The sequence below is a fragment of the Ottowia sp. VDI28 genome (assembly GCF_049532675.1).
Classification (GTDB): Bacteria; Pseudomonadota; Gammaproteobacteria; order Burkholderiales; family Burkholderiaceae_C; genus Ottowia.
Window position 1 is genome coordinate 3,468,760 of the sequence record NZ_CP149820.1, and the last position, 115,343, is coordinate 3,584,102.

The window sequence follows — 115,343 nt, forward strand, 5'->3', positions numbered from 1 at the left end:
CGCTTGGCCCTGCCTCCGCTGCTCTGGCGTCATTTTGATATTCGCAGTGTGGCGCTCTCCGAACCCGATGTGCAGCTGATCCGCAAACTTGACGGCAGCAGCAATTGGACATTCGAGCTACCCGAGTCTTCCGCCGGCGGAGAAAGCCGCTGGCGCGTGTCGCTGGGCCGCCTTTCGGTCGATCACGGCCTGCTGGCCTATGACGATGCCAAAACCAAGCTGGCCGTACGGGCGCAGTTAGCCAGCCTTCGGCCCGCCGATACCGAGGATGGCCGTTACGGCATCGGCTTCACGCTCAGCGGCCGCTATGGTAAAGCCGAAGTCAAGGGAGAAGGCAAGGCGGGACCTTTGCTGTCGCTGCGTGACGAGCGTATCGACTACCCGCTGAAATTCGATGCCCATGCAGGGCGCCTGGGCGCCACGGCGGAGGGCATCATCGAGAATCCGCGCGCCCTTTCGGGGCTGGATCTCCGGGTTTCGGTCAAGGGCGACAGCATGGCGCAACTTTATGGGCTCACAGGCCTGGTGCTGCCCGATACACCGCCGTTTCAAACCCGCGGCCGGCTCGTAGGTTCGCTCAAGCCGAACGGAGCCGTGTGGAGCTACAACGATTTCACCGGCTCCGTGGGCCAGAGCGATCTGCGCGGACAACTCACCTACACCTCGGCACAACCGCGCCCCCGGCTTACGGGCAAGATGAGCTCGCGCCAACTGCGGCTCGCGGATTTGGGGCCTACCATTGGTGTCGGCTCCAGCACGCCCGAGAAGAAAGCGCGCCCGGGCAAGGTATTGCCCGACGATCCGTTCGCCACCGAACGCTGGGACAAGATGGATCTCGACATCGACTACGCTGCCCAACGCGTTCTGCGCCCGGAAGCCGTGCCGATTGACAGCCTGCGCGTACATGCCCGGCTGGAAAACGCCCAGCTCAAGCTCGCGCCCCTCGATTTCGGCGTAGCCAAGGGCCGCTTCAAGACGCAGGTGGAGCTTGATGCCAAGGCCAAGCCGCTTCGCGTCTCCGTGCGCGGAGAGGTGCGAGATCTGAGCCTCTCCTCGCTGTTCCCGAAGGTCGAGCTGATGAAGAAAAGCCTGGGACGCATGGATGGCGGTGTAGCGCTGAACGGCCAGGGCCCCTCGATCGCGAAGATTCTGGCCAGTGCCAATGGAGAAGCCAAACTCTACGTGCGCGACGGTGTCATGAGCAAGCAATTGCTGGATCTGGCAGGTCTCAATCTCGGCAGCGTGGTGCTCTCCAAGCTGTTTGGCTCCGACAAGGAGGTCAGCCTGCGCTGCGCGATCGCCGACGTACCGGTGAGAAGCGGGGTGGCGTACGCACGCAATGTGAAGATCAACACGGAAGATGCACTGATCGACATCACCGGCACCGTGGACATGGCCAATGAAATGGCCGATCTGGATGTCAACCCGAAAGCGTACAAGCTCAAGTTCTTCTCGCTGCGTACGCCCTTGGAGGTGCGCGGACCATTTGCCAATGCGCATGTGGGCGTGAAGCCAGGGCCATTACTCCTGCGCGCGGCCGCCGTGGCGGCGGCGGCGGCCGCGGCACCGGCGGCCCTGGCCCTGGTACCCATTACCGTACCCGGCGCCGAAGACGATGCTGCTTGCGCTCCCCTTCTGGCAACAGCGGCCAAGCCACCCAAGGTGGGCCGGACAGGGTCCGCGCCGACCGAAGAACCTGCAGCCCGGAGTTCAGCAAAACGAGCGGAGCCTTCCCCACAACCCGCTGCCGGAGAATTTTCCAGCGGTTCGCCAAAGCGCTAAGCGCAAATCATTGATAACCGTGGTTGTGGCGATAATGGAGCCGAGCCAACCCTTGACCTTGACTTCCTGGGAGCCCCTATGAAGATCCTTCTTCCTGTTGACGGTACTGAACTCTCGCTGCATGAAACCCGTTTTGCGCTGCGATTGCTGCGTGAAGGACTAAGCGCCAGTTTCGTGCTGGCCAATGTGCAGGAGCCCGCTTCGTTCTACGAGATGGTCACCGCGCAAGACATGGAGCTCATCGGCAATGCTGCCCAGGAGGCGGGCGAGGATCTGATGGCAGCCTCGGCCCAATTGCTGCAAGAAGCCGGCGCGGACTTTGAAACCGCGGTAATTTCAGGCGACCCCGTGCAAGCCATGCTGGAGCTGATCGAAATACACCGCTGCGACATGGTAGTCATGGGCTCGCGTGCCCTCAGCGCGATCCGCCGCGCGTTCGAGGGAGGCTCCACCTCCCGCCGGTTGATCCAGGATTCACCGGTACCGGTGCTGCTGGTGAAGCCGCCACCTCCAGCATCAGACGCACCGGACGAAGCCGCGGATTCAAACGAATAAATTCACAGCTTCTCTGTCTGCCCGCTGCGCGGCTGCCATTTCATCAGGCGCCGCTCCACAACGCCCACCAATCCATCAAGCACCAGCGCGCATACAGTAAGCAGCACGATACCAGCCACCACGGTGTTGATGTCGAAACTGCCTTCCGCCTGCAGGATCAGGTAGCCGACCCCGCGCGCCGAGCCAAGATATTCACCCACCACGGCACCCACGAACGCCAAGCCCACCGAGCTGTGCAAGCTGGAGAACACCCAACTCATGGCACTGGGCACATATACATGGCGCAGGAGCTGCCGTGCATTGGCGCCCAGCATGCGGGCGTTGGAAAGCACCACGGGGCTGACTTCCCGAACACCTTGATAGACGTTGAAAAAGACGATGAAGAACACCAGCGTCACGGCCAGCGCCACCTTGGACCAGATACCGAGGCCGAACCACAGCGCAAAGATGGGGGCCAGAATCACCCGGGGCATCGCGTTCGCGGCCTTCAGATAGGGGTCGAGCACGGCCGAGGCGAAAGGCGTCAGGGCGAGCCAAAGGCCTACGCCCAGACCCGCCACGGTACCGATCGCGAAAGCCAGCAGCGTCTCCATCAAGGTCACGCCCAGATGCATGTAGATATCTGCATCGGTCACGAACCAGCGCCACAGGCTGGAAGCCACTTCGGTTGGTTTGCCGAAGAAGAACGCCACCTGGTCGGAGGCATTCGACGCAAAGTGCCAGAGCACCAGAATGACCAGCAGCAAGCCGATCTGCCAGGCCCGCAAGGCCAAACGCGATGTTTGCCTCATCATGCGGCCTTTCGCTTCTGCTGCTCGTAGCCGCGCAGAACTTCATCGCGCAGCACCGACCAGATGGCGGCATGCAATTCTGCGAAACGGGGGTTCTCCCGGATTTCCGCCACATCGCGCGGACGCGGCAAATCGATGGTGAATTCACCAATCGGACGCGTCGCCGGACCGGCTGAGAGCACCACCACGCGATCGGAAAGCGCAATGGCTTCATCCAGATCGTGTGTGATGAACAGCACGGCCTTGCCATGACCGCCCTGCCCCGGCGCGGCCCACAAGTCGAGCAACTCGTTTTCCATCAACTGGCGGGTCTGAATGTCGAGGGCGGAAAAAGGCTCATCCATGAACACGATATCTGGATCCATGATGAGCGTTTGTGCCATCGATACGCGCTTGCGCATACCGCCGGAAAGCTGGTGCGGATAGCGGTCTTCAAAACCGGCAAGGCCCACCCGCGCCAGCCAGGCCCTGCCTTGGCTTTCGGCCTCGGCCGCGGGTGTGCCGCGAAAAATCAGACCCGCGGTCACGTTGTCCAGCGCATTTTTCCAGGGCATCAGTGAATCGGCCTGGAACATGTAGCCGGCCCGGCGGTTCAAACCTTCGAGCGGCTCGCCAAATACGCGTACCGCACCACCGGAGCTTTGCAACAGGCCTGCCCCGATATTCAGCAAGGTTGATTTGCCGCAGCCGGTAGGACCGACCACAGAGACAAATTCACCAGGGGCCACCGTGAGGGTGGCCTCCTGCACGGCCACATAGCGTTGGCCTGGGGTATCCGGGCTGCTAAAAACGACGCTGATGCCTTGCAGATCGAGCGCGGGAATGGAGGAATTCATGTGTGGAATGACGTAGGGCGGGCACTTGTTGCCCACCCCATGGAGATCAAGCGTATTTTGCAGCGGCCTTCTTGGCGAAAGCGTTGGTGTAGGTCTTCGACAGGTCGATTTTCTTGTCCGCGATGCTGGCCTCGAAGGTCTGGAGCATCTTCAGCGCGGTGGCAGGCCCCGCGTCCGGCATGATGCCGTCAGGCGACATGGCCTCTTTCACGTGCTGCCACGCCTCGAGGTACAGCGAGCGGTCGCCCAGCAGGTAGGACTCCGGCACGGTCTTGACCAGCTCCGATGGGCCGGTCTTCTGCAGCCAGCGCAGCGCGCGCACCATGGCGTTGGCGAGCGCCTGAGCCGTGTTGGGATTCTCGGCCAGGAACTTCGCCGGCGCGTACAGGCAAGCAGCGGGCATGGGGCCGCCATAGACGGTCTGCGTGTCCTTCAGCGTGCGGGTGTCCGAGACCACGCGGATCGCCTTGTCGCGCTCGAGCATGGTGATTACCGGATCGAGGTTGGCAATCGCGTCCACCTGTCCGGACTTCACCGCCGACAGCGCGCCGCTGGAGGTGCCCACCCCCACGAACGAGACGTCGGACGCCTTCAGGCCGGCCTTGGCCAGCACATAGGTTGCCATCATCGAGGTGGACGATCCTGGTGCCGATACGCCGATCTTCTTGCCCTTCAAATCGGCCAGCGACTTGTAGTCCGGCATGGTCTTGTTGGAGACGCCCAGCACGATCTGGGGTGCCCGGCCTTGCAGCACGAACTCCTGGATGGCCTGGTTCTTTGCCTGCATGTTGATGGTGTGCTCGTAAGCGCCGGAGACGACATCCGCGCTGCCCCCCACCAGGGCTTGCAGGGCCTTGGAGCCGCCCGCGAAGTCCGGGATTTCGACATCGAGCCCCTCGGCCTTGAAATACCCCAGCCGCTCCGCGATGGACAGGGGCAGGTAATAAAACAGGTTCTTGCCGCCCACGGCAATGGTGAGCTTGGGTTTTTCGATCTTGGCAGCCTGTCCCCACACCGCCGGGAATGCCGTGGCAACGGGAGCGGCGAGCAGGGTTTTCAAAATAGTGCGGCGCATGTACTGTTTCCCTTCAAAGCGGTAGCTATAACCAAAAAACTTTAGCAAATCATTGAAGCCAGCGGACGCAGGATTACCCCAAGACCGCGTTAGGCTCTACGGCAAAGGCCGCTGAAGCGCGTCCGGAAGAGGCCCATGTGGATTCGCGCAGGGATCCATGGGCTTTCTGGGCGCCGGGCAGGTCTTCAGGTAGTTGATCGCCGCCTGGTTGAAGGCGGCCTTGGGTGCGGAGATATGCCCTCCCGCCAGATCCGGCGGCAGCGTGGCTGACCAGAAAGCGCTGGCCACACGGGGTGACAGTGCAGCCGTGACTTGGTACTGCGCCACGGCCCTGCGGCGCGGCCAATCAATGGCCAGCACCACCAGGCGCGCGGGCGCAATGGCTCGCATGCCGCCACGCGCAAAATCCAGCACCACATAAGGACGCGGGTGTTCGGGCATGGTGAGCGTTACCGTGCGGCCGCGAGCCCCCGAGCCCGATGGCACGATGCCCAGCTTGTCTCCGGGCTCCACGAAAGCCACTGTACGATGGCCTGCGGCCACGCGCTTGGATCCTACGCAAGGCGAATAGGCGTATTCGATGGCACGGGCATCCTTGCCCGCGACGGCCATGAGGCCGTGATCGGTCTTGGCCATGCCCAGCAGCGGGCGCGTTTCGCCCTGGGCCGAACGCAGGCTTCTCAGTGTAGCCCCTGCCACGAAAATGCCAGCGTCGGGAAACCAGGTCGTGAGCTGATTGAAGGGGCCACCGGCATCCGTGCACTTGTGCTCGTCGGCAGTTGGCGTGTCGCCGTCAATCATGGGCTCATGCTCAGCGCGCTCGGCGGGCTCCAGCCTGCCCTGGGCGTCGATGTCGTAGCTGATCTTGAGCCCCATCGAGAAGTACTCGCCGAACTGGTCCACGCCAGTCAGCGTGACGTGGGGAAACGGCGTGCCGTTGAGCACCCTGGGGGGTTTCACGTCGGCAGCGGTGCCTTCGGCTGCGGCGGTGCCTTGGGCATCGGGTGCAGCTTCAGAGGCCGGCTGAGGCCCCGCATCCTGAACCGATGGCGCGGCGCAACCGGCCAGGATGAAGGCCAAGGCCAAGGGCGTAAGCAGTCGCAAAGCTTATCCCACCCACTTGCGCGCATTGCGCCACAGTTGCATCCAGGGGCTGAGATCGCTCCTGTCCTGTGATGTCCAGCTCATCTGGATATTGCGGAACACACGCTCTGGGTGCGGCATGAGTGCCGTGAAGCGGCCATCGGCGGTGGTCACAGAGGTGAGCCCGCCCGCGCTGCCGTTCGGATTGAACGGATAGGCTTCAGTGGCTGCGCCGTGGTTGTCGACGAAGCGCATCGCCGCAATGACCCGTTGTGCATTGCCGCGCGCGCTGAAATTGGCGTAGCCTTCGCCGTGCGCCACCGCGATCGGCAGGCGGCTGCCGGTCATGCCCGTGAAGAACAGGCTCGGGGAATCAAGCACCTCCACCATGGCCAACCGGGCCTCGAACCGCTCGCTCTGGTTGGTAGTGAAACGGGGCCAGCTTTCCGCGCCGGGAATGATGTCGGCCAGTTCGGCGAACATCTGACAGCCATTGCAGACACCCAGGCCAAAGGTATCGCCCCTGGCGAAGAACGACTGGAACTGTTCGGCCAACCGCGGATTGAAGGTGATCGAACGCGCCCAGCCGATGCCGGCGCCCAGGGTGTCGCCGTAGCTGAAGCCACCGCAGGCCACCATGCCCTTGAAATCAGCCAGCGTGGCACGGCCGGTCTGCAAATCGGTCATGTGCACATCGACCGCCTCGAAGCCAGCCTCGGTGAAGGCGTAGGCCATCTCGACATGCGAGTTGACGCCCTGCTCGCGCAGGATGGCCACGCGCGGGCGGGCGCCGTTGAACGCAGGGGCTGCAGGCGCCGCGCCTGCAGACACCAGGTGCACATGCAGGCCCGGGTCGTTCGGGACGCCAGCCGCCGCATGCTCGGCGTCGGCACACGCGGGGTTGTCCCGCTCGCGTGCGATCTTCCAGCTCACGCTGTCCCACACCTGGTGCAGATCGTGCAGCGGCGCGCTGAAAATCTCCTTGGCGTCACGCCAGACCGAAAGCTCGCCCTTGCCTTTGTCGATGGACGAGGAAGACGGCCTGGTCTTGCCGATGAAGTGGCTGTGCTTGGAGAGGCCGTGGGCGCGCAGCACCTGCATCACCGCGTCGCGCTCGGCGGTGCGCACCTGCAGCACCACGCCCAGTTCTTCGGCGAACAACGCCCTGAAGGTCAGTTCTTCGCGCCGCGCGCTGACCTGGCTGGCCCAGTTCTTGGCGTCGCCATATTCGGCCCGGCTGTCGCTGATGCCGTCGCCCTCGGTCACCAACAGGTCCACATTCAAGGCCACGCCCACATGGCCGGCGAACGCCATTTCAGCCGCGCAAGCCAGCAAGCCGCCGTCGCTGCGGTCGTGGTAAGCCAGGATTTTCCCGTCGGCGCGCAGCTGATTGACCGCGGACACGAGCTTGACCATGTCCTGCGGGTCGTCCAGATCGGGCACACCATCTTTCTCTGGGCAACCCGACTGATTCATGGTCTGCGCCAGCACGCTGCCCGCCAGGCGGTGCCGGCCCTTGCCCAGATCGACCAGGATCAGGGTAGTGTCGTCCTGGGCCTCCAGCTGCGGCGTAAGGGTGCCCCGCACGTCGCCCAGAGTGGCGAAGGCGCTGACAATCAAGCTCACGGGCGACGTGACCTTCTTCGCGCTGCCGCTCTCGTCCTGCCATTGCGTGCGCATCGACAGCGAATCCTTGCCGACGGGAATCGACACGCCCAATGCGGGGCACAGCTCCATGCCCACGGCTTGCACGGTGGCGTAGAGAGCAGCGTCCTCGCCCGGCTCGCCGCAGGCCGCCATCCAGTTGGCTGAAAGCTTCACGCGGGGCAGATCGATCGGCGCGGCCAGGAGGTTGGTGATGGCTTCGCACACGGCCATGCGGCCGCTGGCGGGCGCGTCGAGCGCGGCCAGGGGCGTGCGCTCGCCCATGCTCATGGCCTCGCCGGCAAAACCCGCATAGTCCGCGAGCGTCACGGCGCAGTCGGCCACAGGCACTTGCCACGGGCCGACCATCTGGTCACGGTGCGTCAGCCCGCCCACGGTACGGTCGCCGATGGTGATCAGAAAGCGCTTGCTGGCCACGGTGGGATGGCTCAGCACCTTGATGACGGCATCCTGCAGCGTGAGGCCGTCCAGGTTCAGCGGCGTGAATGCGCGCTGAACGGATTGGACGTCGCGGTGCATCTTGGGCGGTTTGCCCAAAAGCACGTTCATGGGCATATCGACCGGCTGCCCCTCCCCCTGCCTATGCCAGCCTGAGAAAGAGAAGGCAGATCCACATCGCCTACCACCAGCTGGCGCTCTTCCGTGGCGACCCCCACCACCGAAAACGGGCAGCGCTCGCGGGCGCAGATCTGCTCGAACAAAGGCAGCGATTCGGGGGCGATGGCCAACACATAGCGCTCCTGGCTCTCGTTGCACCAGATTTCCTTGGGTGCAAGCCCGCTTTCCTCGAGCGGCACAGAGCGAAGATCGAAGCTCGCGCCCCGCCCAGCGTCATTGGTGAGCTCGGGGAAGGCGTTCGACAGGCCGCCCGCTCCCACGTCGTGAATGGCCAGCACCGGATTCGCCTCACCCAGCGCCTGACACTGGGTAATGACTTCTTGCGCGCGCCGCTCGATCTCAGGGTTGCCCCGCTGCACGGAATCGAAATCAAGATGCGCGGCATTGGTGCCGCTGGCCAGGGAGCTGGCCGCGCCGCCGCCCATGCCGATGCGCATGCCTGGCCCGCCAAGCTGAATCAGCAGGCTGCCGGCCGGGAACTCGATCTTGCTCGTCAGGCGGGCATCAATGCTGCCCAATCCGCCGGCGATCATGATCGGCTTGTGGTAGCCGCGCTGCACGCCAGCCACTTCCAGCTCGTATTCACGGAAATAGCCAGCCAGATTGGGACGCCCGAACTCGTTGTTGAACGCCGCGCCGCCCAGAGGGCCTTCGGTCATGATCTGCAGCGGGCCGGCCATGTGCTCAGGCTTGCCAAGCGCGCTGTCCCACAGTTTGCTCACCGTGAAGCCCGTGAGGCCCGCCTTGGGCCGGGAGCCGCGCCCTGTGGCGCCTTCATCGCGGATTTCACCGCCGGCGCCCGTGCTGGCCCCGGGGAAAGGGCTGATCGCCGTGGGATGGTTGTGGGTTTCCACCTTCATCAGCACATGGCGCAGCTCATTCTGCTTCTGATAGCGGGCCTCATGCACCTGTCCGTGGCCGGACAGCGGCTGCGGCTGGAACACTTCGCTGACACCGCCTTCCATCACCGCGGCGTTGTCGCTGTAGGCGATCACGGTGTGCTGCGGCGCCAGGGCGTGGGTGTTGCGGATCATGCCGAACAGGCTGCGCTCCTGCGCCACGCCATCGATCGTGAACTGGGCGTTGAAAATCTTGTGCCGGCAGTGCTCGCTGTTGGCCTGCGCGAACATCATCAGTTCCACGTCGCTCGGGTTGCGGCCCAACTGGGTGAAGGCATCGAGCAGGTAGTCGATCTCGTCGGCCGCCAGGGCCAGGCCCCAATCGGCGTTGGCTTTCTCAAGCGCGGCCTTGCCTCCGGCGAGCACGTCGACATGCGCCATGGGCTGCGGATGGAGCGTGGTAAAGAGCGAGCGGGCCTCCTCGCGGGAGGCCAGCACGCTTTCCGTCATCCGATCATGCAGGAGCGCCGCAACGGCCTGCAACGTGGCGTCCGGCAGTTGCCGGCCGCCAGAATCGACCCGGTATTCGACCAGCCGCTCCACCCGGTGCAGCGCAATACCGCAATTGCGGGCGATGTCGGTGGCCTTGCTGGCCCAGGGCGACACCGTACCCAGGCGAGGGGCCACGATGACCGCCGCCCCTTTGCTCCCCTCGCTGGCGGGCTCGCCGTAGCGCAGCAGCGCCGCCAGCTGGTCTTTTTCCGCCTCGGCGGGCACGGCTTCGAATGCGGCCAGATGCACGAAACGCGCAGAAAGCGCCTTGATTTTCGCTTCCACAGCCTGCAGGCGCGGCAACAACTGGCGAACACGAAAATCGCTGAGCGCGTTACCGCCCTCGAAAAATTGAATGTGCTGGGTCACGGTACGGAGCCGATGGTGGCGGGAGGCTTGTAAATGGAGGCAGTGCCTGCCGCTGACTGGGGCAGACGCTGAAATCCTCCGATTTTATCCGCCCTCCTCTCTCCGGTCGCGGAAGCGGCTTTATTGGAGCTTTCCTGTGCATTTTCCCGCCGGGTGGGATAATTTGCTCCATGACAATCACCATCAAAGATGAAGCCGGCATTGCAGCCATGCGCACGGCTTGCCGGCTGGCCGCTGAGGTGCTGGATGAACTCACGCCGCACATCGTGCCGGGTATTCCCACGATCGAGATCGATCGCCTGGCCTCGGAATTCATGGCCAAGCAAGGCACCAAATCTGCCACCATCGGCTACCAGCCCCCTGGCTATCCTCCCTTTCCCGGGCACCTGTGCACCTCGGTCAATCACGTGGTGTGCCATGGCATTCCCAACGACAAGGTGCTGAAAAAGGGCGACATCGTCAACGTGGACGTCACGGTGATCACGCCTGAAGGCTGGTTCGGCGACACCAGCCGCATGTTCCTGATCGGCGAATGCTCGATCGCCTCCAAGCGCCTGTGCTCGGTGACCTACGAATCCATGTGGCATGGCATCGAACAGGTCAGACCGGGCGCCCGCCTGGGGGACATAGGCTACGCGATCCAGAAGTTCGTGGAAGGCCACGGCCTGTCGGTCGTGCGGGAGTTCTGCGGCCACGGTATCGGGCAGGTGTTCCATGAAGATCCGCAGGTATTGCATTACGGCAAGCCGGGCACGGGCGTGGAGCTGGTACCGGGCATGATTTTCACGATTGAACCCATGGTGAACATCGGCCGCCGCGAGATCAAGGAAATGAACGACGGCTGGACCATCGTGACCAAGGACCGCTCCCTGTCGGCCCAATGGGAGCACACGGTGCTGGTCACCCCCACCGGCTACGAAGTACTGACCCTCTCCGCCGGCAGCCCCGCGACGCCCGATTTCGTAACCACGGCCGCCCCCGTGGCGGTCTGATCCGGCGGATTCCGCGAACCACCTGGGATGACACCCCCTACCCCCGCCCTGTCCGAGCAGGCGCTGCGCGAAGAGTTCCAGCAGAAAAAAATGCGCTGCTGGCCAGCATGCGCGCCGCGGGCTCCGCCACCCGCAGCGTGCGCACCGGGCTGGTGAATCTGGCCCGCCTGACGGATGACATGCTTCGAAAGCTGTGGCTTGCGGCTGGCCTGGACCATCGGCTGGCGCTGGCGGCCGTGGGCGGGTATGGGCGGGGCGAGCTGTTCCCCTATTCCGATATCGACGTACTCCTGCTGCTGCCCCCTGGCACCACCCCCGCCGAAGACGAAGCGCTGCGCCCGCGCATCGAGGATTTCATCCGCAGCTGCTGGGACACCGGGCTCGAAATCGGTTCCAGCGTACGCACGGTGGACCAGTGCATGAGCCTGATCGAGCAGGACATCACGGTACAGACCGCCCTGCTCGAGGCGCGCCTGATCACAGGCAACCGCAAGCTCTTCAAGGATTTCCAGCAGCGTTTCACGGCACAGCTCGACGCGCAGGATTTCTTCACCGCCAAGCGGCTGGAACTGCGCCAGCGCCACTCCAAGTACGAGGACACGCCTTACGCCCTGGAGCCCAACTGCAAGGAGTCTCCCGGCGGCCTGCGGGATCTGCAGATCATTCTGTGGGCCGCACGCGCCGCGGGCATTGGCGGCCGGTGGGAAGACCTGGCCCGGGCGGGTTTGGCCACCCCGCATGAACTGCGCCAGTTGCGGCACAACGAGGCCGTGCTCTCGCTCATCCGCGCGCGCCTGCATCTGATTGCAGGACGGCGCGAAGACCGGCTGGTGTTCGACCTGCAGACCGCGGTGGCCGAATCATTCGGATTCACCAACCGCTTCACCGAAAGCGGCCGTCTGGTCATGCGCGCCAGCGAAGTATTGATGCGGCGCTACTACTGGGCCGCCAAGGCAGTCACGCAGCTCAATCAGATCCTGCTGCAAGGCATCGATGAATACCTGCGCAGCGCACGGGGCGAACCGCTGCCGGAATTGCACCGCATCAACGAACGTTTCTTCGACAAGGCGGGCATGATCGAAGTAGCGCGCGACGACCTCTACGAGGCCAACCCGCATGCGATCCTCGAAACCTTCCTGCTGTACGAGCAGACGCCCGGGACCAAGGGTCTTTCCATGCGCACGTTGCGCGCGCTCTACAACGCGCGCACGTTGATGAACCACGCCTTCCGGGCCGATCCGTTCAACCGCGCCACCTTCCTGGCCATTCTGCAGCAGCCGCAGGGCATCACGCACGCCATGCGCCTGATGAACCAGACTTCCGTGCTGGGGCGCTACCTGTGGGTATTCCGGCGCATCGTCGGGCAGATGCAGCACGACCTGTTCCATGTCTACACCGTGGACCAGCACATCCTGATGGTGCTGCGCAACGTACGACGCTTCTTCATGGCCGAGCACGTACACGAGTATCCGTTCTGCTCGCAGTTGGCTGCCGGTTGGGACAAGCCCTGGATTCTCTTCACTGCCGCCCTCTTCCACGACATCGCGAAAGGCCGTGGCGGCGATCACTCCGAGTTGGGCGCGCAGGAAGTGCGGCGCTTCTGCCAGCACCACAGCATTGCGGCGCAGGACGTCAAGCTGATCGAATTTCTCGTGCGCGAGCACTTGACCATGAGCCGCATCGCCCAGAAGGAAGATCTGAGCGATCCGGAGATCATCAGGAACTTCGCGGCCCGGGTAGGCAACGAGCGCTATCTAACCGCGCTGTACCTCCTCACCGTGGCCGATGTGCGCGGCACGAGTCCCAAGGTCTGGAATGCCTGGAAGGGCAAGCTGCTGGAAGACCTGTACAAGCTGACTGTGCGCACACTCGGCGGCCGTGCGCCGGATGCGAATGCGCTGATCGAATCACGCAAGCGCGAAGCCCTGGTCCAGCTGGCGCTCGCCTCCGAGCCGCACGAAGCCCATAAAGCCTTGTGGGATACGCTGGATGTGAGCTACTTCATGCGCCACGATGCAGGTGAAATCGCCTGGCATGCGCGGCAGTTATCGCGTCATGTCCACAAGAAAAGCCTGGAGTCCCCTGCCAAGGCCGTCAAGACCATTGTGCGCGCGCGCCTCTCGCCTGTGGGCGAGGGCTTGCAGGTACTGGTGTACTCCGGTGATCTGCCCGATCTCTTTGCACGCATCTGCGGCTATTTCGACCGCGCGGGCTTCTCGATCCTCGACGCCAAGATCCACACGACACGGGACGGCCAGGCGTTGGACACCTTCCAGGTGGTGAGCTCGACCATTCCCGACCATTACCGGGAGTTCGTCAACATGGTCGAGGCCGAGTTACCTCAAGCGATCAACAGTCAGGGGCCGCTTCCCCAGCCCCGGTTGGGGCGCCTGTCACGGCGCGTGAAGAACTTCCCCATCACGCCACGGGTAGATCTGCGCCCCGATGAAAAGGCGCAGCACTGGCTGCTCAGCGTGTCTGCAAGCGACCGCGTGGGTCTGCTGTATGGCGTCGCCCGCGTGTTGGCCGCCCATGAAATCAGCGTGGAACTGGCCAAGATCACCACCTTGGGTGAGCGGGTGGAAGACACTTTCCTCCTGCAAGGCGCCCAGTTGCAGCACAGCAAGACACAGCTCACGATCGAGCACGAGTTGCTCGAAGTACTGGCGGCCAATTGAGAGGTAAGACAAGAAACCTGCGACCTATTGCTGCTGACTACCTGATTTCAGTGATATGAAAGCCATGGAAGACATGACAAACTCATGAACCATGCATTCCGCCCCCACAGGAGCCTCGCCCTCTGATCAAGCAGCATCAAGCCTGCCGTCCCCCGTACTCGTCGTAGAAGACGATCCATTGGTTCTGCATCGTCTGCTTGGCCTGCTGGCTCAAGTCGGGTATCTGCCGGATGCGCTGGTCTCTGCCAGCACGCTGGCCCAAGGCAGCGCGCTCGTGGCGGGGCGGCCGCCTCATCAACCCTTCGCGCTCGCACTGGTGGATCTTGGCCTGCCCGATGGCAACGGCCTGATGTTGATCAAGCAACTACGCGCCCGGGATCCTTCCACGAACATCTTCGTCGTGACTGCCTGGAGCACACCGGCGGCCATCATGGAGGCACTTTGCGCTGGAGCCACCGGGTATGCGCTCAAGGAGCGCGACGATCTGGAAATTTTGATGGCGCTTCGCTGCATTTTGCGCAGCGGCGCCCCCATTGACCCCCTGATTGCAAGGTACATTCTAGAGTTGGAAATGATTAACTCAAAAGTACCCAATACCGAGGATCATGAGCTGCTGAAGCTGGTGGCTCAAGGGCTGACGAACCGGGAGATCGCCGAGCAGTTGGGCGCATCAAGACAGACGATTGAATGCCAGATCAAGAATATCTACCGCCAATTAGCCGTTTCGGCAGTTCCGGCGGATTCCGCAGGCTCCTGAGACACCCGCACCCCCTTTTTCGCGCTCCCTCCTGGCTGGGCTTGCTGGCGGTACTGCTGCTGATGCTGCTCACTGCGCCGGCATGGGGGCAGACGGCGCAGGCCGCACCGCTGCAGTGCAAAATCCTGGTGGATTCCATCATGGCCGCCCCCACCACGGCCTCTCCAGATGCCCGCCCCAACAGCGGTTGGGTACCCGTCACCCTCCCTGACACATGGGCCGATCGCTGGCCCGAGGAAGAAAACACGGTCTGGTACCGGATCGATTGGCGGCGAGACTGCCCCGCCCTTGCGGGAAAGCCGGGCCCGGTGGCCTTGACGCTCAACCGGATCATCATGGCAGGTGAAGTCTTCATCAACGACGACCTGCTCTGGCGGGACGAGCACCTCAGCGAGCCGCTTTCGCGCAGCTGGAACCTGCCGCGCTACTGGCTGTTGCCGGAGTCTGCCCTGCACGCAGGCGTGAACAGCATCTGGATCCGAGTGAGCGGCTTGGCGGCCTTTGGCTCGGGCCTGGGAGAGGTCCGCGTGGGGGACCCCACTGAGCTGAAGAATGTCTACACGTCGCAACAATGGCGGCATCGCACGCTGTTCACCGTGAACGTGGTGCTGAGCGCCGGCCTGGGTTGCCTGTTTCTCTTCCTGTGGCTCATGCGGCGCGTTGAGCGTGCCTTTGGCTGGTACGCCCTGATGTCACTGGCCTGGGTGCTGTTCGCGATCAACATACTGGCCACCAGCACCTGGCCGTTTTCCAATAGCTATCAGATCGCTCGCTTCAGCACCATAGCGCTCCTGCTGTATGTGTGCGCCTTCTGCATGTTCACATGGCGCTTCGGCCGTCAGCGATTCGCGAAGCTCGGACCAGCGTTGTGGGTGGTGGCGGCGCTTCTCGCAGGCACCGTGGCATTGGCTCCCGCAGCGCACATCAAGGCCGTCACCGACTTCTGCGGATTGGTGGTCGCATTCGTTTTTTCTCGAATTGCCTTCAGTTTCAATGGCACGCCTGGCGCACCCGGCAGCCGGATCACCTGATGCTGGCCGCTTGCCTGTTGGCCTTCATCGTCATCGGCCTGTATGACCTGCTTGCGATCAACCACATCATCAACGCCGAAGCAGGCTACACGGCCATTGCCGCGCCCATTACCACCGTCGGCATGCTGCTGGTGGTCGCCTGGAGCCATGCCCGCAACTTGAAGCGGATCGAGGCCTTCACGGCCGAATTGCAGACCGCGGTCGATGACGCCCGCCGCGAGTTGAGCAGCACCATGGAGCGCGAGCACTCGCTGGAAGTGGCCAACGCGCGCCTGCGTGAACGCCTGCAGATCGCGCACGATCTGCACGATGGCGTGGGTGGCTCCCTGGTTCGGTCACTGGCCATGGTTGAGCAATCGGGCTCGCAGCTCGAATCCCCTCAATTCACCTCGATTTTGAAAGGCCTGCGCGACGATCTGCGCCAGGTCATCGACGGCAGCTCGAGCGATGCCCTGGCGGTTCCCGCCCTGCCCTCGGAATGGCTGGCGCCGCTGCGCCACCGCTTCGCCGGCCTTCTGGACGAGCTAGGCACCCGCAGCACCTGGGAAGTCCCCTCCTCCTGGCCCTGTGCCTTGAGCACGCAGCAGTTGATGGCGCTCACGCGCCTGCTCGAAGAGGCTTTGACCAACGTCATCAAGCACGCCCGTGCCGGGCATGTCCTGATCCGCATGCAAGCCGCGGGCCATGGCCACAATAGGAGGCTGCAGTTGCACATCGAAGACGATGGCGTGGGCTTCGATACCGAGGCCGTTCAGCGGGCCAGCATCAATGTCGGCATGCGCAGCATGCAGGCCCGGGCTGCCCGGGTAGGCGGATCCATGGCGATCAGCTCCCAGCCCGGAAAAACATTGCTGCTCGTCAATATGAAGTGAAGTGATTACCCCAGAAGGCGCGCTTTCGCCTCCTGATACTCCCGCTTCAGGCGGGCCACCAGATCGGCGGTGCTCGTCACTTCCTTGATGGCGCCAATGCCCTGTCCGCAGCCCCAGATGTCCTTCCACGCCTTGGCGCTGCCAGACGAGAAGCTCATCTTGCTGGGATCGCTTTGCGGCAGGTTGTCCGGATCCATGCCGGCGTTGCGGATACTGCCCTTGAGGTAGTTGCCCAGCACGCCGGTGTAGAAATTGCTGTAGACGATGTCGTCGGAATCGCTCTCGCAGATCATCTGCTTGTAGCCATCCACCGCGCGCGCCTCATCGGTGGCAATGAAGGCAGAGCCGATGTAGGCAAAATCCGCACCCATGGCCTGAGCCGCCAGAATGGCGCCGCCCGAGGCAATGGCGCCAGAAAGCGCCACGGGGCCGTCGAACCAGCTGCGCACCTCCTGGATCATGGCGAAGGGGCTCTTGGCGCTGGCGTGGCCGCCTGCGCCCGCCGCCACCGTGATCAGGCCATCAGCCCCCTTCTCGATTGCCTTGCGCGCAAACACATTGTTGATCACATCGTGCATCACCACGCCACCCCAGCCATGCACAGCCTGGTTCACGTCCTCACGCGCGCCCAGGCTGGTAATGATGACGGGCACCTTGTACTTCTCGCACAGCGCCATATCGTGATCCAGTCGGTCATTGCTCTTGTGCACGATCTGGTTAATGGCAAAAGGCGCGGCGGGGTCGTCAGGATGGGCCTTGTCCCACGCGGCCAGTGCTTCTGTGATCTCCGCCAGCCACTCATCCAGTTGCTCCGCAGGACGGGCATTGAGCGCCGGCATGGAGCCCACCACGCCGGAAGTACATTGGGCAATCACCAGTTGGGGGTTGCTGACGATGAACAGCGGCGAACCGATGACAGGGAACTTCAGCTTGGCAAGCACCGGAGGGAGTTTGGACATGGAAACGCTCTTCTTGGTGGGAATGAAAAGGGGCAAGGCTCAGGCTCCGTGCGTGGAGTATTGCCCTGCCTTGAACGGCATCCATCGGCGGCGCCTCATTGACCGCCGCTGATGAATTCCGGGCCGCGCCGGAATGACGAGAGGCTTAAAAGGCTTCCAGCGGCAGCGCGGTGACGCTTTCCGCGCCCTCCACGATCGCATCGCGGACACCCGGCGCGCGGGTGAGGATGTGATCGGCGTAGAAGCGCGCGGTCACGATCTTGGCTTGCATGAAAGCGGTATCGTTCCCTTTCGCCAACTCCTGCTCAGCCACCAGCAAGGCGCGGCCCATCTGCCAGCCGGCCACCAGGTTGCCTGCCAGCATCAGGTAAGGCACGCTGCCGGCATAGGCCGCATTCGGGTCGCCCTTGGCCTGGGCCGCAATGAAACTCACGACATCGAGGAAAGCCTTGCGCGCCGCACCCAGACGCTTGCCCACGGCCTGGGCATCGGCGCTGCCCGCAGCCAGTTCTTTCTCAGTCGCTTCGATCTGGCTGGCCAGACCCTCTGCCGTCTGGCCGCCATCACGCGCCGTCTTGCGCCCCACCAGATCGTTGGCCTGGATGGCGGTGGTGCCTTCGTAGATGGTCAGGATCTTGGCATCGCGGTAGTACTGCGCCGCACCGGTCTCTTCGATGAACCCCATGCCGCCGTGCACCTGCACGCCCAGATCGGTCGCCTCAAGGCTCATCTCGGTGCTGTACCCTTTGACCAGCGGCACCAGGAACTCGTAGAAAGCCTGGTTTTGCTGGCGCACCTCCGCATCGGGGTGGTGGTGAGCGGCGTCGTACGCGGCAGCGGCCACGGAGGCCATAGCCCGGCAGCCCTCGATCAGGGCGCGCATAGTCATCAGCATGCGGCGCACATCCGGATGGTGAATGATGGTAGCGCTGCCCTTCACGCTGCCGTCCACCGGGCGGCTTTGCACCCGCTCCTTGGCGTAGGCGGCGGCCTTCTGGTAGGCGCGCTCGGCCACTGCAATACCCTGCATGCCCACGGCATAGCGGGCGGAGTTCATCATGATGAACATGTACTCGAGGCCGCGGTTTTCCTCTCCCACGAGGAAGCCGGTGGCGCCGCCATGGTCGCCGAACTGCAGCACCGCCGTCGGGCTGGCCTTGATGCCCATCTTGTGCTCGATGCTGACGCAATGTGCATCATTGCGTGCACCAAGAGAGCCATCCGCATTCACCATGAACTTGGGCACCACGAACAGGCTGATGCCCTTCACCCCTTCTGGCGCGCCAGCCACGCGCGCAAGCACCAGGTGCACGATGTTCTCGGCCATATCATGCTCACCATAGGTGATGAAGATCTTGGTGCCGAAGATTTTGTAGGTGCCATCGGGCTGCGGTTCGGCGCGCGTACGCACCAAAGCCAGATCGCTGCCTGCCTGAGGCTCGGTCAGGTTCATGGTCCCGGTCCACTGGCCGGTTACCAGCTTTTCGAGGTAGATGTCCTTCTGCTCGTCGCTGGCGGCTGTCAGCAAGGCTTCCGTGGCGCCGTCTGTCAGCAGCGGGCACAAGGCAAAGCTCAGGTTGGCAGAGTTGAGGATTTCAACGCAGGCCGCGCCAATGGTCTTGGGCAAGCCCTGGCCGCCGTATTCGGTGGGATGCTGCAAGCCTTGCCAGCCGCCCTCGGCATACTGCTTGAAAGCTTCCTTGAAACCGGCGGTGGTCGTCACGACGCCGTCCTTGAAGGAAGAAGGCGCGGTGTCACCCACTACGTTGAGGGGAGCCACCACGCCCTCGTTGAAGCGTGCGCACTCTTCGAGCACGGCTTGAGCTGTTTCCAGGCCGGCATCTTCGAAGCCAGGCATGGCGGCGATCTGGTCAATACGCGCCAGATGCTCGATGTTGAACAGCATGTCTTTGAGGGGAGCCTTGAAACTCATGGCGTTTCCTTGATTTCAGTAGTGGGTATTCCGGACAAATAAAAACGGCGTTCACGTCAAACGCGAAACGCCGTTTTTCTGACCCGAAAAATCAGAGTGCTTTGACCAGTTCCGGCACAGCGGTAAACAGATCCGCCACCAGACCGTAGTCGGCCACGCTGAAGATCGGCGCTTCTTCATCCTTGTTGATCGCCACGATCACCTTGGAATCCTTCATGCCCGCCAAATGCTGGATCGCACCCGAGATGCCCGCTGCAATGTACAACTGCGGCGCCACGATCTTGCCCGTCTGGCCCACCTGGAGGTCGTTGGGCGCGTAACCCGCGTCCACCGCTGCACGGCTCGCCCCAATGGCCGCGCCCAGCTTGTCCGCCAGCGGCGTCATCACTTCCTGGAACTTCTCGCTCGAGCCCAGTGCACGGCCGCCAGAGACCACGATCTTGGCTGCAGTGAGTTCCGGACGGTCGCTCTTGGCCAGCTCCGCCTTCACGAAGCTGCTCTTGCCGCTGTCGGCGACCGCTGCCACGCTCTCCACCGCTGCGCTGCCGCCACTGTTGGCCGCTGCGTCAAAGCCCGTGGTACGCACGGTGATCACCTTCGTGGCGTCCGCGCTTTGCACGGTGGCAATGGCGTTGCCGGCATAGATCGGGCGCTCGAACGTGTCGGGGCTGTCCACCTTGATGATGTCGCTGATCTGCGCCACATCGAGTTTGGCTGCCACACGGGGAGCGACGTTCTTGCCACTGGCCGTGGCCGGGAACAGAATGTGGCTGTAGTTGCCAGCCAGGGCCAGCACCTGCGCGGCCACGTTCTCGGCCAGGCCGTGGCCCAGGCCTTCTGCGTCGGCGTGCAGCACCTTGGCCACGCCGGCTACTTTTGCAGCGGCTTCGGCTGCGGCACCGGCATTGTGGCCGGCCACCAGCACGTGCACGTCGCCACCGCAGGCAATGGCTGCAGTGACGGTGTTCAGGGTTGCCGCCTTGATGGAGGCGTTGTCATGTTCAGCGATGACGAGTACGGTCATGTTCCTAGCTCCGTTGTTCTTCAGATGACTTTGGCTTCGTTGCGGAGCTTGTCCACCAGGGCGGCCACATCCGGCACCTTCACGCCAGCACCGCGCTTGGGCGGCTCAGCCACTTTCAACGTCTTCAGCCTCGGCGCCACATCCACACCCAACTCTTCGGGCTTGATCACGTCGAGCTGCTTTTTCTTGGCCTTCATGATGTTGGGCAGCGTGACATAACGCGGCTCGTTCAGGCGCAGATCGGTGGTGACCACCAACGGCAGGCTCAGGGCAATGGTTTCCAGGCCGCCGTCGACCTCGCGCGTCACGCTGGCCTTGCCGCCTTCGATTTCAACCTTGCTGGCAAAGGTGGCCTGCGGCAGGTCCGCCAGCGCCGCCAGCATCTGGCCGGTCTGGTTGGCATCGTCGTCAATGGCCTGCTTGCCCAGAATGATCAGTTGCGGCTGTTCCTTGTCGGCCAGCGCCTTCAGCAACTTGGCCACCGCCAGCGGCTGCAGCTCGGCATCGCTCTCGATCAGCACGCCACGGTCTGCTCCAATGGCCATCGCCGTGCGCAGCGTTTCCTGGCTCTTCGCATCGCCGCAGGACACCGCAATGATCTCCGTGACCACGCCCTTTTCCTTCAACCGAACCGCCTCTTCGACGGCAATCTCGTCGAAGGGGTTCATGCTCATCTTCACGTTCGCAATGTCTACTCCCGTGCCATCACTCTTGACACGTACCTTCACGTTGTAGTCCACCACGCGCTTGACAGCGACCAGTGCTTTCATTTACGGCATCTCCTGCAGGTTTTGAAATTAAGGACCGAACGCGCCTATGCATGACAGAAAGTGAGGCACGTTGGCATCGGTATCTGGGCAAACATTCTAGTTCACCGCCGGGCAGCGCCCCTGGAAACACGTTCTCAAGGCGCTGCAGGGAGCATGAGCTTGATATTAAACGAATTTCGAACGATCGTTCTTTTTATTTTGAAAGATTGCCCACGGACACATCACCGGCACCTTGTGCGGACGGCTGTCCTTCGCCTGAGCCTGGGGCCATGTGCACCACACGCTGAGGGAACGGAATATCGATCCCGTGCTCGCGCAGCGACCGCAAGATGGCCAGATTCACCTCCGAGCGCAAGCCGAGCTGGCCGGACTCAGGCTGGTCCATCCAGAAACCCACGGTGAACTCAAGCCCATCGGCACCGAAAGCCGATAGCGACACCGATGGCGCGGGCTCCCGCAGCACACGGGAACTCGACAAAGCCGCCTGCCGCAGCAAGCGCATGACAAGATCGACATCGCTGTCATAGCCCACGGAGATCACACTGGATCTCCATACCCGCCGGTCCGTCAGGGAGAGGTTCTCAACCCGCTGGGTGACCATCATTTCATTCGGCACGATCGACTCACCGCCGTTGCCTGCCCGGATTACCGTGTAGCGTGTGCGGATGTCGGTCACCTGGCCCTCATAGCCATCCACCTTCACCATGTCGCCAATGCGAATGGCCCGCTCGGCCAGCACCACGAAACCGCTGACATAGTTGGCCGCCAGCTTTTGCAGGCCCAGCCCGATGCCGACGCCGATGGCGCCGCCCAGTACCGAAAGCGCGGTCAGGTTGATACCGACCGCCGAAAGCGCGATCAGCACCCCCACCCCCAGCAGCAAGGCCCGAACCGCATTGGCGATGGCGATGCGCACCGACAATCCGGCTCCGCTGGCCGTGCGCAGCAGCCGGGTCTCGATGGCCGTGGAAGCCCAAAGAGCCAGCATGACCACCACGCCCACGGTGATCACGCCCCGAAACAGCATAGCGATCGAGAGCTTGCTGCCCCCCACCTGCCAGGTCACCTGGTCGAGCTCGTCCATGAGCAATGGCAGCACTCCAGTCACCCATAACACGAAGCAGAGCCACACAATCCAGGAAATCGAACGTTCCAGAGCGCGCACCGACTCGGCTTTTGGGAAGGCCGCCTGCAGCGCTTTCACGCCGATGCGGATCACCGCCAGCGCCACGAGCGCCGGCAGAGCCACGCGGAAAAAGGGTACGGCCTGCCAGCGCGACAGCTCCAGCCGCGCGACATAGGCCAGGCCAAGCCACAGGATGGGAAACAGGGCGCCGTCGAACCCTCTCGAACCGTTGAGAATGGACGGCTTATCGTCCGTGAAAGGCCAGGCCCGCCTCGCCGCAATTGCCAGCGCCCAGGCCGCCAAGGCGCAACCGGCGATCACCGCGATTTCGATCAGCACCCCGCGCTGGCTCACGCTGGCCCACCAGTCGGTCCAGTCGTCTATGCGCAACCCCGCGTCGGATGTCAACCCTGTCTGGATAGACGCCATGCGGGTTCTCGCTTGTCAATGAACGCCTGAACGCCCTCCTGCGCAACATCGAGCATCATGTTGCAGGCCATGGTCTGGCCAGCCAGTTGATAGGCTGCCTCGATGCCCAGTTCACGCTGCTGGTAGAAAAGCTGCTTACCCATGGCCACCGCTTCGCGTGGTTTGGAGCAGATGGCGCTGAGCAATTCCTCGATGGCTGTATCCAGTTCGCTGGCCGGCACCACGCGGTTGACAAGCCCGCGCGCAAGCGCCTCGGCCGCGTCGATGAAGCCGCCTGTCAGCAGCATTTCCATGGCCTGCTTGGCTGGCAGGTTGCGCACCAGGGGAACGCTGGGGGTAGCGCAGAACAAGCCGACATCGATACCATTGACGCCAAAGCGCGCCGTATCCGCCGCCACCGCCAGATCGCACTGGGCCACCAACTGGCAACCGGCGGCAGTCGCCAGCCCCTGCACTCGGGCGATGACCGGCACCGGCAGTTTCAAGATGGCCAACATCATCTTGCTGCACTGGGCGAACAGGCGCTGGTAATACGCTTGCTGGGGGTTGGCCTTCATCTGCTTCAGATCGTGCCCCGCGCAGAAGGCTTTGCCTTCGGCGGCGATCACCAACGCGCGCGCCGATTCATCGGCCGCGATCTCGGCAAGGTGGCTCTGCAATTGGGTGAGCACGGTCTCGCTCAGCACATTGAAGGACTTGGGCTGATGGAGCGTCAGCACGTGCACGCCGCGCGCATCCCTCTGATGGAGCACCGGAGAATCAGTGATATGGGCCATGACGCAATCCGATTGACAGTTCAAACACTCGCAAGCACCCGAAGATGGGCCTCCACGCTGCGCGCCAGTGCGTTGAGGTTGTAGCCACCCTCCAGGCAACTGACGATGCGGCCGTTGGCAAAGCGGTCCGCCACGCCCTTCACGCGCTGGGTGATCCAGGTGTAATCCTGATCCACCAGGCCAAGCTGGCCCAGGTCGTCGTCGCGGTGGGCATCGAAGCCGGCGCTGATGAGGATCAGTTCCGGCTTGTGGGCTTCCAGCCGTGGAATCCACATCATCTCGATCAGCTCGCGGATATCCATGCCTCGGGTGTAGGCCGGCACCGGGCAGTTGACCAGGTTCGCGTCGTGTTTCTTCGCACCCCCATCGGGATAGAACGGGTGCTGGAAGAAGCTCACCATGAGGATGCGTTCGTCGCCCGCCACGATGTCCTCGGTGCCGTTGCCGTGGTGCACGTCGAAATCCACGATGGCCACCCGCTTGAGGCCATGCCGCTCGCATGCGTATTTGGCCGCCACCGCCACGTTGCTGAAGAAGCAGAAACCCATCGCCTGGTTGCGCGTGGCATGGTGGCCGGGCGGTCGGGTGCAGCAGAAGGCGTTTTCCAGCTCGCCGGCCATCACCGCATCCACCGCATTGATGGCGGCACCCGCCGAGAGCAAGGCCGCCCGGTAGGTATGCTGGTTCATGGAGGTGTCCGAATCCAGCGAATAGTGATCCGGGCCGCCCGCCTGGATCTCCTCGAGCAGGATGTCATTCAGGCCTCGCAGAGCCGCCACGTGGCGCCGGCCATGCGCCAGCAGGAGCTCGCCCATGGCGGCAGGCGTGGCTTCGCGCCGCTCAAGGGCATCGCCCACGCCCGTCACCAGAAGGCGGTCTTCGATGGCGTCCAGCCGCGCGGGGCACTCGGGATGACCCGCGCCCATCTCGTGCTTGCGGCAATCTTCGTGTGTAAAAAATCCGGTCGTCCCCACGGCTTTATTCGCTAGTTTTTCAGGTAACGTCGCCCTATGGACGTCGCAACAAAAATCCAATCGATTCTCGATCAGCTTAACACGGTGCTGGTGGGCAAAAACAGTCAGGTTCAAGACAGCGTAGCCTGCTTGCTGGCTGGCGGCCATCTGCTGATCGAAGACGTCCCCGGGGTCGGCAAGACCACGCTGGCCCATGCGCTGGCACGCACCTTCGGCCTGCAGTTCTCTCGGGTGCAATTCACGGCCGACCTGATGCCCAGCGATCTATCGGGCGTTGCCGTGTATGAGCGGGGCAAGGAGGCCTTTGTCTTTCACCCCGGCCCGGTGTTCGCGCAGGTCCTGCTGGCCGACGAGATCAACCGTGCCAGTCCGAAGACGCAGAGCGCGCTGCTGGAGGCCATGGAAGAGAAACAAGTGTCGGTCGAAGGCCAGACGCGGGCCTTGCCCACACCATTTTTCGTGATCGCCACGCAGAACCCGCATGACCAGTTGGGCACCTATGCCCTGCCGGAATCGCAGCTTGACCGCTTTCTCATGCGCATTTCGCTGGGCTATCCCGAGCGGCAGGCGGAGCGCCAGTTGCTGACGGGCAGCGATCGCCGCGATCTGCTTGCCACCCTGCCCGCCTTGCTGAACGCCGCAGATCTGGCCGCCTTGCAGCATGCCGTGGAGCAGGTTCACGTGGCTGGACCGCTGCTGGACTATGTGCAGGACTTGATCGCTGCTACCCGATCGGGCCGCTGGTTCATTCAGGGGCTCTCGCCGCGCGCGGGTATCGCCCTGATGCGGGCGGCGCGGGCACAGGCGCTCATTGCAGGACGCGGCTACGTGGCCCCGGACGACGTGCAGGCTATCCTGCCCCAATGCGTGGCGCACAGGATGGTGCCGGTGAGCGATGCTGGCCGAGGTGCCGCCGAACAGGTGCGCGCCATGATCGACGCTACTCCGTTGCCGTGATGCGTCCCCTCGTTAACAGACTTCGCTACGCTCGGCGCTCTTGCTCTTGTTCATTCGCTGCGCCCTCAATAGGCTTCACTGCGTTCCGCCGTATCGGCCCCTTCCCCCCTGGGGGAAGGCTGGGATGGGGGCTTTCACGGCGGTTGATCTGAATGGCTTTCTGTTAGCTATCCAAGGTCGGAGGCCAGGATTGCCCCCGGCGGTGCACCTACCTTTCTTTGCGTCGCCACCGGATCGCCGGCCGAAGAAACGTAGGCCAAAGAAAGGCGACCCCACTTGCCGTGTCCCTCCGCTTCGCTACGGGCAACCTGCGGTGCCCGATCGAGGAGTGGTGCCGTCGAACTCGCTATGTTCACTTCGTTCACGTCGCTCAAACAACGCCGGCAAGTCAGATCTTGAAGCAGGAGCATCTTTCAGTGCTCCTGCCCACCCCTCGCTCTGCGCTCCTCGGCACGGCTGTATGGACCGGAGACATGGTGGACACCTGTTCGGGGACATGGTGAACAGATCAAGCTTAGGTATCGAACAGCCTTATAGGAGGTCACCGATGCCTTGGCAGGAAAGCTCAGCCATGTCCCTACGCGAAGAATTTGTAGCGCTCGCCCAGCACGAACAATCCAATATCCGAGCACTGTGCTTGCGCTTTGGCATTAGCCCCACTACAGGCTACAAATGGCTTGAGCGTGCTCGCCAGCTTCAGCCCTTGAGCGATCGAAGCCGCAGGCCTAAGCATTCACCCAATCAATGCCCGCTTGAGTTCGAGCAGCAAGTCTGTCAGTTACGCCAGGAGCACCCCGCCTGGGGCGCACGCAAGCTCACGCACAGATTGATGAACTTAGGAGTCAAAGTGCCTGCAGTGAGCACCGTGCATGCGATCTTGTGTCGCCATGGTTTGATTTCGGGTCAGGCCAGTGAGGCAGCCACGCCCTGGAGGCGCTTTGAGCACCCTGAGCCCAACGATCTGTGGCAGATGGATTTCAAAGGCCACGTAGCCATGCTGCGCGGACGCTGCCACCCACTGACGATTCTTGATGACCACTCCCGGTATGCCGTGTGTCTGCAGGCGTGCGGCGATGAGCAGGAAGCCACCGTGGTGCAGCGTCTTGAGATGGTGATGCGTCGCTATGGTGTGCCCGCTCGAATGACCATGGACAACGGCAGCCCATGGGGTGGCTACGATGGCTGTCACTACACCAGCCTGGATCTGTGGCTGATGCGTCAGGGGATTCGAGTGGGCCACTCACGGCCCTACCATCCTCAAACGCAAGGCAAAGATGAGCGCTTTCACCGCACACTCAAGGCGGAGCTGCTGCAGGGGTTGCCTCTTGCCAACCTGAGCGAAGCCCAGCACGCCTTTGACCGCTGGCGCCAGGTGTACAACCAACAACGCCCTCACCAGGCGCTGGACATGCAAGTGCCGATCGTGCGATACCGGACCAGTCCCAGGCCGTACTGCGAGCGGCCCGCAGAGCCTGAATACGCCAGCGCCGAGCAGGTGCGCCAGGTGCAAAAGCAAGGCGCCATCTCTTGGAAAAACCGCCTCTGGAAGGTCGGCAAGGCCTTCAAAGGCCAGCAGGTGGCCGTGCGCGCCGATCCCACTGAAGATGGATGCTATGACGTGTTCTGGAGCACCCTTCGAATTGCTCGCATTGATCTGCGCGATCAGTCTATACAGGCCGGCAGAGTCATTGTTTAATATCCAAAAACCGTTCACCATGTCCCCGAACAGGTGTCCACCATGTCCCCGGTCCATACACACGGCCAGAGGGGTTGGATACCTGAGTCGGGCCATTGCTTCGCTCGGCCTGCGAATGGTTTGATTCCGGCTTTCGCCGGAATTACAAAGAAGGCGAGGCTTCTGGTGTCTAGGCCGAGCCAGCTCTGCTGCTCGCCCATCGCACGCACCGCAACCTCGCGAACCTCGAGCCATACCTAATGGCTGTCGGTACGCTTCTCCCCAAGCTGCGCTTGCGGCAACAGATACGCGAATGGTGGCTCGCCCGGCTTCCCTTCACTGATACGCTCACGCTCAGGCAGGGAAACGTCTACATCCTTCCCACGCGTGCGGGCTGGATGCTCGCTGCCACGCTGGCCGTGTTGCTTGTGGCGTCGATCAACTATCAGCTCAACCTGGGCTATCTGCTTACTTTTCTGTTGGCAGGCTGTGTCGCGGTCGGCATGGTGGTCAGCCACAACACCCTGCGCGGGCTCAAGCTGCACCTGCTGCCGCCACCGCAACTTTTTGCCGGTGCGCTGGCCGTGCTGGACATCAAGCTGGCCAATGATCGCCGCACGCCCCGTTACGCCATCGGCCTGGCCGTTCAGGGCACCGGCCATTGGGCCTGGGCCGATGTGCCACCACAAGGCGAGGCGGCGGTGCAGATCAGCTTCACACCGCCGGGGCGCGGCCTGCACCGGGTACCGCCTCTGACGGCGGAAACGCGCTTTCCTCTGGGCACGTTCCGGGTCTGGACGATCTGGCGGCCCGCGGCCCAGGTGCTGGTGTACCCGGCGCCCGAGCCGCTCCCGCCGCCCTTGCCGCCGGGTGAGCCCCTCTCCGGCGCCGGTATGGCGGCGGGCGCCCGGTCCACCGGCGAATTCGATGGCGTTCGCGCTTACCAGCGCGGCGATCCCATGAAGCTCGTGGTCTGGAAAAAATTCGCGAAATCCGGCGAGCTGGTCAGCCGTGACGCCAGCCAGGCGCAACGCTACGAGTTGTGGCTGGATTTCGCCCGCGCAGGCGCACTCGACACGGAAGGCCGTCTTTCCCGTCTGGCGGCCTGGGTGCTGGCAGCCGACGCGCAAGGCCTCGACTACGGATTGCGCCTGCCAGGCATCGAAATCAAGCCCGACGGGGGCATCGCGCAGCGCCTGCGCTGCCTCCAGGCTCTTGCATTGTGCTAGCCATGATTCGCCCACACGATGTCTTCATTCCCGGATGGCCGGCCACGCGCAGGCGGAAATGACGAGAGGGTAACTGGAAATGAAGCTCATGCACTTGCCCCGAGACACGCGTGACACGCTGTTTCTGCTGGCTGTGGTCGGCTGGGTGGTCATGCCACAGGTCCGTTCGCTGCCGCTCTGGTGCAGCCTGCTGACGGCCGGAGTTTTGCTGTGGCGCGGCTGGATCGCCCTCAAGGCCAGGCCATTGCCCAGCCGCTGGTGGCTGCTGGCGTTTCTGCTGGCGACTCTGGCTGCTACCTATGGCAGCCATCGCACCCTGCTCGGGCGTGAAGCCGGGGTCACACTGATCGTGGTGCTGCTGGCCTTGAAGACCCTGGAACTGCGCGCCCGGCGTGATGCGCTGGTGATCTTCTTCCTCGGCTTCTTCACGATGCTGACCAACTTTTTCCAGTCGCAGTCGCTGCTCACGGCGGGTGCGATGCTGGTTGCACTGCTTGGCCTGCTCACCGCACTCATCAACGCCCACCGGCCGGTGGGCCAGCCCAGTTTGCGCGAATCGGCCCTGCTTGCCGGCAAGATGGCGCTGCTGGGCGCCCCCGTGATGCTGGTGCTCTTCCTGCTATTTCCGCGCTTTGCCCCGCTGTGGGGCCTGCCCAGCGATGCGCTGACCGGCCGCAGCGGTCTTTCAGGCACCATGAAGATTGGAGCGGTTGCCGAACTGGTGCTCGACGACCGGGTAGCCATGCGCGTGCGCTTTGAAAACGCCCAACCGCCACCGCAACGCACGCTTTACTTTCGCGGCCCCGTTCTGAGCCGATTTGACGGCAGCGAGTGGATCGCCACCGAAAGGGCTTTTCGGCCTTCGCGCGCCGCAAACCCGCCTGATCTGGAAGTCATCGGCTCGCCCATACGCTATGAAACCACCCTGGAGCCCAGCAGCCGCTCCTGGCTGCTCACGCTCGACGCCACGCCAGAGGCACCCAAGCTGCCCTCGTCGCAGCGTGCCCGCCTGACGACCGATCTGCAGTGGCTCGCCAGCAGCCCCGTCACCAACCTGCTCCGCTACCGTGCCGAAAGCTACCCCGAGTTCCGTTACGGCCTCACCGCTGCGGACGGCCGCGCCCGCCATGACCAGGGCGAGTATCTTCGCCTTCCCCCCGGCTTCAACCCGCGCACCGTGCAATTGGCCGAAGAGTTGCGCGGCCGGATCCCCGACGGCGAACCTGGCGGTATCGTGGCGGCCGCCCTGGAGCGCCTGCGCACGGGCGGCTACCAATACACGCTGGACCCGGGGGTTACGGGGCGAGACAGCGCGGATGAATTCTGGTTCGACACCAAGGCGGGATTCTGCGAGCACATCGCTTCCGCGTTTGTGATCCTCATGCGCGCGGCCGGTGTGCCCTCGCGCATCGTAACCGGGTTTCAGGGTGGAGAGATGAACAGCGTAGACGGCTACTGGACCGTGCGCAACGCCGACGCTCACGCATGGGCAGAAGTATGGATGGCCGACCGAGGCTGGGTGCGCGTTGACCCGACCGCCTCCGTGGCGCCCGGCCGCATCGGCCAGTTTCAGCGCCTGCGCGCGCCCGACGGCGTGATGGCCGGCGCCATCGGCGCCCTCAGCCCCACGCTGCTGGCCCAATTGCGCGCCAACTGGGAAGCCCTCAACAACAGCTGGAACCAATGGGTGCTCAACTACACCCAGGACCGCCAGCTCGATCTCCTCAAGAACCTCGGCTTTGAAGAGCCGAGTTGGGAAGACCTTGGCAAGGTGCTGGCCGGCCTGATCGTGCTGGCTGCCCTGGGTGGCGCGGCCTGGGCGCAATGGGAGCGCGGGCAGCATGATCCGTGGCAGCGCCTGCTGGCCCAGGTGCGCCAGCGCCTGACCCAATCCCGTATTGAGGTGCCGCCCAACGCGCCTCCGCGTGAATTGGCCCGGCTGGCCAATGGCAGCAACAGCTTGCCTGCGCCCATCAAGGCCGCACTGACCGAGTTGCTTCTGACCATGGAACGCATGCGGTATGCACCAGATGTAACAGGGCAATCTGCGCAGGTCGCTAAACTCCAGAGCCAATTCAAGCGGATCGTCTGGCCCAAGCCTACGCCATAAGAACGTATTGACGTTCCAAGCCCCTATTTCTCTGCATGCATCGACGCCCTCTTCTTCTGTCCACCTTCGCCACTCTGCTGACCGCCGGCAGCGGTGTCCCCGCCTTCGCCAGCAAGCGGCAACCGCGAAACGCCCGCGCCAAGGAAAGCGAAGACCTTGACCAGCCCTACCTTCTGCGCGAAGACGCCATGCGCTTTGCCGACGACCTCGCCGATCGGCGCGGCCTGGACCGCCAGTGGGTACGCAATGCCATTGGCCAAGCCCTCTATATCCGCTCCATTCCGCGGCTGATGCTGCCGCCACCGCGTGGTACGGCCAAGAACTGGGCGGTCTACAGGAGCCGCTTCATAGACCCGGTGCGCATCCGGGCCGGCGTACGCTTCTGGAACGCCAACGAGGCCACACTGGCGCGCGCGCAGGAGCAGTTCGGCGTCCCGCCGGAGATCATTGTCGGCATCATTGGCGTGGAAACCATCTATGGCCAGAACATGGGCAGCTTCCGCGTCATCGACGCACTGGCCACGCTGACCTTCGATTTTCCGCCGCAGCACCCTCGCGCCCAGGCCCGGCAAGCATTTTTCCAGGGCGAGTTGGAGCAGTTTCTCAGTCTGTGCGAGCGCACGGGCATGGATCCGGCCACGCCGCTGGGCAGTTATGCCGGCGCCATGGGCATGCCGCAATTCATGCCTTCGAGCTGGGTCAAATATGCCATTGATTTCGACGGCGACGACCGGATCGATCTATGGAACAGCACGGCTGACGCCATCGGCTCGGTGGCCAGCTACTTCAAGGGTTTCGGCTGGCGCCCCGGCATGCCCACGCACTTCTCGGTGTTCCTTTCACCGGAAGCCGATACGCCCGCCCTGCTCGCGCCGGACATTCTGCCTTCGTTCACGGTGGACAGTTTCGTCTCCAAAGGCGCCATCCTGCGCGGCGAAGCCCTGGCCCACAACGGCCCGCTCGCGCTGATCGAGCTGCAGAACGGCGCCGCCGAGCCTTCCTATGTGGCGGGTACGGAAAACTTCTACGTCATCACGCGCTACAACTGGAGCAGCTACTACGCCATGGCCGTGATCGAGCTGGGGCGCGAGGTCATGGCAGCGCGCTGAGCACTCCCGGGACCGCCGAGCTCCAGCTCGGCATTACGGCGTGCGAAAAGGGGCGATGCCAAGCTGGAGCTTGGCGGTCCCAGGTCAGTGGGCGCCTGCGGCGGCTTCCGCACCTCCGGCGCTCGCCTTGGGCCTCTTGGCCAGCCAGACCAGCGGAATCAGCAGCAGAAACAGCAGGGCTGAACCGTAGAAGATCTCCTGCGTGGACAGCATGTAGGCTTGCTGCGTCAGCAGGTTGTTGATGAAGCCCAACGCCTGTTCGTGGCTCATGCCGCTTTTCTGCAGGCCCTCGATGGTGTTCATGGCGGTCTGGCTGCCAGTATTGATGTTTTCAGCCAGATTGGCGTGATGCAGCGCTGCGCGGTTTTCCCACATGGTGGTCGACACCGAGGTCCCGATCGCCCCCGCCGTGATCCGCATGAAGTTCGACAGACCCGAGGCCGCCGGAATACGCGACGGGTGCAATCCCGAAAGCGTAATGGTGACCAGCGGAATGAAGAAGAACGCCATGGCCACGCCCTGGATCAGGGTCGGAATCATGATGGTGTTGAAATCGGTCTGCGTGGTAAACCGGGAACGCATCCACAGCACCAGGGCGAACACGAGGAACGCGAATGTGGCGTACTTTCTCGGATCGACCTTGCTCAACGTCAGGCCCACCATGGGCGACAGGACAATGGCAAACAAGCCGACCGGCGCCATGATCATGCCCGCCTGTGTCGCCGTGTAGCCCATGAACTGCTGCAGCCACAGCGGCAAAATGACCACGTTGGCAAAGAACAGGCCATACCCCACGGCGGTGGCCAGTACTGATGACCAGAAGTTCCGCTCCTTGAAGAGCGAAAGATCCACCACCGGGTGCTCTTCGGTCAACTCCCAGACCAGGAAGAAGACAAAGCCCACCACTGCGACCACGGTAATGGCGATGATTTCTCCAGAGTGGAACCAGTCGAGCTCCTTGCCCTTGTCGAGCATCAGCTGCAATGCGCCCACCCAGAGCACCAGCAGGGCCAGGCCCACGGAGTCGATGGGCACCTTCTTGATGACCGACTCACGCTGGCGATAGAGGCTCCAGGTGGCTGCCGCCGCCAGCAAGCCGACCGGTACGTTGATGTAGAAGATCCACGGCCAGCTCATGTTGTCGGTGATCCAGCCGCCCAGGAGCGGCCCCATGATGGGCGCCACCAGCGTGGTGATGGACCACATGGCCATCGCCAATCCGGCCTTGGCGGGCGGATAGCTCGACAGCAGCAGGGTTTGCGACAGCGGAATCAGCGGCCCCGCCACGAAACCCTGCAGCGCGCGGAAAGCGATCAGCAGCGTCATGCTCGGGGCCAGGCCACACAGCCAGGAGCTGATCACAAACAACAGCACGCTGGCCATGAACAGGCGCACCTGGCCGATGCGCTGCGTGAGCCAGCCGGTCAGGGGCACGGAGATGGCGTTGGCCACCGCGAAACTGGTAATGACCCAGGTGCCTTGCACCGGGCTCACGCCAAGATCACCGGCAATCGCCGGCAACGAGACGTTGGCAATCGAGGTATCCAGCACGTTCATGAACGTGGCCGCCGACAGCGCCAGCGTGCCAAGCACGCGGGCGCTGCCGGTGAGCGGTGGATGCACCCCAGGGGCTGAGGAGGAACTCATGAAAGCCTAGAAAGCAGATGACGGAAGAAGCGTGCGCAAAGGACGATGCTTAGCCTGCCTTGCGCGCTGAGGCTGCCCGCACATGCTGCTCCGGGCGCAGCGTCTGCGGCCCCGCCGCCGGCGCCTCTCCTTCAAGGGCGGCGGGGATCGGCTTTCCCATGTTCTGGGCGATGATCTTGTTCACCAGTTCGCTGGCACCCTCATCCGCCTGCGCGTAGACCTGGGTCTGCGCCAGCGGCTCCGAACGCACCGCGTCCGCCAGGGACAAACCGCCTTTTTCAGCCACGTCCACCTCGACATCCATCGAGAGACCAACACGCAAGGGATGCTCTTTCACCTGCTTTTCATCCAGCGCGATCCGCACCGGCACGCGCTGCACCACCTTGATCCAGTTGCCCGTGGCGTTCTGCGCCGGGAGCAGCGCCGAAGCCGAGCCGGTGGAGATACCCAGGCCGGTGACCTTGCCCTCGTAGACCACCTTGCTGCCATAGACGTCGGCAGTCAATTTCACGGGCTGGCCTACGCGGATATTGCGCAGCTGGTTTTCCTTGAAGTTGGCATCAACCCACAATTGATCGAGCGGCACCACCGTCATCAGCGGTGCGCCGGGCGCCACACGCTGGCCCAACTGCACGCTGCGCTTGCTGACATACCCGCTCACCGGTGCCGGCAGGGCCATGCGGTGCGCCGCAATCCAGGCTTCACGCACCTTGCCGGCGGCAGCCAGCACGCTGGGGTGTTGCTCCACCGGAGTGCCGTCGGTCAATGCGCGGTTGCTGGTGAGCTGTTCGCGCGCAGCCGCCACCGCGGCCTCCGCCCCCTGGAGCGCGCTCTGCGCCGCCGTGACCTGCGCGGTGGCGTGACTCAACTCCTCGCCCGATACCGCGCCGCCGGCCTCCAGACCCTGACGGCGCTTCAGATCCTGTTGCGCGGTCGCCAACTGCGAGCGCACTTTGGCCACATCGGCCTCACGCAGCTTGATCTGTGCGCCCAGCGAGGCATTGTTCACATACAGCGTGCGCACTTGGCGAACCGCCTGGCCCAGCGCCGCTTCTGCCTGAGTCAAGGCGACATTGGCGTCCTGCGGATCGAGCTTGATCAGCGGCTGGCCGGCCTGGACGCGGTCGGTTTCGTCTGCCAGGATGGCTGTGACAGTGCCGCCGACCTGAGGCGTGATCTGGATCACGTTGCCTTGCACATAGGCGTTGTCGGTAGCCTCGAAATGGCTCAGCACCATCCAGTCGTAAACGCCCCAGGCCAGGCCGCCCAGTACCACGACACTGGCCACGGTGATCAGCGCGCGCTTGCGCTTGGGATTCATGCCGCCGGAGGCCTTGGCTCCTTGAGAAGCCATTGATGCCGTATCAGCGGACGCCGTATTGTTGTTGTCGGCCATGAAAAGGTCCTTGGAAAATTGTTTTTTGAATGAGTTCAGTACGCTTTGGCCTGGCTTTGCACCACGGCCTGTTCGGGGCTGGGCTGCCAGCCGCCACCCATCGCCTGGGCGAGGCCGACCTGGCCGAGCAAGGCTTGCGCGGCCAGATCGACCTGCTGGCGGCGCTGCGCCAGCACGGCGGTCTCTGCCGACAGCACGTGGAGATACGTGCCCAGCCCGGCCTTGTAGCGCTGTTGCGCAATGTCATAGGCGCCTTCCGCCGCACGCAAAGCCACGGCCTGCTCGCGCTGCTGCAGGGCAATAGCCTGTACGCCCTGCGATTGGTCCGCTGCATCGCGCATGGCATCGATGACAGTGGCGTTGTAGCTCTCGATGGCGGCGTCCACGTCGGCGCTCTTGCCGCGCAGGTTGGCTCGCAGGCGTCCGCCCTCGAAGATCGGCAGCCTGATCGCCGGACCGACGCCCCACTGCGCGCTCCCTGACTTCAACATGTTGTCGAAGCCAAGGCTCTGAAAGCCCACGAAGGCCGTCAGGTTGATGTTCGGGTAAAACTGCGCACGCGCTACCTGCACTTCCCCGCGCGCCGATTCCACACGCCAGCGGGCCGCGACGATATCGGCACGGCGGCCAAGCCAATCCGCTGAAAGCTCCGACGGGACAGCCATCGCCTTGAACCGGGCAAGCTGAGGCGGCGAAATCCCCTCCGGCAAGCCGGCGCGGCCCAGCAGCGCCGCCAAGGCGTTGCGGCTGGCATCGATCTGTTGATTCAACGCCGCAATGCTGGTGCGAGTATCGGCGCGGCCCGTTTCGTTCTGGCGCACCTCGAGCTGATTGTCCAGGCCCGCCTTGACCCGATCCTGCACCAGGACCAGCATCTGCTGCCGCTGCTTGAGGGTGTGCTCGGCCACCTCGCGCTGCGAGAGCAGCCGGGCCCATTGCAGATAAGTGCGCGTCACATTGGAAGCCAACAGCACGCGGGCGGCGTCCCGCTCGGCCTCCGCGGCCCGCACCTGGCCTACGGCAGCGGCCAGTTCGCCACTGTGCTTTCCGAAGAAATCGAGCTCCCAGCTGGCGCTAGCCTGCAGGTTGCCCATATTCACGGTCGAGCCGCCCAGCGGTGCCGGGTAGATGTAGTTGGACGAGAATTTCTGCCGGTTCAGATCCAGCGCGCCGTTCACTTGCGGCAGGTCGGCCGAACGGGCCAATGCCACCCCCGCCTGCGCCTTGGCGACGCGAGCCGCCGCCACGCCCAGGTTGGGATTGCCGGCCAGCGCGTCGGCCACCAGGCGGTCAAGTTGCGGATCACCAAAGCCGGTCCACCAATCGGCGGCTGGGCCAAGCGCCTGTGTATCGGTGTTGGCCGCCGCGGCGGGCAGGCCGAACTCGGCCGCATCGCGCAGTTGCGCGGTGGGACCGATGTTTTTCATGTCGGCGCAGCCAGCCAACAAAAGTGCGGCCACGGCCAATGCAGTCAATGTTGTTTTCATTCGGCGCTCTCCTTGGCGGCCTTTCCGCTCAATCGCTCGGCATTGCCGATCAAACGCTTGAGCAAATGTAGAAACTGTTCCCACTCGGTATCGCTGAACCCCTCCAGCGTCTCGTTGTAGACACGGCTGAGCACCACCGGCACCTGCTCGGCGGCGGCCACTCCCTCAGGGGTCAGCTTGATATGGACCACACGCCGATCGCTCTCGGAGCGTTCACGGCGGCACAGGCCCTTGGCCTCCAGCCGGTCGAGCAGCCGCGTCATGGCACCCGTATCCAGCGCGCAGTGACGAGCCAACTCCGCAACCGTATTGGCATAGCCGAGGTGCACCTTGTACAAAGGCACCCACTGAGGAACACTCGTTCCGCCCAGATCGGTCTGCTCGTTCACCGCCTGGCCGACAGCGAGCATGGCTTTGCGCAGCAGATAGAGGAGGCTTTCCTCCGGCGCATAGCTCTCGGCGCAGAAGAACTGCCCGCATGCGCCCGCATCACCGGCCGCCACCTTCCCTTCGGGCGAGGCAGCAGCAGACGATGCTCCAACCTGTGGCTGGGCAGGAGGCGGTATGGGGGCGATCATGCGGAATCCGGCAGAAATAAATGGCAGGAGCCGAATTTATTTGCCTACGCAAACATTGTCAACGCAGTCTTTTCAAAGGCAATGTTTACGCAAGGGTTTTCCCTTGATCACCTGAAAGATTCAAGGCCGTTCCCCCTTTTCATGAACGGCCCCTCGCCAAACCGCCCCCCGTGGATGGGCGCAGGTGTCGAGCGCAGCCGCTTCAAACGAGGGCGGAAAGGCTGCTCAATGCAGCTTCAATATCGAGCATCAGATCCTGCGGATCCTCAAGCCCTACGTGCAATCGCACGATATTCCCCCCGATATCCAGCCCTTGAAGATGGCGTGTGGAAGGCAGATGCATGGGCAAAGCCAGGCTCTCGTACCCGCCCCATGAGTGTCCGATGCTGAACAATTGGAGCGATTCGACGAACCGGTCCACCATGGGTCCATCCACTCGCGCAATAAACTCGATGCTGAGCAACCCATTGCCGCCGTCGAAATCCCGGCTCCAGATGGCATATCCTGGATCATCCGGAAGACTGGGGCAGAAAACGCGGCGAATCAACGGGTGCTGCTGCAGCCACCTGGCAAGCCGCAAGGCGCTTTCCTGCTGCCGCTCCATCCGGACTGCCATGGTGCGTGCGCCTCTGAGAGCGAGGTAGGCATCATCGGGGCTGACGGAGTGACCCATCAGATCCGCCACCTCTTCAAGCCGGGGCCAGGCGGCCGCGCTCGTGGTCACGGCCCCGAGCATGACATCCGAATGCCCTACGAGGTATTTCGTCCCCGCGATGACCGACATGTCGGCCCCGTGTTCCAGCGGACGATACATCAGGCCTGAAGCCCATGTGTTGTCCACGGCGACCGTCACGTTGCCATGCCGGCGTGCCATCTCGACCAAAGCGGGCAGATCGCACATCTCGAAAAGCGCCGTACCCGGGCACTCAGCCCAGACAAGCCGGGTCTGCGGTGTCAGCTTTTCCGCGAGATCGCTCAAGTCGGGTTTGAAAAACTCATGAGTGACGCCCATGCCCGCCAAGTACTGGCTACAGAACTTTCTCACCGGCTCGTAGCAGGAGTCGATGACCAGCATGTGGTCTCCCGTCCGCACCACGGACAGGATCGCACACGTCATCGCGGCGAGGCCTGAACTGAACAGCCGTGTGCGCTCCCCAGCCTCCAAAGCGGTGATCACATCCTCCAGCGCATCTCCCGTGGAGCTTCCCTTCCGGCCATAGAGCAGTCCGCGTTCATGGCGCGCACGGCCTGCCAGCGCCTCCCGAAGAGTGGCCATGGAGTCGAACACCACGGTGCTTGTCCGCGCCACGACAGGATTGACGGTTACCCTGGCACCCTCCGGGCGGCCCCCATGGGTGAGCACGGTGGCCCGGTGGAGATCTTTATGAGTTTTTTTCATCGCCAGGCAACTCCCAAGATGAAAAAACGCCCCCTCGGGAGGCGATGGGCATGAGGGTCATGTCCTGTGGTTTCAAGCGCTGGCGGTTTGGGCCGGTGCTTTCACCGAGTCCAGCATGTCCACGAGGGCCTGAGCGGTGAACTCGGGGTTGTCGCCCCAGATCGAGTGCCCGGCATTGGGGACATCCACGATCCGGACGCCGCGGAACTCCTTCTTCAAGCGTTCCACGGTGGATGGAATCAACACGTCGCTATCGGCTCCGCGCAGGATGGTGGTGGGGGTGCGCACCGCCCGCACCGAATCCCACATGTCGCGCGCGGCGCAGCGCAGCGTTTCAATGGCCGCATCTTTTTCATAGCGCCATTCCCATGTTCCGTCGGCATGCCGTTGCAGATCCCCCTCCAGGGTTCGACGATGAATGTCATCCGTAAAACGGAGGCGCTGCGGAAGCGTTTTCGAGAACGCCACGGCTTCCTCGAAGCTCGCGAACGTGCGCGGCCTGGTGATGTGCGCGTGCACCATGTGCTCCGACGCCACAGTAGGCATCTCGAAGCTGAGATCGAGCAACCCCAGCGACTCCACACGTTCCGGATGCCTGGCGGCATACAGCAAGGCCACGCGGGACCCCAGGGATGACCCGACAATCGAGAAACGATCCAGCTTCATGCTGTCCGCGAACGCTTCCAGATCGGCGCAGTAGTGATCCACGGTGTACTGGCCCGGGCTGGCACGGTCGGAATCTCCGTGGGAGCGTTGATCCAGGCCGATCAGGCGGTACTCCCGCGGCAGAGCTTGCGCAAGCCAGTACCAGACTTTTCCATGAAGCGATGTCCCATGCAACGCGACCACCGTCCGTGGGCCGTCTCCCCATTGTTCGTAGTGCAACTTCAAGGCTCCTGCCTGTACGAACCCGTCGCTGTGCTGATTGATGATGGAGTCAGTCATATGCATTCCAATTTAAAAAATAGCCCCCACGCTCCCTCGCCGCGCGTAGTGCGCTGCCCCCAAGGGACGCTTTTGCTTTGGGGCGGCCCGACAGCAAAAAATTACTTGATACCTTGAATGATCGGAAACGGTCTGCCGACGCCCGACTCGAGATCGAAGATCCTTCTGTCGCTCAGGTGGGCAAATCCTTTGCCATAAAGATGAAGATGCAGGGCCTCGCCAGGCCCGAGCACCTCAATGGAGTGAATGTCTTCAGCTCCCATGGCAATCACCTTGCCGTGATCGACAGTGATGTCCATCAGGTGCCGGATACGCGCGCGGGGCTCCTCTCCTTCCCGGACATGGAGCGCGTTGCGCTCACGCCCTCTGACACCGGCGATCACGGCCCATGTCGTGTGGTTGTGAGGCGGTTGCTGATGGCCAGGCTTCATGGCAACCGCGTACATGGCGTAGGAGCCGTCCGGGTCCTCGTGCAACTGGTAGGCCTGCCAGAGCTTGTCCTCCGGAACAGGAAAATCATCGCTGCTCCATAGCGGCGCGTCGGCAGCCAGTTGCCCCATCAGCTCACAGATGCTTTGCGCGGCGGCGATACCGATATCCTGGCCGTCCGATACCAGCGCCCTGACCTGCCCAATCGTCCGGCCGACCGCTGCGGCTCTCTGATCAGCGGCAGATACGGCGGACCCGCCTTGTTCCATGCCCTGTTGCACACGCTGTCCTGCCGCGGCCTTCATGAGTCCACCTTCACGTTTGACGCCTTCGCAATGCGCTTCCACGCCTCGATATCGGAAGTCACCAGCTTCTGTGTGTCCTGCGGTCCCAGGTACATGGGAATGAAGCCGAGCGCATTCAGGTGCTTGCGGAAATCCGCGGAAGCCACAAGCCCTTCGATCGCCTTACTCAACCCCTTCACCCCCTCTGGATGGGTATCCGCCGGCGCAAACAGCCCGAGCCAGGTGCCCTGCTGAAAAGGAACGCCGGATTCAGACAAGGTCGGCACCTGCGGAAACGTGGGATGCCGCACGGGCGCCGCCGTGGCGAGCACGCGCGCCCGGCCGGCCTGAACATGGGGCGCCATGGAGAACGCATCCACCACGCAGAAATCGAGCTGCCCACCGATCAGATCGGTCACGGCCGGCGCCGACCCCCGATAGGGAATGTGACGCATGGGAACACCTAGATCCGCCCTTAGAACCTCCCCGGTCAGGTGGCCAAAGGTGCCCTGTCCGCCCGTTCCAAACGTCAGCCCCTGCTTTTCCCTGGCAAGGGGCACGAGATCCTTGAGCGTGCGGCAAGGGCTGCTCGCCGCGACCGCCACCACCAGACCGCCTTGCGCGAAAACCGCGATGGGCGCCAGGTCCTTCAGGGGGTTGTAGGAAAGATTGGGATTCACCGCGGGCTGCACGGAGATGGTCGCCGAGATCCCCAGCACCAAGGTCTGGCCGTCGGGCGGGCTCTTGACCACCGACTGGACCCCGATCGCACCACCCGCACCCGCGCGGTTCTCGACGATGAAGCGTTCGCCTTGCACTTTGTTCAGCGCATCCGCGAGCAGGCGCGCGCTCGAATCCACCGAGCCGCCCGGTGCCGTGGGCACTACGATCTTCACCACTTTCTGGGCACCCGGCTGCGCACGTGCGCCCGGCATGAAGGCCGCGGCAGCCGCCAGTGCCGAAACCTGCCTGCACCATGCACGCCGTCCGGCAAAAAGGTCATTTCCATTCTTCATGTCTTCTCGCTTCCAGTAGGTATGAGAATCAGATCAGGCTGGCCATGCGGCCATCACGTCCACTTCGAGCCGATAGGCCGGATTGAAGAGCTGCGAAACCACAATGCCTGTGGATGCCGGCCTGGCGTTGCCGAGATATCTGGCACGGACCTTCGCGTGAACGGGCGCGTCCTGCGCATTCACCAGATAGGTGACCACACGAAAGATGTTGATGTAATCAAGCCCTGCCTCCCGCAAGACGATGCCGATCCTCTTCCAGACCAGATCGGCTTGCGCCTCCATGCCTTCAGGCACCGAGCCGTCTTCCCGCAACGGTGTCTGGCCCGAAAGCTGCAGCAGTTGCCTGCCGCCCGGCACGATCAAGGCCTGTGAGTAGGGGCCGAGCGGCTTGCCGAGCTCGGGAGGATTGATGCATTGAAATGGGTACTCGGTCATTCGGTCACTCGGCTCTCAGGACTTGAAAATGGACTCCTGGCTCCCGGGCAAGGCGCGACGCCAGCCCGATCTCCCAATCGATGTACTCGCGCATGGCGCTTTCCTGCCGTTCGGGCTCGACCTCATAGGGGGAATACCAGACATCGTTGGGCGGGCTCAGTTGGCGATGGGCCCCCTTCTCCATCGGCAAACCCGCACTGCGCCAGCTTGTGTTGCCGCCTTCCAATACCTGCACCTGCCACCCCAGCGCCAGTGCATCCGCCGCGGCAAAGCGCGCCAGCGCCGCTTCGTTGGCCGTAAAAATGAGCGTTGACACATGAGACGGCAAGGCCTTGAGCCCATCCGCCAGGCAAGCACGCGCGCAATACCAGGCGCCGGCGATGTGCGCCTTCCTGAAAGCGATGCTGCTGGAGCAATCGATGACCGCAATGCCCGGGTCGCCTTGCATCGCCGTCCACATCTCAGGCGCAGACATTTGCGCCACCCCGGCGGGCTCCCGAATCCACTCCGGGTTCGATGGTTTAGAAGGCGCAAGATCAGGCGCCGTAGCAGGATCCAGCACATCAGCCTGCCAGCCCATCTGCCGCAGCCAGTGCGCCGTCATGGGCGCTTGGACCAGATCCGTATCGGCCACCACAATGCGCGCATGCCTGACCGGGGCAAAAAAATCGGTGCTCTGAACCAATTCCCCCCAGGGGCGTTGCGCGCGCCTGGATAGGTGCCTTGCCCATAATCCGCCTGTAGGCGGACGTCATAGAAATACGTGGTAGCGCTTGCATCGCGGAGGCTCGCCTGCAGTTGGTCCCAACTGACGAGTTTCCCGCCCGTGCGCGCCAGGAGCCCCATGGCCGCCGCGCGGCTGCGTTCAAGACGTTCGGATGAGGGATCCGGCTCCAACCGCACCAGCTTTCCTCTTTGCAGTGCGTGCCCCTCCAGGTGCCATCCCATGGTGCCGTTTTCCACCGCGAACACCGGGCACTCCAAGCCGGCATTGATGAGAGACTGCGCGCCAATGATGCTGCGTGTGCGGCCAGCGCAGTTCACGATCACCAGGCTGTCCGGACCGACGCGCTCAGGCACGCGCAGCAGCAGTTCCGCGCCCGGGCAACTCATGGCGCCCGGCAGGGAAAATCCACGAACTCCTCCGGAGTCCGGCTGTCCACCATCAGCAGTTGGGCGCCTTTGCCCTTCAGTGCCAGAAGCTCCTTTGTCTCGATATGAGGTGTTTGCGTGGCCGTTTCCACCACTTCGCCAAACGCCTTGCTGGGCACATACTTTCCGCTGAACCAGCCAAGGCCCGCGCGCTCATACTCGGAGGGCGAAACGTCGAGCAGGAACACATTCGTATAGCCCGCGGATTCGAGCAGATTCAGCGCCTGGCTGGAACGCGCTTTTCCACCGCCCACCAGCACGATGCGCGTGCCCCGGCACGGCACACGCCAGGGCAGATCCAGCTCGAACCGCCCGATGGGAAGCGAAGCCGCCAGCAGCAGATGCCCCTGAGTGAAATCCCCCTCCTCCCGGAGGTCCAGAAGCGCGATCTCCCCGCCGTCGCGCAACATGGCGGGAAGCTGGTCCACATCAAGGGTCTTTGGTGGCATGGCGGTAGAAGAAAGTCTGCTCGTTCGAAAGGAATGCCGAGCAGCTTATGCCTCTTCCACCGATTCAACATAATGCTATTTTTTGAAATCCATATGCCAAAAATGGATCACACCGCCTTTATGGGATTTGCTCCCGGGTCGGAGCGGCCTCCGGCTTCACCATCTCCTTGAGCGCGTCCAAAAAAGCCGTCATCGCCGGAGGGTGGCTCAAATCCTTGCGCACAGCCACCACGTGCGGCCCCAAGGGGCTGCCGAGCGACAGGGGAAGCACCCGCAGCACGCCCCGCTGTACATAGGTTTGCGCGACCGTTCTCTGCATGAAGTTCAGGTAGCCGTAGCGCTCGATCAGCATGAGATTGGTGACCAACGAAGTCGTGGACTCCACCACGTTGGAAGGCAGCCGGCCCGCCTGGGTCAGGAACAAGGCGCGAACATGGTCGTACAGCGCACTGCTCGAGTGCGGCAATACCCATGGCTGATCGATGAGATCGCCGATGGCCACGGCCTTCGCCTTGGCCAGGCGATGCGTGCGTGCGGCTACCAGGACAAAGTCGTCATCGAACAGCACCGTCTGATCCAGATGCTCGGCCACACTGGCATCGGTGACCAACCGGCACAGAATGACATCCAGGCTACCGTCCCTCAGCCGGGCAATCAAGGGAGGCTGGGACAGCTGCTCCAGCGAAATCCTGAGACGCGGGTACCGCCGCTTGACCTCCCCGATGGCCATGGGCAGCAGCTTCACGGCCGAAGACAGCAACACCCCTACCCTGACCAAGCCATCGGAGCCTGAGCGCAAAGCCTGGATTTCCTCATGCGCGCGCTGAACATCGAACAGAAGCTGGCGGGCATGCCGGATCAGCGCTTCGCCGAACACCGTGGGAGCCATGCCTCGCGGTGAGCGCTCAAAAAGCAAAACACCGAACGCGGACTCCAATTCTGCGATAGCGCGCGTCGCTGCTGGCTGCGTCAGGTTGGCCATGTTGGCCGCCTTGCGCAGCGAAAGTGAATCACCTAGCGCATCCAGCAGAACCATGTGCCGCAGTTTGAGCCTGAACGGAAGCGTGGTCGAGTCAGGCGTAAAGGGAGTCTGCATGGTGTCGGCTTGCTGAATCGATGGGAAGCGTTCTGAGCTTACCCTCGAAAACCGCCACCATTAAAGTACCCTCGCAGGGTGTGCACGGAGTGCGCACCTACCGTGAGGCTTAACGCAGGCTGGTGTTGAGTTTTTCCAGCGCCGCCGCACCAGGGCACAACTCCGCCGCGCCCAAAGCATTGAGCGGCGTGGCGCTGGTATTCAACGAGGCGTGCAAATCATCCGTCTCGCCCTCCACGAAAAGCAGGCCAGTGAGCAGTTCGCCTTCGGCGGCGCGCGCGTTCATGTAGCTCATGGCCGCCACGCGGTCGGTAGGATCGTAATCCGCATGGAGCTTGCGCAGGCGAAGGACAGTGCCATCGTGCTGCTCCACATCCACCACCTCACCGGGCGCGATGGTGGCCGTGATCTCCTCGCGGCCGGTGATGAAATCGATGCGGCTGACCGATTCATTGTGCTCGCGCACCCAGTCGTAGCTGCGTGTGGAACCAGCGTGGTTGTTGAAGGTCACGCAGGGGCTGATGATGTCGATGAAAGCTGCGCCGCCATGGCCGATGGCCGCCTTGATGAGCGGCACCATCTGCGCCTTGTCGCCCGAGAAGCTGCGAGCCACGAAACTTGCGCCCAACTGCATGGCCATGCCCACCAGATCCACCGGGCTGTCGTTGTTGACGACGCCCTTCTTGCTCTTGCTGCCCTTGTCCGCGGTGGCGGAGAACTGGCCCTTGGTCAGGCCGTAGACGCCGTTATTCTCGACGATATAGACCATGTTCACGTTGCGCCGCATGGCGTGCGCGAATTGGCCCAGACCGATCGAGGCCGAATCGCCATCACCCGAGACGCCCAGGTACAGCAGATCACGGTTAGCCAGGTTGGCACCCGTCAGTACGCTGGGCATGCGGCCGTGCACGGTGTTGAAGCCGTGGCTGGCCCCGAGAAAATAGTCCGGCGTTTTTGACGAGCAGCCGATGCCCGAGAGCTTGGCCACACGGTGCGGCTCGATATCCAGCTCCCAACAGGCCTGCACGATGGCGGCGGAGATCGAATCATGCCCGCAGCCAGCGCACAACGTGGACACCTTGCCTTCGTAGTCGCGCCGGGTATAGCCAACCTTGTTGCGCGTCAGCGAGGGGTGATGGAGGCGGGGCTTGGCGATGTAAGTCATTTAACCTCCTGGGGGGCGACAAAAGCCTCGTGCACGTGATCGGTGATGTAGGTAGTGATGAAGCGCGCGGTGATCGGCGTGCCGTCGTAGTGCAGTACTTTCTGCAGCTTGGCGGGGTTGATTTCGAGTTCATTGACGAGCAGCGAGCGCATCTGCGCGTCGCGGTTCTGCTCGACCACGAACACCATTTCGTGCGCGTCGATGAACTCTTTCACGCTCGCGGCGAACGGGAAGGCCCGAATGCGCAGCGCGTCCACGTGGATGCCCTGAGATGCCAGCACATCCAGCGCCTCATGCATGGCGGGGCTGGTAGACCCAAAGAAGATCACGCCGAAACGCGTGCGCTTGGCTGCCGGGCGCGCCACTGGCTGCGGCACGAGCGTGGCGGCCGTGGCGAACTTGTGCAGCAGGCGCTGCACGTTGTAGATGTAGTCCGGCCCGCGTTCCGAATAGCGCGCGTAGGCGTCCCGCGTGGTGCCCCGGGTGAAGTAGCTGCCGCGCGTAGGGTGCGTGCCGGGCAGCGTGCGCCACGGAATGCCATCGCCATCCACGTCCTTGTAGCGGCCAAAATCCTTTTGTTCCAGGTCTTCGGCGCTCATCACCTTGCCGCGGTCATAGCCGCGGTCGTCATCCCAGGCCAGGGGCTCGCACAGGCGCTGATTCATGCCGATGTCCAGATCGGTCATGACGAACACCGGCGTCTGTAAACGATCGGCCAGGTCGAGCGCCGCGGCCGTGTGCTCGAAGCACTCGCGCGGGTCCTCGGGGAACAGCAGCACGTGCTTGGTGTCCCCGTGCGATGCGTAGGCACAGGCCAGGACGTCGGCCTGCTGGGTGCGCGTGGGCATGCCCGTGGAGGGTCCGCCGCGCTGCACGTTCACGATCGTGACCGGGATTTCCGCGAAGTAGGCCAGCCCGATGAACTCCGTCATCAAGGAAATGCCAGGGCCTGACGTGGCGGTGAAAGCCCGCGAGCCGTTCCAGCCCGCTCCCACCACCATGCCGATGGAGGCCAACTCGTCCTCCCCCTGCACGATGGCATAGTTCTGGCGGCCTTCGGCATCCACGCGGAACTTGGCGCAGTATTTCATGAACGCTTCGGCCACGGAAGTCGAAGGCGTGATGGGATACCAGGCGCACACGGTAGCGCCGCCATACACCGCGCCCAGGCCCGCGGCGGTATTGCCGTCGACGAAGATGCGCTCGCCCACGCGGTGCGCGCTCCGCACCTTGATGGACAGCGGGTGCTTCAGGTGTTCCTTGGCAAAATCGCGCCCCAGGTTGAGGGCCTGCACGTTGGAGGCAATCAGCTTTTCCTTGCCTTTGTACTGCTCGCTCAGCAGAGCCTCAATGACCTTGGCATCCATCTCCAGCAACACCGAGAGCGCGCCCACGTACATGATGTTCTTGAACAGCTGACGCTGGCGCGGATCGCTGTAGACGGCATTGCATATCTCGGTGAGCGGCATGCCGATCACGGTGATGTCGTCGCGGAACTCCGATGCCGGGCGCGGACGGGTGCTGTCGTAGAACAGGTAGCCGCCGGGCTCGATCTCCTCCAGGTCGGCCGCCCAGGTCTGCGGGTTCATCGCCACCATCATGTCGATGCCGCCACGCCGGCCAAGATAGCCTTTTTCGCTTACCCGCACCTCATACCACGTGGGCAGGCCCTGGATATTGCTGGGAAAGATATTGCGCGGACTCACGGGAACGCCCATGCGCAAGATGGCTTTGGCGAACAATTCGTTGGCACTGGCGGAACCCGAGCCGTTGACGTTGGCGAACTTGATGACGAAATCGTTGACTGCCTCGATCTGGTTCATGCCAGCGTCCTTTCTACCGTCGCGGCGATGGGGTTGGCACTGCTTCCGGCCTTGGCAGTGAGCAGCAGGAACTTCTGCATGTCCCAGGCGCCGGTGGGGCAGCGCTCCGCGCACAGGCCGCAGTGCAGGCAGACGTCTTCATCCTTGACCAACACACGGCCGGTTTTCAGCTCGGACGACACAAACAAGTCCTGATCGGCATTGTTCGCCGGGGCGTTCAGCTCCTGGCGCAATTGCGGCTCGTCCTCATTGGCCGTGAAGGTAATGCAGTCCATCGGGCAGATGTCAACGCAGCCGTCGCATTCGATGCAGAGCTTGGGCTCGAACACAGTCTGCACGTCGCAGTTGAGACAGCGGCTGGCTTCCTTGAGCGCCGTGCGGGGGTCGAATCCGAGCTCCACTTCCACCTGGATGCTGGCAAGCGCTTTCTCGGCCTTGGCCCATGGCACCTTGTAGCGCAGGTCGTTCGAAGGATCCTGGTCATAGCTCCACTCGTGGATGCCCATCTTCTGGGACACGAGATTGGTGCGCGCCGAGGGACGCACGGAGACATCCTCGCCATTGAGCATCAGATCGATGGACACCGCCGCCTCGTGCCCTTGCGCCACGGCGGTGATGATGTTCTTCGGGCCATAGGATGCATCACCGCCGAAAAACACCTTCGGCTGCGTGGATTGGAACGTGCCCTCGCGCAACGCCGGCAGGCCCCACTTGTCGAACTCGATACCGCAATCACGCTCGATCCAGGGAAAGGCATTCTCCTGGCCGACGGCGATCAGCACTTCGTCGCAGGCGAAGAAGACGTCAGGCTCGCCGGTGGAAACCAGCTTGCGCTTGCCTTGCGCGTCGTACTCGGCGCGCACGACCTCGAAGGTCATGCCCGTCAGCCTGCCGCCCTCGTGCACGAAGGCTTTCGGCACGTGCATGTTGATGATGGGGATACCCTCGTGCTGCGCATCCTCCTTCTCCCAGGGAGAGGCTTTCATTTCGTCGAAGCCGGAGCGCACGATGACTTTCACATCCTCGCCGCCCAGGCGCCGTGCGGAACGGCAGCAGTCCATGGCGGTATTGCCGCCACCCAGCACGATGACGCGCTTGCCGACCTTGCTCACGTGCCCGAATGAGACGGAGGCGAGCCAGTCGATACCGATATGGATGTGCTCCGCGGCCTCCTGGCGGCCGGGAAGGTCAAGATCGCGCCCGCGCGGCGCACCGCAGCCGACGAATATGGCGTCGTAGCCTTCGGCCATCAACGCCTTCATGGAATCGATCCGGTGGCCGGCCTTGAACTCCGCCCCCAGGGCGAAGACATAGCCAGTTTCCTCCTCGATCACGCTCTCGGGCAGGCGAAAGCGCGGAATCTGCTGATGCATGAAGCCGCCGGCCTTGTACTCTCCATCGAATACCGTGACCTGGTAGCCCAGCGGCGCCAGATCGCGCGCCACGGTGAGCGAGGCCGGGCCGGCGCCCACGCAGGCAATGCGCTTCCCGTTGGAAGCCAGAGGCCGCGGCATGCGAGGCACCACGTCTTCCTTGAAGTCGGCCGCCACTCGTTTCAGGCGGCAAATGGCTACAGGCTCCGGTTTCTCCGCGTTCTCCTCTTCCACCCTGCCCCGCCTGCAGGCGGGCTCGCAAGGGCGGTCGCATGTTCGGCCCAGAATGCCTGGAAACACGTTGGACGCCCAGTTGACCATGTAGGCATCGCCGTAGCGGCCTTGAGCGATCAAGCGGATGTACTCGGGGACGGGGGTGTGGGCAGGGCACGCCCATTGACAATCGACGACCTTGTGGAAGTAGGCCGGATCGGCTGTATTGGTTGGCTGCAAATCGGTCTCCTTGCTCCCGTGGGTAATTGCCGCGTTAGCGCGGTCTGGTTGGAGCAAGCCATAGTCTACGCCCACGCGGAGACCTTATGCCGTAGTGTGGGTTGTATGGAACAGAAAGAGCCCTGCACGTTATCCCCTTGTAAAATATTGGCTGGGTGTTAGCTGCATGTCGCAGCGGGACAGGTCATGCGTCGGTCGGGCCGCCACGCGGAGTTTTGACGACCATGAATCGCCACACCACGCGGCAGGATCTGCCGCGCGCCCAACTTCTGGCCGAACGCGCCTTCGCCAACCTGGAACGCTTCCTGCACATCGAGGCCGCCAGCGGCATCGTGCTATTGATCGCCGCCGCCGTAGCCCTGATCTGGGCCAATTCTCCGTTTGCCCACGGCTATCACGCACTCTGGCATCTACCTGTGTCGCTCGGCATCGGCGACTTCACCATCGCCCAATCGCTGCACTTCGTCATCAACGATGGCTTGATGACTATTTTCTTCCTCGTCGTGGGCATGGAAATCCGCCGCGAAATCCACGAAGGCGCCTTGAGCAATCTGCGCCAGGCCAGCTTGCCGATCATGGCGGCGCTGGGCGGTGTGGCCGTGCCGGCGCTGATCTACGTGGCCCTGAACACCTCCCCATCGCGCCTGCAGGGCTGGGCTGTGCCCACGGCCACCGACATCGCCTTCGCCGTGGGCGTGCTCGCACTGTTGGGCCGGAGCATTCCGGGCAATGTCCGCGTTTTTCTGCTGGCGTTGGCGATCATCGACGACATCATCGCGGTGCTCATCATCGCGCTGTTCTATTCGGGCGGTCTGGACCTGTCGGGCTTTCTCGTTGCAGCGATGGGCATCCTGGTGGTGCTGGGATTCCAGCGCATGGGCATAGGCTCGGCCTTTGCCTATGTACTGCCGGGCGCCATTGTCTGGATAGGCTTGCTGATGACCGGCGCGCATCCGACGCTGGCCGGCGTGGTGCTCGGCATGCTGACGCCAGTGTTGCCGCTGCCCACGCGCGAGTCCCCGCAAGACATGGTGGCGCACGCGGCGCAAAAGTTGCGTGGCCACGACGACGCGAGGAGCGCTCACCACCTCGCCATGCCGCTCAAGCAATTGCGGCTGGCCCAGCGCGAATTGCTGCCGCCCGTGGTGCGCGTGCAAACGGCCCTGCACCCTTGGGTCGCATTCGGAATCATGCCCTTGTTCGCGCTGGCCAATGCGGGGGTAAGCATGAGTGGCATCGACCTGTCCGCCTCCGGGCCTCAGTGGGTGATGGCGGGCGTCTCATTGGCACTGATGCTCGGCAAGCCACTTGGCATCGTCGGCGTGAGCTGGCTCATGGTGCGGCTGGGAGCCTGCCAACTACCGCCCGGCGTGACCTGGGGCGGCATTGTGCTCGTCGGCTTGCTGGCGGGCGTGGGGTTCACCATGTCCATCTTCATCGCCATGCTCGCGTTTGACAGTGAAGTCCTGCTGGGTGCAGCCAAGCTCGGCGTGCTGGCGGGATCGTTGGTGGCCGCTTTGTTGGGGCTGGCCTGGGGCCAGCTGTACCGGCGCACCACAAAAATTGCCGGAACAGCAGGATGATACGGCCTCAGCCGGCGCTAAGCGCCGAGAACGCCTGAACCACCTCCGGCGGGGCCTGAACCAATTCGATCAGCACGCCTTCCCCCGCGATAGGAAACTCGTCGTTAGCCTTCGGGTGCAAGAAAGTGATGTCGTACCCGGCCGCGCCCTTGCGGATGCCGCCCGGCGCGAACCGCACGCCCTTGGCGCTGAGCCACTCCACGGCTTTCGGCAAATCATCGATCCACAAGCCGATGTGGTTCAGCGGCGTGGTGTGCACCGCCGGCTTTTTCTCGGGATCGAGCGGTTGCATCAGATCGACTTCGACCTTGAAGGGGCCTGAGCCCATGGCGCAGATGTCTTCGTCGACGTTCTCCCGCTCGCTTTTGAACGTGCCGGTTTTCTCCAGGCCCAGCATATCTACCCACAGCTGCTGAAGTTTCAGCTTGTCAGGACCGCCAATGGCAACCTGCTGGATCCCGAGGACTTTGAAAGGACGAGGCACGAAAGAGCTCCTTAGATGGACTGTTGTTAACTTAACGATTTTGCCGCTCGCATGGCTCGGGCAGCAACTACCCCCATAGAATATCAATTCAATACCAAATCATTCGTCGATGCTGAGGGGGTTCGTGTGCTGCCGAAGATTTTTTCACACCGCTTTCCATACCCCATTGATCGGTTTGTGCGCACGGTCTTTGCCACGGCGGCCACAGTGCTATCCGCCACGAGCCTCAGCCCCTCGGCACTCGCACAACCCGCGTCGCCCTCCATCACGCTTTCCTGCTCAGCCCCTGTCAGCAGAAATACTGCCGATTTGACGACCAAGCCAGGCGTCTGGCGCATTGACTATGACGGCCTGGGATGGGCACCTGCAGTGTATTTTCATGACTACTGGGCCCCGTGGCACGACCTCCCAAGCGGAGACCACTGGATCGGTGCATACCCTGGAACGAACCCCGAGGCGGTGGCCTATTCGGTCCTTGTGATGGCTGATGACCCGAACATCGATCTGTCGTCGGCAAAAATCACCTATAGCTATCTAGTCGACAATTCGGTCACTCGCATCACTTGGAACGGCGTAGAGCTTCCATCCAGCAGCGCCACAGGATTTCAGGGCACGCCCTACATCCTCCCCACGCCTGCCACGGTGCCGTTGGCGAGCGGCTTGAATAGGCTGCTCTTTGTCACGTCCAATCAGGTAGACCCTTTCGGCCTGAGCGCATCCGTGACACTCACTTTCAATTGCGGCACCCCGGTCAGCAGTCCACAGCCCGTGCCGGCCAATCCGCCGTGGGCGCTGGTGGCGTTAAGCGGACTGATGGCAGCCTGCGTGGTGGGCATGAGACGCCGCGGCCGCATGAAAGGACAGTGACGTCTCTCGCTTACAGCCTATAGGGGCCGCCGGCCAAGCATGCAGGTATCAGATCAAGCTGGCGCCACCGTCCACCGCGATCGCCTGCCCGGTGATGTGGCGGGATGCGTCCGAGGCCAGGAAGACCACCAGCCCCTTGAGATCTTCTTCACCGCCGATACGGCGCAGCGGCGTGCGGTCGATCAAGGCCTGGCCGAATTTCTCGATCAGGCCACCGGCCATCTTGCTCGGAAAGAAACCTGGACAAATGGCATTGACGCGGATGCCGTAGTGGCCCCATTCCGAGGCCAAGGTACGCGCGAAATGCACCGCAGCAGCCTTGGAGGTGTTGTAGGCAATGGTGTTCATGCCCGGTGGCGTGCCCTTGAGGCCGGCCACTGAGGCCGTCACGATGATGTTGCCACGGCCCTTGGGGATCATTACGCGCTTGCCAATCTCGCGTGAAAGGAAAAAAGCGCGCTGACGTTCAGATCCAACACCTTGTGCCAGGCGGCATCAGGATAATCCTCGGCCTTCTCGCCCCAGGTTGCCCCGGCATTGTTGACCAGGATGTCGATGGTGCCAAAGCGCGCCAGCACCTGGTCCACCAGCCCGGGCACCTGATCGAACTTGGACTGGTCGCAAACGATGGTTTCAACCTCGTAGCCCAGGCCTTCGAGGTGAGCCTTGGCATGCGCCAGTTCGTCGGCTTTGCGCGCGGTGATCGCCAGCCTGGCGCCCATTTCGCCCAGCGCCTCAGCCATCTGGAGGCCCAGGCCGCGTGAGCCGCCGGTGACGAGCGCGACCTGGCCGGTCAGATCAAAAAGTTGCTTCACGCCCAAGTTGTTCTCCTGAAGTTCTGTTGAGAATGCGAACGTCACGCGAAGCGTGTGGGCTTCGGCAACGTATTTGCATTCTCCAGCATCGCGCGCAGCAATTGCTCAGTCAAGGCTGCCCGCAGGCCTGCCGCCTCGGGGCGCTCCCACAGGTTGTGCAGCTCCAGCGGGTCTTCGGCGAGATCGTACAGCTCGCCCCAATCTGTTGCCTGGTACAGCGACAGGCGGTAGCGCTCAGTGACCAGCGTGCGGGTGCGGCTGCGCGTGCCCAGCCAACCGGGCGTGCGGTGATCCTCGTCCTCTATCAGCAGTGCATCGCGTGTCCCCTGGCGCGGGTTCCGCAGAAGAGAATTGAGATCCAGGCCCTGCATGCCATCTGCCGGTGCGACCTCTGCGCGCGCCAGGATGGATTGCGCCACATCGACGGCCCCGGTAAGCTGCCGGCGCGTGCTCCCGGCCTCGGCGCCAAGCGCGGCGTCCGCCCAGATGAAGGGAGTGCGCACCAGACCCTGGTAGTGCATGCTGGACTTCAGCATGAGCTGATGATCGCCCATGTAGTCGCCGTGGTCGCTGGTAAAGATGACCACCGTGTCCTGCTCAAGGCCCAAGCGTGCCAGTTCCGCCATGATGCGGCCCACGGCATCATCGATCATCGCCAGGCTGCAGTAGGTCAGCGAGATCGCCTCCTGAGCCTCGCGGGGGCTGCAGGCGTAGACGCTTCGAACCGGTATCGGCGTGTGGGAAGACACCCCTTCGGCCAATCCATCGCGCAGATCGCGGTAATAGTCCAGATGGAGTTGCCCTGTGCGCTCTGTCCGATCCCATGCGCGCCCCGGCGTGTTCCCCCAGTAAGCCTGTGGCAGTGCTATGTCCTCTGGACGGTACATACCCCAATAGCGCCCCGGGGGCGTCCAGGGATGGTGGGGATCCGGAAACGAGCAGTACAGCAGAAAGGGATTTTCGGGTTGACGAGCAAACTCCTGCAACCGGGCAACCGTGCGTTCAGCCACATAGGTGGTCGAATACAAGGCTTCCGGCACTTGTGTGCGCCACCCCTCCTGAGTGACATAGCCGGGTGCCGGCAAGGCATGATCGGGCCCTGGGCGGCCCGCAAAGTCCGGATCCCGCGTCAGAGCCCAACGCAGATAGTCTCCCGCGCAACGGTCGCCATGCCGCGTCACCAGGTCGACCGACTGGAATCCGTAGTACGGCAGGCGCATTTGAAAGCCAGGGTCAGACCATCTGTCGTGGTCTTCCTGGAGGTGCCCCTCCGGAAGCTTCCGGAGGGCTTCTGCGCCGCCATACTGGGGCGGTACCGCCGTGAAGTTCTGCAGATGGCTCTTGCCCACCAGCGCTGTGCCATAGCCAGCACCGGCCAGCAATTCAGGAAAGGTGATGCTGCCCAGCGGCAGCTCGATGCCATTGTGGCGGACACCATGCACGGATGGCATCCGTCCGGTGACCAGGGTCGCACGGTTGGGCATGCAGATGGGCATGGCTACATAGTGCCGCTCCAGGCACACGCCACGTCCGGCGAGCGCATCAATGTGAGGCGTGCGCAGTACCCGATTGCCATAGCACCCCAGATGATCGGCACGCTGCTGGTCGGTGATGATGAAGAGAAAGTTGGGGCGGCGCATAAAGAGGCATGAGGCGGCTAGTCGGTCTTGAGTCCGCTCTTGCGGATAAAGCTTTGCCAGCGATCCGACTCCGAGGCCATCAACCGCCCGAACTCCTCCGGGCTCATGATGACGGCCTGCGAACCGCTGATATCGAGGAACTCCGCAGTGGCCGGGTCGGACAGCACTTCGCGCAAGGCCAGCGCGACACGCTTCACGACAGGCCCTGGTGTACCGGGAGGCGCGACCAGCCCCGACCAACTGAGCACGTCGTTGCCGCCAAAGCCTGCTTCGGCCATGGTGGGTACATCTGGCAGCGCCGCCAGCCGCTTAGGGGCCGCCACCGCGAGGGCATGCAACCGCCCGCTCTTGATGGCAGGCACGACTGAACTGGAAATACCGAACATGAAGTGCACGTCGCCGCGGGACACGTCGGTGATGGCGGGCGCCAGGCCCTTGTAGGGCACATGAACCACATCAAGACCGTTGACTGTCTTGAAAATCTCGCCGTTGAGATGCGCAGGCGTTCCGTTACCGCCCGAGGCATAGGAATAGCCTCCAGGCTTGGCCTTCAGAAGTGCCACCAGCCCGGCCACATCCTTGACCGGCAACGCAGGAGGCACCACCAGCACATTGAATGATGAACTCAATCCACCGATGGGTGCCACATCATGCTTGAGGCTGAAGGTGTCCTTGCCCAGCAACTCCTGCGAGACCGCGATGGCGATATTGGTATAGGACAGGGTGTAGCCGTCGGGCGGCGCCTTGGCCAGCTCGCGCATCGCCACCAACCCCGAGGCACCGACGCGGTTCTCGATCACGAAGCTCTGCCCCAATCGATCGGACATGCCCTTCATCACATAGCGCGTGATCACGTCAGGACCACTGCCCGCAGAGAAAGGTTGCAGGAAACGAATCACCCGGTTCGGATAGCGATCGGCTTGCGCCAGCACACCCCGTCCACCCAACAGGCCCACTGCCGACAGCGCCCCCAAAAGGGCCGTACGTCTTTCCATGGTGTCTCCTCTGTACAGGTTCCTCGCTCCGCTTGGCAAGCCATGCACCGCTCTCATTTCAGGCCAAGCGCGTCCGCAACCCGGGCTCTGGCCTCTTCTCCTCGCTGCCGCATCTGTTCCCGCACGGCGGAGGGGAAAGCGTCATGCATCACCCGTGACCAGCAGGAACGCGCCTGCACGCGCGCCCACCATCGCGCCATCGCGGGCCGCCGGCCGCGTGACCACAGCGTGTCCATGGCCAGCATATCCAGGCGCAGGATATAGGGGGCCGCTGCAATGTCCGCCAGACTGAAGCCATCTCCACACAGCCAGTCTTGCTTGGCCACAGCGCGGTCGATCTCGTCGACAAGCACGGAGAAGGCTCGGAGTGAAGGCGCGAAAGCCGGTGCATCGAGCCCCAGCGCGATGGCCGCTTGCTGGCGCACGGCTCTCTCAGCATCGGGCATTGCCGCGAAATAGGCATCGCGCTCAGCTTGCGATTTCTTCAGATGCGCATGGCGGATGTAGATCGCCATCGAGATATTGCCGGTAGCCCGGTGAATATCGTCGTCCATGCGCCGCATCCAGCCGCGCATGCGGGCACGCGCCAGCGCGCCTTCTGGCCGCAAGGCAGGCTGTGGTGCCCACTCCTCAAGGTATTCGATGATGACATTGCTCTCGGTGATCACTTGCCCATCGTGCACCAATGTGGGGACCACCCCCCGGGGGTTGAGTTCGAGGTAATCTGGGCGCATCACCTCACCATTGCGCAGGTTGATCTCCACCGACTGCCATTGCATGCCTTTCTCGGCCAGCGTCAGACGCACTTTCTGGGCGGCCACTGAAGCGAAGTTGTCATACAGCACGAACACGCCCGTCTCCCCTCTCAACGTTTCTCGAACTGCGTAGCGCCGAACAGATTTTTCCACTGCTCGGGATCGTGCGCGCCCTGAGGCCGGCGCTCGGCGAGCACCTGCAGGCCGCGTGCCACCGCAGGCCGCTCAAGGACCTGCGCATACCAGCGAGCCACATGCGGGTAGGCCGCCAGGTCGATCTTGTGCGACGTGTGAGCCCGGGCCCACGAGAAGATCGCGATATCGGCAATGCTGTATTCGCCGCCTGCTACAAAGTCCTCATTCGACAGCCGCTTGTCCAACACACCATAGAGCCTGCGTGCCTCATTCGCGTAGCGATCGATGGCGTAGGGCAGCTTCTCCGGCGCGTAGTTCATGAAATGGTGCGCCTGGCCCAGCATGGGCCCGAAACCGCCCATCTGCCACATCAGCCACTGCAACACCTCATAGCGGGCCTGCGCAGCTCGAGGCATCAGTTTCCCCGTCTTTTCGGCGAGATAGATCAGAATCGCGCCGGATTCAAACAGGGAAACCGGCTCGCCCTCCGGCCCCTCGCTATCCATGATGGCCGGAATGCGGTTATTGGGGGAAATGGCCAGGAACTCGGGCTTGAACTGATCGCCAGCCCGGATGTTCACTGCATGGACGCGGTAGGGCAACCCCGTTTCCTCCAGCATGATGTGAACCTTGTAGCCGTTGGGTGTAGGCCATGAATACGCGTCAATCATCAACAGGTCTCCTTTGATTCCAATAATGTGACGCAGGTAGCCCTTCCACAACCCATGTTGTGAATAATGCTTATTCAATAATTGAATGGGCTTTATACTTTTTTTCATGCCCGACCTGCACAAATTCGATCTGAATTTCCTGACGCTCTTCGATGCCCTGCATCGCTCGCGCAGTGTCACGGCGGCGGCCCGGCAGTTGAGCCTGAGCCAGCCCGCCACCAGTTCGGCATTGGGACGGATGCGCAAGCAATTTGGCGATCCGCTGTTCGTGCGTACACCGCAAGGAATGGTGCCCACGCCCCTGGCGGATGAAATCGCGCCCGCGATCCAGGATGCGCTTCAGACCGTGCGCCGGCGGGTCATGGAACGCCCATCCGCAAAACCCGCCGACAGCGTCCGTACCCTACGCCTGAGCATCAACGACGCCAGCGGGCTGACCGTGCTTCCACGCCTCATGAGCAAGCTGCAGCATGTCGCTCCTCATTGGCGTGTAGAGACCGAGGCGGTGGACCCGGGTGACCTTCCCAGGGCACTGGAAGCCGGTGAATTCGATCTCGCCATCGGCAACCTCTACATGCTGGGAGAAGGAACCTACCGCCAGAAGTTGCTCTCGAGCGCCTACAAGGTCATCCACAGGCGCAACCATCCGCGCTTGCGCTCGGCGCTCACGCTGCGCGACTATCTGGCGGAGGAGCATGCAGTCATGCGCCGTACCTCCGGGCCTGCGAGCTTGCTGGAGCAGGCGCTGATCAAGCGCGGGCAGGCGCGAAAGATCGCGCTCTCCGTGCCGCAGTTCCTGCTGTTGCCGCCCGTGGTGGCGGAGTCCGACCTGGTGGCGACTGTACCCGAGCATGTGGCCCGCACCTTCGCGGGTCCCTACCAGCTCGCGGTCTGGCCGCTCCCCGTACCGATGGCTGAGTTGACGCTCCACCAATACTGGCACCGGCGCAACCATGCCGATGCGACCAACCGCTGGGTCCGCGGGCTACTGCGCCAGCTGTTTATGCAGGACTGAAAACAGCCGCTTGCCACAGGCTAAGCAAGCTGAGACGAATGAATGCGCCCTACCCCCGCCGCAGCCAGGCTGGCCCAGGCTTTTTCGAGCGAGCCATTCATGTCAATGGCCCGGCAGGCATCTTCGATCACGATAGCCTCGAACCCCGCGGCACGCGCGTCCTGCGCGCTCCAGGAGACGCAATAGTCCGTGGCCAGGCCGCACAGGTAGAGCGAGGTGATGCCGCGCGCATGCAGGTAGGCAGCCAGGCCTGTGGAAGTCTTGCGATCTGCTTCGACAAAGGCCGAATAGCTGTCCACTTCGCTGTGAAAGCCCTTGCGGATGATCAACTGCGCTTGCGGCACGCGCAGATCGTCGTGCAACGCGGCATCGCGCGTTCCCTGCACGCAGTGCGTGGGCCATAGCACCTGCTCGCCATAAGGCAACGCTATCGTCTCGAAGGGTTGGCGGCCGGGATGATTGGCTGCGAACGAAACATGATTGGCAGGATGCCAATCCTGTGTAAGCACCACATTGGCAAACAACGGTGCCATCTGGTTGATGACCGGCACGATGGAATCCCCATCTGCCACGGCCAGACCACCCCCCGGCATAAAGCCGTATTGGGCGTCGACCACAAGCAAGGCGGCGGCAATGTTCATGGTTGAGAGTGTGCCATCCAACGCGCCACCTGAGCTTGCGCAGCCGCCAGCTCAGCGGAAGAATCGAACGCGATGCTCAGCACCTTCTGCCGTCCGGCCGCGCCGTGCAACAATTCAACGCGCGCCTTGGGAATGCCGAATGCCTTCGCAGCCCACTCGATGAGTGCCGCGTTGGCCTTCCCGTCCACCGGAGGCGCACCCAGGCGCACGCGAAGCGCGCCGGAATACGCTCCCGCCGCTTCGGTACGCTTGGCGCCTGGAGTTGCGTGAATGGACAGTTTGAGCAGGTGGTTCGACATGCGCCGCAGCCATCCAAGACATGTTCACGCGCCCTGGATGTCATTTATTGCAGAATCAGCCATTGTGCCGCCATCTATCGCCGACATAACATGCAAATTTTTGTCAAAACACTCACGGGCAAAACCATCACACTGGAAGTCGAAGGCAGCGACTCGATCCAACAAGTCAAACAGAAAATACAGGACAAGGAGGGCATCCCCCTCGATCGGCAACGCCTGATCTTCGCCGGCAAACAACTGGAAGACGGCAGAACCCTGGCAGATTACAACATCCAGCGGGAGTCGACCCTGCACCTAGTCCTGCGCACAGGGCCCACGCCAGCCGATGTTCAATCAGTGCCGGCCTTGTCCCCTGCAGGACTCCTCGCCACCACAACGCTCGTGGGACTGGGTGCCTTGCTCCTTCGGCGCCGGCGCATGCGCCAGCCCCGGTGACTGGGGCCCCTTCAGTTCACTCAAATTCCACAATCGCCTGATCGACCGCGAGACTGTCGCCTTTCTGGGCCTTCACTTCCTTGACCACGCCATCGGCGCTGGCGAACAGCACGTTCTCCATCTTCATGGCTTCGATCACGGCCACGCGCTCACCCGCTTTCACCTCCTGCCCCGGTTGCACGGCCACCTGCACGAGCAGGCCCGGCATGGGCGAAAGGACGAATTTGCTCATGTCGGGCGGCGCCTTGTAAGGCATGAGCTTGTGCAGTTGGGCTGTGTCTGGATGCATCACGATGGCATCCAGTTGCGTACCGTTGTGGATGACGCGCGTCACCAGCGGATTGCGCGCCCTGCCCCGCTCCATCTGCGCGGTAAACGGCTGGCCATTGACGATACCGGTCACGCAGGCATCGCCCACGTATTGATCGATGGCCAAGTGGTAAACCTTGTCACCACTGGGCGCATGCACCGTCACCACGGAAGGCTGGCCGGGCTCGGCTTCGCCGACGGTGGCGTTCACGTACTGGTTCTGGCCTTCCTTGCCGAGCACGCAGACCGTGATGTCGCGCTCCGACGCGCGTTTGAGGCCCGCCCAGAATTGCCCACCAAGGGCCTGAGCCCGTCCACGGTACCAGGTGTGCAGGCTACCGGCCAGCGCGATCAGGAAACTGGGATCCTGGTGCGGCACATCTTCCGCCCGGAAACCCTGGGCATAGTGCTCGGCGATGAAGCCGGTATTGAAATCACCGCTCACGAACTTGGGATGCGCCAGCAGGGCGGCCTGGAACGGGATGTTGCTTTGTACGCCCTTGATGACGAAGCCATTGAGTGCCTCCCGCATGCGGGCAATGGCGTCCGCGCGATCCTTGCCGTGAACGATGAGCTTGGCGATCATCGAGTCGTAGTACATGGGGATCTCGCCGCCATCCACCACACCGGTATCCACGCGCACGCCGTCTTCCGTGGTGGCCTGTCCCTGGAACAGGTTCTGCGCCGGCGGTGAAAAGCGCACCAGGCGGCCGGTGGACGGCAGGAAGTTGCGGAACGGGTCTTCAGCGTTGATCCGGCATTCGATGGCCCAGCCGGTCTTCTTCACATCGGACTGCGTGAAGCTGAGCTTCTCGCCCGCTGCCACACGAATCATCTGCTCCACGAGGTCCAGCCCGGTGATGAGTTCCGTGACCGGATGCTCCACCTGCAGGCGCGTGTTCATTTCCAGGAAGTAGAAATCCTGGTCCTTGCCGACGACGAACTCCACCGTGCCCGCGCTCTGGTAGTTCACCGCCTTGGCCAGCGCGACAGCCTGCTCGCCCATGGCCTTGCGCGTGGCATCGCTGATGAAGGGAGAAGGCGCCTCCTCGATCACCTTCTGGTGCCGGCGCTGGATGGAGCATTCGCGCTCGTTCAGATACACCACATTGCCGAAGCCATCGCCCAGCACCTGGATTTCGATGTGACGCGGCTGTTCCACGAATTTTTCGATGAACACGCGGTCATCACCGAACGAATTGCGCGCCTCGTTGCGACAGGAGTCGAAGCCTTCAAAGGCCTCCTTGTCATTGAACGCCACGCGCAAGCCCTTGCCGCCACCGCCAGCACTGGCCTTGATCATGACGGGGTAGCCGATCCCCTTGGCGATCTCCACGGCCCGCTCGGCGGATTCGATCGGATCGTTGTAGCCGGGAATGGTGTTGACCTTGGCTTCGTTGGCCAGCTTCTTCGAGGCGATCTTGTCGCCCATGGCGGCAATCGCGCCGTGCTTGGGGCCGATGAAAATCAGGCCTTGCTCCTCCACCTTGCGGGAGAACTCCTCGTTCTCGCTCAAAAAGCCATAGCCGGGGTGAATGGCCTGGGCGCCGGTCTGCTTGGCGGCCTCGATGATCTTGTCGCCCAACAGGTAGGACTCACGCGAAGGCGGCGGGCCCAGCCGCACGGCCTCGTCGGCCATCTGCACGAAACGCGCCTGCGCATCCGCATCGGAATACACCGCCACGGTGGCAATGCCCATGCGCTTGGCGGTAGCGATCACTCGGCATGCAATCTCGCCACGGTTGGCAATAAGGATTTTTTTGAACACGATGATTTCCTGTGATTCGAGTGATCAGAGCGGAATGTTTCCGTGCTTGCGCCACGGGTTGTCCAGCTTCTTCTCCTTGAGCATGGCCAGGCTGCGGCAGATGCGCTTGCGCGTTTCGTGCGGCAGGATGACGTCGTCGATGAAACCGCGGCTGCCGGCCACGAAGGGGTTGGCGAAGCGGGCCTTGTACTCGGCCTCGCGCTTGGCGATTTTCTCAGGGTCGCTCTTGTCCTGGCGGAAGATGATCTCCACGGCCCCCTTGGCGCCCATCACGGCAATCTCGGCGTTTGGCCAGGCCAGGTTGACGTCGCCGCGCAGATGCTTGGAGCTCATCACGTCATAGGCGCCGCCATAGGCCTTGCGCGTGATGACCGTGATCTTGGGCACCGTGCATTCGGCGTAAGCGTAGAGCAGCTTGGCGCCATGCTTGATGATGCCGCCGTATTCCTGCGCCGTGCCAGGCATGAAGCCAGGCACGTCCACGAAGGTGATGACGGGAATGTTGAACGCATCGCAGAAGCGCACGAAGCGCGCGGCTTTGATGCTGCTCTTGATGTCCAGGCAGCCGGCCAGCACCAGGGGCTGATTGGCCACGATGCCCACCACCTGCCCGTCCATGCGGGCCATACCGATCACGATGTTGGCGGCGTAGTCGGGCTGCAACTCGAAGAATTCACCATCGTCGACCACCTTGAGGATGGCCTCCTTGATGTCGTAAGGCAGGTTCGGATTGTCGGGCACGAGCGTGTCGAGGCTCATGTCGGTGCGGTCAGCCGGATCTTCCGTGGGGCGGGCTGGGGCTTTTTCGCGATTGCTGGCGGGGATGTAGTTAAAGAAGCGGCGCAGCATGAGCAGCGCTTCCACATCGTTCTCGAAGGCCAGATCGGCCACGCCGCTGCGCGTATTATGCGTGAGCGCGCCGCCGAGCTCCTCGGCCGTGACAGTCTCGTGCGTGACGGTCTTCACCACGTCGGGACCGGTCACGAACATATAGCTCGTGTCCTTGACCATGAAGATGAAGTCAGTCATGGCGGGGCTGTACACCGCACCACCCGCGCAGGGCCCCATGATCATGCTGATCTGCGGCACGACACCACTCGCCATCACGTTGCGCTGGAATACGTCGGCGTAGCCGCCGAGCGATGCCACGCCCTCCTGGATGCGCGCACCGCCTGAATCGTTAAGGCCGATCACGGGAGCGCCCACCTTCATGGCCTGATCCATCACCTTGCAGATCTTCTCGGCATGGGCTTCGCTCAGGGCACCGCCGAATACGGTGAAATCCTGGCTGAAAACAAACACCAGGCGGCCGTTGATGGTGCCGTAGCCGGTGACCACGCCATCGCCCGGAATGTGGGACTCGTCCATGCCGAAATCGGCACAGCGGTGTTCCACGAACATATCCCATTCCTCGAAGCTGCCGTCATCGAGCAGCACTTCGATGCGCTCGCGCGCGGTGAGCTTTCCTTTGCTGTGCTGCGCGTCGATGCGCTTCTGGCCACCGCCGAGGCGGGCCGCGGCGCGCTTCTGTTCGAGTTGTTCGAGGATCGGTTTCATGATGTGCAGTTAACTTCCTGTGGTTTTCGGTATGGATCGTTCAGGCCGGGTTGGACGTAGCCAGTTCCAGCAGACGGCGCGCGGCGGTTGAGGGGGCCAGTTGGCCCTGCGCCACCGCCTGAGTCGTAATGGGCAATGCTTCCCGCACGCCAGGGTGCTGGCGGAAAGCCGCCTTCAGCCCGGCATTGATGCGCTCCCACATCCATGCCAGAGCCTGCTGCTGGCGGCGCTGGGCGAGATGGCCGTTCGCGGTTTGCAGAGTCTTGAAATCGGTCACGGACTGCCAGAATTCATCGAGCCCCTGCCCTTTGAGGCCGCTGATCTGGATCACGCGCGGATGCCAGAGCTGCGTATCGTGCTGGGCGTGCTCCGGATTGCCATGCATGCCGAACAGCCGCAATGCGGATTGGATCTGCGCCCTCGCGCGCGTGGCGGCGGCGGGGTCGATATCGGCCTTGTTGATGACCACCAGATCTGCCAACTCCATCACGCCCTTCTTGATGGCCTGCAGGTCGTCGCCGGCGTTGGGCAGTTGAAGCAGCACGAACATGTCGGTCATGCCACTCACGGCCGTCTCGCTCTGGCCCACCCCCACGGTCTCGACCAGCACCACGTCGTAGCCGGCGGCTTCGCACACCAGCATGGCTTCGCGGGTTTTCTCGGCAACGCCGCCCAGAGTGCCGCTACTGGGGCTGGGACGGATATAGGCGTTCTCCATCAGCGACAGGCGCTCCATGCGCGTCTTGTCGCCCAGAATGGAGCCGCCTGATATGGTCGAAGAAGGGTCAATCGTCAGCACTGCTACGCGATGGCCGCGCTCGAGCAGGTACACCCCCAGCGATTCAATGAAGGTGCTTTTGCCCACGCCCGGCACGCCGCTGATGCCCAGCCGCAGGGCCTTGCCCGTATGCGGCAACAATGCAGTGAGCAACTCATCACCCTGCGCGCGATGGTCGGCGCGGGTGGATTCGAGCAGAGTGATGGCCTTGGCAATGGCCCGGCGCTGAGCAAGCGCGCTACCGTGAAGGATGGCGTCAATCACGCCCTTCTCCCTTCGGCACGCCCCTCACGCCTTGCTCGCTTCGCGGATCTGTTCCAGCACGTCCTTCGCGCTGGCGGGGATGGGGGTGCCGGGGCCATAGATGCCCTTCACGCCGGATTCGTAAAGAAAATCGTAGTCCTGCCGGGGAATCACGCCACCGACGAAGACGATGATGTCGTCGGCGCCCTGCTTCTTCAGCTCGTTGATGATGGCGGGCACCAGTGTCTTGTGGCCAGCCGCCAAGGTGCTGACGCCCACGGCGTGCACGTCGTTCTCGATGGCTTGGCGGGCGCACTCTTCGGGTGTCTGGAACAGGCTGCCGATATCCACGTCGAAACCCAGGTCGGCGAAGGCGGTGGCCACTACCTTGGCACCGCGGTCATGTCCGTCCTGACCCAGCTTGGCGATCATCACGCGCGGACGGCGGCCTTCAGCCTCGGCGAAATCGCCGATTTCCTGCTTGAGCTTGTCCCAGCCTTCGGCACTGTCGTAGGCCGCGGCGTACACGCCGGTCACTTTCTGCGTATCGGCGCGGTGGCGCCCAAAGATTTTTTCCATGGCGTCGGAAACCTCTCCCACAGTGGCACGGGCGCGGATGGCATCGATGGCGGCGGCCATCAGGTTGCCTTGACCGGTTTCAGCGATTTGGGTGATGGTTTCCAGCGCTTGCTGTACACGGGCCGCATCGCGCTTTTGCTTGGTGGCATTCAGGCGCGCGATCTGTGCCTCGCGAACCTTCACGTTGTCTACCTCCAGGATCTCGATCGGGTCTTCCTTGGCCAGCTTGTATTTGTTGACGCCGACGATCACATCCTTGCCTGAATCGATGCGCGCCTGCTTCTCGGCGGCGGCAGCCTCGATCTTGAGCTTGGCCCAACCGGAATCCACGGCCTTGGTCATGCCGCCCATGGCGTCGACTTCCTCGATGATGGCCCAGGCGGCATCGGCCATGTCCTGGGTGAGCTTTTCCATCATGTAGCTGCCGGCCCAGGGGTCAACCACGTTGGTGATGTGCGTTTCTTCCTGGATGATGAGCTGCGTGTTGCGCGCGATGCGGGCAGAAAACTCGGTGGGCAGCGCAATGGCTTCGTCGAAGCTGTTGGTGTGCAGCGACTGGGTGCCGCCGAACACCGCCGCCATGGCCTCAATGGTGGTGCGCACGACGTTGTTGTAGGGGTCTTGCTCAGTGAGGCTCCAGCCGCTGGTCTGGCTGTGCGTGCGCAGCATGAGACTCTTGGGGTTCTTGGGGTTGAACTCCTTCATGATGCGGCACCACAGCAGGCGCGCGGCGCGCATCTTGGCGATTTCCAGGTAGAAATTCATGCCCACCGCCCAGAAAAACGAAAGCCGGCCGGCGAAGGCATCGACATCCATGCCTTTGGCGAGCGCGGTCTTCACGTACTCCTTGCCATCCGCCAGGGTGAAAGCCATTTCCAGCGCCTGGTTGGCGCCGGCTTCCTGCATGTGGTAGCCGGAGATGGAGATCGAGTTGAACTTGGGCATGTGCTGCGCCGTGTACTCGATGATGTCGCCAATGACCCGCATGCTGGGCTCGGGCGGATAGATGTAGGTGTTGCGAACCATGAACTCCTTGAGGATGTCGTTCTGGATCGTCCCCGCGAGCTTGTCCTGCGGAACACCCTGCTCTTCGGCCGCCACCACATAGCCCGCCAGGATGGGCAGCACGGCACCGTTCATGGTCATCGACACGCTGACCTTGTCCAGCGGAATGCCGTCGAACAGGATTTTCATGTCTTCCACGCTGTCGATCGCCACGCCGGCCTTGCCCACGTCGCCCGTCACGCGCGGGTGATCGCTGTCATAGCCGCGGTGGGTGGCCAGATCGAACGCCACGCTGACGCCCTGCCCCCCGGCGGCCAGCGCCTTGCGGTAGAAGGCGTTGCTTTCCTCGGCGGTGGAGAAACCTGCGTACTGGCGGATGGTCCAGGGCCGCACCGCGTACATGGTGGCCTGGGGGCCGCGCAGGAACGGCTCGAAGCCCGGCAGCGTATTGGCGTACGGGAGGTCCTTCACATCCTCGGCGGTATAGAGCGGCTTGACGGTAATGCCGTCAGGCGTGCTCCAGTTCAAATTCTCCAGATTGCCCTGAGGGGCCGACTTGCTGGCCGCGAGGCGCCAGCGCTGCAGATCTCCGAAATCGAAAGCCATGATGTGGGGGTCCCTGTCGTATCTATATTTACAATCTTCGCAAAAACAGCGAACATTCGCAACCGATAGGAGAAAGATTTATGCGGATTGCGCATGTAAATTTGCGATGTTTGCAAACATGAGCAAAGCTTTCATGGGTGCACACCTCAAGACGCTGCGGGAGCAGCGCGGCCTGACTCAGGCGGCGCTGGCGCAGGCGCTGAAAGTCTCGCCCAGTTATCTGAACCAGATCGAAAACAACCAGCGGCCGCTCACGGTCAATGTGCTGCTGCGGCTGCAGGCGGCCTTCGGCATAGATCTTCAGCAGTTTTCGGAAGATTCGCAAGCGCGGCAATTGGGCCAGTTGCGCAGCGCCCTGGCCGACATGCCCGATGGCGACAAGGTACCGTTGGCCGAGACCCGCATCCTGGCGCAGCAGTTGCCCGCGGCCACGCACGTTCTGTTGAACATGCACAAGCGCATTCGCGCGGCGGAGGATCGCCTGTCGGTGATCGCCGAAAACACCGGCAACGACGACGCAGCGCATAGCCCCTCCGCACCGGTGCAGCCCTATGAGGAAGTGCGCGAGTTCTTTTACGCAGGCCATCAGCACCTGGCCCTGCTGGATGAGCAAGCCGAGCAGCTCTATTTGCAGTTGCAACTGGAAGACGTCGAGCCGTATGCGTCGCACGCGGCTCAACTGGTGACAGCGCTGGAGCTCAGGCTACGCACCCACCATGGCATTCTCGTGCGGCGAGACCCTGGTTCGCCCGCGATCGAGCAGCCCCTGCGCCTGCTCGAGCGCAGAAGCCACCAGTTGCGCCTGGCGGCGGGCCTGAGCGCCGGCCAGCAAGCGTTTCAGCTGGGTATTCAGCTCGCGCTGCTGGAGTCAGAACCGACCATCGACGGCTTCACCAATGCAGCCAATTTCGGCAGCGGCGAAGCCCGCGCCCTGGCCCGCATTGGCTTCGCCAATCACTTCGCAGGTGCGCTGCTGCTGCCGAACCGGCTGTTTCAGGAGACCGCCGATGAGTTGCGCTACGACATCGATCTGCTGGGAGAGCGCTTTGGCGTGGGGTTCGAGACCGTGGGGCACCGCCTCTCGACCATGCGCCACGCTTCGCTGCACAGCATTCCGTTCTTTTTTGTGAGGGTGGACCGGGCCGGCAACATGTCCAAGCGCCAATCGTCGGTCGACTTCCATTTTTCGCGTACGGGCGGCACCTGCCCACTCTGGAACGTGTACGACGCGTTCTCTCAGCCGGGCAAGATCCTGACCCAACTGGCCCGGATGCCGGATGAGCGCACTTATCTGTGGATTGCCCGCACGGTGGAGCACCGGCGTGGCGGTTACGGCACCCCGCGGCGCATTTTCTCGGTGGCGCTGGGATGTGATGCACGTCATGCCCACCGGTTGGTCTACGGGGATGGACTTGGACTGGATGCTCCTGAGCGCGCCGTGCCGATCGGCTCCGGCTGCAAGGTATGCGACCGCGAAAACTGCGTGCAACGCGCCTTCCCCGCGCTCGGACGGCCCCTAAGCATCGACCCGAACGCACGGCGGTTCGCGCCGTATGCGCCCGCATGAACCAGGAGACGATCAGGCACTGAACAGGCGCGCCAGCCAGCCTCGCTTCTTCTGTCCGCTCAATTCCCGGAGCACCTCGGCCCTCATCCGCTCCTTTTCGACGTCGCGCCGGTGGGTCACCATGCGCAGATAGGCGTTCACCGAGTCGATGTAGCCGTGGTCCTCGTTGCGGATGTGGTTGAACAGCCAGCGCGAGAGCATGCCATGCAGCTCATTGGTGACGTCTTCGCCGCTATCGAAACGGCTTTGCATCTCGGCCACCTTGCGTGTGAAAAGCTCATGCACCTTCTTGTGCGGGCCGGCAAACATGTAGCCGGCGTTCTCAAGCATGCTTTCTTCAAAGGCGAAATGAGAGATGGTGTAGTCCACGGTTTCGGCAATCACGTCGCCCAGCACGTCGCGGTCATGCGTGTCTTTCAGCTCATGGAGCCTATTGATGTAGTCCACGATCCGTTTGTGCTGGACATCGATCTCCGCGATGCCCGTGTCCAACTCTGGAACCCAATGAAGAATGCCCATGATGCCTGCCGCTATTGCCTGGATATTGAGTGAGCCGAAGTATCAAGCTGCAACAGGAACGGCGTTTTGACTCATATCAAGCCAATGAGATACGAGGAGATACGGCTGGATGAAAGCGAGATTTACACAACGGTCATAAGATCGAAGATTCCCCGCGCCAGCTTGACGCCAGCCTTCAGATGAAATTCCCTCTTGAGTCCGTACCCGATCATGCGCGCCGCCTTACCTTGCTGGCGGGGATGGCTTTAGGCCTGCCTCGGGCGGCATTCGCCGCTGATCCGCAGGTCTGGCCGCACGCGTCGGCTGTCCCCGGCGGCGTGGCCAGGATCGATCTGGGCCCTGCCGCGCAACGCCCTCGCGCCACCGCGGGTGGCGTGCCGCTGCTGGTCGTCGGCGACCCTATTGTCTGGACCGCGCTCGTAGGCATCCCCCTCTCCGCCGAACCTGGACAGGCGAGCATCGAAGTGCATGATGCCGGAGCGTCCCGCAAGACGGAATATGTGATTGGCAGCAAGCGCTACAGCGAGCAGCGCCTGAAAGTGGCGCCGCGTACGGTAGATCTTTCTCCCGAAGATCTGAAGCGCTATGAACGAGAGCGCACGCACCAGGCCGGTGTGATTGCCACGTTCAGTGAATCATTGCCCACCGAGTTCAAAATGCGCCAACCAGTGCCGGGCCGCCGCAGCAGCTCGTTCGGGCTGCGCCGCATCTTCAATGGCAAGCCGCGCAATCCGCACAGCGGCATGGACATCGCGGCGCCCACCGGTACGCCAGTCATATCTCCCCTGCCCGCCGCCGTGATCGACACGGGTGACTATTTTTTCAACGGCCACACGGTCTGGCTCGACCATGGAGGCGGCCTGCTCAGCATGATGTGCCATTTGAGCCGCATCGACGTACAACCCGGCGACAAGGTCGCCACCGGACAGCGTGTGGGCGCCGTGGGCGCCACCGGCCGCGTGACCGGGCCTCATCTGCATTGGTCGATCAGCCTCAACCGGGCCATGGTCGATCCGGCCTTGTTTCTGGAATAAATCAGGTTGAACAGGCCCCTGGCCACTTCGGTTTTTTGTCTTATGCGTCTCCCCTCCCGCCCAGCCCCCCTGCCCTGGATCTCCTGGGGCAAGGCAGGCGCCTCGCAACTCATCGTGTGGCACCATCTGGTGCACTACGGGCCGCTGGCTCCCCAGGTCGAACGCGTCGCGCCGGATCTGCTGCACTGGCTCAATACGCGCGCGCTGATGGCCGTGCAGGTCTTTCTGGTCATCGCGGGTTTTCTGGCCGCGCGCAGCCTCTGGCCGCAGCCTGATGCCCCGCGCGTGACGCTGCAAGCCTGGCCGCAGCGTGTGTGGCAGCGGTACCAGCGGCTGGCGCCCCCTATCTTGTGGCGATGCTGGCGGCCATGCTTTGCGCGGCGCTGGCACGCGCTCTGATGAGCGACGCGGACACCCCCGCGGCGCCGACATTGCCTCAAGCGCTGGCGCATGCCCTGATGCTGCAGGATGTGCTCGAGCAGCCTGCGCTCAGTGCCGGCGTCTGGTATGTGGCGATGGATTTGCAGCTGTTTGCCTTGCTGGCATTGCTCGCCGCGCTGACGACAAAAAATGCCCACAAACTCTGGTCCCTGGCGCTGTTAGTGGGCACGGCACTGGCGTCACTATGCGTGTTCAACCTGGACAGCAGCGGAGACATCTGGGCGCCTTACTTCTTTGGGGCCTACGCGCTCGGCGTGCTGACCGCCTGGGGCGCGAACAGCACGTCGATGCCGGGCGGAAAGGTCGGAGCCACCGCCCTGGTCGGCCTGCTGCTGGCCGCGGCCTTGGCGCTGGAGTGGCGTGACCGCATCGCGCTGGCGGGGCTGACTGCACTGATATTGCTTTGGCAGCCGTACCGCTGGACCTTGGCGCGCTCACGGCTCAACCCCTTGATGCAGTGGCTGGCGAAAGTATCGTATGCCGTCTTCCTGCTGCACTATCCGGTCAGCATGGCGGTCAATGCACTGGTCATGCAGCTGTGGCCCACCAATGTGCCGGCTCATGCCGCAGGGCTGGTAGCCAGTTGGGCCCTGAGCCTGGCCTGCGGCTGGGTGCTGTGGTACGCGGTGGAAGCGCATGGCCTCTGGCTGCGGACGGAAAAGAATGCGCAGGGAGCGCACGCCAAGCACGCCGCCACCTGACCCGCCTGGCTTTCCTGCTTTTGGGATCCTCTCAGATCGTGGGAGGCGGCACAGAGTGCAGAAGGATCGGTGTTTCGCCGTCGCCTGAGACGCTTTCCAGCTGCACGCCGAAGCCCCACAGGCGCGCCACATGCTTGAGCACCTCCAGCGCATCGTCGGCCAGGGGGCGCCCCCGGTATTGGGTATGGCGCAACGTGAGGCAACGGTCACCGCGCAGATTCACGTTCCAGACCTGGATGTTGGGTTCCCGCACGCCCAGGTCGTACTGCTGCGACAAGGTCTGGCGAAGGGTGCGGTAACCCTCTTCGTCGTGGATGGCGCTGACCAGCAGCTCGCGCTCCCTGGCATCGTCGTGGATCGCAAAGAGCCGCATGTCGCGCATCAGTTGCGGGCTGAGGAACTGGCCGATGAAGCTCTCGTCCTTGAAATTCTGCATGGCATGATGCAAAGCCGGCAGCCAAGGGGTGCCTGCCATGTCCGGAAACCAGCGACGGTCTTCCTCGGTGGGCGCCTGGCAGATGCGCCGGATATCGCGGTACATGGCGAATCCCAACGCGTAGGGATTGATGCCGCTGTAGGCCCGGTGCCCGGCTGGCGGTTGGTAGATAACGTTGGTGTGCGATGAAAGCCACTCCATCATGACGCCATCGGTCAACCAGCCTTCGTCGTACATGGTGTTCAGCAGCGTGTAGTGCCAGAACGTCGCCCAGCCTTCGTTCATGACCTGTGTCTGGCGCTGAGGATAGAAGTATTGGGCAATCTTGCGCACGATACGCACGATTTCGCGCTGCCAGGGCTCCAGCAAAGGAGCGTTCTTTTCGATGAAATACAGGATGTTCTCTTCCGGCTCCTTCGGAAAGCGTCCGATTTCCGGCGTGGCATTGTCCTTGCCCGGGCGCGCCGGAAGGGTCCGCCACAGCTCGTTCACCTGTTGTTGGGCGTAAGCTTCCCGCTGCTCGCGCTCGGCACGTTCGCGGGCCAGGCTTTTCTTGGACGGGCGGCGGTATCGATCAACCCCCAGGTTGGACAGGGCATGGCAGGAATCCAGCCATTGTTCCACGGTGTCCAGCCCGTGCCGTTCCTCGCACTGCGCGATGAAATCCCGGGCATAGATCAGGTAGTCGATGATGGCGCCGGCATCCGTCCACATGCCGAACAGGTAGTTGTTCTTGAAGAAGCTGTTGTGCCCGTACGCTGCATGCGCAATCACCAGCGCTTGCATGGCGGTGGTGTTCTCCTCCATCAGATAGCTGATGCAGGGATTCGAATTGATGACGATCTCATACGCCAGGCCCATGTGGCCACGCCGGTAGCGCCGCTCGGTCGCCAGGTACTCCTTGCCGTAGCTCCAGTGCCGGTAGCCCACAGGCATGCCCACGCTGGCATAGGCATCCATCATCTGCTCGGCCGAAATCACCTCCAGTTGGTTGGGATAGGTGTCGAGGCCGAAGCGCTCGGCCGTGGCGGCAATCGCCGAGTGGTAGCGCTCGATCAGCTCGAAAGTCCAATCGCTGGAGTCCGGCAACGGGTTGGCCGGCCGCTTGCCGGCGGGCAGCGGGGTGGTGGGAACATGCGGCGTGCGTTCGCTCTGAGCGGGTGGCCTCCAGGAATGAGAACCTTGGCGGCGCGCCAACACAGGATACTGGGAGAGATTCATACGGACACCCCCTCCTTCTTGAACAGATCACGGAACACAGGATAGATCTCACCCGGTTCGGACACCTTGCGCATGGCAAAGTGAGGGAACAGAGGCGTCAGTTGGCTGTATTCTTCCCACAAATTCTGCTCTTCCTGCGCCACCTGGACATAGGCGAAGTAGCGCGCCAGCGGCAGGATTTTGTCGACCAGCAAGTTGCGGCAGTTGACGCTGTCGTCGCTGAAGTTGTCGCCGTCGCTCGCCTGCGCCACATAGATATTCCAATCACCCGCGGGGTAGCGTGCATTGATGATCTGATCGAGCAGCACCAGCGCGCTGCTGACCACCGTGCCACCGCTTTCCTGTGAGTGAAAGAACTCGTCTTCGTTGACTTCGGATGCCTGGGTATGGTGGCGGATGAAAACGATGTCGATCTTTTCGTAGTGCCGGGTAAGGAACAGGTAGAGCAGGATGAAAAAACGCTTGGCCAGATCCTTGCGGTGCTGATCCATGGAACCGGATACATCCATCACGCAGAACATCACCGCCTGGCTGCTGGGCTCCGGCACCTTGGTGCGGTTGCGAAAACGCAGATCGATGGGATCGAGGAAGGCCACCTTGTCGATGCGCGCCTTCAGTGCATCAATGTACCGTTGCAATTCAGCCACGGCCTCGCTGGTGCCATCGTCCTGGGCCAGCAGATCGTCGAGTTTTTCCTGCAGGGCCTTCAGCTCATGGTGCGGCGCCTTGGTCAGCGCAATACGCCGGCCCAGTGCCCCCCGCATGGTACGGACCACCGCCAGATTGTGCGGCGTGCCGTCATGGCTGTAGCCGGCTCGGCGCATCTTGTACTGGAGCGCGCTGGCAATATGGGTACGCAGCAGGCGGGGCAAAGCCAGATCCTCAAAGAAAAGCTCCATGAACTCTTCCTTGGACAGCGTGAAGGTGAAGTCGTCCTCCCCTTCTCCGCTGTCGCTGGCCTGAGAGCCTGAACCTCCCCGGCGCCGCCCTGCGGCTTGGGAATGCGGTCGCCGCGTATATGTTCGCTGTTGCCCGGATGAACGGTGTCGCGCACACCGCCCTGGCCATGGCCGAACATGGGTTCGCGGATGTCCTTGCGGGGAATGGTGATGTTCTCGGCCTGCTCCATGTGGCGGATGTCGCGCTTGGCCACGGCACGCCGTACAGCTTCGGCGATCTGATCCTTGTAGCGGCGTAGGAAGCGCTCGCGGTTGCCCACCGACTTGTTCTTGCCAGCGAGCCTGCGGTCGATGATTTGCAATGCCATCTATACCTCTGTGCATGGCCCGCGCTAGCCGGCGCGCCGTTCGGCTGCTGGCTGTATCAGCTGCTTTTGCGTACGCGCAGATACCATTCGCACAGCAGGCGCACCTGCTTGGGCGTATACCCCTTGGACTCCATGCGGGCCACGAAATCCTCGTGCTTGCGCGCGTCCTCGGCGTTGGCCTTGGCATTGAAGCTGATCACGGGCAGCAGCTCCTCGGTGTTGGAGAACATCTTCTTCTCGATGACGAGGCGAAGCTTCTCATAGCTGGTCCAGCTCGGGTTTTTCCCTTGGTTGTTGGCGCGCGCGCGCAACACGAAGTTGACCACCTCGTTGCGGAAATCCTTGGGATTGGCAATGCCCGCGGGTTTTTCGATCTTTTCCAGCTCTGCATTCAGCGCATTGCGGTCAAACACTTCGCCGGTATCGTTGTCGCGGTATTCGCTGTCCTGGATCCAGTAATCCGCATACGTGACGTAGCGGTCGAAGATGTTCTGGCCATACTCGCTATAGCTCTCCAGGTAGGCCGTCTGGATTTCCTTGCCGATGAACTCCGCGTAGTGTGGCGACAGGTACTCCTTGATGTAGCCGGTGTACTTGGTCTCCAGCTCTGCCGGGAACTGCTCGCGCTCGATCTGCTGCTCCAGCACATACATCAGGTGGACCGGGTTGGCCGCCACTTCGGTGCTGTCGTAGTTGAAGACCTTCGAGAGGATCTTGAAGGCAAAGCGGGTGGAAATACCCGACATGCCTTCGTCCACGCCGGCGTAGTCGCGGTACTCCTGATAGCTCTTGGCGCGCGGGTCGGTGTCCTTGAGGCTCTCGCCATCATAGACCTGCATCTTGCTGAAGATGCTGGAGTTTTCCGGCTCTTTCAGCCGCGTGAGCACCGCGAACTGGGCCATCATCTTGAGCGTGCCTGGCGCGCATACGGCCTTGGCCAGCGAGGATTCGCGGATCAGCTTCTCGTAGATCTTCACTTCTTCCGACACACGCAGGCAATAAGGCACCTTGACGATGTAGATCCGGTCCAGGAAGGCCTCGTTGTTGCGGTTGTTCCGGAAAGCCTTCCATTCGCTCTCGTTGCTGTGCGCCAGTACCAGTCCATCGAACGGAATGGCGCCAAAGCCTTCCGTGCCCTTGTAGTTGCTCTCCTGCGTGGCGGTCAGCAGCGGATGCAGCACCTTGATGGGCGCCTTGAACATTTCCACGAACTCCAGGACGCCCTGGTTGGCCAGGCACAGGCCGCCCGAATAGCTGTAGGCGTCGGTATCATCCTGGGCAAAGTTCTCCAGCTTGCGAATGTCCACCTTGCCCACCAGGCTGGAGATGTCCTGGTTGTTCTCGTCGCCCGGCTCGGTCTTGGCGATGCCGATTTGCTTGAGGATGCTGGGATAGCGCTTGACCACTCGGAACTGGCGGATGTCGCCGCCATACTCTTCCAGGCGCTTCACCGCCCAGGGCGAGAGCACATGCTGCAGGCAGCGCCTCGGGATGCCGAACTGCTCTTCCAATATCGGGCCATCTTCCGCACTGTCGAACAGGCCCAGGGGAGATTCGTTCACCGGCGAGCCCTTGAGGGCATAGAACGGCACCTTCTGCATCAGGTATTTCAGGCGCTCGGCGATCGAACTCTTGCCGCCGCCCACCGGTCCCAACAGATACAAGATCTGTTTGCGCTCTTCCAGCGCCTGCGCCGCATGCCGGAAAAAACTCACGACCTGCTCGATGGCGTCTTCCATGCCGTAGAACTCGGCAAAGGCCGGATACCGCCGGATGACCTTGTTGGCGAACAGGCGCGACAGGTGCGGGTCGTTGCGCGTATCCACCATTTCGGGTTCGCCTATGGCCGCCAGCATGCGCTGCGCGGCACTCTCGTAGACCATCGGATCACGTTGGCACAGCGCGAGGTAGTCGTCGATCGACATTTCCTCTTCACGAAAGCGAACATAGCGTGCAGCAGAGTTGCTGATGACATCCATATAACCTCCATGGCGGCACCCAAGAAACAGCGCCGCAAAGTTGCCGGGCATTCGTTACCGAGTGGTTTCGTTGTAGCACCTTACACTAACTTTGAACATATCGTCTGTCCTACAAATTCCTATAAACCCACAAACGCAGGAAGAATTTCTCGGTTTACTCAGTCTTGATGTTTATCATCTTCGGCCAGCGAATCAGCAATGCTTTCGCGCTCGCCAATCTGCTGACGCCACATGGCGTAGTAGAGGCCTTTTTGCCCCACGAGTTCCTCATGGGTGCCGCTTTCGACAATGCGGCCGCGCTCCAGCACGTGAATGATGTCGGCATGCAAAATGGTCGAAAGGCGGTGCGCGATCAGGATGCTGATCCGCGAGCGGCTGTGCGATACCGCGCGCACGGTTTCGGTCACCTTCTGCTCCGTCAGCGAATCGAGCGCCGAGGTCGCTTCATCGAAGATAAGCAAGCGCGGCTCACGCAGCAAGGCACGGGCGATCGAAAGGCGTTGGCGCTCGCCGCCGGAAAGCTTGTAGCCGGATTCGCCAATCAGCGTATCGAGCCCTTGCGGCAGGCGCTCGATCAGCGGCGCGGCCCTCGCTTGATCCAGCGCCTGCATGATCTGCTCGTCGGTCGCCTCGGGCCGCACGAACTGCATGTTCTCGCGCACGGTGCCGGCAAAAAGCGTGGTCTCCTGCGTCACGTAGCCGACCTGGCGGCGTGCTTCGTTATAGCGGATGCGGCGCGCATCGATTTCATTGAACAGCACCGCGCCCTCATCAGGCCTGTACAACCCCAACAGCAGCTTGACCAGAGTAGATTTGCCAGAGCCCGAGGGGCCCACGAAGGCAATGGTGTCGCCCTGCCGGGCACTGAAACCGACGCCGTCGATGGAGTTCTCCCGGGCCCCGCGGTGGCGGAACACCACCTGTTCGAAGCGCAGGGACTCGACCGGCCCAAGCTGCACGGCGTCGGGCGGGCGGCGCTCCACGGGCTTGGTCATCAATGACTCGAAGTTGCTGAGAGACGAACTGGCCTCGCGCCAGGCGAGGATGATGGTGCCCAACTCCTGCAGCGGCGCCAGGATGGCCACTGAAATGAACTGCATGGCGATCAGCTCGCCCGTGGACAAAACATCCCGGAAAATCAGCCACAGCAGGGTAAACAGCACCGAAAGCTTCAGCAGGCTCAGCGTGGAGCCCTGCAGGAAACTCAGCCAGCGGATGCGCTTGACCTTGGCCATTTCGAGCGCGAAGATCTTCTCGGTTTCGGCCTGCATACGCCGGATTTCGCGGTAGGTCAGCCCCAGGCTCTTGATGAGGGCCACATTGCGCAGCGATTCAGTGATGAACCCCGCGTTTTTCGTCGTCTCGCGGTTGATGGAGCGCTGCTGGCTGCGAATCTGCCGGCTCAGCAGGCCGCTCAAGCCGCCCAGCACCAGCAAACCCACCAGGAATACCGGCACCAGCAGCCAGCTCTTGGTCACGGCATACCACAGCAAAAACGCAAGCCCCACCACCGAGGCATACAGCACGTTGATGAAGGAGTTGATGAAGCGCTCGGTGTCCTGGCGCACGCGCAAGAGCAAAGACAGGGTTTCCCCCGATCGGGCATCCTCATACTCCTGGAAATTCAGGCGCATGGTCTGGCGCAGCCCATCGTTGAAGATCTGCGTGCCAAAGCGCTGTACCACCATGCGCGTGGCATATTCCTGCAGCGCCCGTGCGGCGCGGGAAGCCACCGCCACCGCGACGGCCAGCGCCAGCAAGCCCAGCGCGCCGCGCACCAGTTCATCGTCGGGCTTGATCCCCTTCTGGTTGGCGTACTCGTCGACCAGTTTGCCGAAAATGATGGGATCGACCAGGGCCAGGATCTGGCTGATGCCGGCCAGCAACAAGGCCAGTCCGGCCAGCCGCCATTGAGGTCTGAGGTATTTCCAGAGCGTCCGCATCAGGCCAGGGAGTAGCTTCAGCCTTGCGGCGCCAGCACTTTCAGCAGCCAGCGATTCAGATCACTCACCTCCTGGGCGCAAACAGAATGAGGCATGGGGTAGTCGTGCCATTCAACTGGATAGCCCAGGGCCTGAAGCGCATCGCGGGAAGCCATGGCGCGCGGCGGCACCACCACCTCATCCTGACGGCCATGGGCCAGAAAGACCGGTACATCGGCGTTGGCGCTGCTGCGCTCGCCAGCCAACCTGCCCGCCAGGGGCAAATAACCTGAGAGGCCGGCAATGCCCGCCAGCCGCTCGGCATGGCGCAAGCCGGTCAGCAGTGCCATGGCGCACCCCTGGGAAAAGCCCGCGAGCACGATGCGCCCAGCCAGAACGCCCCTGGCTTTTTCACGCGCCAGCACCGCCTCGATCGCCGCCTGCGACCTCCTCAGGCCGGCTTCGTCCTCGTGGCTGCGTTCGGGAAAAATGTCGTACCAGGCCGGCATGACATAGCCGCCATTGATGGTGACCGGAATCTGCGGCGCATTCGGAAACACCCATCGCACCGGACCTACGCCGCGGAGGTCGATTTCGCTGACGAAGGGCGCGAAATCGCTTCCGTCGGCGCCCAGACCATGCATGAGAACCACGGAGGCCCGTGGCTCGGGGCCGGTTTCGAATTCGAGAGCGTGCAAGGGAGCAGTGTTGGTCATGGGGCGGATGAAAGATCAGTGAGCAACCCCAATGGTACAAACTGAATACAGGTACTTGGGCGCGTCACAGACAAAATCTGCCATTCCCCGCAAAATCCGCGCATGACCAAGCTCCTGAAAGACATCCCCTTCTCCATGCTCGATCTGGTGGCCGTGCGCGAAGGTGGCACGGTAGCCGAAGCGCTGGCGATCGGGCTTAGAACTGCCCAGCACGCCGAACGCCTGGGTTTTACGCGCTATTGGCTCGCCGAGCACCACAACATGATGGGTATCGCGTCCTCGGCCACGGCGGTGCTGATCGGCCATATCGCGGGCGGCACGAAGACCATCCGGGTCGGTTCGGGCGGCGTGATGCTGCCCAACCATGCCCCGCTGGTGGTTGCCGAGGCCTTCGGCACCCTGGCGGAGCTGTATCCCGGCCGCATCGATCTGGGCCTGGGGCGCGCCCCCGGCACCGATCCGATGACCATGCGCGCGCTGCGGCGCGACCGGGTGGAAACCGTCGACGATTTCCCCCGCGATGTGGCTGAACTGCAGCATCTGCTGGACGAACCCTCGCCCGGCCAGAAGCTGGTGGCCAACCCCGGCGCCGGCACGCGCGTGCCGATCTGGCTGCTGGGCTCCAGCCTGTTCTCCGCGCAACTCGCGGCCGAACGGGGTCTGCCTTATGCGTTCGCGTCGCATTTTGCCCCGGCGCTGCTGCTGCAAGCCGTTGACATGTATCGGCGCAACTTCAAGCCTTCGGCGCAATGCCCCAAGCCCTACGTCATCATCGGCGTGCCCTTGGTGGCCGCGCCCACAGATGAGGAGGCCTCATATCTTGCGAGCAGCGTGTTCCAGCGTGTGCTGGGCATTCTGCGTGGCGCACGCGGCAAGCTGCCTGCGCCGGTAGAAGGGTTCGTGGAACGCCTTGGCCCTCAGGAAAGGGCCGGCATTGCCGATTTCATGGCCTGTGCCGTGGTGGGCGGCCCCGAAACCGTGCGCGCCGGGTTTGAATCTCTGGCGGAACAGACGGGCTGCGACGAAATGATGCTCGTCTGCGACGTCTATGACCCCGCCTTGCGCCTGCGCGCGCTCGATATCGCCATGGCTGTGCGCAACAGCGAACCGGTGCCGAAAACGGCCACCGCATGAATGGCCTGACCAGGCTTGTTGCAGCCTCGAGCGCCTTGGCGGTGCTGGCGGGCTGCTCGGTTGCCGGCGCGGCGGCGGGCGCGGTGATTTCCGTGGGTGCCGCCGTGGTGTCAACCGGCGTCACCCTGACCGGCAAGGCCGTCGGCGCCGGTATCGACGCCATGTCTTCCAATCCGGAAGAGGCCGACAACAGCGGCATCATCGTGCGTGAACGCATCAGCCCGGCCTCGGCTCCGTGCCGTCCGGCCACCGGCGATGCGATGGATGAAACACCCTGCACATGACACCTTCCGACCATGCCTGAGACACCCGCCCTGTACCCCCATAGTCCGGCCGCTGAGCGTAACCGCGAGCCGATTCTGAAAGTCCTGCAGGCGCTGCTGCCGGAAAGCGGCCATGCCCTGGAAATCGCTAGCGGCACCGGCCAGCACGCGGCCTGCTTCGCGGCCGCCCTGCCCGGCTGGCAATGGCAGCCGACCGATGTGAAAAGCAGCGGTTTTGCCGCCATCACCCATTGGGCCGATGCGGCCGGCGCTCGCAATGTACGCCCGCCCCTGCGGCTCGACGTGATGGACACGCATTGGCCGTCGGAGACCGGCGCCTTCGGCACCGCCTTTGACCTGATCTTCTGCGCCAACATGCTTCATATCGCGCCTTGGCCCACCTGCCGCGCGCTGATGCAAGGCGCCGCACGGCATCTCGCTCCCAACGGCATGCTCGTCACCTACGGACCCTACCTGGAGGATGACGTCATCACCGCGCCCGGCAACCTGGCTTTCGACGCCGATCTGCGCGCGCGCAACCCCTCCTGGGGCATACGCCGCCGAGCCGACGTCGAGCGCGAGGCCGCGTCCGCCAACCTGGCCTTGACAGCACGGCATGCGATGCCTGCCAACAACCTCCTGCTGGTGTTTCAGCGCACCGGGTAAAATTTTGGCCCTGCCCTGTTCTGAGCCTCGATCCCGAACTCGCGATCCTGTTGTTGCCAACGCCTATCTTGCATGGACTACCCCGGTAATCTCTTCGTCGTCGCCGCCCCCAGTGGCACGGGCAAATCAAGCCTGGTCAAAGCGCTCATGGAGGTCGATGCCGGCGTGGCACCTTCCGTTTCGCACACCACGCGCGCGCCGCGCGGGCAGGAAAAGCATGGCCGCGAATATTTTTTTGTGGCCGAGCCCGAATTCGATGCCATGATCGCCGCTGGCGGCTTCCTGGAGTGGGCACATGTGCACGGTAACCGCTACGGCACCTCGCGCCAGACAATCGAGCAGCGCATCAGCGCGGGCGGCGACGTCGTGCTTGAAATCGATTGGCAAGGCGCCCTGCAGATCAAACGCCTCTTCGCCAACGCCATTCTGGTGTTCGTACTGCCTCCCAGCCTGGAAGAGCTGCGCGCCCGGCTGCAACGGCGCGGAGAAGACTCGCCGGAAGTCATCGAACTGCGGCTCAACAACGCCCGCGAAGAGCTGGCCCAGGCCAATCATTTCGATTTCGTTATAATCAATGAGATATTTGAACGCGCGCTTTTCGATCTCAAAGCCATTGTTCACGCGCAGCGCCTGAAGTTCAGCGCTCAAAAGCGAGCGCGCGCCGACACGTTCAAGGCTCTCAACATCATTTGATCCTCCGGAGTTCTCCAAGATGGCCCGCATCACCGTTGAAGACTGCCTCGAGCAGATCCCTAACCGCTTTCAGCTCGTGCTGGCAGCCACCTACCGTGCCCGCATGCTGAGCCAGGGCCATACGCCCAAGCTCGAAACGCGTAACAAGCCGGGCGTGACCGCACTGCGTGAAATCGCCGCCGGCAAAGTTGGGCTGGAAATGCTCAAGAAGGTGCCCTGAAGCCGCTGCACTGCTTCAAAAAACCCGCAAAAAGGAGCCCTGTGGCTCCTTTTTTGAAGATATCCCCTGTCTTTTCAGGCAGGGGGTTGTTTTTGGTGGGCCTTCACCATTCTTGAGCATCTTTATTGGACAGTTTGCTCGATGACGCCGCCATATACCTGCAATGATGTGGTGCCGTCCCCCGTCGCCAAAAGAGTCACTGCCACTCGATCAATGAGCTGGTTGGCCGGCATATCCATCACCCACATTTTCTGAGTGCTTCCGGCAGGCAAGCCGGGAATATCCAGCAGTTGGGCCGTGTCTATCGTCGAGTAAACCACCTCGTTCCATTGGCTCATGAGTGCGATCTTGATATTTTGTAGCTTGCCTGAATCAGAACCGATGGGCAGGCCGTCGCCATCACCAATAATCACCCCAATTCGCCGTGTTCCCATCGGCGCCTGATTGAATATCAGATGCTGATATACCGAGCCTCCAATAAGTCCCACAGGAACTGAAAGCTGAGAATATGTCTCCGCATCATCATCGACGGATAGCGATGGGTTCATGACAGAGCATAAAACGCATCCCGCCGTAGTGCCGGTAACCTGAGTGAAGCCTATCTTGGAAAACATCGCGGGCCTTGAGGATCCGGGATCTATCCCGCAACTTTGCGGTTCAACAGGCACGTCGAATTGCTTGACCAACGGCTGACTGGTACCGCCCGACGTAGTCAACGTGATACTGACGTTTCCGCCTGTCCAACCGGCAGGCAGCGTGGCCACTACCTCGGAATCACTGAGTGCGGTAAATGAGGGGGCCGCGGCACCGTTCAGGCGTACATCGGAGACATGGAGCAGTGATGACCCCGTCAGCTTCAGTACGCCCGCTCCCGTTGAATTGCATAGAGCTGGCGAAGTGGCCGACAAAACAGGCGCCGGCCAATTCACTGTCACGCTGGTGGTGGCAGCACTGGTGTTGTCGCCCGCAATACTCACCACTGTAGGGCCTTCTGCCGTGGAACCTGTGAGCGTGATGACGCATGACGCACCGGGCGCAAGTGCGGCGGCGCAAGTGGACGACTGAACCATCAAACCGCTGCTGCCTGGAATGATGGCCGTCACATTTCTCGCGGGTTGAGAAGACGACGGATTGGCCGTCACGGTGATGTCGATCGCGCCATTGGCGAGGAAAGCGCCAACGGCCGGAGAAATGCTGAGCGCGCTCACCGTCTGCGCACACATGGTCGCGACGTCCACGACGCAAACGGCGTCTTTTTCCAGTTCCAGATCGACCGAGCAAGCTGTTGCGCCCACCGGCGCAGAGGCTCCTGGCAATGGGGAGGGGATGCCAGCGGGGAAACACGCCGTCTGACTTTCGGGAGGAACAAGCTGCGAGATTTTGAGCTTGCTTCCGCTGGCGTTCTTGAATTCCACCGCGTTGAAAGCCGTAGGCATGCCGCTGGCAGGGGTGGCGACGATGGGAATATCCAAGGTTTCGCCACCGGGCTGCGTGAATGACAGCATCGACAGAAGCTGTTGCGCACTTGCCACCGGGTTGTAGCCCAGCGCTGCCGCCATGCAGGCTGTCGCTACCAGACAAAGCATGGTCTGCCCTGCCCGCTTGACGCGGCCCGTGCCGATCAGCCATGCCCCGGCTGCCAACAAGGCAAGGCCCAGCCCCAACATCGTCCATACGCCGTTGATAGGCACGGGCGCAATCACGGCAGGCGCTACGGAGACCGGGACCGTTGTAATAGTCTGAGCTTGAGAAGCCACCGCTCCCAGAAGAAGTGCGACAGCTAAAGCAGAACGGACTGAAGAGCGACAGCCGCGTCGATGACCACTCACTTGCATACATGCCCTTGTGAAGGGTCTCACAATGTGGAGACGAATTTACTCAAGTTTCATATGTTCACTTATTTATTATTAAAACACAGGCCTAAAAGGGGAATTGCAATCAAAAGCAATCTTTGTATTTGACCTGACTTTGCGTTATGGCTTTATGGAAAGCGTTTGGCCCATTGGTGCTGCAGAACCATTCCTGCCAGCATGGCCCCCACAAACAACCAAACCTCGGATCGCAGCGTCGCCAGGCTCATCAGGGCAGGACCAGGACAAAACCCAGCCAATCCCCAGCCAGCGCCAAAGAGGGCTGAGCCAGTCAGCAAGCGGCGGTCGATCGCGGTGTTGGTGGGCAACTGCATGGGGCCGCCCAGGAGCGCGGTGCGGCGGCGCTTCGCCCAGCCAAAAGCCAGCAGCCCGACGCCAACGGCTCCGCCCATGACGAGCCCCAGCGACGGATCCCACGCACCGAAGAAATCCAGGAAGTTCTGAACCTTGGCAGGATTGCCCATGCCCGAAAGAATCAGGCCCAGACCAAAAATCAAGCCGGCCAGCCCGGCAACGATGGCGGATTGCATGAGGCGTGCTCCTTCCAATCAATACGAAATATCAACCCAACACATGGCGCGCCACGAATACGGTCAGTGCACCCACGGCCATGAACGTCAGCGTGGCGGCCAGCGAACGCCAGGACAAGCGCGATAGTCCGCACACGCCGTGGCCGCTGGTGCATCCCGAACCCAGACGCGTGCCAAAGCCAACCAGCAATCCAGCCGCCCCCAGTACCAGCGGGTTGCTGGGCATGGTGACGGGCGGTAGCGGCGCGACCAGCCGCCACAGCAGAGGTGCCGCCACCAACCCGATCACAAAGAACAGGCGCCAACCCCAGGCGCCAGGCTGCCGCCACGTGCTGCCCTGCAACAAAGCGCCCGCGATGCCGCTGATGCCGGTCACCCGCCCCAGAAGCAGCGCCATGATGGCCGCAGCCACGCCAATCAGTACGCCGCCGGCCAAGGAAGCCCAAGGGGTGAACGCAGTCTCGACAATAGTCACGTGTTTTCTCCAGGAATGCAAAACAGCCGGTGAATGGTCTGCATCAACTGCAGTGCGCGGCCATCCGCCAGCTGATACCAGATGAACTTGCCTTCGCGGCGAGTGGTGACCAGTCCTTCGCGGCGCAATATGCCCAGTTGCTGCGACAAGGTGGGCTGGGCAATGCCCGCGAGTTGTTCCAACTCGCCGACAGTGAGTTCCTGTTGCGATAGTTGGCACATCAGCATCAACCGGTCCTCGTTGCCCAACACTTTGAGCATGCCGACGGCCTCGCTCGCGTGGGCCCGCATGGCTTGAAGATCCAGGGACGGCGCTCCAGTCCCGCGCTCAGGTTCGATGGCGCTGGTCTTGATGGTCGTGTCGAACCTGGGCTTGTTCGAAGGCATGGATATAGATCAGATGACAGATGATTTTCTTCATTATATATATTTATATTATGTTTTTCAATATAACGAAAAATCAGGCTCGTATACTGGCTTCGATGCCGCGCCCTGACCTCCTGGCCGGCATGCGTTGCGCGGTTGTCCGTAAAGTCAGAAATCATCAATAAAGGGAAAAAGAAGATGGCAGCCGAAGGCAATGCAGGCCAGTTGATTGGAGTGGTCACGCTCCTTGGCGCCGCGGTAGTGGCGGTGCCGCTGTTCAAGCGCCTTGGGCTAGGCTCGGTCCTGGGGTACCTGGCAGGAGGACTGGCCATAGGCCCCTACGGCCTCGGCCTGGTGGATGACCCCGCGACCATCCTCCACGTCGCCGAGTTGGGCGTGGTGATGTTCCTCTTCGTCATCGGGCTGGAAATGAAGCCGTCGCATTTGTGGAGCCTGCGCGGCCAGATCTTCGGGCTCGGCAGCATGCAGGTCGTGCTGTCCGCCTTCCTGCTCGCGATGGTGGGCATGGCGTTTGGCTTTTCCTGGGAAGTGGCGTTCGTGAGCGGCGCGGGCTTCGTGCTTACCTCCACTGCCATCGTCATGCAGGCGCTGTCCGAACGCGGAGACATACTGGCGCCGCGCGGCCAGCGCATCGTCTCCATCCTGCTGTTCGAGGACCTGCTGATCGTGCCCCTGCTGGCGATCGTGGCCTTCTTGGCCCCGGCCGAAGCCGCTCCCGTGTCCACTTCCCCGCTTTGGCAGCGCATCGGTATTGCCCTGCTCTCGCTGGGCGCCCTGGTGGCCGCCGGACTGTGGCTGCTCAACCCGATGTTCCGCATTCTGGCCAAGGCCAAGGCGCGCGAAGTCATGACGGCTGCCGCGCTCCTGGTTGTACTGGGAGCGGCGCTGCTGATGGAGGTGGGCGGCCTCTCAATGGCAATGGGGGCGTTCGTCGCGGGCGTCCTGCTCTCCGAGTCCTCCTTTCGCCATCAGCTCGAAGCCGACGTGGAGCCGTTCCGAGGACTCCTGTTGGGCCTGTTCTTCCTGGGCGTCGGCATGTCCCTCAACCTGGAAGTGGTGGCCCGCAACTGGCAGCTTGTCGGCCTTGGCGTGGTGGCGCTAATGCTCACGAAGTCGGTGTGCATCTATCTGGTGGCTCGGCTCGCCAAAAGCAACCACGCCGACGCCCTCGACCGGGCCATCTTGATGGCTCAAGGCGGCGAATTCGCTTTCGTGCTTTTCGCCGAGGCGCTCAAGCTCAAGGTCATCAGCCCGGAGATCAGCGCCAACATGACCGCGATCATCGTGCTTTCCATGGCTATCACCCCGCTCCTGGTGGTGATGCACAAGCGCTTCGCGCACGCAGAAGCCATTCAAATGGACGGTGTGGAGGAACCGCACGACCTGCAAGGCAACGTTCTCATCATCGGCTTTGGCCGCGTGGGGCAGATTGCCAGCCAGGGACCGCTGGCCAAGGGGGCCACGATCTCCATTATCGACAACGACCCCGATGTGATCCGCAATGCCGCGCTGTACGGCTTCAAGGTCTACTTTGGCGATGGCGCCCGCGCTGACGTGCTCCACGCGGCCGGCGCGGAGCATGTAGGCGTCATTCTGGTCTGCGTGAACGACAAAGCGGCTGCCACGCGCATCGTCGAAAACGCCCGGCACGAGTGTCCGCAGGCCAAGCTGGTCGTGCGCGCGTTCGACCGCGAGCATGCGCTGGAATTGGTCCAAGCGGATGCGGACTACGTGGTGCGCGAGACCTTTGAATCGGCCTTGCAGATGGGGCGTCAGGCGGTATTGGCCCTGGGCGCCACGGACGAGGAAGCCAAGGAGCTGGAAAGCCAGGTGCGCAGCCGGGACACAGAGCGTTTCGCCCTGGAAACCGCTGGTGGCACCTTTGCCGGACGTGCGTTGCTGCTGGGCAATATCGAGCGCATCGACCCGCCGCGCCATGATACGAAGCCGGAGGCCTCCTCTCAGCCGGCGGAAAGCGGAATCTAGTTCAGCATCGGCCCGTATACTGGCTGCAATGCCACTTCATGAAAAAAGCGTTGACCGATGTGCGCATGCGCGGCTTCTCGCAGCGCGCGGAGGTCTCCACCGCTCTTGCCTGGGTGGATGCGCACACGCCGCCCCTGGCTGGTGAACCGGTGTCCGTCGATGAAGCTTCCGGGCGGGTTCTGGTTGGCGACGTGGTGGCGCCTATCGCAGTCCCTGAGTTTGATCGGGCGGCCATGGATGGCTATGCGCTGCGTGGGGGCGAAACCACCGGGGCAGGCGACTACAGCCCTCTGGAATTTCCGCTCATGGGGCATGCGTGGCCCGGACGCCCTTTCGACGGCTCGTTACCGCAAGGCGCTGCCATCCGCATCATGACGGGAGCCCCAGTACCGAAAGAGCTGGATGCCGTGGTCCCTGCGGAGTACGCCAGCGAGCAAGGTGGGCGGTTGACCATCACGCACGCGGTGGCGCCCGGCCAGCACGTAGGCCGCGTTGGCGAAGACATCGCTTGTGGCAGTGTGGCGCTGGCCGCCGGCCGCCGGTTGCGGCCACAGGATGCCGGTTTGGTGGCTTCGCTGGGTATTGCCGAGTTGACTGTGGTGCGCAAGCCGCGCGTGCGGCTTCTGGTCACCGGCAATGAGGTTCGTGCCCCTGGTGCGCCCAAGGGGACCTACGAGATCTACGATGCCAATTCAATGACTTTGCGCGGCCTTGTGGAGCGCGATGGCGGAATCATTGAATCGCACCAGCGCCTGGGTGACCATCCGGACGCCATTGAACAGGCGCTGGCGGCACCAGGGGCCGATGTCGTGCTGATCTCGGGCGGCTCCAGCGTGGGCGCGGAAGACCATGCACCGCGCCTGCTGGAAAAACTAGGCGAACTGGCTATTCACGGCATCGCGATGCGGCCCTCCAGCCCGGCGGGCATGGGGCTCATCGGCCATGCCTTGGTGTTTCTGCTGCCAGGCAACCCGGTGTCCTGCCTTTGCGCTTACGATTTTTTTGCCGGACGCGCCATTCGCCGCCTCGGCGGAAGACCAGCCGAATGGCCTTATCGGCCCTTGCGCGCAGTCGTGTCGCGCAAGATCGTCTCTCAGGTCGGCCGGGTAGATTACGTGCGCGTGAAACTCGGCACGGAAGGCGTGGAGCCCCTGGCCTTGTCCGGCGCTTCGATGTTGAGCACTACTACGCGGGCCGACGGTTTCGTGATCGCACCTGCCGAGAGCGAAGGGTTCGGGCCTGGTTCGGAAGTGACTGTTTTCCTCTACGAATGCCTGTGACGCTCGTGAAACCACAATCTCAATTTCTCCAGGTCGTCACGCGGGATGAAGCCGAGAAGCGCTTCAGGGAGCACCTTACCCTGGCTCCGCTGGGCAGCGAGACTATTCCGCTGCATGCCGCCCTAGGCCGGGTGCTGGCCGAGGACGTGACGGCCAGCATTGATGTGCCAGGCTTCGACCGGTCGAATGTCGACGGCTTTGCCGTGCAGGCTGCGGACACCTGGGGTGCCATGGAAGAAACCGTGCGCACCCTCGCGCTGACCGGCGACACACTGGCGCCGGGCATCGTGCCGCGCCACGAAGTCCCGGCGGGCATGGCCACAGCCATCGCCACAGGAGGCATGCTGCCGCGCGGAGCCGATGCCGTGGTGATGATCGAGCATACCGACGCCGGAAACGGCCAGGTGGAGATCCGCCGTGCGGCCACCGAGGGCGAGAACGTGAGTTATGCGGGTACCGACATCGCCAGGGGCGAAACGGTCATGCGCGCAGGCCAACGCTTGAGCTCCCGTGAGATCGGCGTGCTCGCGGCTCTCGGCCTGGCCGAAGTGATTGTCCAGCGCAAGCCGCGTGTGGCGATCTTTTCGACGGGCAATGAAATCGTGGCGCCCGGCGCGCCGCTGCCTACGGGCGCGGTGTACGACTCCAACGCCGCCATCATCGGCGCCGCCGTCGAGGAACTGGGTGGAGAGCCCGTGCGCCTGGGAGTCATCCCGGACGACGAGGCCGCCCTTTCCGCTGCGCTGGCGAAGGGACTCTCCTGTGATGCCGTAGTATTTTCCGGCGGCACGTCGAAAGGCGAAGGCGATCTCTCGTACAGGGTAGTCGCCGCACTCAAGGATCCGGGCATCGTCGCGCACGGCGTGGCGCTCAAGCCCGGCAAGCCGGTGTGCCTGGCGGTCACGGATGGCAAGCCGGTGGTGATCCTGCCGGGCTTTCCGACCTCTGCCGTCTTCACCTTCCACGAGTTCCTTGCGCCCGTGATCCGCGCCTTCGCGGGGCTGCCGCCCGAACAACGTGCACAGGTTCCCGCCACGCTTCCCATGCGGGTGAACTCCGAGCGCGGACGCACCGAATACTTGCTGGTCGGCTTGGTGCCGACCGATGGCGGCCTGGTGGCCTACCCCATGGGCAAAGGCTCGGGATCGGTCACTACGTTCAGCGGTGCGGATGGCTTCATCACGATTGGCCAGCACACGGAGATCCTCGATGCGGGTGCTCCCGTGCAAGTGCAGTTGCTCAGTGAGGAGCTCGACCCTGCCGATCTGATCCTGATCGGCAGCCAATGCGTGGGCCTGGATTGGCTCTCGGGCGAGTTGATCCGCCAGGGCTTGCGCATCAAGGCCATGAGCGTGGGCAGCACAGGCGGATTGACGGCAGCCAGGCGTGGTGAATGCGACATCGCCGGCATCCACTTGATGGACCCCGCCACGGGTGAATACAACCGCCCTCTGCTGACACCAGACCTTGAGCTCATCTACGGCTACGGCCGCATGCAAGGCCTCGTGTTCCGGCCTGGTGATGTACGCTTCGAGGGGCGCGACGCAAGCTCGGCCATGGGGGCAGCCATCTCCGACGCCAATTGCACCATGGTGAACCGGAACGCCGGCAGTGGCACGCGCATTCTTCTGGACCGCCTGCTTGACGGTGTGAAGCCAGCCGGCTACGGCGTGCAGACCAAATCTCACAACGCCGTGGCGGTGGCCGTAGCGCAGCAGCGCGCGGACTGGGGCATGGCCATCGACACGGTGGCCCGCCAATATGGGCTGGGTTTCATTCCTGTCCAGGAAGAACACTACGATTTCGTGATACCCAAGCATCGGTTGGAGCGCGCCCCTGTACAGGCCTTCATTCGCTTGCTGCGGTCACCACAGGCGCAACGAGCGCTTCGCGATCTGGGTTTCAGGGCGGCTGCTGACTACATCTAGGGTGCGCACCTCGCACGCGCCCTATGGCCTATGGCACCTCCAACTTATGACCTTCAGGTCATATGGTGCATTCGAGGTGAATCATTCAGAATCGTTTCACCTTTTCTCTCTCAAGGCCCCACAACAATGATTCTGCGCAAACGCCTCGCCCTCCTCGCTCTCCCTGCCCTCGTGGCCGCCACGCTGCTTGTGCCCACCGCTCATGCGCAGGACAAGTTCATCATGATGGCCTCAACCACATCGACTGAACAATCAGGCCTGTTCAAGCATCTCCTGCCCCAGTTCACGCAGGCCACGGGTATCAGTGTGCGGGTGGTGGCCGTGGGCACGGGCCAGGCGCTCGACATGGCCAGGCGCGGAGACGCCGACATTCTCTTCGTGCACGATCAGCCAGCCGAGGAAAAATTCGTGGCCGAAGGGTTCGGGCTGGAGCGCAGGCCTGTCATGTACAACGACTTCGTGTTGATTGGCCCCAAGAACGACCCAGCCGGTGTACGCGGCAACAACATCGCGGCAGCGCTGAAGAAGCTGAACGATACGGGCGCGGGCTTTGTGTCACGTGGCGACAAGAGCGGCACTCACTCAGCCGAACTGCGCCAATGGAAGTTGGCGGGCATCGATCTCGCAGCCGCCAAGCCCGCTGGCTACAAGGAGTGCGGCTGCGGCATGGGACAGGCCCTCAACATCGCGGCATCGAGCAACGCCTATGTGCTCTCTGACCGCGGCACCTGGCTCAACTTCAAGAACCGCGCGGACCTGGGCATTCTGGTCGAGGGAGACAAGCAGCTTTTCAACCAATATGGCGTGATCGTGGTGAATCCGGCCAAGCATCCTCATGTGAAGAAGGATTTTGCGCAAGCGTTCTCCGACTGGGTCGTTTCACGTGCTGGCCAGGACGTCATCGCCTCCTACAAGATTGGCGGCGAGCAGCTTTTCTTCCCGAACGCCAACAAGTAAGGGGTCCGCCTGAAAAAAGGATCGCGACGAGGCCACTTCAACATTCATCCAGGGGCACTCCACGAGGGCGTGTTCACACTAAACTCACTCATGCATGATTTGAGTGAACGCCCCTGATCCATGTCTACTGTCCGCCGTGGCATCCATCTACGCTATACCTTCGAGTCGGCCGAGCCTGCCGATCAGCGGGGCGCCGAGATCGAAAACCCTCTCTTCGATCTCCTTTCCGCACTGGAGGCCCACGGCTCCATCAGCGCGGCTGCGCGCGCGCAGCAGGTCTCGTACCGGCACGCATGGAGCTCTCTCAAGCACTGGGAAGAAATACTTGGTGCCCCGCTTGTTCAATGGGAGCAAGGCCGGCGCGCCAGGTTGACGCCTTTCGCCCAGCGCCTGATGTGGGCCGAACGCCAGGCGCGGGTCCGCATGACTCCGCATGTGGAGGCTCTGCGCGCCGAACTGGCTCGCGTGTTCGCACTGGCGGACGATGCCACGCTGCAGGTACTGGAAATATTCGCCAGCCATGACCTCGGCCTGCCCAAGCTGCAGACCCTCGCGGAAGAGTGCGACGGGCTCCATATCGGCCTGCGCTTCGCGGGCAGCCAGGAGGCCTTGCGCGCGCTCAATGATGGCCGCTGCCGTGTCGCCGGCTTCCACGTGGCGCAAGACGCCTCATCCGACAGCGTGATGGCCCGCGCTTTCAAACCGCTTCTGCAGCCTGGAACGCACAAGCTCATTGGCAGCCACTGGCGGCGGCAGGGCTGGCTCTGGCGCCAGGGTGAAACCCGGCCCGACAGCATCGCAGCACTGCGCACCGGCCGCTGGCGTTTTGTCTCGCGGCAGCCGGAGTCAGGCACGCGCCTGCTGACCGACCATCTGCTTGAGCAAGCCAATCTTCGCCCGGGGAAGGTACCAGGCTACACCACCTGTATTGAAAACACGCATGTCGCCGTGGCGGCAGCCATTGCCTCAGGCGCGGCCGACGTGGGAATCGGCATCGAAGCAGCGGCCGTCGAAGCCGGCCTCTCGTTCTCACCGCTCGTGGACGAAAACTACTTTCTGGTGTGCCTGAAGGAAGATTTGGAGACGCCCCCGCTACGCGCCTTGCGCGAGCGCCTGGCATCCCCCGCCTGGGCAGAAGCCCTGGCACGCCTGCCAGGCTACGGTCCCGCGCGATCAGGCAAGGTGCTTTCACTCACGCGAACACTGCCGTGGTGGCACTTCGCCAAGCCAAAGCATTGACGCTCTCGCTCTATATCTCTATATGGTCCCCTGCTTGCCAGGGTAGACTTTCGCAACAACAAATCTGGAGACACACATGCCCGATACCTACGTCCTTGTACATGGCGCCTGGCACACCGGCGCTGAAATGGAAGCGGTAGCTCAGCATCTGCGGCAAGCGGGCCATGTCGTCCACTGTCCCACGCTGGCTGGCAACCGGCCCCATGACGACCGTAGCCAGATAGGCCTCGGCGATGCGGTCGATTCACTGGTGGCTTTCCTTGAAGCGCAGGATCTGCGCGAGGTGCGGCTTGTGGGCCACAGCTATGGCGGCATGGTGATTTCAGGTGCCGCCGAGCGCGCTCTGCCGCGTATCCGCCGGTTGGTCTACGTCAACGCTTTCGTACCGCTGCCAGGCCAGTGCCTCAACGATTTGGTGCCACCCCACTATGTGACGTTGTTCGATGCCGTCGCCAAAGCCCAGAACAACGCCGTTGTCTTACCGTTCGAGATCTGGCGCGAGGCCTTCATCAACGACGCTGATATGGCGCTGGCACGGAGCAGCTACGAGCAGCTCAATCCGCACCCCTATCGAACCTTTACGGAGGCCACGGGCATACAGAAACCGCTGGCTGAACTGGCCGTGGGTAAATCCTACGTGAACTGCCGGCAGGATACCGCCATGCCGCACGGCCTGCCCTGGCACCCTCGCCTGTCGGAACGGCTGGGGCTTTTCCGGTTGGTCGAATGTGATGGTAGCCACGAGATGTGGTTCAGCAATCCGGCTGTGCTGGCCGATGCCATTGGGCGCGCCGGCCGCGATTGAGCTTGTTTGGCCTTAAGAACGTGTTTACGATCTCCTCGCGGGTCCGTTGCGCCCGTTGCACGGCACCCGCAAAAACTGCGTCTGCGGCGTTAAAAATACTCGTGATACCACAAGGTATCCCTGCGTTTTTTGCCTTGCAGCCACAGCTTTTCGAACACAACCGCCCTCGCGATGAGATCGCAAACACGTTCTAAGGCGTTTATGGTTTGAATGGCGGCAAATCTTTCACCGTCATTCCCGCGCAGGCGGGAATCCAGGGTTACGTGGCGCTACGCCAGCAAAAGCACTCGCTTTGCATCCCAATTCTGCCAATCCCACTGCAAACCATGTTGGGTATCCGCGCTTCTTATCCCTGGATTCCTACTGGGGCATCCCACGTTGTCAAGCGAATATGGTTGTTATTTCTGATGGTTCTGATGGTTTAGTTGTTTATTACGGAGCTGACTGCAAGGACACTGAACTGAACGAAGAAAGACGGCCTACCTACTGACGGTCTTGTTGACGAGCTACGAAGAGCTTGGTGTCGGACCCAGATACGAGCCGCTCAGCGGAGGCTCCCATTCGCCTTTCGTGGCCTGAACAGGCCACCTGGAATCCATCGAGCTTATCCGCTGCCGGTCTAACCTGTTCAATTGATCTGCGAAGTGCCGTCCTGTTGAAACATCATTTTTTTGATAAACGAAACATGTGTCGATCTACTTCTACGTCGGTTTGACGCTCACATGATTGGCCACAAATGGCTGGCCTCGCGTGAACATCGCCCATAGAATGCGGGCGTTCTTGGCTGCCAGCGCGACAGCCGCCTTTTGCCAGCCCATGCGCTCACGCAACTGCTGCGCCCACAGCCACACTCGCTCCTGGCGTGGCTTGCTGCAGTGAATGGCCGATTTGGCGCCCTGCACCAGCAGCATCCGCAAATACGTATCTCCCTGCTTGGTAATGCCGCCAAGGCGGCTCTTGCCACCGCTGGAGTGCTGCGAGGGTGTCAACCCCAGCCAGGCAGCAAACTGCGCAGCCGTTTTGAACTGACTGAAGTCGGCCACGCTGGCCACGAGCGCCGAAGCGCCTATAGGCCCAATACCCAGTAGCTGCTGAGCCTGCTGAGCTCGACTGTCTTGCTTGATGTGTTGTGCAATGCGCTGCTCGCACCAGCCAATGTCCTGATCAAGCTGGCGCCACTGCATTTGCAGTCGCTCAATGCTTAATCTCACCAGCGCGGGCATCTCGTTGCTGGCATCCTCGTTGAGCTGGGTCAGCTGCTCCTTGAGCTTGCCCACCCCTTCAGGACACACCAGACCAAACTCGGCCAGCAGTGCACGAATACGGTTGATGCACGCAGTTCTGTCTTTCTCCCAGCCTTGACGCAGGGTGTGTACACCCAGGATCGCTTGCTGCTCGGTCGTCTTGATCGGCACAAAGTGCATTTGCGGGCGGCTGGCAGCCTCGCACACCGCCGCAGCATCATTGGCGTCATTCTTGCCTTTCTTGCCCTGCAAACGGTATGGCGCCACTAGATGAGGCGCGATCAGGCGCACCTGCAAACCAAGCTGGCTGAGCCGGCGTGCCCAGTGATGCGCTCCAGTACACGCCTCCATCACCACCAAACAACCGGCAGGCAACTTCGCGCACCAGGGCAGGAAACCTCGCCGCGCTAGCGCTCGGCGCACCAACACACCTGCCTGAGCATCCACCGCATGCACTTGAATCAAGTTCTTGGCCAGATCCACTCCAACTCGTGTAATCTCACTCATGGGACTTCTCCTTACTCTTTAGATTGACGTTCGCACCTCAATCTTGGCGCTTCGACGCCGTTCCTGGTAAGTGGGAAGTCCCCTCGTATTCGCCTAGGCGGGAATGACGGTGATGAAGTCCAAAGATGTGTAGATACCTATCAGTGGGGGAAGGAGTAAGACAGCGAAGCCCGTTGATTCGCGGGCCGAGTGAAGCGATGGCCCGAGCCGCGGGTCCCCTCTGGGCGTGCCGAGGAGCGCAGAGCGAGGGGTGGGCAAGGGCACTGCAAGATGCCCTTGCTTCGTGCTCTGACTTGCCGGCGTTGTTTGAGCGACGTGAACGAAGTGAACATAGCGAGTTCGACGGCACCACCCCTCGATTGAGCACCGTAAGTTGCCCGCAGCGTAGCGAAGGGACACGGCAAGTGGGGTCGCCTTTTCTTGGGTTACCTTCTTTTGGCGACGCAAAAGAAGGTAACTGCACCGCCGGGGGCAATCCCGGCCTCCGACCGCAGATCAAACTACAGAAGGCCATTAGGAAGCAGAAGACCGTTCAGATCAACCGACAGTGAAAGCCCTCACCCCAACCCTCTCCCAGGGGGAGAGGGAGCAAAACTCTGCGTGGGCATGAATGCCCACCCTACCAGAGCAGTGAACCTCTTTTGGGGTAAATACGTGTTCAGTCCAAACGGCTTTATAGGAAGCCAAAAGGCATTCTGCAAAAAGATCATAAACACGTCCTAAAACGCAGCGCTCTCTTCGAACGGAACCAGGACCGTGCGATGCTGCGAGGCCCATTGATCAAACTCACGCCCGCCCGCATGCAGGAAGGCGACAAGGCTTTCGATAAGCTCCATGTGCAAGAGGCAAAACGCAGGCCGCGCAAGCAGTTGGCCATGGTCGTTCACCGCGGCGACCGCGATATCTGCTCCCTGCGCGGCCGCAGCCTGTGCCAAACGTTCAACCAGATCGTCAGGAAACCCGGGGGCATCGCAAGGTACGGTGACCAACCAGGCGGTTTCGGCGTGCTCGAGCCCTGTCAGCAAACCCGCCAGCGGCCCGATGTACCCTTCGATGGAATCCGGCCATACGGGCACGCCCATGGACTCATAGGCCGAAAGGTTGCGGTTGGCGCTGATCATGGTGGCGCCCACCTGAGGCTGCACGCGCAGCAGCGCGTGCAATGCCAACGGGATGCCATGGTGATTCTGCAAGCCCCTGTCCGCCCCACCCTTTCGGGTGCCGGGGCCCCCCGCGAGCACGAGCCCCGTGATGTCTTCGCGTGAAATGCTCATGCTTCCAGCAAGTCGAAAGCCTGTGTTTCCACCTGCACGAAAGCCAACGTCATCGCGGCAATGGCTTTCCACAGATCGGCGGCGGGTTGATCCTCAACGGCCTGGCACAGAGGCCCAATCCACGGCTGCACGTGGACCCGAAAGAACCGGCGCTGCTGCTCCAGGTTGGATATGCCCGCATCTTCGCCAGCGATCAGGTACCGCATGACCTCGAACACATAGGAGATATGGTCCTCGGTCTCCAGTTGGGCCGTATCGCGAGTCAAACCCAAGGCGGCCAGGTCGGTGCGCAGCGCCGCCAACGGCTTTTCGTTCACGAAGCCGGCCAGAAAAAGGATGCGTAAGGAAAGACCTCGGGCTTGCCAACCCCCTGGAACAAGGCCGCGAATTCGGCCGTGGCCGACTCCGGTGTGGCTTCGCGCATGCGCGAGACCAGCGCCTGCCACGGTGCCTCCAGAAACCCGCCGGCCTCCGGCGCCTGCGTGACCGCCACACGGAATTGACCGAGCAAATCGGCATCAGGCGGCGCCAACCAAAGGCGAGCCAGCAGACCGTAGAGTTCGGCCCGGGCAATCTCTTCGCTGAAAACTTCGTTTTTCACAGATCGGTGATGCGTTGTTCGTGGGGATTCGAATACATATCGATGACGCGGCAGTCAGCACACATCTTCAATCTCTCTGCCGCCGCGCCCTGGAATGCCGCGTGGCCGGCCAAGCGGGTGATCATGGTCTCTATGGCGAGCAGCGTGCCAAAAGGCTTGGCGCAGCGCACGCAATGGAAAGGCTGCGCCTCATTCAGTATGCGTGAGCGGCTGCGCTCGCGGCCACCATCGGCCAACAGCAAGCGGGGCTCAAGCTGGATCGCATCCTCAGGGCACGTGGTTTCACAGAGTCCGCATTGCACACAGTTTTTCTCGATGAACTTGAGCTGCGGCTGCTCAGCGTTGTCGGCAAGGGCCTTGGATGGACATGCGCCCACACAGGATAGACACAAGGTGCATTTGCTGCTATCGACCCGCAGGGTCCCATAAAGCGCACCGGCCTTGGGCAAGACAATGGCGTCGGTGATGGCGGAGTTCCGCGGCATTTGCTCCAGCAAGTGCGCCAAAGCCAGTTCAAGCGTTCCTCGCTTGTCCCGCTGAATGGCGAAGGTTGCTGCTTGGGCCACACCCTGGGCGGCAGGCACGCGCAGGGCGGAATCGAGTTCGTTCGTGCTGGAGGCTGTGATCAGGCGGAAATGCTCACCCGCGTACCCCAGTCCACGCACGATCGCCTGCGCCTGGGCCATCTGTTCGGAGAGAGCCTGCAAATACTCCGGCGCTTCGGCTTCACCAGTCAGCACCCAGACCTGGTTCGCGCCTTGCGCGAAGGCGCCAAGCCAGACATCCAGGCCCACGCTGGCGCTGTGCCAGAGCGCCAGCGGCAACACCCGCGCGGGCACGCCATGTGCTCGCCCCGCGCTCGCCGCCCGGCCGAGCGCATTGATGCGATCCGCCCCTTCTTCCTGGCTGTGTAGCAGCAGCACCGCATCGCGCCCACCGGCTGCCGCATAGGCATTGAGCATCGTCCGCACGCGTTGGCCCAGATCAGCTGGCCCTGGATAGCCGTAGCTCATGGCTCCGGTAGGACACACGGTGCCGCATGCGCCGCAGCCCACGCACAGATGCGGCTCGACCACGATACCTGCGGTCAGGTCCCCAGCCGAAGCGCGTCCTCGGCCGACGGTCTTGCCCTTGAGCGAAGCATCCGAACGGATGGCCTTAGCCGAGCAAACGTCGATGCAGGCACTACAGCCGATTTGCTGGTTGCGGCTGTGCGCGCACAGGCGCTGCTCGTAGCGGAAGAACTTGGGCTTCTCGAACTCTCCCACCATCTCGCGCAGTTCCAGCACTGCCTTGGTCAACCTGGCGTCATCCGGTACGTGAAAATAGCCCTGCGGCAGCTGATGCATGGTGAACGCGGGCATCTGCCGAAGATCCAGCACCAGCTCGAACCGCCCTTCGTCGATACGGGCACTCCGATTGAAATCAATCGCACCGGCAGCTTCGCAGGCGGCCACGCAATCCCGGTGCGATTTGCAGCGGGCAAGGTCGATCTGGTAGCCGAAGTCAATCGCGCCTTCCGGACACGCCGCGATGCAGGCATTGCAACGCGTGCACAGATCCAGATCGATCGGGTTGGCGCTTTCCCAGCTCGCCTCGAAAGCGCCCAGCCAGCCCGTGAGCCGCTTGAGCCGCCCTCGCATGACCTCGCGCTCGTGCGCCTGCGGCAGTTCGCCGCTTTCGGCCAACAGTGTGATATCCAGCTTATCTGCCAGCAGAGCAGCAGCGGCTTCGGCACGCGCGCCCGCCCCGACGATCAGACAGCGCCCCGAGGAACGGTAGCTTACGGTGGGCACCGGCTCTGGAGGCGGCAGTTGGGCTGCTGCAATCAATGCCGCCAACTTGGGTGTGGCGGCAGTGCCATCGCGCGACCAGCCACCGGTTTCCCGCAGATTGACGAAGTGGATCGGCCGCTCGGCCAAGGACGGCGACCCTTCGGTCTGTTCCGCCAGCTCCAGGAACAGGCGGCTTTCCTGCGTGCAAGCGATCAGCAGCTCTTCCCCCGTTTTCGCCGCGCGCTGAAACGCTGGCGCCTCGCGCCGGCACAGTGCGGAATGGATGTCGCCGACACCCTCAGCGCTGGCCCCCAGCGTCTTGGCCAGAGCTTGGCTCAGGCCCGGGCGGTCCAGGGGAATGGTGCGATTGCAATCGCAGATCAGGGTCTTCATCGTGGGCTTTCATCGCGGCCGATACGTTGCCGGCCGTACTTTCATCGGAGGACTGAGACGCCTGTTCCCGCGCCTGCTCTTGCCTGGATCCAGGTGCCTCTGGAGCCTTCTCGGCCTCGGGTTCCACCAGGCCGAGATACGCGGCGTGCGCCATTTTCTTCAGCATCGCTGCGGGCAGCGGATCGGGTTTGTTGTAGTCGTCTATATAGGTATCCAAGCCGTCCATGACATTGAAGTGAGGGTCACTGAACAGCTTCTTCAACGCGGCGTTGCGCACATCACCGCTGACCTCGGGCGCCACAAAGCGCGCGAAATCCGACTTGTGCGTGAGCGCCTCGACGTCGGCGAGCGTCGGCAGAGGGGGTTGCTCTACCGGCGCCACGGGCTCCGTGGCAGGGGCGCTTAACGCCTGTGTCTCAGGCAATGCCGCTTCGGCCCTTGCCGGATCACGCGGCAGCTCCTCAGACGCCGGAGCTGCGCCTTGCCGCGCCTTGGCTTTTCGCTGAGACCAGCGCGAGAGGAAGTGACTGTCTTCCGCCATGGCCGTCAGCGCCTATCCTCAGGCGCGATGAACGAAACCGGGCGCTTGCGCTTTTTCGGCTCGGGCCGGTAGTTGGCATCGACGAAAGCCTGCAGCGCCGCGCGCACCCCCGTATCGAGCGGAACGTTGTCAACCCGCTCCTGGGCATCGAGCCAGCGGCCAGCCTCGTTATAGGACAGGGTCACGATCTCAGGCCAGGCCAAGGAGGGGTCGGCGTCATCAATTCGCCACATCACGAACCAGACGGGCGAGCCGGAAGAGAGATTGAGGTAATACCCTTCCGCCTCATCATGATGAAGCGTCACGGGCAGGTTGGGAAACAGCCACTGCGTGCAGTGGCCATCATCGCGCAGCACGCGGCGCTCGGTGCCGAAAGCCCCTTCATCGACAACGACTTCAGCGATGTTGAAGCGCCAATCCTCCCATCGGCTGGGTTGCCGCAACCGGTCTATGCGCACGGCTGCGCGCAAATCAGGAATATCGGAGTCATTCAAGAGCACTGTAGGAAAACCTCTCGCCAAATAGCTCTTATCAATCAATTTATCAGCAAAGTTGAAAACAGGTATTAACCCTGAATTGATGCACAAGGAAAGTGCACAGCATATTCTCTTGAAGTAATATCTGTCGAGACCCGGACGATTCCGCCGAAAGAGGTAGCCAATGCATAAGCCAACCCCCTCGCGCGAAAAGCGCCAGCCTGCTCTCTCACGCCGCACGATTTTCGCTGGCGCAGGTGCTGCAGGTGCCGCGGCTACAGTTGCCGCAGTACTTCCGGGAGTGATCCAGAAATCGACTCCCGCACCCTCAGCACCTCTCGCTGCCACCGATGGGTATCAGCTAACGGAGCACGTTCAGCGCTATTACCGGACCGCCAAGGTCTGAGAGGGAGTACGCCATGCTGCTTACTCGCAAGAACACGTCCTCTATTTCTACTGGCACGCGCGCGCACTCCGGCTTGGTAGCCAGCCTTTCGCGCGGCCTCTCTCACGCAGTACCTACCATCGACCGGCGGGCATTTCTGCGCCGCTCCGGATTGGGTGTAGGTGCGGGCATCGCGGCTTCCCAGCTATCCCTGGTCAAGAAGGCCGAAGCGGCAGACCCCGCCGCCGCGGGAAATGGCACGGGCAAAGTGGAAGTCAAACGCACTGTCTGCGGCCATTGTTCCGTGGGCTGCGCGGTAGATGCCGTGGTGGAGAACGGCGTATGGGTACGCCAGGAACCCGTATTCGATTCCCCCATCAATCTGGGCGCGCACTGCGCCAAGGGTGCGGCGCTGCGCGAGCACGGGCACGGCGAATTCCGCCTGAAGTATCCGATGAAGCTCGTCAATGGCACGTACGAGCGCATCAGCTGGGACCAGGCCCTGTCGGAAGTCAGCGCCAAGATGCTGGAACTGAAGAAGGCCAGCGGGCCCGATTCGATTTTCGTGGTGGGCTCCTCCAAGCACAACAACGAACAGTCTTACCTGCTGCGCAAGTGGATGTCTTTCTGGGGAAGCAACAACACCGATCACCAGGCCCGCATCTGCCACAGCACCACCGTTGCCGGCGTCGCTAATACCTGGGGGTATGGAGCGATGACCAACTCCTACAACGACATGCAGAACGCCAAGGCGGCGCTCTACATCGGCTCCAACGCCGCCGAGGCGCACCCGGTGTCGATGCTGCATATGCTGCATGCCAAAGAGGCCGGCTGCAAGATGATCGTGGTGGACCCCCGCTTCACGCGTACCGCGGCCAAGGCTGATGAGTATGTGCGCATCCGGTCGGGCACCGACATCGCCTTCCTCTTCGGCGTGCTCTACCACGTGTTCAAGAACGGTTGGGAAGACAAGAAATACATCGAGGACCGCGTCTATGGAATGGACAAAGTTCGCGAAGATGTGCTGGCCAAATGGACGCCCGACAAGGTTCAGGAAGTCTGTGGTGTGGACGAAGCCACTGTCTCCAAGGTCGCAAAGATCATGGCCGAGAACCGGCCGAGCACGCTGGTATGGTGCATGGGGCAGACCCAGCACAGCATTGGCAACGCCATGGTCCGTGCCTCGTGCATTCTGCAGCTGGCGCTGGGCAATGTCGGCAAATCCGGGGGCGGCGCGAACATCTTCCGCGGCCACGACAACGTGCAGGGCGCCACCGACATCGGCCCCAACCCTGACTCCCTCCCAGGCTACTACGGCTTGGCCGAAGGTTCCTTCAAACACTTCGCCGCCACCTGGGGCGTGGATTTCGACTGGATCAAGAAGCAGTATGCCCCCGGCATGATGACCAAGCCGGGCATGACGGTGTCGCGCTGGATCGACGGTGTGCTGGAGAAAAACGAACTGCTCGACCAGGACAGCAACCTGCGCGGCCTGTTCTTCTGGGGCCATGCACCCAACTCCCAGACGCGCGGCCTGGAGATGAAAACCGCGCTCGACAAGCTGGATCTGCTGGTGGTGGTCGACCCCTTCCCCAGTGCGACCGCGGCCATGGCCGCCATGCCGGGCAAGGCAGGCGATCTCAATCCGAACCGCGCGGTCTATCTGCTGCCGGCCTGCACGCAGTTTGAAACCAGTGGCTCGTGCACGGCATCCAACCGCTCGATCCAGTGGCGTGAAAAAGTGATCGATCCGCTGTGGGAGAGCCGCAGCGATCACATGATCATGTACCAACTGGCCGAAAAGCTGGGCTTTGCCAAGGAGCTGGTCAAGAACTACAAGATGCAGAAGATCAAGGGCATGGACGAGCCCGTGCCTGAAGACATCCTGCGCGAAGTCAACAAGTGCGTCTGGACCATCGGCTACACGGGACAGAGCCCCGAGCGGCTGAAAGCCCACATGCGCAACATGAATGTCTTCGATGTAAAAACGCTGCGTGCCAAGGGCGGCATCGACAAGGAAACAGGCTACTCTCTCGATGGCGACTACTTCGGCCTGCCCTGGCCTTGCTGGGGTACACCTGAACTGAAGCACCCGGGCACGGCCAACCTGTACGACACCAGTCAGCACGTCATGGACGGCGGCGGGAATTTCCGCGCCAACTTCGGTGTGGAACGTGACGGTGTTTCACTGCTGGCGGCCGATGGTTCGTTTAGCAAGGGGGCCGACCTCACCACGGGCTACCCTGAGTTCGACCACATCCTGCTCAAGAAGCTGGGCTGGTGGGGTGAACTGAGCGAGGCAGAACAGAAGGCCGCCGACGGCAAGAATTGGAAGACCGACCCAACAGGCGCCATCATCCGTGTGACCATGAAGAACCATGGCTGCCACCCTTTCGGTAACGCGAAGGCCCGGGCCGTGGTCTGGAACTTCCCTGATCCGATCCCCCAGCACCGCGAGCCAATCTACAGCCCGAGGCCTGATCTGGTCGAGAAATACCCGACGCATGACGACAAGAAGAATTTCTGGCGCATGCCCACCCTCTACAAGACGGTGCAGGACAAGAACAAGGACATCGTCAAGACCTTCCCGCTGATCATGACCTCGGGCCGTTTGGTGGAATACGAGGGCGGCGGCGAGGAAACGCGCTCCAATCCGTGGCTGGCGGAACTGCAGCAGGAGATGTTCGTCGAAATCAACCCGCGCGCCGCCAATGATCGTGGCATCCGCGACGGTGACCAGGTCTGGGTGAAGACGCCTCCCATGGCCGCCGTGCCGGAATTCAAGGGCTTGAAAGTGCGCGCCCTCGTGACCGAGCGGGTAGATGCGGGAACGGTCTTCCTGCCCTTCCACTTCTCGGGCCGCTGGGGTGGCATGGATTTGGCCAAGTACTACCCGGAGGGCGCCATGCCTGTAGTGCGGGGCGAAGCCGTCAATACCGCGACGACCTATGGTTACGACAGCGTCACGATGATGCAGGAAACCAAAACCACCGTGTGCCAGATCGAGAAAGCATAAGGAGACACCGATATGGCACGAATGAAATTCATCTGCGACTCGGAACGCTGCATCGAGTGCAACAGCTGTGTCACCGCCTGCAAGGCGGAAAACAATGTGCCTTGGGGCGTGAACCGCCGCCGCGTGGTCACGCTGGGCGACGGCCAGCCCGGTGAGAAGAGCATCTCGGTGGCCTGCATGCACTGCAGCGACGCACCCTGCATGGCCGTATGCCCGGTCGACTGCTTCTACCGCACCGAAGAAGGCGTGGTGCTGCACGACAAGGATGTGTGCATCGGCTGCGGCTACTGCAGCTATGCCTGCCCTTTTGGCGCGCCTCAGTTCCCCAGCAACGGCACTTTCGGCCAGCGCGGAAAGATGGACAAATGCACCTTCTGCAACGGTGGGCCTGAAGAAAACGGCAGCGCGGCAGAAAACGAGAAGTACGGCCGCAACCGTCTTTCCGAAGGCAAACTGCCCGCCTGCGCCGAGATGTGCTCCACCAAAGCCCTGCTCGGCGGCGACGGCGATGTTCTGGCCGAGATTTTCCGCACCCGGGTTCTGCAACGTGGCAAAGGCAGCGAAATCTGGGGTTGGGGTACCGCTTACGGAAAGCCGAGCAAATCATGAAAAATAGCCCCCACGCTCCCCTGCTCCGCATGGTCCGCTGCCCCCCGAGGGGGCCGCTTTTTCATCTTGGGAGCGGCCCAGCGATGAAAAATAGCCCTCACGCCTCCCGTCTGTCTCTGGCCGCCATCGTCGTAACCGCCCTTTTCCTGGGCGCTTGCGGAGAAAAACCGCAAACCATAGGCACGCGCTCGTCGGACAAGGAACCATGGACCGGCAGCGTGCAGAAAGCCTTTGATGCCCCTGGCTGGAAGCCTGGCGACAAGGCCAGTTGGGAGGAACAGATCAAGCAGCGCAATCGTGGCCAGAACGAGTTCGTGCGCATGGGACAGTAAATCAACGCGGAGACCACCCCCATGAAAAAGGCGTTTTCCCGCTGGCTGGCCGTAGGTTTATTGACCTTCGCCAGCACCTGGGCGCAAGCGCAGTCGCCCGCGGCCGCTGTAGCCGCAGACGCATCGAAAGGCCCGCCCGCCGGCTTCGTGGCCCCTGCCGAACCCAAGCCGGATGAGAACAACGCCGCCCGGTCGAAATCGCAACCAGGCAACAACGCGCCCTTCTGGCGCGGAGTCCGCCACTCGGGCGAGGTCGCCGGCATTACCAACGTGCAGGGCACCGAAACGGGCACTCTGATCCAGAAGTTCGAGAAGTACCCTGGTTCGGACTACACCACGGCGGGCGAAGCGTGGCGCCAAGTGCGCAACCGCGTGATCATTCCCTATGGCGGATCGCTCATGCTGATCGTGTTAGTCGCCATGGGCATCTTCTATGCCGCCCGGGGTGCCGTGGGCCACGAACACCCCGAAGGCGGCCGGCGCATCGAACGCTTCACGCCCTTCGAGCGGGCCGCGCACTGGCTCAACGCCATCGCCTTCGTGCTGCTGGGCCTCTCGGGCATCGTCATGGCCTTCGGCAAATTCCTGTTGCTGCCGTGGATGGGCCACACCCTTTTTGGCCTGATCACCTATGGCCTGAAAACGCTGCACAACTTTGTCGGCCCGCTGTTTGCGGTTTCACTGCTCGTCATCATCATCACCTTCCTGAAAGACAACCTGCCCCGCGCGGCCGATTGGGTGTGGATCAAGAAGGCCGGCGGCCTGTTCTCCGGCAAGGAGGTGCCATCGCATCGCTTCAACGCGGGTGAGAAAGGCGTCTTCTGGGCGGGCGCCCTGGTATTGGGCGTGACTGTCGTGGCCTCAGGCCTGGTGCTGGATCATTTGATCCCGGACATGCTCTATACGCGCGGCCAGATGCAAGTAGCCCATATGTTCCACGCCATTGCGGCCGTGCTGATGCTGTGCATCATTTTCGGACACATCTACCTGGGCACCATCGGCATGCGCGGCGCCTATAGCGCCATGCGCACAGGCTATGTGAGCGAAGGCTGGGCCCAGGAGCACCATGAGCTGTGGTACGACGACATCAAGGCCGGCAAGATACCTGCCCAGCGGTCCGGGAAACCGGCCCCGGCCAAACCCATGCCGCAGACCCGCGAAGCCTGAGCCATCTGCCCCGCTATGGAGACCCCCATGAAAGCCCAGATCGCGCTGATAGCCCTCACATTCTTCGGTGGCAACGCCATGGCCAAGCTGCCTCCGCTGTCTGATGACGCCAAGGCGAAAGCCGCGGAGGCGGCCGCCAAGGCAGCCTGGGGCGATAAAGTAGCCGGCTACCAACTCTGCCAAGCCCAGGATCGGATAGCTGCCGCGTACCTTCAAAAGGTGCAGGCGGCTGGAAAGTCCTTGCAGCCGGCCTCCACACCGCCTTGCACGGACCCCGGCCCCTTCAGCTACGTCCCACCGGAATCGAAGCCCATCGAAGCCGCCGGTGCGCACTCGCCGACACCCACCGCAGCCACGCCCCCCAGCACTATGCAACCGGCTGCCTCGGCCGCGAAGCCCTGAACACGTTCTGAGTCACCCCTCTTTTCTCTGTCAACACAAGATCGGGCCTGCCCGCTAGGGCTTGCTCGCAGGGTACGCCCTACGAGGGGAAACCCGATTCTTCCCGGCCTTGCCTGCGGCCATGGTAAAAAGCAGCGCACCCATGAACACCATGACCGATAGCTGGGCGCTGGCCTGGCAACTGATCGCGCACGCGGACCCCGAACTGCTGCACATTACGGCGCTCTCGCTGCAGGTCAGCGCGACCGCATGTGCCGTCGGCGCGGTCATCGGTCTGCTGCTCGGGGCTTGGCTGGCGGTGGCGCGCTTTCCCGGCCATGCGCTGATTGTCTGGTTGGTCAACACCTTGCTCGCGCTGCCCGCTGTGGTGGTCGGCCTTCTCGTCTACCTGCTGCTCTCGCGCTCCGGGCCGCTCGGCGAATGGGGCATCCTGTTCACACCCTCGGCCATGGTGGTGGCGCAAAGCGTGCTCGTCACCCCGCTCATCGCGGCGCTGTCGCGCCGGTTGGTGCTCTCGGCGCTGGATGATGGAGGAAATCAGCTGCGGTCCTTGGGCGCCAGGCCGCTCACGGTCGCCTTGCTGATGCTGCTGCATGACCGCATGGGCGTAGCCACCGTGCTGCTCACGGCCTTCGCAAGAGCCATTGCGGAAGTAGGCGCTGTCATGATCGTGGGCGGCAATATCGCGGGCGTGACCCGTGTGATGACCACCACCATTGCACTCGAGACCAGCAAAGGAGACCTCGCGCTCGCGCTGGCGCTTGGTTTCGTGCTGCTGGCTGTGGTGGGCGCGGTCAACGGCGCCATGGGGTTGTTGCAATGGCTGGCTTCCCGCTCGCGGCACAACCCATTGCCCAACATGCCCTCGCCCCCTCGCGCAGCCCGTCCCGCAAAAATACCTGCGCCTGAAACACCCCTGATCGTGGTCGAACATGCCACCGTGCGCTTCGGGCAGGTGGTGGCCCTGGAGGAAACATCACTCACGTTATTGCGTGGTGAGCGGCTTATCCTGCTAGGAGCGAACGGCTCCGGAAAGACCACACTGCTGCGGCTACTGCACGGCTTGTTGCCTTGTGAAGGCCGCCGTGAATGCCTGCGGCTGCAGCCGGAAGAACGCTTGCCTCGCGCCTCCATGCTGTTTCAACGCCCCTTCATGCTGAGCCTCTCGGTGTGGAGGAACATCTGGGTCGGTTTGTGGCTGGCGGGTGTGCCGGCACAAGAGCGCCATCAGCTGTGCCGCCACTCCCTGGAACGCGTAGGACTTCTACCGTATGCCCGCCGGCCGGCGCGTACGCTCTCGGGTGGCCAACAGCAGCGCCTGGGCTTGGCGCGTGCCTGTGCGCTCCAGCCGGACATTCTGTTTCTGGACGAACCCACTGCCAGCCTGGATCCGAACGCCAAAAGCGAAATCGAATCGTTGATCGAGGAGATTGCGGCCAGCGGTGTCACCATCGTGATGAGCACGCACAACCTTGGCCAGGCCAAACGCCTTGCCACGCGCGTGGCTTACCTGCAAACAGGTCGGTTGATTGTGCAATTGCCTGTGGCACGGTTCTTCGACAGCAATGAGCTGCCTCCAGAGGCCGCCCAGTTTCTGCAGGGCGAGCTCGGTTGGTAGCTCATCGTGAGTGGGCCTGGCGCGCGGCGATACCGGCCAAATAAGCCATCGCCACACTCTCTGCCGCTTCATTCACCGCAGGCTGCCCGGCGCTAACCGAGCTTCGAAGCGAACGGTACAGTTCCACGGCAGCGTAGAGGCATCGCATACAAGACGTGGCGTCGTACGCCGCCACCGTCTCCTGAAGCTGCGCCGCGCGTGCTGGCGCAGCGATCTCCAGCCGGCGCACACCGTTTGGCTGAGCCCCTGCCTCCATGAGCGCCAGCGGACCGAGCACCTGAGCGCGCAGAAAGGCCAGGAAATCCACTGCTTCGAACAGCTCACCGCGGCCGATCTTGAGTGCCGCATAGTGGACCCACACCCAGAATCGGTCCTCAATCCAGGCTAAGTCCGGCATGGGATAGCGCGCTTGCCCGATTTTCAACGCCTGGCTTAGCCGCCCATTGCGCTCCCAAAGCACCATGGGATCGTCGACACGGGCCGCCACATCGGCCAGCGAAACGAACTTGAGATCGACGTGAAGTGGAACATGGCCATCCTGGCCAGCATACAAGCAGATAAGAAGGCGCGGCTCCCCCACATGCTCGCCCGCGAAAGCGGCCACCAAAGGCCCCAACTCCGCAGCGATGCGGCGGCGCTCAGCCATCATGGCGGCCGTGGAATCAGGCTCCAGGGCGATGATCAAATCCAGATCGCTGAACTCATCCATACTTCCGTTGCTGAAGGAGCCCGCCGCGCCAACACCGACGATACGCCGGTCGGCCTGCAGCGTGGGAAGCGCGCGGCCAAGAAATGATGCGTGGGCGTCAGGAATCCTGGTGTTTTGCATATTCTTTGCGTCGCTGCCGCGTGCTGCCCGAACTCGCCGCGCCGAGCGCTGCTTCCGTCAAGACCGGGAGCGCTTAACCAGGCCATTCATTCGGGCTGATGGCACACTGCTTCGATATTGTTGCCCTCCAGGTCAATGACGAAAGCTCCATAGTAATGTGGGTGGTAATCTGGCCGAAGGCCTGGGGCGCCATTGTCCTTGCCACCCGCAGCGATGGCTGCATGGTAGAAAGCATCCACCTGAGCGCGGGTCGCAGCCTTCCACGCCAGGTGGCAACCTGTGGTTGCAGAGGGACCGCCATAAGGCGAAGGGCCGTCAATGAACCACACATCGGCTTTTTGACCATCGGGCTCGGAAGGATCGGGGTACGCAAACCCCAGGATGTTCGCGCCATATTGACCCTCAAAGGAGACGCTGTAGCCCAAAGGCGCGAGGGCCGCGCCGTAAAACGCCTTGGCGCGAACGATATCGGTCACGCGGAAAGTCATGTGATCAAGCATGATCGGCTACTCCTGAAGTTGATTGAATGTGTGTTGGACGGGCATTGCGCATGTGCAGTTTGCACTCAATAACTGTACATAAATGCAGTAAAAATAACAAGCAGCCAAAATCCCCCATCTGAAAAAACCATGATTGAAGCCTTGCTGCAACTACTCGCCCCCGGTCAAACTGGACCGTGCTCACGGGTGCAGGCATCAGCACCGGAAGCGGCATTCCTGATTACCGCGATGCGCGGGGCGCCTGGAAACGGCCCGCGCCTGTCACGCTGCAGGAATTCATGGGTGGCCTCCCCGTGCGCCAGCGCTATTGGGCGCGCAGCCTGATTGGTTGGCCCGTGTTTCAGCAGGCACGGCCCAATGCGGCGCACCTTGCCCTGGCGAAACTGGAGCATCTGGGCCGCCTGGCGCAACTCATTACTCAGAATGTCGACGGGCTGCATCAACAGGCTGGCAGCCACCGGGTCGTGGACCTGCATGGGCGTCTCGACACCGTACTCTGCATGCAGTGCGCCCGCCGCTGGCCCCGGGCGGACTGGCAAGCCGCACTGCAGCATGCCAATCCCCGCTGGCAGACCCTGCAAGCCAGCGCGGCCCCCGATGGCGATGCCGATCTGGAAGGCGTGGATTTTTCCGCCTTCGAAGTACCGCCCTGCCCTCACTGCGGTGGTATCGTCAAACCTGATGTCGTTTTCTATGGTGAAAACGTACCAGTGGCGCGTGTACGCTCCGCCATGGAGTGCCTGGAACGCAGCGATGCGCTCCTGATCGTAGGCAGCTCGCTCATGGTGTATTCAGGCCTGCGCTTCGTGCACGCAGCCAAAGCGCGGCGCATACCGATCGCCGCCATCAACCTGGGGGTGACCCGGGCCGATGCCGAACTGGATGTGAAGTTGCACGCACCTTGCGACGAAGCGCTCGCCTTGCTGATCCGTCAGTTGGAAAGCGTTGAGCCCGCTTGAAGAACGTGCGGTACGGGGTTCTCAGGGTTTTCACCCTTGTTTGCATGTTTTTTGCGCAAACGGTTAAGCTAGCGGGATGAGTTCGGTGCTTTCATCCACGCCCCTGCCGGCTGGCCCCTCGCCAGCCCCCCAATTGGCTGCCGCCAACGCGGCTGCGGCCAGTTTTGCCGCGTTGGAAGCTGGGCTTGATTATCTTGACGCCGCCGATGTCGAGCAAGTGCGCCGTGCCTACCGTTTTGCCGATGCCGCTCACTTGGGCCAGTTGCGCCATAGCGGCGAACCCTATATCACCCACCCCATCGCGGTAGCCGCCCAGTGTGCCGAATGGAAGCTCGATGCCCATGCGCTGATGGCGGCCCTGCTGCACGACGCGATGGAAGACTGCGGCGTCACCAAATCCGATCTGGTGGAAAAGTTCGGATCGGCCGTCGCTGAATTGGTCGACGGGCTCACCAAGCTGGATAAGCTGCAATTCACCACGCGCGAGGAAAACCAGGCGGAATCTTTCCGCAAGATGCTGCTGGCCATGGCGCGCGACGTGCGCGTCATCCTTATCAAGCTGGCTGATCGCACGCACAACATGCGCACGATGTCCGACATGCCTCGCAGCAAGTGGGGACGCATTTCCACCGAAACCCTGGAGATCTACGCGCCCATCGCCCACCGCCTGGGCCTCAACCAGACCTACCGGGAACTGCAAGACTTGGCTTTCCGGCATCTGAAGCCCTGGCGCTACAGCGTGCTGTCCAAAGCCGTCAGCCGCGCGCGCCATCGCCGGCGGGACCTGATCCAGAAGGTGCAGCACGAGCTCGAAACCACCTTGGCTGAAGCCGGCCTGCCCGCGCGCATCATCGGGCGCGAAAAGACGCTGTATTCCATCTACCGCAAGATGACGGAAAAGCGCCTGTCGTTCGCGCAGGTCAATGACCTCTACGGCGTGCGCGTGGTGCTGAGCGGCGTCATCAGCTGCTATACGGCGATGGGCCTTCTGCATCAGCTCTACAAGCCGGTACCGGGGCGGTTCAAGGATTACATCGCCATCCCGAAAATCAACGGCTACCAGTCGCTGCACACCACGCTGGTCGGCCCGGCCAGCGTCAATATCGAGTTTCAGATACGCACCGAAGCCATGGACCTGGTCGCCGAGTCAGGCGTGGCCGCGCATTGGCTCTACAAGGTGGGTGAACACGACACGCATGGCGAGCAACTCGGCACCCAATGGCTTCAATCGCTGCTCGATATCCAGAGCGAAACGCGCGATGCTACCGAGTTCTGGGACCACATCCGCGTGGATCTGTTCCCCGACGCGGTGTATGTCTTTACCCCGAAAGGCCAGATCATGGCGCTGCCGCAAGGCGCCACAGTCGTCGATTTTGCCTATGCCATTCACAGCAACATCGGCGACCACACGGTAGCTGCCAAGGTCAACGGAGAGCAGGTGCCGCTGCGCAGCGAGCTTGCCAATGGCGATGTGATCGAAATCATTACCGCCGCGGTCTCTTCGCCCAATCCGGCCTGGCTCGGTTTTGTCCGCACGGGCCGGGCGCGCTCGCGTATCCGCCATCACCTGAAGACGCTGGCCCACAATGAATCCAGCCAGTTGGGCGAAAAACTGCTGGCTCAGGCCCTGCGTGCCGAAGGCGTCAGCCATTTGCCTGGTGCGGAGTCGGCCGAAAAACCCCTTTGGGAAAAACTCCAGCGCTTCACGGGCAATCGCACCCGGGACGAGCTGATGACCGATATAGGCCTGGGCAAGCGCAGTGCCAGCATGGTCGCCAAGCGGCTTGTCATGCTTCTCGCCGAGCAAGGGTACAAGCCCGACGCCCTGCTGCTCACCCGTGAGCGTTTCACCGCGCACGAGAATCTCTCGCAAGGAGCCTTCATGCTTGATGGCGGAGAAAACACCTCCGTCAAATACGCCACCTGCTGCCGCCCGATCCCGGGGGATGGGGTCGTGGGCTACCTGGGACGCGGCGAAGGCCTTGTCGTTCACACCGACGATTGCTCCGTGGCGCGCCGCCTGCAGAACAAGGATGCCGAGCGCTTCATCACCGTGGCCTGGGCCGATGAGCCGGTACGCACTTTCGAAGTCGGCATCGTCGTCACCGTCACCAACGGCAAGGGCGTGCTGGCCCGGGTGGCCGCGGCGCTGGCCGAGTCCGAGGCAGACATCGTCCATCTGGGCATGACGGACGAAGCCGGCCAGGACGCCCTGGATCTGCGCTTTGTCATCTCGGTTCGCGACAAAACGCATCTCGAAGCCGTATTGCGAACCCTGCAGCGCACGCACTCGGTATTGCGGGCCTCACGAATCAAGTCCACGAGCTAGACCAAAAGTCCCTTAGGGCCATCCATCGTGGATGGCATTGCTTTTTTGAACTGATGGAACGCTTTGCGCGCCGGCGTTACCAACCTTGTGTACCGCCACGGCGGGTTCACGGGAAGCCATCAGAATGCGCTCGATCAGCCAAGACTCTTTTTAGCGAGATTGCTTCAGGGCGCCGATCCTTCTCTCGTCACCCCCCCGCCAGCCGGGAAAGGCCAGCCAGGAGCCCGCGCAGAGGCCAGGCCGCAAGCCCAAACCATCACCCCGCCACCGGCCAAGCCCGAAACCCAGCCCGCCCAACGCCCAGCCCTGGAGGAGCGCCAGGCGCAAGCCTCCCAGTCAGCCCCCAAACTGGTGCGCCTGGCTCGCTATAGCGCACTGCCCTCACAGTCCGAGTTGCTGGTTGAATCCAGGAGTTCGCGCGAAGCCACTTCCGCCAAGCCCGCCCGCCTGCCGTCGGTCAGCCAGGCCATGGCCCGCCTCGGCCCGCCAAAGACCAACACACTTCTCGAATGGCTGCTCAGCTTCTTCTCAAGCAACAAGCCCAGCGACCCTGCATCGGCTGTCCAGACCAAGGTTTTAGGCGGGCTGGAGGCCTACCACAACGCCTGCAACACCCGAGACGGCGCCACAGCCATGGTCCGTCTGAATGAACTGTCTCAGGAGATAGACCGCGCCGGCGACCACGAAAGCGGCACGACGGAATTCCGGAAAATGGTGGCGGATCTGCGTGAGCGGATCACCAGCGAACGCATCGCCCTTCAAGCCGTGCTCGCCGAGATGCAAGGCGGGCAAGCCCTGCCTGAAAACACCACGCTCCTGCACGCCGTGGATTTCGCACGCGAAGGCCTGTCTCTCGAAAAAATGGAACACCTTCTCAACGAAGGCTTGCAGCCGGATCAGGCGAAAGAGGCCCGGGAGATCCTTGAAGACCGGAAACTGCAAGCCGCCTACACCCGTCAGCCTGTGGGCTACAAGCTCATCCTCGGCAATCTTCAGTCCTACCATGATGCCTGCGACATGCGTGGCGGAGGCACGAGCCTGCTGTCCCACGCCGGCGTGGCCGAAGTGGCCCTGGCGCAACTGGGCGAGCTGAGCGAGGCCATAGACCGCTACCTCACCCACCCCCAGAACAAGGAGAACAAGGAGCTCAAGCAGACCTTGCAAGATCTGCGCGCCCAGATTTCCATCGAACACAAGGTTCTGGCCGGGGTTCTGACCGAGCTGAAAGAAGGCGTTCCCCTCCCCGAAGACGCCGCTTTATCGCACGCTCTGGCCTTCGCCCGCGAAGGCGTTTCCCTCAAGGACATGGCGCGGCTGATGGAAAAAGGGCTGCTGCGCCACCAAGCCGCAGACGCCCGCGAGTTGCTGGACAGCGAACGGGCATCCAGCATGATGAGCGATTTCGAAAAACGCCCCCCGGAAGAAAAAGCGCGCATCACTCGTGACTACAACGAAGGCGAAATACTTCTGCTTCAACTGAGCGGCCTGGGAAGAAAAGGCGGCGACGAATTCCGGCGCCTGGGCATTCCCGTCACCCGCCAGACCGTCGCCATGGAGCGCACCGATGAACAGCGGCTGGGCGATATGTCGCGCCTGGGCAGCGGCGCTTTCAACGAGGTCTACGGCGCCCGTTACGGTGGGCCTGCTGGCATCGTCAATGGTGTTTTCAAACCCCTGAGCAACGAAGAGCACGGGTGGGTTGCCGCCATGATCGGCATCAACACCAGCCAGCCCCAGATAGCCAACCGCAACCTGGCCACCCAGGACATGGCCAAAGCCCTTGGCTTCGATGTGGTGGTTGACTGCCAGATCGGCACCCGCCAGCACCAAGACCCTAAAACGGGCGAAACGAAACTGCAAGTCGGGCTTGTCATGGGCCGCGCTCCAGGCGCAGACGCCCACCATACCTCCGTCCAGCACTTCGAAAACCCCGAGGTGCGCCGTGAGATCATCAAACTCCAGTTGCTGGACCATCTGGTCGGACAGGGTGACCGCCACGGAGGCAACTATTTCATCGATCTCAAGCAGGACAGCGAAGGCCGAACCAAAGTCAAGGTATCGGGTATCGACAATGACCAATGCTTTGGCGAGAACACCACGCACGCCAACGACATCCGCTACGTGCGCAACGATCCCATGCGCGACGGCTACCGCGGCACGAAGATGCCCGAACTGATCGACACTGGCATGGCTGCCGCCATCCGAAGCCTTACACCCGAAAAGTTGGAAACGTCTCTTGGCGACAAGCTCAGCCCGGCCGAAGTGCAAGCCGCCATCAAGCGCCTCCAATCCATGCAGGCGCACGTCGACAAGCTGGAGCGCCAAGACCAAATCCTCACACCTGATCAATGGAACAGCATGTCTGCTCTGGAAGCTTCTCATTATCTGAAGGCCTCCAATAGCTACTTAGCCCGCGATATGGGCTATGCGAAAAAACGTTTCTAAAGCCGTTTCTGAGCAAACGTGAAGCCATCACCGAGACCTGCCCCATGAACACCGACCTGCTTCAAGCTCAAGCCTTCCTGCGAACCGAAGGCATCAGCTTTCCATCACTTCCTAACGGCCTGGCCGAGCAACTGCGCGAGCGCCGCAATGGGGTTTTCTCAACCAGGGCACAGGCTGCCTCCCCCTACGCCCTGGAAGCCTATGTGTCCGAATGGCTGAGATCTGAAAACCCCGCCACTCCCCTCGAATACGCCGTCATCGCCATGGATGGCCACGGCGTCAACAGTTGGGCCTTTCATTACTATCTGGTAGCAGGGCCTCTTGCACTGTTCATTCAACTGCCATGGGGCGGCGCCTACACCGACAAGGCCCTTGCCCTGGCCGAAATCGAGCGCATCATGACTTGGGCACAGCCCTTGCCCGAGCGCCTGAACCAATTGCAAGGCCAAGGCCGGCTGGATCCCACACAAAAGCTGGTCGTCGTCCTGACGCATTTTTCCGACGCGCGTTGGGCTTGGGTTCGCCTGAACGACGTGGCACCAGAAGACATCGCCTGGCAGCCCGCCCAGCAGATGCTGGCTCACATCAACGAAGAACTTGACACGCTGAGCACACAAGCCGCTTGAAGCCTCCACTAACCATGAACACACCTGATCGCCTGCAAGCACTGGTGGCCGAGTTGGGCCTGCGCTTGAAGCTCAATGAACTCCAGCTGGACACCCATGGCGGTTGCGCCATTGAGCTGGACCGCCGCATAACTGTCAACCTGCAGTACCGCGAGCTTGAAGACGAACTCTGGCTCTATGCAGACCTCGGCCTCGCCCCCATGCGCAGCCCCGCGTTCTACGAAAGCCTGCTGCAAGCCAACCTGTTCTGGCGGCAGACAGCCGGCGGCACCCTCAGCCTGTCCGGAGACGAGCCGCCCCACGTCGTGCTGGCCCGCTCCCTTGACTGGTTGCGCATGGATATTTCAAGCTTCGGCGCCGCGGTGGAAACTTTCGTCAACGCTGTTGAAGACTGGCAGGAGCAACTCATCAAGGCAGATGCCGATACCAGCGCAAGCATTGGCGCCAGCGCATCCGCCGCAGGTGTCACCGAGTTGCTGATGCGGTCTCGGGCATGACAGGGGTTACCTCACGAGTCATCTGTTCATCGGACGACGAAGTCAGGACCAGTCAATACACGATGTACGGTTTCGCGTAGCCAGACATGACCGGGGTCAGTCTCCGAGCGTTCGTGCCACACCGATCTTGCTGAGATCAAATCCGCCTCGAAGGGCAGCGGCAGGCAACGTATGTGCGAAGGGCCACCGAGAACGCGCCAGGTTCGCGCCGGCACGGTCATGATGTAGTCCGTCCGTTTCAGGATCAGCGGCCCTGCGAGGAAATGAGGTAACCGAAGAGCAACCTTGCGCGCCCTCCCCATGGCTTTGAGGCGAATATCTATGATGCCCGGTCCGCGCCCGGGTGGATCGACGGAAATATGCAACGCGTCAAAATACTGCTCCATGGAGAGCGAATCCCGGATCGTTGGATGATCCGAGCGCAACATGCAGACATAGGGCTGATCGAATAGATGCTGCTCCTGGAAACCCGGCTTGTCGGCCGCAAAGGTGCCGATTGTGAGGTCCGCATGCCCACGCAGCAAGGCTTCATAGTGCTCGCCCATCGCCAGGTGGAGCACCCGCAGCGTGATATTCGGTGCAAGCAGGCTGAACTGCTCAAGCAGCAGCGGCAAATAGCTCAACTCGCCGATCTCGGAAAGAATCAGGCTGAAGTTACGGACCGCCGAGCCCGGGTCGAAAGCCTCTTGGCCGCGGAAGGCTCGCATGG

Annotated in this window: 99 protein-coding genes and 3 pseudogenes (2 of these 102 only partly in view); 42 read left to right on the forward strand and 60 right to left on the reverse strand. The window is 62.5% G+C overall.

The window, feature by feature from the left end:
• Window positions 1-1,782, forward strand: the 3' portion of a protein-coding gene (locus WJU18_RS16410) for an AsmA family protein (protein ID WP_423453932.1). Its footprint begins 354 nt before the window's first position; 1,782 of the gene's 2,136 nt are visible here — the last part of the coding sequence; its start codon lies off the left edge, out of view; it ends in the stop codon at window positions 1,780-1,782.
• A 78-nt stretch (window positions 1,783-1,860) separates the two neighbouring features.
• Window positions 1,861-2,337 (forward strand): universal stress protein, encoded by a 477-nt coding sequence (locus WJU18_RS16415; RefSeq protein ID WP_423453934.1) that lies wholly within the window; start codon window positions 1,861-1,863, stop codon window positions 2,335-2,337.
• A gap of 2 nt (window positions 2,338-2,339) precedes the next feature.
• Here WJU18_RS16415 and WJU18_RS16420 read toward each other — a convergent pair whose 3' ends face one another.
• The 6 genes from WJU18_RS16420 to purL (WJU18_RS16445) all read right to left on the reverse strand — a co-directional run bounded on the left by WJU18_RS16420 (window position 2,340) and on the right by purL (WJU18_RS16445) (window position 10,165).
• The gene (locus tag WJU18_RS16420; RefSeq protein WP_423453936.1) at window positions 2,340-3,131 is read right to left on the reverse strand and encodes an ABC transporter permease; all 792 of its coding nucleotides are present in this window, start codon (window positions 3,129-3,131) and stop codon (window positions 2,340-2,342) included.
• Window positions 3,128-3,964, reverse strand: coding sequence for an ABC transporter ATP-binding protein (locus tag WJU18_RS16425; protein ID WP_423453938.1), 837 nt, complete (start codon window positions 3,962-3,964; stop codon window positions 3,128-3,130). The genes WJU18_RS16420 and WJU18_RS16425 overlap by 4 nt, the downstream gene beginning before the upstream one ends.
• A gap of 46 nt (window positions 3,965-4,010) precedes the next feature.
• Window positions 4,011-5,039, reverse strand: a complete 1,029-nt coding sequence (locus WJU18_RS16430) for an ABC transporter substrate-binding protein (RefSeq protein ID WP_423453939.1) — start codon at window positions 5,037-5,039, stop codon at window positions 4,011-4,013.
• Window positions 5,040-5,135: 96 nt separating this feature from the next.
• Window positions 5,136-6,143 (reverse strand): hypothetical protein, encoded by a 1,008-nt coding sequence (locus tag WJU18_RS16435; protein ID WP_423453941.1) that lies wholly within the window; start codon window positions 6,141-6,143, stop codon window positions 5,136-5,138.
• Between the two features lie 3 nt (window positions 6,144-6,146).
• Window positions 6,147-8,336, reverse strand: coding sequence for a phosphoribosylformylglycinamidine synthase (gene purL, locus WJU18_RS16440; RefSeq protein WP_423453943.1), 2,190 nt, complete (start codon window positions 8,334-8,336; stop codon window positions 6,147-6,149).
• Complete coding sequence (purL, locus tag WJU18_RS16445; RefSeq protein ID WP_423453945.1) at window positions 8,333-10,165, reverse strand: phosphoribosylformylglycinamidine synthase; 1,833 nt, start codon at window positions 10,163-10,165, stop codon at window positions 8,333-8,335. Before purL (WJU18_RS16445) ends, purL (WJU18_RS16440) begins: the two co-directional genes overlap by 4 nt.
• A 170-nt stretch (window positions 10,166-10,335) precedes the next feature.
• Here purL (WJU18_RS16445) and map point away from each other — a divergent pair, with 170 nt between their 5' ends.
• The 5 genes from map (at window position 10,336) to WJU18_RS16470 (ending at window position 16,495) form a co-directional block, all read left to right on the forward strand.
• Entirely contained in the window at window positions 10,336-11,157 is an 822-nt protein-coding gene (map, locus tag WJU18_RS16450) for a type I methionyl aminopeptidase (RefSeq protein ID WP_423453947.1), read from the forward strand.
• A gap of 107 nt (window positions 11,158-11,264) precedes the next feature.
• Window positions 11,265-13,835, forward strand: coding sequence for a [protein-PII] uridylyltransferase (locus WJU18_RS16455; protein ID WP_423453949.1), 2,571 nt, complete (start codon window positions 11,265-11,267; stop codon window positions 13,833-13,835).
• Window positions 13,836-13,926: 91 nt separating this feature from the next.
• Complete coding sequence (locus tag WJU18_RS16460; RefSeq protein ID WP_423453951.1) at window positions 13,927-14,592, forward strand: response regulator; 666 nt, start codon at window positions 13,927-13,929, stop codon at window positions 14,590-14,592.
• Window positions 14,593-14,654: 62 nt separating this feature from the next.
• The gene (locus WJU18_RS16465; protein WP_423453953.1) at window positions 14,655-15,623 is read left to right on the forward strand and encodes a hypothetical protein; all 969 of its coding nucleotides are present in this window, start codon (window positions 14,655-14,657) and stop codon (window positions 15,621-15,623) included.
• A complete protein-coding gene (locus tag WJU18_RS16470) occupies window positions 15,623-16,495 on the forward strand; it encodes a sensor histidine kinase (RefSeq protein ID WP_423453955.1) in 873 nt (290 codons plus the stop codon). Before WJU18_RS16465 ends, WJU18_RS16470 begins: the two co-directional genes overlap by 1 nt.
• Window positions 16,496-16,500: 5 nt before the next feature.
• Here WJU18_RS16470 and WJU18_RS16475 read toward each other — a convergent pair whose 3' ends face one another.
• The 7 genes from WJU18_RS16475 to WJU18_RS16505 all read right to left on the reverse strand — a co-directional run bounded on the left by WJU18_RS16475 (window position 16,501) and on the right by WJU18_RS16505 (window position 24,486).
• Complete coding sequence (locus WJU18_RS16475; RefSeq protein WP_423453957.1) at window positions 16,501-17,454, reverse strand: NAD(P)H-dependent flavin oxidoreductase; 954 nt, start codon at window positions 17,452-17,454, stop codon at window positions 16,501-16,503.
• Window positions 17,455-17,599: 145 nt separating this feature from the next.
• Entirely contained in the window at window positions 17,600-19,387 is a 1,788-nt protein-coding gene (locus WJU18_RS16480; RefSeq protein WP_423453959.1) for an acyl-CoA dehydrogenase, read from the reverse strand.
• A gap of 91 nt (window positions 19,388-19,478) precedes the next feature.
• Window positions 19,479-20,411: an electron transfer flavoprotein subunit alpha/FixB family protein gene (locus WJU18_RS16485; protein WP_423453961.1), complete on the reverse strand. Its 933-nt coding sequence runs from the start codon at window positions 20,409-20,411 to the stop codon at window positions 19,479-19,481.
• Window positions 20,412-20,431: 20 nt separating this feature from the next.
• On the reverse strand, window positions 20,432-21,181 hold the full coding sequence (locus WJU18_RS16490) for an electron transfer flavoprotein subunit beta/FixA family protein (RefSeq protein WP_423453963.1): 750 nt from the start codon (window positions 21,179-21,181) through the stop codon (window positions 20,432-20,434).
• Window positions 21,182-21,374: 193 nt separating this feature from the next.
• Window positions 21,375-22,736: a mechanosensitive ion channel family protein gene (locus WJU18_RS16495; protein ID WP_423453964.1), complete on the reverse strand. Its 1,362-nt coding sequence runs from the start codon at window positions 22,734-22,736 to the stop codon at window positions 21,375-21,377.
• Window positions 22,712-23,512: an enoyl-CoA hydratase gene (locus tag WJU18_RS16500; RefSeq protein ID WP_423453966.1), complete on the reverse strand. Its 801-nt coding sequence runs from the start codon at window positions 23,510-23,512 to the stop codon at window positions 22,712-22,714. The genes WJU18_RS16495 and WJU18_RS16500 overlap by 25 nt, the downstream gene beginning before the upstream one ends.
• A gap of 20 nt (window positions 23,513-23,532) precedes the next feature.
• A complete protein-coding gene (locus WJU18_RS16505; protein WP_423453968.1) occupies window positions 23,533-24,486 on the reverse strand; it encodes a histone deacetylase family protein in 954 nt (317 codons plus the stop codon).
• A gap of 36 nt (window positions 24,487-24,522) precedes the next feature.
• Here WJU18_RS16505 and WJU18_RS16510 point away from each other — a divergent pair, with 36 nt between their 5' ends.
• The 5 genes from WJU18_RS16510 to mltB all read left to right on the forward strand — a co-directional run bounded on the left by WJU18_RS16510 (window position 24,523) and on the right by mltB (window position 31,566).
• On the forward strand, window positions 24,523-25,443 hold the full coding sequence (locus WJU18_RS16510) for an AAA family ATPase (RefSeq protein WP_423453970.1): 921 nt from the start codon (window positions 24,523-24,525) through the stop codon (window positions 25,441-25,443).
• Window positions 25,444-25,990: 547 nt separating this feature from the next.
• The gene (locus WJU18_RS16515; protein WP_423453972.1) at window positions 25,991-27,139 is read left to right on the forward strand and encodes an IS481 family transposase; all 1,149 of its coding nucleotides are present in this window, start codon (window positions 25,991-25,993) and stop codon (window positions 27,137-27,139) included.
• A gap of 239 nt (window positions 27,140-27,378) precedes the next feature.
• Window positions 27,379-28,347 carry a DUF58 domain-containing protein gene (locus tag WJU18_RS16520; protein ID WP_423453974.1) on the forward strand — a complete coding sequence of 323 codons (969 nt, stop codon included), beginning with the start codon at window positions 27,379-27,381 and terminating at the stop codon, window positions 28,345-28,347.
• An 88-nt stretch (window positions 28,348-28,435) separates the two neighbouring features.
• On the forward strand, window positions 28,436-30,457 hold the full coding sequence (locus WJU18_RS16525) for a transglutaminaseTgpA domain-containing protein (RefSeq protein WP_423453976.1): 2,022 nt from the start codon (window positions 28,436-28,438) through the stop codon (window positions 30,455-30,457).
• 35 nt (window positions 30,458-30,492) lie between these two features.
• Complete coding sequence (gene mltB / locus WJU18_RS16530; RefSeq protein WP_423453978.1) at window positions 30,493-31,566, forward strand: lytic murein transglycosylase B; 1,074 nt, start codon at window positions 30,493-30,495, stop codon at window positions 31,564-31,566.
• Window positions 31,567-31,650: 84 nt separating this feature from the next.
• Here mltB and WJU18_RS16535 read toward each other — a convergent pair whose 3' ends face one another.
• The 16 genes from WJU18_RS16535 to WJU18_RS16610 form a co-directional block, all read right to left on the reverse strand.
• Window positions 31,651-33,213 (reverse strand): DHA2 family efflux MFS transporter permease subunit, encoded by a 1,563-nt coding sequence (locus WJU18_RS16535; RefSeq protein ID WP_423453980.1) that lies wholly within the window; start codon window positions 33,211-33,213, stop codon window positions 31,651-31,653.
• Window positions 33,214-33,262: 49 nt separating this feature from the next.
• A complete protein-coding gene (locus WJU18_RS16540; RefSeq protein WP_423453982.1) occupies window positions 33,263-34,609 on the reverse strand; it encodes an efflux RND transporter periplasmic adaptor subunit in 1,347 nt (448 codons plus the stop codon).
• 35 nt (window positions 34,610-34,644) lie between these two features.
• Entirely contained in the window at window positions 34,645-36,096 is a 1,452-nt protein-coding gene (locus WJU18_RS16545; protein WP_423453984.1) for an efflux transporter outer membrane subunit, read from the reverse strand.
• Window positions 36,093-36,674, reverse strand: coding sequence for a MarR family winged helix-turn-helix transcriptional regulator (locus WJU18_RS16550; RefSeq protein WP_423453986.1), 582 nt, complete (start codon window positions 36,672-36,674; stop codon window positions 36,093-36,095). Before WJU18_RS16550 ends, WJU18_RS16545 begins: the two co-directional genes overlap by 4 nt.
• A 202-nt stretch (window positions 36,675-36,876) precedes the next feature.
• A complete protein-coding gene (gene metC / locus WJU18_RS16555; RefSeq protein ID WP_423453988.1) occupies window positions 36,877-38,073 on the reverse strand; it encodes a cystathionine beta-lyase in 1,197 nt (398 codons plus the stop codon).
• A gap of 72 nt (window positions 38,074-38,145) precedes the next feature.
• Window positions 38,146-39,018 (reverse strand): alpha/beta fold hydrolase, encoded by an 873-nt coding sequence (locus WJU18_RS16560; protein ID WP_423453990.1) that lies wholly within the window; start codon window positions 39,016-39,018, stop codon window positions 38,146-38,148.
• A 101-nt stretch (window positions 39,019-39,119) separates the two neighbouring features.
• The gene (locus WJU18_RS16565) at window positions 39,120-39,752 is read right to left on the reverse strand and encodes a hypothetical protein (protein ID WP_423453992.1); all 633 of its coding nucleotides are present in this window, start codon (window positions 39,750-39,752) and stop codon (window positions 39,120-39,122) included.
• A complete protein-coding gene (locus tag WJU18_RS16570; RefSeq protein ID WP_423453994.1) occupies window positions 39,749-40,747 on the reverse strand; it encodes a Bug family tripartite tricarboxylate transporter substrate binding protein in 999 nt (332 codons plus the stop codon). The genes WJU18_RS16565 and WJU18_RS16570 overlap by 4 nt, the downstream gene beginning before the upstream one ends.
• A 33-nt stretch (window positions 40,748-40,780) precedes the next feature.
• Complete coding sequence (locus WJU18_RS16575; protein WP_423453996.1) at window positions 40,781-41,182, reverse strand: RidA family protein; 402 nt, start codon at window positions 41,180-41,182, stop codon at window positions 40,781-40,783.
• Window positions 41,183-41,186: 4 nt separating this feature from the next.
• Window positions 41,187-41,786, reverse strand: coding sequence for a rhodanese-like domain-containing protein (locus WJU18_RS16580; protein ID WP_423453998.1), 600 nt, complete (start codon window positions 41,784-41,786; stop codon window positions 41,187-41,189).
• Window positions 41,783-42,295 (reverse strand): hypothetical protein, encoded by a 513-nt coding sequence (locus tag WJU18_RS16585; RefSeq protein ID WP_423454000.1) that lies wholly within the window; start codon window positions 42,293-42,295, stop codon window positions 41,783-41,785. Before WJU18_RS16585 ends, WJU18_RS16580 begins: the two co-directional genes overlap by 4 nt.
• Window positions 42,292-42,783, reverse strand: coding sequence for a rhodanese-like domain-containing protein (locus WJU18_RS16590; RefSeq protein WP_423454002.1), 492 nt, complete (start codon window positions 42,781-42,783; stop codon window positions 42,292-42,294). The genes WJU18_RS16585 and WJU18_RS16590 overlap by 4 nt, the downstream gene beginning before the upstream one ends.
• A 118-nt stretch (window positions 42,784-42,901) precedes the next feature.
• The gene (locus WJU18_RS16595; RefSeq protein ID WP_423454004.1) at window positions 42,902-43,879 is read right to left on the reverse strand and encodes a LysR family transcriptional regulator; all 978 of its coding nucleotides are present in this window, start codon (window positions 43,877-43,879) and stop codon (window positions 42,902-42,904) included.
• Between the two features lie 109 nt (window positions 43,880-43,988).
• Window positions 43,989-45,044: a 2-oxoacid:ferredoxin oxidoreductase subunit beta gene (locus tag WJU18_RS16600; protein WP_423454006.1), complete on the reverse strand. Its 1,056-nt coding sequence runs from the start codon at window positions 45,042-45,044 to the stop codon at window positions 43,989-43,991.
• A complete protein-coding gene (locus WJU18_RS16605) occupies window positions 45,041-46,867 on the reverse strand; it encodes a 2-oxoacid:acceptor oxidoreductase subunit alpha (protein WP_423454008.1) in 1,827 nt (608 codons plus the stop codon). Before WJU18_RS16605 ends, WJU18_RS16600 begins: the two co-directional genes overlap by 4 nt.
• Complete coding sequence (locus WJU18_RS16610) at window positions 46,864-48,693, reverse strand: FAD-dependent oxidoreductase (RefSeq protein ID WP_423454009.1); 1,830 nt, start codon at window positions 48,691-48,693, stop codon at window positions 46,864-46,866. The genes WJU18_RS16605 and WJU18_RS16610 overlap by 4 nt, the downstream gene beginning before the upstream one ends.
• Before the next feature lie 224 nt (window positions 48,694-48,917).
• Here WJU18_RS16610 and nhaA point away from each other — a divergent pair, with 224 nt between their 5' ends.
• A complete protein-coding gene (nhaA, locus tag WJU18_RS16615; protein WP_423454011.1) occupies window positions 48,918-50,276 on the forward strand; it encodes a Na+/H+ antiporter NhaA in 1,359 nt (452 codons plus the stop codon).
• Between the two features lie 7 nt (window positions 50,277-50,283).
• Here nhaA and WJU18_RS16620 read toward each other — a convergent pair whose 3' ends face one another.
• Entirely contained in the window at window positions 50,284-50,760 is a 477-nt protein-coding gene (locus tag WJU18_RS16620) for a VOC family protein (protein ID WP_423454012.1), read from the reverse strand.
• Between the two features lie 309 nt (window positions 50,761-51,069).
• On the opposite strand from WJU18_RS16620, the gene WJU18_RS16625 reads away from it, so the two are divergent.
• The gene (locus WJU18_RS16625; RefSeq protein ID WP_423454014.1) at window positions 51,070-51,627 is read left to right on the forward strand and encodes an IPTL-CTERM sorting domain-containing protein; all 558 of its coding nucleotides are present in this window, start codon (window positions 51,070-51,072) and stop codon (window positions 51,625-51,627) included.
• A gap of 48 nt (window positions 51,628-51,675) precedes the next feature.
• Here WJU18_RS16625 and WJU18_RS16630 read toward each other — a convergent pair.
• The 5 genes and pseudogenes from WJU18_RS16630 to WJU18_RS16650 all read right to left on the reverse strand — a co-directional run bounded on the left by WJU18_RS16630 (window position 51,676) and on the right by WJU18_RS16650 (window position 56,638).
• Window positions 51,676-52,448: pseudogene (locus tag WJU18_RS16630) on the reverse strand (SDR family oxidoreductase).
• A 35-nt stretch (window positions 52,449-52,483) separates the two neighbouring features.
• Window positions 52,484-54,082, reverse strand: coding sequence for a sulfatase family protein (locus WJU18_RS16635; protein ID WP_423454016.1), 1,599 nt, complete (start codon window positions 54,080-54,082; stop codon window positions 52,484-52,486).
• Between the two features lie 17 nt (window positions 54,083-54,099).
• Window positions 54,100-55,077, reverse strand: a complete 978-nt coding sequence (locus WJU18_RS16640; protein ID WP_423454018.1) for a Bug family tripartite tricarboxylate transporter substrate binding protein — start codon at window positions 55,075-55,077, stop codon at window positions 54,100-54,102.
• Between the two features lie 53 nt (window positions 55,078-55,130).
• The gene (locus tag WJU18_RS16645; protein WP_423454020.1) at window positions 55,131-55,928 is read right to left on the reverse strand and encodes a glutathione S-transferase family protein; all 798 of its coding nucleotides are present in this window, start codon (window positions 55,926-55,928) and stop codon (window positions 55,131-55,133) included.
• 14 nt (window positions 55,929-55,942) lie between these two features.
• On the reverse strand, window positions 55,943-56,638 hold the full coding sequence (locus WJU18_RS16650; protein ID WP_423454022.1) for a glutathione binding-like protein: 696 nt from the start codon (window positions 56,636-56,638) through the stop codon (window positions 55,943-55,945).
• A 106-nt stretch (window positions 56,639-56,744) separates the two neighbouring features.
• On the opposite strand from WJU18_RS16650, the gene WJU18_RS16655 reads away from it, so the two are divergent.
• A complete protein-coding gene (locus WJU18_RS16655) occupies window positions 56,745-57,653 on the forward strand; it encodes a LysR family transcriptional regulator (protein WP_423454024.1) in 909 nt (302 codons plus the stop codon).
• A 20-nt stretch (window positions 57,654-57,673) separates the two neighbouring features.
• Here WJU18_RS16655 and pncA read toward each other — a convergent pair whose 3' ends face one another.
• Window positions 57,674-58,294 carry a bifunctional nicotinamidase/pyrazinamidase gene (pncA, locus tag WJU18_RS16660; protein ID WP_423454026.1) on the reverse strand — a complete coding sequence of 207 codons (621 nt, stop codon included), beginning with the start codon at window positions 58,292-58,294 and terminating at the stop codon, window positions 57,674-57,676.
• Entirely contained in the window at window positions 58,291-58,593 is a 303-nt protein-coding gene (locus WJU18_RS16665) for a DUF167 domain-containing protein (protein ID WP_423454028.1), read from the reverse strand. The genes pncA and WJU18_RS16665 overlap by 4 nt, the downstream gene beginning before the upstream one ends.
• 90 nt (window positions 58,594-58,683) lie before the next feature.
• Here WJU18_RS16665 and WJU18_RS16670 point away from each other — a divergent pair, with 90 nt between their 5' ends.
• Window positions 58,684-59,028 (forward strand): ubiquitin-like protein, encoded by a 345-nt coding sequence (locus WJU18_RS16670; RefSeq protein ID WP_423454030.1) that lies wholly within the window; start codon window positions 58,684-58,686, stop codon window positions 59,026-59,028.
• 16 nt (window positions 59,029-59,044) lie between these two features.
• On the opposite strand, the gene WJU18_RS16675 is transcribed toward WJU18_RS16670, so the two are convergent.
• From WJU18_RS16675 to scpA, 4 genes are read right to left on the reverse strand one after another with little or no spacing between them, the layout of a single operon-like run.
• Window positions 59,045-61,105, reverse strand: coding sequence for an acetyl-CoA carboxylase biotin carboxylase subunit (locus WJU18_RS16675; RefSeq protein ID WP_423454032.1), 2,061 nt, complete (start codon window positions 61,103-61,105; stop codon window positions 59,045-59,047).
• A 24-nt stretch (window positions 61,106-61,129) separates the two neighbouring features.
• A complete protein-coding gene (locus tag WJU18_RS16680) occupies window positions 61,130-62,662 on the reverse strand; it encodes an acyl-CoA carboxylase subunit beta (protein WP_423454034.1) in 1,533 nt (510 codons plus the stop codon).
• A gap of 40 nt (window positions 62,663-62,702) precedes the next feature.
• Window positions 62,703-63,701, reverse strand: a complete 999-nt coding sequence (meaB, locus tag WJU18_RS16685) for a methylmalonyl Co-A mutase-associated GTPase MeaB (RefSeq protein WP_423461023.1) — start codon at window positions 63,699-63,701, stop codon at window positions 62,703-62,705.
• Between the two features lie 27 nt (window positions 63,702-63,728).
• On the reverse strand, window positions 63,729-65,873 hold the full coding sequence (scpA, locus tag WJU18_RS16690; RefSeq protein ID WP_423454036.1) for a methylmalonyl-CoA mutase: 2,145 nt from the start codon (window positions 65,871-65,873) through the stop codon (window positions 63,729-63,731).
• A gap of 118 nt (window positions 65,874-65,991) precedes the next feature.
• Here scpA and WJU18_RS16695 point away from each other — a divergent pair, with 118 nt between their 5' ends.
• Entirely contained in the window at window positions 65,992-67,440 is a 1,449-nt protein-coding gene (locus WJU18_RS16695; RefSeq protein WP_423454038.1) for a short-chain fatty acyl-CoA regulator family protein, read from the forward strand.
• A 12-nt stretch (window positions 67,441-67,452) separates the two neighbouring features.
• Here WJU18_RS16695 and WJU18_RS16700 read toward each other — a convergent pair whose 3' ends face one another.
• Window positions 67,453-67,959 (reverse strand): bacteriohemerythrin, encoded by a 507-nt coding sequence (locus tag WJU18_RS16700; RefSeq protein ID WP_423454040.1) that lies wholly within the window; start codon window positions 67,957-67,959, stop codon window positions 67,453-67,455.
• 179 nt (window positions 67,960-68,138) lie between these two features.
• Between WJU18_RS16700 and WJU18_RS16705 the strand changes: the two genes are divergently transcribed.
• Genes WJU18_RS16705 through WJU18_RS16715 form a run of 3 tightly spaced genes read left to right on the forward strand, consistent with a single transcriptional unit; the run spans window position 68,139 to window position 70,135 of the window.
• Window positions 68,139-68,993 (forward strand): peptidoglycan DD-metalloendopeptidase family protein, encoded by an 855-nt coding sequence (locus tag WJU18_RS16705; protein ID WP_423454042.1) that lies wholly within the window; start codon window positions 68,139-68,141, stop codon window positions 68,991-68,993.
• 42 nt (window positions 68,994-69,035) lie between these two features.
• Window positions 69,036-69,392, forward strand: coding sequence for a hypothetical protein (locus tag WJU18_RS16710; RefSeq protein WP_423454044.1), 357 nt, complete (start codon window positions 69,036-69,038; stop codon window positions 69,390-69,392).
• Entirely contained in the window at window positions 69,308-70,135 is an 828-nt protein-coding gene (locus tag WJU18_RS16715; RefSeq protein WP_423454046.1) for an acyltransferase family protein, read from the forward strand. The genes WJU18_RS16710 and WJU18_RS16715 overlap by 85 nt, the downstream gene beginning before the upstream one ends.
• 31 nt (window positions 70,136-70,166) lie before the next feature.
• Here WJU18_RS16715 and WJU18_RS16720 read toward each other — a convergent pair whose 3' ends face one another.
• The 5 genes and pseudogenes from WJU18_RS16720 to WJU18_RS16740 form a co-directional block, all read right to left on the reverse strand.
• Window positions 70,167-71,792 carry a SpoVR family protein gene (locus tag WJU18_RS16720; RefSeq protein ID WP_423454048.1) on the reverse strand — a complete coding sequence of 542 codons (1,626 nt, stop codon included), beginning with the start codon at window positions 71,790-71,792 and terminating at the stop codon, window positions 70,167-70,169.
• Window positions 71,789-73,059, reverse strand: a pseudogene (locus WJU18_RS16725) (YeaH/YhbH family protein). Before WJU18_RS16725 ends, WJU18_RS16720 begins: the two are co-directional and overlap by 4 nt.
• A 56-nt stretch (window positions 73,060-73,115) precedes the next feature.
• On the reverse strand, window positions 73,116-75,038 hold the full coding sequence (locus tag WJU18_RS16730) for a PrkA family serine protein kinase (protein WP_423454050.1): 1,923 nt from the start codon (window positions 75,036-75,038) through the stop codon (window positions 73,116-73,118).
• Between the two features lie 158 nt (window positions 75,039-75,196).
• On the reverse strand, window positions 75,197-76,981 hold the full coding sequence (locus WJU18_RS16735) for an ABC transporter ATP-binding protein (protein WP_423454052.1): 1,785 nt from the start codon (window positions 76,979-76,981) through the stop codon (window positions 75,197-75,199).
• 17 nt (window positions 76,982-76,998) lie between these two features.
• The gene (locus WJU18_RS16740; RefSeq protein WP_423454054.1) at window positions 76,999-77,676 is read right to left on the reverse strand and encodes an alpha/beta hydrolase; all 678 of its coding nucleotides are present in this window, start codon (window positions 77,674-77,676) and stop codon (window positions 76,999-77,001) included.
• Between the two features lie 102 nt (window positions 77,677-77,778).
• On the opposite strand from WJU18_RS16740, the gene WJU18_RS16745 reads away from it, so the two are divergent.
• The 5 genes from WJU18_RS16745 (at window position 77,779) to rpoZ (ending at window position 80,652) form a co-directional block, all read left to right on the forward strand.
• Window positions 77,779-78,810, forward strand: coding sequence for an LLM class flavin-dependent oxidoreductase (locus WJU18_RS16745; protein WP_423454056.1), 1,032 nt, complete (start codon window positions 77,779-77,781; stop codon window positions 78,808-78,810).
• Window positions 78,807-79,094, forward strand: coding sequence for a hypothetical protein (locus WJU18_RS16750; protein WP_423454058.1), 288 nt, complete (start codon window positions 78,807-78,809; stop codon window positions 79,092-79,094). Before WJU18_RS16745 ends, WJU18_RS16750 begins: the two co-directional genes overlap by 4 nt.
• A 12-nt stretch (window positions 79,095-79,106) precedes the next feature.
• The gene (locus WJU18_RS16755; RefSeq protein ID WP_423454060.1) at window positions 79,107-79,739 is read left to right on the forward strand and encodes a DUF938 domain-containing protein; all 633 of its coding nucleotides are present in this window, start codon (window positions 79,107-79,109) and stop codon (window positions 79,737-79,739) included.
• Between the two features lie 72 nt (window positions 79,740-79,811).
• The gene (gene gmk / locus WJU18_RS16760; protein ID WP_423454062.1) at window positions 79,812-80,432 is read left to right on the forward strand and encodes a guanylate kinase; all 621 of its coding nucleotides are present in this window, start codon (window positions 79,812-79,814) and stop codon (window positions 80,430-80,432) included.
• A 19-nt stretch (window positions 80,433-80,451) separates the two neighbouring features.
• The gene (rpoZ, locus tag WJU18_RS16765; protein WP_423454064.1) at window positions 80,452-80,652 is read left to right on the forward strand and encodes a DNA-directed RNA polymerase subunit omega; all 201 of its coding nucleotides are present in this window, start codon (window positions 80,452-80,454) and stop codon (window positions 80,650-80,652) included.
• A gap of 122 nt (window positions 80,653-80,774) precedes the next feature.
• Here the strand turns inward: rpoZ and WJU18_RS16770 are convergent, their stop codons facing one another.
• From WJU18_RS16770 to WJU18_RS16785, 4 genes are all read right to left on the reverse strand, one after another.
• Window positions 80,775-82,487: a midcut-by-XrtH protein gene (locus WJU18_RS16770; RefSeq protein WP_423454066.1), complete on the reverse strand. Its 1,713-nt coding sequence runs from the start codon at window positions 82,485-82,487 to the stop codon at window positions 80,775-80,777.
• 146 nt (window positions 82,488-82,633) lie between these two features.
• Window positions 82,634-83,053 (reverse strand): DUF6691 family protein, encoded by a 420-nt coding sequence (locus WJU18_RS16775; protein WP_423454068.1) that lies wholly within the window; start codon window positions 83,051-83,053, stop codon window positions 82,634-82,636.
• A gap of 31 nt (window positions 83,054-83,084) precedes the next feature.
• Entirely contained in the window at window positions 83,085-83,528 is a 444-nt protein-coding gene (locus tag WJU18_RS16780) for a YeeE/YedE family protein (RefSeq protein ID WP_423454070.1), read from the reverse strand.
• A complete protein-coding gene (locus WJU18_RS16785; RefSeq protein ID WP_423461024.1) occupies window positions 83,525-83,818 on the reverse strand; it encodes an ArsR/SmtB family transcription factor in 294 nt (97 codons plus the stop codon). Before WJU18_RS16785 ends, WJU18_RS16780 begins: the two co-directional genes overlap by 4 nt.
• Window positions 83,819-84,091: 273 nt before the next feature.
• Here WJU18_RS16785 and WJU18_RS16790 point away from each other — a divergent pair, with 273 nt between their 5' ends.
• The 6 genes from WJU18_RS16790 (at window position 84,092) to WJU18_RS16815 (ending at window position 92,109) form a co-directional block, all read left to right on the forward strand.
• Window positions 84,092-85,900, forward strand: coding sequence for a monovalent cation:proton antiporter-2 (CPA2) family protein (locus WJU18_RS16790; RefSeq protein WP_423454072.1), 1,809 nt, complete (start codon window positions 84,092-84,094; stop codon window positions 85,898-85,900).
• 38 nt (window positions 85,901-85,938) lie between these two features.
• Window positions 85,939-87,180 carry a gephyrin-like molybdotransferase Glp gene (gene glp, locus WJU18_RS16795; protein WP_423454074.1) on the forward strand — a complete coding sequence of 414 codons (1,242 nt, stop codon included), beginning with the start codon at window positions 85,939-85,941 and terminating at the stop codon, window positions 87,178-87,180.
• A 5-nt stretch (window positions 87,181-87,185) separates the two neighbouring features.
• Window positions 87,186-89,108 carry a molybdopterin biosynthesis protein gene (locus WJU18_RS16800; RefSeq protein ID WP_423454076.1) on the forward strand — a complete coding sequence of 641 codons (1,923 nt, stop codon included), beginning with the start codon at window positions 87,186-87,188 and terminating at the stop codon, window positions 89,106-89,108.
• Window positions 89,109-89,234: 126 nt separating this feature from the next.
• On the forward strand, window positions 89,235-90,065 hold the full coding sequence (locus tag WJU18_RS16805; protein ID WP_423454078.1) for a substrate-binding domain-containing protein: 831 nt from the start codon (window positions 89,235-89,237) through the stop codon (window positions 90,063-90,065).
• 120 nt (window positions 90,066-90,185) lie between these two features.
• Complete coding sequence (locus WJU18_RS16810) at window positions 90,186-91,304, forward strand: substrate-binding domain-containing protein (RefSeq protein WP_423454080.1); 1,119 nt, start codon at window positions 90,186-90,188, stop codon at window positions 91,302-91,304.
• Window positions 91,305-91,380: 76 nt separating this feature from the next.
• Window positions 91,381-92,109 carry an alpha/beta hydrolase gene (locus WJU18_RS16815; RefSeq protein ID WP_423454082.1) on the forward strand — a complete coding sequence of 243 codons (729 nt, stop codon included), beginning with the start codon at window positions 91,381-91,383 and terminating at the stop codon, window positions 92,107-92,109.
• Window positions 92,110-92,810: 701 nt separating this feature from the next.
• On the opposite strand, the gene WJU18_RS16820 is transcribed toward WJU18_RS16815, so the two are convergent.
• The 6 genes and pseudogenes from WJU18_RS16820 to WJU18_RS16845 form a co-directional block, all read right to left on the reverse strand.
• Window positions 92,811-93,860, reverse strand: a complete 1,050-nt coding sequence (locus tag WJU18_RS16820) for an IS110 family transposase (RefSeq protein ID WP_423454084.1) — start codon at window positions 93,858-93,860, stop codon at window positions 92,811-92,813.
• Window positions 93,861-94,579: 719 nt separating this feature from the next.
• The gene (mobA, locus tag WJU18_RS16825) at window positions 94,580-95,134 is read right to left on the reverse strand and encodes a molybdenum cofactor guanylyltransferase MobA (RefSeq protein WP_423454086.1); all 555 of its coding nucleotides are present in this window, start codon (window positions 95,132-95,134) and stop codon (window positions 94,580-94,582) included.
• Window positions 95,131-95,735 (reverse strand): annotated as a pseudogene (locus WJU18_RS16830) (TorD/DmsD family molecular chaperone). Before WJU18_RS16830 ends, mobA begins: the two are co-directional and overlap by 4 nt.
• The gene (locus WJU18_RS16835) at window positions 95,732-97,903 is read right to left on the reverse strand and encodes a 4Fe-4S dicluster domain-containing protein (protein ID WP_423454088.1); all 2,172 of its coding nucleotides are present in this window, start codon (window positions 97,901-97,903) and stop codon (window positions 95,732-95,734) included. Before WJU18_RS16835 ends, WJU18_RS16830 begins: the two are co-directional and overlap by 4 nt.
• A complete protein-coding gene (locus WJU18_RS16840; RefSeq protein WP_423454090.1) occupies window positions 97,809-98,444 on the reverse strand; it encodes a DUF3306 domain-containing protein in 636 nt (211 codons plus the stop codon). Before WJU18_RS16840 ends, WJU18_RS16835 begins: the two co-directional genes overlap by 95 nt.
• 5 nt (window positions 98,445-98,449) lie before the next feature.
• Complete coding sequence (locus tag WJU18_RS16845; RefSeq protein ID WP_423454092.1) at window positions 98,450-98,938, reverse strand: DUF3305 domain-containing protein; 489 nt, start codon at window positions 98,936-98,938, stop codon at window positions 98,450-98,452.
• 401 nt (window positions 98,939-99,339) lie between these two features.
• On the opposite strand from WJU18_RS16845, the gene WJU18_RS16850 reads away from it, so the two are divergent.
• From WJU18_RS16850 to WJU18_RS16875, 6 genes are all read left to right on the forward strand, one after another.
• Window positions 99,340-102,321, forward strand: coding sequence for a formate dehydrogenase subunit alpha (locus WJU18_RS16850; protein WP_423454094.1), 2,982 nt, complete (start codon window positions 99,340-99,342; stop codon window positions 102,319-102,321).
• 12 nt (window positions 102,322-102,333) lie between these two features.
• Complete coding sequence (gene fdh3B, locus WJU18_RS16855; RefSeq protein WP_423454096.1) at window positions 102,334-102,930, forward strand: formate dehydrogenase FDH3 subunit beta; 597 nt, start codon at window positions 102,334-102,336, stop codon at window positions 102,928-102,930.
• Between the two features lie 83 nt (window positions 102,931-103,013).
• Window positions 103,014-103,262: a hypothetical protein gene (locus WJU18_RS16860; protein WP_423454098.1), complete on the forward strand. Its 249-nt coding sequence runs from the start codon at window positions 103,014-103,016 to the stop codon at window positions 103,260-103,262.
• A gap of 21 nt (window positions 103,263-103,283) precedes the next feature.
• Window positions 103,284-104,429, forward strand: a complete 1,146-nt coding sequence (locus WJU18_RS16865; RefSeq protein WP_423454100.1) for a formate dehydrogenase subunit gamma — start codon at window positions 103,284-103,286, stop codon at window positions 104,427-104,429.
• Between the two features lie 27 nt (window positions 104,430-104,456).
• Entirely contained in the window at window positions 104,457-104,831 is a 375-nt protein-coding gene (locus WJU18_RS16870) for a hypothetical protein (RefSeq protein WP_423454102.1), read from the forward strand.
• Between the two features lie 142 nt (window positions 104,832-104,973).
• On the forward strand, window positions 104,974-106,449 hold the full coding sequence (locus tag WJU18_RS16875) for an ABC transporter permease (protein ID WP_423454104.1): 1,476 nt from the start codon (window positions 104,974-104,976) through the stop codon (window positions 106,447-106,449).
• Between the two features lies 1 nt (window position 106,450).
• Here the strand turns inward: WJU18_RS16875 and WJU18_RS16880 are convergent, their stop codons facing one another.
• Complete coding sequence (locus tag WJU18_RS16880; RefSeq protein WP_423454106.1) at window positions 106,451-107,278, reverse strand: nucleotidyltransferase domain-containing protein; 828 nt, start codon at window positions 107,276-107,278, stop codon at window positions 106,451-106,453.
• 86 nt (window positions 107,279-107,364) lie between these two features.
• Complete coding sequence (locus WJU18_RS16885; RefSeq protein ID WP_423454108.1) at window positions 107,365-107,778, reverse strand: VOC family protein; 414 nt, start codon at window positions 107,776-107,778, stop codon at window positions 107,365-107,367.
• A 176-nt stretch (window positions 107,779-107,954) separates the two neighbouring features.
• Between WJU18_RS16885 and WJU18_RS16890 the strand changes: the two genes are divergently transcribed.
• The 5 genes from WJU18_RS16890 (at window position 107,955) to WJU18_RS16910 (ending at window position 114,634) form a co-directional block, all read left to right on the forward strand.
• Window positions 107,955-108,737: an NAD-dependent protein deacetylase gene (locus WJU18_RS16890; protein ID WP_423454110.1), complete on the forward strand. Its 783-nt coding sequence runs from the start codon at window positions 107,955-107,957 to the stop codon at window positions 108,735-108,737.
• 76 nt (window positions 108,738-108,813) lie between these two features.
• A complete protein-coding gene (locus tag WJU18_RS16895) occupies window positions 108,814-111,066 on the forward strand; it encodes a RelA/SpoT family protein (protein ID WP_423454112.1) in 2,253 nt (750 codons plus the stop codon).
• 159 nt (window positions 111,067-111,225) lie between these two features.
• A complete protein-coding gene (locus WJU18_RS16900; protein WP_423454114.1) occupies window positions 111,226-113,511 on the forward strand; it encodes a hypothetical protein in 2,286 nt (761 codons plus the stop codon).
• A gap of 44 nt (window positions 113,512-113,555) precedes the next feature.
• Window positions 113,556-114,137, forward strand: coding sequence for a hypothetical protein (locus WJU18_RS16905; RefSeq protein WP_423454116.1), 582 nt, complete (start codon window positions 113,556-113,558; stop codon window positions 114,135-114,137).
• A 14-nt stretch (window positions 114,138-114,151) separates the two neighbouring features.
• Entirely contained in the window at window positions 114,152-114,634 is a 483-nt protein-coding gene (locus tag WJU18_RS16910; protein WP_423454118.1) for a type III secretion system chaperone, read from the forward strand.
• 26 nt (window positions 114,635-114,660) lie between these two features.
• Here the strand turns inward: WJU18_RS16910 and WJU18_RS16915 are convergent, their stop codons facing one another.
• Window positions 114,661-115,343, reverse strand: partial view of a LysR substrate-binding domain-containing protein gene (locus tag WJU18_RS16915; protein WP_423454120.1) — the 3' portion only. 238 nt of this gene lie beyond the right edge of the window; only the last 683 of its 921 coding nucleotides appear in the window; its start codon lies beyond the right edge, outside the window; the stop codon is at window positions 114,661-114,663.

What these genes read in the sequence shown, in the direction of transcription:
- WJU18_RS16415 (WP_423453934.1), top strand. Translation starts at nt 1,861, where the DNA reads ATGAAGATCCTTCTTCCTGTTGACGGTACTGAACTCTCGCTGCATGAA.
- WJU18_RS16420 (WP_423453936.1), bottom strand. Translation starts at nt 3,131, where the DNA reads ATGATGAGGCAAACATCGCGTTTGGCCTTGCGGGCCTGGCAGATCGGC.
- WJU18_RS16425 (WP_423453938.1), bottom strand. Translation starts at nt 3,964, where the DNA reads ATGAATTCCTCCATTCCCGCGCTCGATCTGCAAGGCATCAGCGTCGTT.
- WJU18_RS16430 (WP_423453939.1), bottom strand. Translation starts at nt 5,039, where the DNA reads ATGCGCCGCACTATTTTGAAAACCCTGCTCGCCGCTCCCGTTGCCACG.
- purL (WP_423453943.1), bottom strand. Translation starts at nt 8,336, where the DNA reads ATGAACGTGCTTTTGGGCAAACCGCCCAAGATGCACCGCGACGTCCAA.
- map (WP_423453947.1), top strand. Translation starts at nt 10,336, where the DNA reads ATGACAATCACCATCAAAGATGAAGCCGGCATTGCAGCCATGCGCACG.
- WJU18_RS16455 (WP_423453949.1), top strand. Translation starts at nt 11,265, where the DNA reads ATGCGCGCCGCGGGCTCCGCCACCCGCAGCGTGCGCACCGGGCTGGTG.
- WJU18_RS16460 (WP_423453951.1), top strand. Translation starts at nt 13,927, where the DNA reads ATGCATTCCGCCCCCACAGGAGCCTCGCCCTCTGATCAAGCAGCATCA.
- WJU18_RS16465 (WP_423453953.1), top strand. Translation starts at nt 14,655, where the DNA reads ATGCTGCTCACTGCGCCGGCATGGGGGCAGACGGCGCAGGCCGCACCG.
- WJU18_RS16470 (WP_423453955.1), top strand. Translation starts at nt 15,623, where the DNA reads ATGCTGGCCGCTTGCCTGTTGGCCTTCATCGTCATCGGCCTGTATGAC.
- WJU18_RS16475 (WP_423453957.1), bottom strand. Translation starts at nt 17,454, where the DNA reads ATGTCCAAACTCCCTCCGGTGCTTGCCAAGCTGAAGTTCCCTGTCATC.
- WJU18_RS16480 (WP_423453959.1), bottom strand. Translation starts at nt 19,387, where the DNA reads ATGAGTTTCAAGGCTCCCCTCAAAGACATGCTGTTCAACATCGAGCAT.
- WJU18_RS16485 (WP_423453961.1), bottom strand. Translation starts at nt 20,411, where the DNA reads ATGACCGTACTCGTCATCGCTGAACATGACAACGCCTCCATCAAGGCG.
- WJU18_RS16490 (WP_423453963.1), bottom strand. Translation starts at nt 21,181, where the DNA reads ATGAAAGCACTGGTCGCTGTCAAGCGCGTGGTGGACTACAACGTGAAG.
- WJU18_RS16495 (WP_423453964.1), bottom strand. Translation starts at nt 22,736, where the DNA reads ATGGCGTCTATCCAGACAGGGTTGACATCCGACGCGGGGTTGCGCATA.
- WJU18_RS16500 (WP_423453966.1), bottom strand. Translation starts at nt 23,512, where the DNA reads ATGGCCCATATCACTGATTCTCCGGTGCTCCATCAGAGGGATGCGCGC.
- WJU18_RS16510 (WP_423453970.1), top strand. Translation starts at nt 24,523, where the DNA reads ATGGACGTCGCAACAAAAATCCAATCGATTCTCGATCAGCTTAACACG.
- WJU18_RS16515 (WP_423453972.1), top strand. Translation starts at nt 25,991, where the DNA reads ATGCCTTGGCAGGAAAGCTCAGCCATGTCCCTACGCGAAGAATTTGTA.
- WJU18_RS16520 (WP_423453974.1), top strand. Translation starts at nt 27,379, where the DNA reads ATGGCTGTCGGTACGCTTCTCCCCAAGCTGCGCTTGCGGCAACAGATA.
- WJU18_RS16525 (WP_423453976.1), top strand. Translation starts at nt 28,436, where the DNA reads ATGCACTTGCCCCGAGACACGCGTGACACGCTGTTTCTGCTGGCTGTG.
- mltB (WP_423453978.1), top strand. Translation starts at nt 30,493, where the DNA reads ATGCATCGACGCCCTCTTCTTCTGTCCACCTTCGCCACTCTGCTGACC.
- WJU18_RS16535 (WP_423453980.1), bottom strand. Translation starts at nt 33,213, where the DNA reads ATGAGTTCCTCCTCAGCCCCTGGGGTGCATCCACCGCTCACCGGCAGC.
- WJU18_RS16540 (WP_423453982.1), bottom strand. Translation starts at nt 34,609, where the DNA reads ATGGCCGACAACAACAATACGGCGTCCGCTGATACGGCATCAATGGCT.
- WJU18_RS16545 (WP_423453984.1), bottom strand. Translation starts at nt 36,096, where the DNA reads ATGAAAACAACATTGACTGCATTGGCCGTGGCCGCACTTTTGTTGGCT.
- WJU18_RS16550 (WP_423453986.1), bottom strand. Translation starts at nt 36,674, where the DNA reads ATGATCGCCCCCATACCGCCTCCTGCCCAGCCACAGGTTGGAGCATCG.
- metC (WP_423453988.1), bottom strand. Translation starts at nt 38,073, where the DNA reads ATGAAAAAAACTCATAAAGATCTCCACCGGGCCACCGTGCTCACCCAT.
- WJU18_RS16560 (WP_423453990.1), bottom strand. Translation starts at nt 39,018, where the DNA reads ATGACTGACTCCATCATCAATCAGCACAGCGACGGGTTCGTACAGGCA.
- WJU18_RS16565 (WP_423453992.1), bottom strand. Translation starts at nt 39,752, where the DNA reads ATGAAGGCCGCGGCAGGACAGCGTGTGCAACAGGGCATGGAACAAGGC.
- WJU18_RS16570 (WP_423453994.1), bottom strand. Translation starts at nt 40,747, where the DNA reads ATGAAGAATGGAAATGACCTTTTTGCCGGACGGCGTGCATGGTGCAGG.
- WJU18_RS16575 (WP_423453996.1), bottom strand. Translation starts at nt 41,182, where the DNA reads ATGACCGAGTACCCATTTCAATGCATCAATCCTCCCGAGCTCGGCAAG.
- WJU18_RS16580 (WP_423453998.1), bottom strand. Translation starts at nt 41,786, where the DNA reads ATGACGGCGCACTGGCTGCGGCAGATGGGCTGGCAGGCTGATGTGCTG.
- WJU18_RS16585 (WP_423454000.1), bottom strand. Translation starts at nt 42,295, where the DNA reads ATGAGTTGCCCGGGCGCGGAACTGCTGCTGCGCGTGCCTGAGCGCGTC.
- WJU18_RS16590 (WP_423454002.1), bottom strand. Translation starts at nt 42,783, where the DNA reads ATGCCACCAAAGACCCTTGATGTGGACCAGCTTCCCGCCATGTTGCGC.
- WJU18_RS16595 (WP_423454004.1), bottom strand. Translation starts at nt 43,879, where the DNA reads ATGCAGACTCCCTTTACGCCTGACTCGACCACGCTTCCGTTCAGGCTC.
- WJU18_RS16600 (WP_423454006.1), bottom strand. Translation starts at nt 45,044, where the DNA reads ATGACTTACATCGCCAAGCCCCGCCTCCATCACCCCTCGCTGACGCGC.
- WJU18_RS16605 (WP_423454008.1), bottom strand. Translation starts at nt 46,867, where the DNA reads ATGAACCAGATCGAGGCAGTCAACGATTTCGTCATCAAGTTCGCCAAC.
- nhaA (WP_423454011.1), top strand. Translation starts at nt 48,918, where the DNA reads ATGAATCGCCACACCACGCGGCAGGATCTGCCGCGCGCCCAACTTCTG.
- WJU18_RS16635 (WP_423454016.1), bottom strand. Translation starts at nt 54,082, where the DNA reads ATGCGCCGCCCCAACTTTCTCTTCATCATCACCGACCAGCAGCGTGCC.
- WJU18_RS16640 (WP_423454018.1), bottom strand. Translation starts at nt 55,077, where the DNA reads ATGGAAAGACGTACGGCCCTTTTGGGGGCGCTGTCGGCAGTGGGCCTG.
- WJU18_RS16650 (WP_423454022.1), bottom strand. Translation starts at nt 56,638, where the DNA reads ATGATTGACGCGTATTCATGGCCTACACCCAACGGCTACAAGGTTCAC.
- WJU18_RS16655 (WP_423454024.1), top strand. Translation starts at nt 56,745, where the DNA reads ATGCCCGACCTGCACAAATTCGATCTGAATTTCCTGACGCTCTTCGAT.
- pncA (WP_423454026.1), bottom strand. Translation starts at nt 58,294, where the DNA reads ATGAACATTGCCGCCGCCTTGCTTGTGGTCGACGCCCAATACGGCTTT.
- WJU18_RS16665 (WP_423454028.1), bottom strand. Translation starts at nt 58,593, where the DNA reads ATGTCGAACCACCTGCTCAAACTGTCCATTCACGCAACTCCAGGCGCC.
- WJU18_RS16670 (WP_423454030.1), top strand. Translation starts at nt 58,684, where the DNA reads ATGCAAATTTTTGTCAAAACACTCACGGGCAAAACCATCACACTGGAA.
- WJU18_RS16680 (WP_423454034.1), bottom strand. Translation starts at nt 62,662, where the DNA reads ATGAAACCGATCCTCGAACAACTCGAACAGAAGCGCGCCGCGGCCCGC.
- scpA (WP_423454036.1), bottom strand. Translation starts at nt 65,873, where the DNA reads ATGGCTTTCGATTTCGGAGATCTGCAGCGCTGGCGCCTCGCGGCCAGC.
- WJU18_RS16695 (WP_423454038.1), top strand. Translation starts at nt 65,992, where the DNA reads ATGAGCAAAGCTTTCATGGGTGCACACCTCAAGACGCTGCGGGAGCAG.
- WJU18_RS16700 (WP_423454040.1), bottom strand. Translation starts at nt 67,959, where the DNA reads ATGGGCATTCTTCATTGGGTTCCAGAGTTGGACACGGGCATCGCGGAG.
- WJU18_RS16705 (WP_423454042.1), top strand. Translation starts at nt 68,139, where the DNA reads ATGAAATTCCCTCTTGAGTCCGTACCCGATCATGCGCGCCGCCTTACC.
- WJU18_RS16710 (WP_423454044.1), top strand. Translation starts at nt 69,036, where the DNA reads ATGCGTCTCCCCTCCCGCCCAGCCCCCCTGCCCTGGATCTCCTGGGGC.
- WJU18_RS16720 (WP_423454048.1), bottom strand. Translation starts at nt 71,792, where the DNA reads ATGAATCTCTCCCAGTATCCTGTGTTGGCGCGCCGCCAAGGTTCTCAT.
- WJU18_RS16730 (WP_423454050.1), bottom strand. Translation starts at nt 75,038, where the DNA reads ATGGATGTCATCAGCAACTCTGCTGCACGCTATGTTCGCTTTCGTGAA.
- WJU18_RS16735 (WP_423454052.1), bottom strand. Translation starts at nt 76,981, where the DNA reads ATGCGGACGCTCTGGAAATACCTCAGACCTCAATGGCGGCTGGCCGGA.
- WJU18_RS16740 (WP_423454054.1), bottom strand. Translation starts at nt 77,676, where the DNA reads ATGACCAACACTGCTCCCTTGCACGCTCTCGAATTCGAAACCGGCCCC.
- WJU18_RS16745 (WP_423454056.1), top strand. Translation starts at nt 77,779, where the DNA reads ATGACCAAGCTCCTGAAAGACATCCCCTTCTCCATGCTCGATCTGGTG.
- WJU18_RS16750 (WP_423454058.1), top strand. Translation starts at nt 78,807, where the DNA reads ATGAATGGCCTGACCAGGCTTGTTGCAGCCTCGAGCGCCTTGGCGGTG.
- WJU18_RS16755 (WP_423454060.1), top strand. Translation starts at nt 79,107, where the DNA reads ATGCCTGAGACACCCGCCCTGTACCCCCATAGTCCGGCCGCTGAGCGT.
- gmk (WP_423454062.1), top strand. Translation starts at nt 79,812, where the DNA reads ATGGACTACCCCGGTAATCTCTTCGTCGTCGCCGCCCCCAGTGGCACG.
- rpoZ (WP_423454064.1), top strand. Translation starts at nt 80,452, where the DNA reads ATGGCCCGCATCACCGTTGAAGACTGCCTCGAGCAGATCCCTAACCGC.
- WJU18_RS16770 (WP_423454066.1), bottom strand. Translation starts at nt 82,487, where the DNA reads ATGCAAGTGAGTGGTCATCGACGCGGCTGTCGCTCTTCAGTCCGTTCT.
- WJU18_RS16775 (WP_423454068.1), bottom strand. Translation starts at nt 83,053, where the DNA reads ATGCAATCCGCCATCGTTGCCGGGCTGGCCGGCTTGATTTTTGGTCTG.
- WJU18_RS16785 (WP_423461024.1), bottom strand. Translation starts at nt 83,818, where the DNA reads ATGCGGGCCCACGCGAGCGAGGCCGTCGGCATGCTCAAAGTGTTGGGC.
- WJU18_RS16790 (WP_423454072.1), top strand. Translation starts at nt 84,092, where the DNA reads ATGGCAGCCGAAGGCAATGCAGGCCAGTTGATTGGAGTGGTCACGCTC.
- glp (WP_423454074.1), top strand. Translation starts at nt 85,939, where the DNA reads ATGAAAAAAGCGTTGACCGATGTGCGCATGCGCGGCTTCTCGCAGCGC.
- WJU18_RS16805 (WP_423454078.1), top strand. Translation starts at nt 89,235, where the DNA reads ATGATTCTGCGCAAACGCCTCGCCCTCCTCGCTCTCCCTGCCCTCGTG.
- WJU18_RS16810 (WP_423454080.1), top strand. Translation starts at nt 90,186, where the DNA reads ATGTCTACTGTCCGCCGTGGCATCCATCTACGCTATACCTTCGAGTCG.
- WJU18_RS16815 (WP_423454082.1), top strand. Translation starts at nt 91,381, where the DNA reads ATGCCCGATACCTACGTCCTTGTACATGGCGCCTGGCACACCGGCGCT.
- WJU18_RS16820 (WP_423454084.1), bottom strand. Translation starts at nt 93,860, where the DNA reads ATGAGTGAGATTACACGAGTTGGAGTGGATCTGGCCAAGAACTTGATT.
- mobA (WP_423454086.1), bottom strand. Translation starts at nt 95,134, where the DNA reads ATGAGCATTTCACGCGAAGACATCACGGGGCTCGTGCTCGCGGGGGGC.
- WJU18_RS16835 (WP_423454088.1), bottom strand. Translation starts at nt 97,903, where the DNA reads ATGAAGACCCTGATCTGCGATTGCAATCGCACCATTCCCCTGGACCGC.
- WJU18_RS16840 (WP_423454090.1), bottom strand. Translation starts at nt 98,444, where the DNA reads ATGGCGGAAGACAGTCACTTCCTCTCGCGCTGGTCTCAGCGAAAAGCC.
- WJU18_RS16850 (WP_423454094.1), top strand. Translation starts at nt 99,340, where the DNA reads ATGCTGCTTACTCGCAAGAACACGTCCTCTATTTCTACTGGCACGCGC.
- fdh3B (WP_423454096.1), top strand. Translation starts at nt 102,334, where the DNA reads ATGGCACGAATGAAATTCATCTGCGACTCGGAACGCTGCATCGAGTGC.
- WJU18_RS16860 (WP_423454098.1), top strand. Translation starts at nt 103,014, where the DNA reads ATGAAAAATAGCCCTCACGCCTCCCGTCTGTCTCTGGCCGCCATCGTC.
- WJU18_RS16865 (WP_423454100.1), top strand. Translation starts at nt 103,284, where the DNA reads ATGAAAAAGGCGTTTTCCCGCTGGCTGGCCGTAGGTTTATTGACCTTC.
- WJU18_RS16870 (WP_423454102.1), top strand. Translation starts at nt 104,457, where the DNA reads ATGAAAGCCCAGATCGCGCTGATAGCCCTCACATTCTTCGGTGGCAAC.
- WJU18_RS16875 (WP_423454104.1), top strand. Translation starts at nt 104,974, where the DNA reads ATGAACACCATGACCGATAGCTGGGCGCTGGCCTGGCAACTGATCGCG.
- WJU18_RS16880 (WP_423454106.1), bottom strand. Translation starts at nt 107,278, where the DNA reads ATGCAAAACACCAGGATTCCTGACGCCCACGCATCATTTCTTGGCCGC.
- WJU18_RS16885 (WP_423454108.1), bottom strand. Translation starts at nt 107,778, where the DNA reads ATGCTTGATCACATGACTTTCCGCGTGACCGATATCGTTCGCGCCAAG.
- WJU18_RS16895 (WP_423454112.1), top strand. Translation starts at nt 108,814, where the DNA reads ATGAGTTCGGTGCTTTCATCCACGCCCCTGCCGGCTGGCCCCTCGCCA.
- WJU18_RS16905 (WP_423454116.1), top strand. Translation starts at nt 113,556, where the DNA reads ATGAACACCGACCTGCTTCAAGCTCAAGCCTTCCTGCGAACCGAAGGC.
- WJU18_RS16910 (WP_423454118.1), top strand. Translation starts at nt 114,152, where the DNA reads ATGAACACACCTGATCGCCTGCAAGCACTGGTGGCCGAGTTGGGCCTG.